96 protein-coding genes, 1 other RNA gene and 2 pseudogenes (1 of these 99 cut by a window edge) are annotated in these 115,063 nt (G+C 64.0%); 68 read left to right on the top strand and 31 right to left on the bottom strand.

All coding sequences use genetic code 11. The features are described 5' to 3' along the window. Positions 1–20, bottom strand: partial view of a transcription termination factor Rho gene (gene rho / locus AB4Y31_RS14930; protein WP_018441614.1) — the start only. 1,243 nt of this gene lie to the left of the window's left edge; only the first 20 of its 1,263 coding nucleotides appear in the window; it begins with the start codon at positions 18–20; its stop codon lies off the left edge, out of view. Positions 21–212: 192 nt separating this feature from the next. Further along, positions 213–539 carry a thioredoxin TrxA gene (gene trxA, locus AB4Y31_RS14925; protein ID WP_018441615.1) on the bottom strand — a complete coding sequence of 109 codons (327 nt, stop codon included), beginning with the start codon at positions 537–539 and terminating at the stop codon, positions 213–215. Between the two features lie 325 nt (positions 540–864). On the opposite strand from trxA, the gene ffs reads away from it, so the two are divergent. The 10 genes from ffs to AB4Y31_RS14875 all read left to right on the top strand — a co-directional run bounded on the left by ffs (position 865) and on the right by AB4Y31_RS14875 (position 10,602). Further along, positions 865–963, top strand: an RNA gene (gene ffs, locus AB4Y31_RS14920) — signal recognition particle sRNA small type. A gap of 206 nt (positions 964–1,169) precedes the next feature. Beyond that, entirely contained in the window at positions 1,170–3,503 is a 2,334-nt protein-coding gene (dnaX, locus tag AB4Y31_RS14915) for a DNA polymerase III subunit gamma/tau (RefSeq protein ID WP_368674585.1), read from the top strand. Between the two features lie 83 nt (positions 3,504–3,586). Further along, a complete protein-coding gene (locus tag AB4Y31_RS14910; RefSeq protein WP_018441617.1) occupies positions 3,587–3,913 on the top strand; it encodes a YbaB/EbfC family nucleoid-associated protein in 327 nt (108 codons plus the stop codon). A gap of 37 nt (positions 3,914–3,950) precedes the next feature. Next, the gene (gene recR / locus AB4Y31_RS14905; RefSeq protein WP_368674584.1) at positions 3,951–4,547 is read left to right on the top strand and encodes a recombination mediator RecR; all 597 of its coding nucleotides are present in this window, start codon (positions 3,951–3,953) and stop codon (positions 4,545–4,547) included. A gap of 82 nt (positions 4,548–4,629) precedes the next feature. Then, positions 4,630–5,847: a CaiB/BaiF CoA transferase family protein gene (locus tag AB4Y31_RS14900; protein ID WP_368674583.1), complete on the top strand. Its 1,218-nt coding sequence runs from the start codon at positions 4,630–4,632 to the stop codon at positions 5,845–5,847. A 185-nt stretch (positions 5,848–6,032) separates the two neighbouring features. Next, positions 6,033–6,791, top strand: coding sequence for a 5'/3'-nucleotidase SurE (gene surE / locus AB4Y31_RS14895; protein WP_368674582.1), 759 nt, complete (start codon positions 6,033–6,035; stop codon positions 6,789–6,791). Next, on the top strand, positions 6,788–7,642 hold the full coding sequence (locus tag AB4Y31_RS14890) for a protein-L-isoaspartate(D-aspartate) O-methyltransferase (RefSeq protein ID WP_368675295.1): 855 nt from the start codon (positions 6,788–6,790) through the stop codon (positions 7,640–7,642). Before surE ends, AB4Y31_RS14890 begins: the two co-directional genes overlap by 4 nt. A gap of 5 nt (positions 7,643–7,647) precedes the next feature. Beyond that, positions 7,648–8,619, top strand: coding sequence for a peptidoglycan DD-metalloendopeptidase family protein (locus AB4Y31_RS14885; RefSeq protein WP_368674581.1), 972 nt, complete (start codon positions 7,648–7,650; stop codon positions 8,617–8,619). Between the two features lie 16 nt (positions 8,620–8,635). Further along, the gene (gene rpoS, locus AB4Y31_RS14880) at positions 8,636–9,733 is read left to right on the top strand and encodes an RNA polymerase sigma factor RpoS (protein WP_018441623.1); all 1,098 of its coding nucleotides are present in this window, start codon (positions 8,636–8,638) and stop codon (positions 9,731–9,733) included. Between the two features lie 92 nt (positions 9,734–9,825). Further along, the gene (locus AB4Y31_RS14875; RefSeq protein WP_368674580.1) at positions 9,826–10,602 is read left to right on the top strand and encodes a 3'-5' exonuclease; all 777 of its coding nucleotides are present in this window, start codon (positions 9,826–9,828) and stop codon (positions 10,600–10,602) included. Positions 10,603–10,669: 67 nt separating this feature from the next. Here AB4Y31_RS14875 and AB4Y31_RS14870 read toward each other — a convergent pair whose 3' ends face one another. After that, entirely contained in the window at positions 10,670–11,524 is an 855-nt protein-coding gene (locus tag AB4Y31_RS14870) for an endonuclease/exonuclease/phosphatase family protein (RefSeq protein ID WP_368674579.1), read from the bottom strand. A gap of 80 nt (positions 11,525–11,604) precedes the next feature. On the opposite strand from AB4Y31_RS14870, the gene rlmD reads away from it, so the two are divergent. Next, a complete protein-coding gene (gene rlmD, locus AB4Y31_RS14865; protein WP_368674578.1) occupies positions 11,605–13,020 on the top strand; it encodes a 23S rRNA (uracil(1939)-C(5))-methyltransferase RlmD in 1,416 nt (471 codons plus the stop codon). 55 nt (positions 13,021–13,075) lie between these two features. Here the strand turns inward: rlmD and AB4Y31_RS14860 are convergent, their stop codons facing one another. Continuing rightward, entirely contained in the window at positions 13,076–13,774 is a 699-nt protein-coding gene (locus AB4Y31_RS14860) for a Bax inhibitor-1/YccA family protein (protein ID WP_018441627.1), read from the bottom strand. A 290-nt stretch (positions 13,775–14,064) separates the two neighbouring features. Here AB4Y31_RS14860 and ndk point away from each other — a divergent pair, with 290 nt between their 5' ends. From ndk to AB4Y31_RS14775, 17 genes are all read left to right on the top strand, one after another. Further along, entirely contained in the window at positions 14,065–14,490 is a 426-nt protein-coding gene (gene ndk, locus AB4Y31_RS14855; RefSeq protein ID WP_018441628.1) for a nucleoside-diphosphate kinase, read from the top strand. Positions 14,491–14,644: 154 nt separating this feature from the next. After that, entirely contained in the window at positions 14,645–15,781 is a 1,137-nt protein-coding gene (gene rlmN, locus AB4Y31_RS14850) for a 23S rRNA (adenine(2503)-C(2))-methyltransferase RlmN (RefSeq protein ID WP_368674577.1), read from the top strand. Between the two features lie 190 nt (positions 15,782–15,971). Then, positions 15,972–17,171, top strand: a complete 1,200-nt coding sequence (locus AB4Y31_RS14845; protein WP_368674576.1) for a helix-turn-helix domain-containing protein — start codon at positions 15,972–15,974, stop codon at positions 17,169–17,171. Positions 17,172–17,267: 96 nt separating this feature from the next. Next, positions 17,268–18,581 (top strand): flavodoxin-dependent (E)-4-hydroxy-3-methylbut-2-enyl-diphosphate synthase, encoded by a 1,314-nt coding sequence (gene ispG, locus AB4Y31_RS14840; protein WP_368674575.1) that lies wholly within the window; start codon positions 17,268–17,270, stop codon positions 18,579–18,581. A gap of 16 nt (positions 18,582–18,597) precedes the next feature. Further along, a complete protein-coding gene (hisS, locus tag AB4Y31_RS14835; RefSeq protein ID WP_368674574.1) occupies positions 18,598–19,938 on the top strand; it encodes a histidine--tRNA ligase in 1,341 nt (446 codons plus the stop codon). Positions 19,939–19,943: 5 nt separating this feature from the next. Further along, positions 19,944–20,573: a tetratricopeptide repeat protein gene (locus AB4Y31_RS14830; RefSeq protein WP_368674573.1), complete on the top strand. Its 630-nt coding sequence runs from the start codon at positions 19,944–19,946 to the stop codon at positions 20,571–20,573. 64 nt (positions 20,574–20,637) lie between these two features. Next, positions 20,638–21,780 carry an outer membrane protein assembly factor BamB gene (bamB, locus tag AB4Y31_RS14825; protein ID WP_368674572.1) on the top strand — a complete coding sequence of 381 codons (1,143 nt, stop codon included), beginning with the start codon at positions 20,638–20,640 and terminating at the stop codon, positions 21,778–21,780. Between the two features lie 322 nt (positions 21,781–22,102). Beyond that, on the top strand, positions 22,103–23,440 hold the full coding sequence (gene der / locus AB4Y31_RS14820) for a ribosome biogenesis GTPase Der (protein ID WP_368674571.1): 1,338 nt from the start codon (positions 22,103–22,105) through the stop codon (positions 23,438–23,440). A gap of 167 nt (positions 23,441–23,607) precedes the next feature. Beyond that, on the top strand, positions 23,608–23,844 hold the full coding sequence (hfq, locus tag AB4Y31_RS14815; RefSeq protein WP_020566297.1) for an RNA chaperone Hfq: 237 nt from the start codon (positions 23,608–23,610) through the stop codon (positions 23,842–23,844). Positions 23,845–23,918: 74 nt separating this feature from the next. Then, on the top strand, positions 23,919–25,175 hold the full coding sequence (hflX, locus tag AB4Y31_RS14810) for a GTPase HflX (RefSeq protein ID WP_368675294.1): 1,257 nt from the start codon (positions 23,919–23,921) through the stop codon (positions 25,173–25,175). A 33-nt stretch (positions 25,176–25,208) separates the two neighbouring features. Beyond that, entirely contained in the window at positions 25,209–26,534 is a 1,326-nt protein-coding gene (gene hflK, locus AB4Y31_RS14805; RefSeq protein ID WP_368674570.1) for an FtsH protease activity modulator HflK, read from the top strand. An 11-nt stretch (positions 26,535–26,545) separates the two neighbouring features. Then, positions 26,546–27,454, top strand: a complete 909-nt coding sequence (hflC, locus tag AB4Y31_RS14800) for a protease modulator HflC (RefSeq protein ID WP_368674569.1) — start codon at positions 26,546–26,548, stop codon at positions 27,452–27,454. Between the two features lie 78 nt (positions 27,455–27,532). Then, positions 27,533–27,724 (top strand): DUF2065 domain-containing protein, encoded by a 192-nt coding sequence (locus AB4Y31_RS14795; protein WP_018441640.1) that lies wholly within the window; start codon positions 27,533–27,535, stop codon positions 27,722–27,724. A 115-nt stretch (positions 27,725–27,839) separates the two neighbouring features. Then, the gene (locus AB4Y31_RS14790) at positions 27,840–29,021 is read left to right on the top strand and encodes an ATP phosphoribosyltransferase regulatory subunit (RefSeq protein ID WP_368674568.1); all 1,182 of its coding nucleotides are present in this window, start codon (positions 27,840–27,842) and stop codon (positions 29,019–29,021) included. A 119-nt stretch (positions 29,022–29,140) separates the two neighbouring features. Then, a complete protein-coding gene (locus tag AB4Y31_RS14785; RefSeq protein WP_368674567.1) occupies positions 29,141–30,487 on the top strand; it encodes an adenylosuccinate synthase in 1,347 nt (448 codons plus the stop codon). Positions 30,488–30,501: 14 nt separating this feature from the next. Continuing rightward, positions 30,502–31,062: a phosphoribosyltransferase gene (locus AB4Y31_RS14780; RefSeq protein ID WP_368675293.1), complete on the top strand. Its 561-nt coding sequence runs from the start codon at positions 30,502–30,504 to the stop codon at positions 31,060–31,062. A 147-nt stretch (positions 31,063–31,209) separates the two neighbouring features. Beyond that, entirely contained in the window at positions 31,210–33,102 is a 1,893-nt protein-coding gene (locus tag AB4Y31_RS14775; RefSeq protein WP_368674566.1) for a potassium transporter Kup, read from the top strand. 150 nt (positions 33,103–33,252) lie between these two features. Here AB4Y31_RS14775 and AB4Y31_RS14770 read toward each other — a convergent pair whose 3' ends face one another. Then, a complete protein-coding gene (locus AB4Y31_RS14770; protein ID WP_368674565.1) occupies positions 33,253–35,586 on the bottom strand; it encodes a Tex family protein in 2,334 nt (777 codons plus the stop codon). Between the two features lie 147 nt (positions 35,587–35,733). On the opposite strand from AB4Y31_RS14770, the gene AB4Y31_RS14765 reads away from it, so the two are divergent. The 3 genes from AB4Y31_RS14765 (at position 35,734) to AB4Y31_RS14755 (ending at position 39,224) form a co-directional block, all read left to right on the top strand. Further along, positions 35,734–36,567 (top strand): colicin transporter, encoded by an 834-nt coding sequence (locus AB4Y31_RS14765; RefSeq protein ID WP_368674564.1) that lies wholly within the window; start codon positions 35,734–35,736, stop codon positions 36,565–36,567. 82 nt (positions 36,568–36,649) lie between these two features. Continuing rightward, on the top strand, positions 36,650–36,865 hold the full coding sequence (locus AB4Y31_RS14760) for a DUF465 domain-containing protein (RefSeq protein ID WP_018441647.1): 216 nt from the start codon (positions 36,650–36,652) through the stop codon (positions 36,863–36,865). Positions 36,866–36,965: 100 nt separating this feature from the next. Beyond that, positions 36,966–39,224 (top strand): ATP-dependent DNA helicase, encoded by a 2,259-nt coding sequence (locus AB4Y31_RS14755; RefSeq protein WP_368674563.1) that lies wholly within the window; start codon positions 36,966–36,968, stop codon positions 39,222–39,224. Here the strand turns inward: AB4Y31_RS14755 and AB4Y31_RS14750 are convergent. After that, positions 39,221–40,102, bottom strand: a complete 882-nt coding sequence (locus AB4Y31_RS14750; protein ID WP_018441649.1) for an outer membrane protein assembly factor BamD — start codon at positions 40,100–40,102, stop codon at positions 39,221–39,223. The genes AB4Y31_RS14755 and AB4Y31_RS14750 overlap by 4 nt on opposite strands. 47 nt (positions 40,103–40,149) lie before the next feature. Between AB4Y31_RS14750 and AB4Y31_RS14745 the strand changes: the two genes are divergently transcribed. The 6 genes from AB4Y31_RS14745 (at position 40,150) to phaR (ending at position 47,403) form a co-directional block, all read left to right on the top strand. Beyond that, positions 40,150–41,358 carry an RluA family pseudouridine synthase gene (locus AB4Y31_RS14745; RefSeq protein ID WP_368674562.1) on the top strand — a complete coding sequence of 403 codons (1,209 nt, stop codon included), beginning with the start codon at positions 40,150–40,152 and terminating at the stop codon, positions 41,356–41,358. 9 nt (positions 41,359–41,367) lie between these two features. Beyond that, positions 41,368–42,189 carry a peptidoglycan editing factor PgeF gene (pgeF, locus tag AB4Y31_RS14740; RefSeq protein WP_368674561.1) on the top strand — a complete coding sequence of 274 codons (822 nt, stop codon included), beginning with the start codon at positions 41,368–41,370 and terminating at the stop codon, positions 42,187–42,189. A 343-nt stretch (positions 42,190–42,532) separates the two neighbouring features. Beyond that, entirely contained in the window at positions 42,533–44,470 is a 1,938-nt protein-coding gene (gene phaC / locus AB4Y31_RS14735) for a class I poly(R)-hydroxyalkanoic acid synthase (RefSeq protein WP_368674560.1), read from the top strand. A gap of 185 nt (positions 44,471–44,655) precedes the next feature. Next, positions 44,656–45,837, top strand: a complete 1,182-nt coding sequence (locus tag AB4Y31_RS14730; RefSeq protein ID WP_368674559.1) for an acetyl-CoA C-acetyltransferase — start codon at positions 44,656–44,658, stop codon at positions 45,835–45,837. A gap of 101 nt (positions 45,838–45,938) precedes the next feature. Continuing rightward, positions 45,939–46,679: a 3-ketoacyl-ACP reductase gene (locus AB4Y31_RS14725; RefSeq protein ID WP_020566300.1), complete on the top strand. Its 741-nt coding sequence runs from the start codon at positions 45,939–45,941 to the stop codon at positions 46,677–46,679. A 151-nt stretch (positions 46,680–46,830) separates the two neighbouring features. Next, on the top strand, positions 46,831–47,403 hold the full coding sequence (phaR, locus tag AB4Y31_RS14720) for a polyhydroxyalkanoate synthesis repressor PhaR (protein WP_018441656.1): 573 nt from the start codon (positions 46,831–46,833) through the stop codon (positions 47,401–47,403). A 14-nt stretch (positions 47,404–47,417) separates the two neighbouring features. On the opposite strand, the gene AB4Y31_RS14715 is transcribed toward phaR, so the two are convergent. After that, positions 47,418–48,215: a phosphatase PAP2 family protein gene (locus AB4Y31_RS14715; RefSeq protein ID WP_368674558.1), complete on the bottom strand. Its 798-nt coding sequence runs from the start codon at positions 48,213–48,215 to the stop codon at positions 47,418–47,420. Between the two features lie 213 nt (positions 48,216–48,428). Between AB4Y31_RS14715 and rimO the strand changes: the two genes are divergently transcribed. The 3 genes from rimO to AB4Y31_RS14700 all read left to right on the top strand — a co-directional run bounded on the left by rimO (position 48,429) and on the right by AB4Y31_RS14700 (position 52,276). Continuing rightward, the gene (gene rimO, locus AB4Y31_RS14710; protein WP_368674557.1) at positions 48,429–49,829 is read left to right on the top strand and encodes a 30S ribosomal protein S12 methylthiotransferase RimO; all 1,401 of its coding nucleotides are present in this window, start codon (positions 48,429–48,431) and stop codon (positions 49,827–49,829) included. Positions 49,830–49,898: 69 nt separating this feature from the next. Beyond that, positions 49,899–51,089, top strand: coding sequence for a beta-ketothiolase BktB (bktB, locus tag AB4Y31_RS14705; RefSeq protein WP_368674556.1), 1,191 nt, complete (start codon positions 49,899–49,901; stop codon positions 51,087–51,089). Then, entirely contained in the window at positions 51,086–52,276 is a 1,191-nt protein-coding gene (locus AB4Y31_RS14700) for a cystathionine beta-lyase (protein WP_368674555.1), read from the top strand. The genes bktB and AB4Y31_RS14700 overlap by 4 nt, the downstream gene beginning before the upstream one ends. 22 nt (positions 52,277–52,298) lie before the next feature. Here the strand turns inward: AB4Y31_RS14700 and serB are convergent, their stop codons facing one another. After that, the gene (gene serB / locus AB4Y31_RS14695; protein ID WP_368674554.1) at positions 52,299–53,138 is read right to left on the bottom strand and encodes a phosphoserine phosphatase SerB; all 840 of its coding nucleotides are present in this window, start codon (positions 53,136–53,138) and stop codon (positions 52,299–52,301) included. Between the two features lie 276 nt (positions 53,139–53,414). Between serB and AB4Y31_RS14690 the strand changes: the two genes are divergently transcribed. Then, positions 53,415–53,987 (top strand): DUF6013 family protein, encoded by a 573-nt coding sequence (locus AB4Y31_RS14690; RefSeq protein ID WP_368674553.1) that lies wholly within the window; start codon positions 53,415–53,417, stop codon positions 53,985–53,987. A 54-nt stretch (positions 53,988–54,041) separates the two neighbouring features. Here AB4Y31_RS14690 and fetB read toward each other — a convergent pair whose 3' ends face one another. Both fetB and AB4Y31_RS14680 read right to left on the bottom strand, forming a co-directional pair. Continuing rightward, entirely contained in the window at positions 54,042–54,851 is an 810-nt protein-coding gene (fetB, locus tag AB4Y31_RS14685; protein ID WP_018441662.1) for an iron export ABC transporter permease subunit FetB, read from the bottom strand. Beyond that, a complete protein-coding gene (locus AB4Y31_RS14680; protein WP_368674552.1) occupies positions 54,848–55,579 on the bottom strand; it encodes an ATP-binding cassette domain-containing protein in 732 nt (243 codons plus the stop codon). The genes fetB and AB4Y31_RS14680 overlap by 4 nt, the downstream gene beginning before the upstream one ends. Positions 55,580–55,689: 110 nt before the next feature. Here AB4Y31_RS14680 and AB4Y31_RS14675 point away from each other — a divergent pair, with 110 nt between their 5' ends. The 3 genes from AB4Y31_RS14675 (at position 55,690) to AB4Y31_RS14665 (ending at position 61,228) form a co-directional block, all read left to right on the top strand. Continuing rightward, positions 55,690–58,065 (top strand): AsmA family protein, encoded by a 2,376-nt coding sequence (locus tag AB4Y31_RS14675; RefSeq protein ID WP_368674551.1) that lies wholly within the window; start codon positions 55,690–55,692, stop codon positions 58,063–58,065. 63 nt (positions 58,066–58,128) lie between these two features. Further along, on the top strand, positions 58,129–59,721 hold the full coding sequence (locus AB4Y31_RS14670) for an ABC-F family ATPase (protein WP_026229844.1): 1,593 nt from the start codon (positions 58,129–58,131) through the stop codon (positions 59,719–59,721). 64 nt (positions 59,722–59,785) lie between these two features. Next, positions 59,786–61,228: an aldehyde dehydrogenase family protein gene (locus AB4Y31_RS14665; protein WP_368674550.1), complete on the top strand. Its 1,443-nt coding sequence runs from the start codon at positions 59,786–59,788 to the stop codon at positions 61,226–61,228. A gap of 130 nt (positions 61,229–61,358) precedes the next feature. Here AB4Y31_RS14665 and AB4Y31_RS14660 read toward each other — a convergent pair whose 3' ends face one another. Then, positions 61,359–61,562 carry a DUF1289 domain-containing protein gene (locus AB4Y31_RS14660; RefSeq protein WP_368674549.1) on the bottom strand — a complete coding sequence of 68 codons (204 nt, stop codon included), beginning with the start codon at positions 61,560–61,562 and terminating at the stop codon, positions 61,359–61,361. Between the two features lie 455 nt (positions 61,563–62,017). On the opposite strand from AB4Y31_RS14660, the gene AB4Y31_RS14655 reads away from it, so the two are divergent. The 4 genes from AB4Y31_RS14655 to AB4Y31_RS14640 all read left to right on the top strand — a co-directional run bounded on the left by AB4Y31_RS14655 (position 62,018) and on the right by AB4Y31_RS14640 (position 66,129). Then, positions 62,018–63,097, top strand: coding sequence for a polyamine ABC transporter substrate-binding protein (locus AB4Y31_RS14655; RefSeq protein ID WP_368675292.1), 1,080 nt, complete (start codon positions 62,018–62,020; stop codon positions 63,095–63,097). Between the two features lie 133 nt (positions 63,098–63,230). Continuing rightward, positions 63,231–64,385: an ABC transporter ATP-binding protein gene (locus tag AB4Y31_RS14650; protein ID WP_368675291.1), complete on the top strand. Its 1,155-nt coding sequence runs from the start codon at positions 63,231–63,233 to the stop codon at positions 64,383–64,385. Next, positions 64,382–65,311, top strand: coding sequence for an ABC transporter permease subunit (locus tag AB4Y31_RS14645; RefSeq protein WP_368674548.1), 930 nt, complete (start codon positions 64,382–64,384; stop codon positions 65,309–65,311). The genes AB4Y31_RS14650 and AB4Y31_RS14645 overlap by 4 nt, the downstream gene beginning before the upstream one ends. Beyond that, on the top strand, positions 65,311–66,129 hold the full coding sequence (locus AB4Y31_RS14640; protein WP_368675290.1) for an ABC transporter permease subunit: 819 nt from the start codon (positions 65,311–65,313) through the stop codon (positions 66,127–66,129). Before AB4Y31_RS14645 ends, AB4Y31_RS14640 begins: the two co-directional genes overlap by 1 nt. An 83-nt stretch (positions 66,130–66,212) precedes the next feature. Here the strand turns inward: AB4Y31_RS14640 and AB4Y31_RS14635 are convergent, their stop codons facing one another. The 6 genes from AB4Y31_RS14635 to AB4Y31_RS14610 all read right to left on the bottom strand — a co-directional run bounded on the left by AB4Y31_RS14635 (position 66,213) and on the right by AB4Y31_RS14610 (position 74,295). Beyond that, positions 66,213–66,893 carry a hypothetical protein gene (locus tag AB4Y31_RS14635; RefSeq protein WP_368674547.1) on the bottom strand — a complete coding sequence of 227 codons (681 nt, stop codon included), beginning with the start codon at positions 66,891–66,893 and terminating at the stop codon, positions 66,213–66,215. A gap of 277 nt (positions 66,894–67,170) precedes the next feature. Beyond that, the gene (locus AB4Y31_RS14630; RefSeq protein ID WP_368674546.1) at positions 67,171–67,398 is read right to left on the bottom strand and encodes a hypothetical protein; all 228 of its coding nucleotides are present in this window, start codon (positions 67,396–67,398) and stop codon (positions 67,171–67,173) included. 166 nt (positions 67,399–67,564) lie between these two features. Further along, positions 67,565–68,332: a hypothetical protein gene (locus AB4Y31_RS14625; RefSeq protein ID WP_368674545.1), complete on the bottom strand. Its 768-nt coding sequence runs from the start codon at positions 68,330–68,332 to the stop codon at positions 67,565–67,567. A gap of 220 nt (positions 68,333–68,552) precedes the next feature. Next, positions 68,553–70,001: an efflux transporter outer membrane subunit gene (locus AB4Y31_RS14620; RefSeq protein ID WP_368674544.1), complete on the bottom strand. Its 1,449-nt coding sequence runs from the start codon at positions 69,999–70,001 to the stop codon at positions 68,553–68,555. A gap of 2 nt (positions 70,002–70,003) precedes the next feature. Further along, positions 70,004–73,216, bottom strand: a complete 3,213-nt coding sequence (locus tag AB4Y31_RS14615; protein ID WP_368674543.1) for an efflux RND transporter permease subunit — start codon at positions 73,214–73,216, stop codon at positions 70,004–70,006. Continuing rightward, entirely contained in the window at positions 73,213–74,295 is a 1,083-nt protein-coding gene (locus AB4Y31_RS14610; protein WP_368675289.1) for an efflux RND transporter periplasmic adaptor subunit, read from the bottom strand. Before AB4Y31_RS14610 ends, AB4Y31_RS14615 begins: the two co-directional genes overlap by 4 nt. A gap of 290 nt (positions 74,296–74,585) precedes the next feature. Here AB4Y31_RS14610 and AB4Y31_RS14605 point away from each other — a divergent pair, with 290 nt between their 5' ends. Continuing rightward, positions 74,586–75,194 (top strand): TetR/AcrR family transcriptional regulator, encoded by a 609-nt coding sequence (locus AB4Y31_RS14605; RefSeq protein ID WP_026229848.1) that lies wholly within the window; start codon positions 74,586–74,588, stop codon positions 75,192–75,194. Positions 75,195–75,299: 105 nt separating this feature from the next. On the opposite strand, the gene AB4Y31_RS14600 is transcribed toward AB4Y31_RS14605, so the two are convergent. The 6 genes from AB4Y31_RS14600 to AB4Y31_RS14575 form a co-directional block, all read right to left on the bottom strand. Next, entirely contained in the window at positions 75,300–75,527 is a 228-nt protein-coding gene (locus tag AB4Y31_RS14600) for a DUF2795 domain-containing protein (RefSeq protein ID WP_018441678.1), read from the bottom strand. Positions 75,528–75,576: 49 nt separating this feature from the next. After that, a complete protein-coding gene (locus tag AB4Y31_RS14595; RefSeq protein WP_083925672.1) occupies positions 75,577–75,840 on the bottom strand; it encodes a hypothetical protein in 264 nt (87 codons plus the stop codon). Positions 75,841–75,938: 98 nt separating this feature from the next. Further along, positions 75,939–77,276 carry a C45 family peptidase gene (locus tag AB4Y31_RS14590; protein WP_018441680.1) on the bottom strand — a complete coding sequence of 446 codons (1,338 nt, stop codon included), beginning with the start codon at positions 77,274–77,276 and terminating at the stop codon, positions 75,939–75,941. 164 nt (positions 77,277–77,440) lie between these two features. Next, positions 77,441–79,174, bottom strand: a complete 1,734-nt coding sequence (locus tag AB4Y31_RS14585) for a ClcB-like voltage-gated chloride channel protein (RefSeq protein WP_368674542.1) — start codon at positions 79,172–79,174, stop codon at positions 77,441–77,443. Between the two features lie 50 nt (positions 79,175–79,224). Next, positions 79,225–79,965, bottom strand: a complete 741-nt coding sequence (locus tag AB4Y31_RS14580; protein WP_368674541.1) for a glutathione S-transferase — start codon at positions 79,963–79,965, stop codon at positions 79,225–79,227. A gap of 20 nt (positions 79,966–79,985) precedes the next feature. Beyond that, positions 79,986–81,059: a YeiH family protein gene (locus tag AB4Y31_RS14575; protein ID WP_368674540.1), complete on the bottom strand. Its 1,074-nt coding sequence runs from the start codon at positions 81,057–81,059 to the stop codon at positions 79,986–79,988. 125 nt (positions 81,060–81,184) lie between these two features. Here AB4Y31_RS14575 and AB4Y31_RS14570 point away from each other — a divergent pair, with 125 nt between their 5' ends. The 7 genes from AB4Y31_RS14570 to AB4Y31_RS14540 all read left to right on the top strand — a co-directional run bounded on the left by AB4Y31_RS14570 (position 81,185) and on the right by AB4Y31_RS14540 (position 88,636). Further along, the gene (locus tag AB4Y31_RS14570; protein ID WP_368674539.1) at positions 81,185–82,159 is read left to right on the top strand and encodes a LysR substrate-binding domain-containing protein; all 975 of its coding nucleotides are present in this window, start codon (positions 81,185–81,187) and stop codon (positions 82,157–82,159) included. A 196-nt stretch (positions 82,160–82,355) separates the two neighbouring features. After that, positions 82,356–83,120: a sugar phosphate isomerase/epimerase family protein gene (locus tag AB4Y31_RS14565; protein WP_368674538.1), complete on the top strand. Its 765-nt coding sequence runs from the start codon at positions 82,356–82,358 to the stop codon at positions 83,118–83,120. 160 nt (positions 83,121–83,280) lie between these two features. Continuing rightward, positions 83,281–84,261: a sugar kinase gene (locus tag AB4Y31_RS14560; protein ID WP_368674537.1), complete on the top strand. Its 981-nt coding sequence runs from the start codon at positions 83,281–83,283 to the stop codon at positions 84,259–84,261. A 240-nt stretch (positions 84,262–84,501) separates the two neighbouring features. Beyond that, a complete protein-coding gene (locus tag AB4Y31_RS14555; RefSeq protein ID WP_368675288.1) occupies positions 84,502–85,749 on the top strand; it encodes an MFS transporter in 1,248 nt (415 codons plus the stop codon). 4 nt (positions 85,750–85,753) lie between these two features. Then, entirely contained in the window at positions 85,754–86,743 is a 990-nt protein-coding gene (locus AB4Y31_RS14550) for a 2-hydroxyacid dehydrogenase (protein ID WP_368674536.1), read from the top strand. Positions 86,744–87,071: 328 nt separating this feature from the next. Further along, positions 87,072–88,145: a LacI family DNA-binding transcriptional regulator gene (locus tag AB4Y31_RS14545; protein ID WP_368674535.1), complete on the top strand. Its 1,074-nt coding sequence runs from the start codon at positions 87,072–87,074 to the stop codon at positions 88,143–88,145. A 125-nt stretch (positions 88,146–88,270) separates the two neighbouring features. Continuing rightward, positions 88,271–88,636 (top strand): DUF3022 domain-containing protein, encoded by a 366-nt coding sequence (locus AB4Y31_RS14540; RefSeq protein ID WP_368674534.1) that lies wholly within the window; start codon positions 88,271–88,273, stop codon positions 88,634–88,636. 77 nt (positions 88,637–88,713) lie between these two features. Here the strand turns inward: AB4Y31_RS14540 and AB4Y31_RS14535 are convergent, their stop codons facing one another. Beyond that, on the bottom strand, positions 88,714–89,148 hold the full coding sequence (locus AB4Y31_RS14535) for a PGDYG domain-containing protein (RefSeq protein ID WP_368674533.1): 435 nt from the start codon (positions 89,146–89,148) through the stop codon (positions 88,714–88,716). Next, a complete protein-coding gene (locus AB4Y31_RS14530; protein ID WP_368674532.1) occupies positions 89,145–89,609 on the bottom strand; it encodes a Spy/CpxP family protein refolding chaperone in 465 nt (154 codons plus the stop codon). Before AB4Y31_RS14530 ends, AB4Y31_RS14535 begins: the two co-directional genes overlap by 4 nt. 178 nt (positions 89,610–89,787) lie before the next feature. Between AB4Y31_RS14530 and AB4Y31_RS14525 the strand changes: the two genes are divergently transcribed. Both AB4Y31_RS14525 and AB4Y31_RS14520 read left to right on the top strand, forming a co-directional pair. Further along, the gene (locus AB4Y31_RS14525) at positions 89,788–90,252 is read left to right on the top strand and encodes an Lrp/AsnC family transcriptional regulator (protein WP_368674531.1); all 465 of its coding nucleotides are present in this window, start codon (positions 89,788–89,790) and stop codon (positions 90,250–90,252) included. Between the two features lie 214 nt (positions 90,253–90,466). Continuing rightward, a complete protein-coding gene (locus AB4Y31_RS14520; RefSeq protein ID WP_368674530.1) occupies positions 90,467–91,570 on the top strand; it encodes a saccharopine dehydrogenase C-terminal domain-containing protein in 1,104 nt (367 codons plus the stop codon). Positions 91,571–91,593: 23 nt separating this feature from the next. Here the strand turns inward: AB4Y31_RS14520 and AB4Y31_RS14515 are convergent, their stop codons facing one another. Then, complete coding sequence (locus AB4Y31_RS14515; RefSeq protein ID WP_018441695.1) at positions 91,594–92,181, bottom strand: ATP-binding protein; 588 nt, start codon at positions 92,179–92,181, stop codon at positions 91,594–91,596. 65 nt (positions 92,182–92,246) lie between these two features. On the opposite strand from AB4Y31_RS14515, the pseudogene AB4Y31_RS14510 reads away from it, so the two are divergent. Continuing rightward, positions 92,247–92,792 (top strand): annotated as a pseudogene (locus AB4Y31_RS14510) (cupin domain-containing protein). A 67-nt stretch (positions 92,793–92,859) separates the two neighbouring features. On the opposite strand, the gene AB4Y31_RS14505 reads toward AB4Y31_RS14510, so the two are convergent. Beyond that, positions 92,860–93,186, bottom strand: a complete 327-nt coding sequence (locus AB4Y31_RS14505; RefSeq protein ID WP_018441697.1) for a YciI-like protein — start codon at positions 93,184–93,186, stop codon at positions 92,860–92,862. Between the two features lie 182 nt (positions 93,187–93,368). Between AB4Y31_RS14505 and AB4Y31_RS14500 the strand changes: the two genes are divergently transcribed. After that, positions 93,369–94,448, top strand: coding sequence for a glycosyltransferase family 4 protein (locus AB4Y31_RS14500; protein ID WP_368674529.1), 1,080 nt, complete (start codon positions 93,369–93,371; stop codon positions 94,446–94,448). A 297-nt stretch (positions 94,449–94,745) separates the two neighbouring features. After that, entirely contained in the window at positions 94,746–96,728 is a 1,983-nt protein-coding gene (gene acs / locus AB4Y31_RS14495; RefSeq protein WP_368674528.1) for an acetate--CoA ligase, read from the top strand. A gap of 192 nt (positions 96,729–96,920) precedes the next feature. On the opposite strand, the gene pbpC is transcribed toward acs, so the two are convergent. After that, positions 96,921–99,329: a penicillin-binding protein 1C gene (gene pbpC, locus AB4Y31_RS14490; RefSeq protein ID WP_368674527.1), complete on the bottom strand. Its 2,409-nt coding sequence runs from the start codon at positions 99,327–99,329 to the stop codon at positions 96,921–96,923. 13 nt (positions 99,330–99,342) lie between these two features. After that, positions 99,343–104,604 (bottom strand): MG2 domain-containing protein, encoded by a 5,262-nt coding sequence (locus AB4Y31_RS14485; RefSeq protein WP_368674526.1) that lies wholly within the window; start codon positions 104,602–104,604, stop codon positions 99,343–99,345. A 418-nt stretch (positions 104,605–105,022) separates the two neighbouring features. On the opposite strand from AB4Y31_RS14485, the gene AB4Y31_RS14480 reads away from it, so the two are divergent. Next, positions 105,023–105,955, top strand: a complete 933-nt coding sequence (locus tag AB4Y31_RS14480; RefSeq protein WP_368674525.1) for an amidohydrolase — start codon at positions 105,023–105,025, stop codon at positions 105,953–105,955. A 55-nt stretch (positions 105,956–106,010) separates the two neighbouring features. After that, complete coding sequence (locus AB4Y31_RS14475; protein WP_368675287.1) at positions 106,011–107,258, top strand: MFS transporter; 1,248 nt, start codon at positions 106,011–106,013, stop codon at positions 107,256–107,258. A 15-nt stretch (positions 107,259–107,273) separates the two neighbouring features. Here AB4Y31_RS14475 and AB4Y31_RS14470 read toward each other — a convergent pair whose 3' ends face one another. Beyond that, positions 107,274–109,445, bottom strand: a complete 2,172-nt coding sequence (locus tag AB4Y31_RS14470; RefSeq protein WP_368674524.1) for an EAL domain-containing protein — start codon at positions 109,443–109,445, stop codon at positions 107,274–107,276. A 300-nt stretch (positions 109,446–109,745) separates the two neighbouring features. Between AB4Y31_RS14470 and AB4Y31_RS14465 the strand changes: the two genes are divergently transcribed. The 5 genes from AB4Y31_RS14465 to AB4Y31_RS14445 all read left to right on the top strand — a co-directional run bounded on the left by AB4Y31_RS14465 (position 109,746) and on the right by AB4Y31_RS14445 (position 113,897). Next, a complete protein-coding gene (locus tag AB4Y31_RS14465) occupies positions 109,746–111,851 on the top strand; it encodes a putative bifunctional diguanylate cyclase/phosphodiesterase (protein WP_368674523.1) in 2,106 nt (701 codons plus the stop codon). 178 nt (positions 111,852–112,029) lie between these two features. After that, positions 112,030–112,359, top strand: a complete 330-nt coding sequence (locus tag AB4Y31_RS14460) for a hypothetical protein (protein ID WP_368675286.1) — start codon at positions 112,030–112,032, stop codon at positions 112,357–112,359. A 225-nt stretch (positions 112,360–112,584) separates the two neighbouring features. After that, positions 112,585–112,821 (top strand): hypothetical protein, encoded by a 237-nt coding sequence (locus tag AB4Y31_RS14455; RefSeq protein WP_368674522.1) that lies wholly within the window; start codon positions 112,585–112,587, stop codon positions 112,819–112,821. A 130-nt stretch (positions 112,822–112,951) separates the two neighbouring features. Next, positions 112,952–113,149, top strand: a complete 198-nt coding sequence (locus AB4Y31_RS14450) for a hypothetical protein (protein WP_368674521.1) — start codon at positions 112,952–112,954, stop codon at positions 113,147–113,149. Between the two features lie 460 nt (positions 113,150–113,609). Beyond that, on the top strand, positions 113,610–113,897 hold the full coding sequence (locus tag AB4Y31_RS14445; RefSeq protein ID WP_368674520.1) for a type II toxin-antitoxin system RelE/ParE family toxin: 288 nt from the start codon (positions 113,610–113,612) through the stop codon (positions 113,895–113,897). 192 nt (positions 113,898–114,089) lie between these two features. Here AB4Y31_RS14445 and AB4Y31_RS14440 read toward each other — a convergent pair. Further along, positions 114,090–114,836: pseudogene (locus AB4Y31_RS14440) on the bottom strand (ISNCY family transposase); the annotation flags it as partial. Positions 114,837–115,063 lie beyond the last annotated feature (227 nt).

Below are 115,063 nucleotides of genomic sequence, written 5' to 3'. Positions count from 1 at the left end.
TTGAGCTCGGATAAATGCATACGGAAATCCCGCCGGGGAGAGAAGGTGCGACGAAAAGAAATTTGGAGGGGAATGAGCGGAACCGCTCAGGGGCTTGTACGTCTTTTTGACTCTTGTGATTCTAGCATAGCACACGCGGTGCCACGGTCGCGCGCGCCGAATGGGGAACGGCGCCGGGCTTGTTGCACGACGACAACAAGCCCGGATTTGAATCAGAGATGACTGTCGAGGAAAGCCGTCAATTGCGATTTTGACAGCGCGCCGACCTTTTGCGCAGCGACCGCGCCGTTCTTGAACAGAATCAGCGTGGGGATGCCGCGCACGCCGAACTTGGCCGGCGTGGCCTGGTGCTCGTCGACGTTGATCTTGGCGATTTGCAGGCGATCGGCGTAGTCCTTGGCGATTTCGTCGAGGATCGGGGCGATCATCTTGCAGGGGCCGCACCACTCGGCCCAAAAGTCGAGCAGGACAGGCTTGTCGGACTTCACGACATCCTGCTCGAACGATACGTCACTGATGTGCTTGATTTGTTCGCTCATGTAAATACCTCTGCGGGTTCCTGGCCCGAGACTGAATTGCCCGCCACGATACACCAAAACGACAAAACGTTCCGAGCGTGCTCGCCCGGTAGGACGGGCGTCCGAACGCGCGGGAGGCGGGGCATGCACGCAAGGGGCTTTCGAAAGCGGAGCGGGCCGTCGTTGCCGGGGCTCGCCGATTACGGGTCACTCGGGTGTCATATTAGCCCAAATTGCTATTTGCCGCGCGAAGCCGATAGCCGCGCCCACGCCCGGGCGCGGCGCGCCGCCGGGGAGTGAAAAGCAGGAGTCGCGCGCCGCGTCCGTCGATGATAGAATGCGCAGTGACGGGCCTCCTCGCATGGAGGGACGGTCAACCTGGTCAGGTCGGGAACGAAGCAGCCACAGCCGTTTTCCGCCAGTGCCGAGGGTCGGGCTCGTCACCTTTCGCTTCAATCCCCTCTGCAGTTCCGCTGAGCGAGCGCTCCGGTGTCGCGCCTATATCGCTTGCCTCGCGCGTCGTTCGCCCGCGCGGAATTCCCCTCGCACATCGAGAGTGCCGCGACGCGCGTCGTTACTGCGTGCGCAGGCATGCACGGCAAGCCCCGCCACACTGCCTGAGCCATGCATCGTTGCTGATACAATTCCGCGATGACCTACCAAGTTCTCGCACGCAAATGGCGGCCGAAGGATTTCGCTTCGCTCGTCGGACAAGAACACGTCGTACGTGCGCTCACGCACGCGCTTGACGGCGCACGCCTGCACCATGCCTATCTCTTCACGGGCACGCGCGGCGTCGGCAAGACCACGCTCTCGCGGATTTTCGCGAAAGCGCTCAATTGCGAGACCGGCATCACGGCGACGCCCTGCGGCGTTTGCCGCGCGTGCCGCGAGATCGACGAGGGGCGCTTCGTCGATTATGTCGAAATGGACGCGGCCAGCAATCGCGGCGTCGATGAAATGGCCGCGCTGCTGGAGCGAGCCGTCTACGCGCCCGTCGATGCGCGCTTCAAGGTCTACATGATCGACGAAGTGCACATGCTGACGAATCACGCGTTCAACGCGATGTTGAAGACGCTCGAGGAGCCGCCGCCGCACATCAAGTTCATCCTCGCGACGACCGATCCGCAAAAGATTCCCGTCACGGTGCTCTCGCGCTGCCTGCAGTTCAATCTGAAGCAGATGCCGGCCGGCCACATCGTCGGTCATCTCGAGCGGATTCTCGCTGCCGAAGGGATCGCGTTCGAGCCGCAGGCGTTGCGGCTGCTCGCGCGCGCGGCCGACGGCAGCATGCGCGACGCGCTTTCGCTGACTGACCAGGCCATCGCCTACTCGGCCAATCAAGTGACCGAGGACGCCGTGCGCGGCATGCTCGGCGCGCTCGATCAAAGCTATCTGATTCGCGTCGTCGACGCGCTGGTCGAGGCCGACGGCGCGCTCGTGCTCGCCATCGCCGACGAAATGGCACTGCGCAGCCTATCGTTTTCCACGGCGCTGCAGGATCTCGCCAGCCTCTTTCACCGGATCGCGTGGGCGCAATTCGCGCCAGCGGCTGTCCTCGACGAATGGCCGGAGGCGAACGACGTGCGTCGCTTCGCGCAGGCGCTTTCGCCCGAGCAAGTGCAGCTCTTCTACCAGATCGCCGCGATCGGCCGAAGCGAGCTTGGGCTCGCGCCCGACGAATATGCGGGCTTTACGATGACTCTCCTGCGCATGCTCGCGTTCGAGCCGGCAAGGGAGGGTGGCGGGGCGGGCGGCCGTGCGCCGTCGACCGCCGCGGCGCCCGTCGGTGCGCGTCGCGCGAAGGTGGAGGCGGGCAGCGGCGCCGGGCTCGCCGTTGGCGAAGCGCCGTCTGCGCCGGCTTTGCCGACGGGGCGGCCCGCTCCCGCGGACTCGCAAGTCGCCGCGCGCTCGGTCGACGCGGACACCCACGTCGACGAGCCGGCCACGGATACAGCGGACAAAGTGAGCGAAGCGCCGCGGCCTGCGCCGATTGTCGCTAACGATGCGCCGCCCCGACCGGCAGAGAAAGAGACACATGCCACATCGGATCCGGGTCGTGGCCTCGACGCGCCGCCGCGTACGAACGCCGCACCGGTCGATGCGGCGTCGCCCGCGCGAACGGGCGGCGCGAGCGCGGCGCTCGAGGTGTTGCGCAGCGCCGGACTGCGCGTGTCGACGGATCGCGGCCGCGCGAGGGGCGAAGCCGCGAAAGCGGCAGCCGCCCCCGCGCCGAAGCCGGCCGCGCCGCGAGTGCCGGTCGAGGTTCCCGTGCCGAGGGCACGACGTGACGACGGAGGACCGTCCGCGCCGGCTGCCGTATCGGCAGCGCGGGAGCGTCGAGAGCCTCCCGTGTCGCGGGACACCCCGCCGACGCCACCGTGGGACGACGCGCCCCCGCTCGATGCCGCGTTCGACGACTACGTCCCGTTGTCGGCGGAAGACACTTATTTCTCGGCGCCCGATGAGGGCTTTGCCCCGCCGGACGACCGAACGGGCGGCGATGCGCGCGGCACGCGCGAAAGCGAAACGGCGCCCGCCATCGATCTCACCAAGCTGCCCGCACCGGTGCTGCTCGATACGATCGGTTTCGCCGGCGACTGGCCGGCGCTCGCGGTCGATCTGGGGCTCACGGGTGTCGCGTATCAGCTTGCGTTCAACAGCGAGCTGACGGCACTCGAAGGCGAAGTGCTGAAGCTCGCGGTGCCCGTGCCGCAATATGCTGAAGCGGCGCAAGTCGCGAAGCTGAAGGCGGCGCTCGAGCAACGGCTCGGCAGGCAGGTCGAGCTCCGCGTGGAAGTCGGGCCGGCGCGCCGGACGGCCGCGGTGCTCGAGGCTGCCGCGCGCGCCGAGCGCCAGCGCGAAGCCGAGCGCGAGATCGGGGCTGATCCGTTCGTGCAATCGCTCGTCCGCGAATTCGGCGCGACGATCGTCCCAGGCTCGATCAAGCCGCTTTCGCCCGATACGGGGGCCAGCGCTCGCTGAAGACCCGTGCCCGCCCACCTGACATCCGGCGCCCGCCCGCTCGGGCGCCGCATTGAAATCCATACGATCAAAGGAGCACATCCATGATGAAAGGCCAACTCGCCGGGCTGATGAAGCAAGCCCAGCAGATGCAGGAAAACATGAAGAAGATGCAGGAGCAGCTTGCGCAGATCGAAGTCGAAGGGCAATCGGGCGCGGGCCTCGTCAAGGTGACGATGACCTGCAAGAACGATGTGCGCCGCGTATCGATCGACCCGAGCCTTCTCGCCGACGACAAAGACATGCTCGAGGATCTTGTCGCCGCCGCCTTCAACGATGCGGTGCGCAAGGCCGAGGCGACGGTTCAGGAAAAGATGGGCGGCATGACGGCGGGGCTGCCGCTGCCGCCGGGATTCAAGCTGCCGTTCTGAGCGGCGTGTACGCCCGGGTCGAACCGCCGCCATCGTCATGAAACAGCCTTCCGCTCTCGTTGCGCTCGTCGACGCACTGCGCGCGCTGCCGGGCGTCGGGCCGAAGTCGGCTCAGCGAATGGCGTATCACCTCATGCAGCATGATCGCGAAGGCGCCGAGCGTCTCGGTCATGCGCTTCTCTTCGCGACAGAGCATCTACGGCACTGCGAGCGGTGCAATACGTTCACCGAGGCCCGGATTTGCGACGTCTGCAGCGACGAGTCGCGCGATCCGACGCTGCTCGCCGTCGTCGAGACACCGTCCGATCAGGTCATGCTCGAGCAGACCATGACCTATCGCGGGCTCTATTTCGTCCTGATGGGGCGCTTGAGTCCGCTCGACGGGATCGGCCCGAAGGAGATCCATTTCGAGCGGCTCGTCAAGCGGGCGACGGACGGCGTGGTCAAGGAAGTCGTGCTCGCGACGAACTTCACGAACGAGGGCGAGGCCACCGCGCACTACCTTGCGCAGGCGCTGAAGGCGCGCGGCCTCGCGGTGACGCGGCTTGCGCGGGGCGTGCCTGTCGGCGGCGAGCTCGAATACGTCGACGCGGGAACCATTGCGCGCGCGATGCTCGACAGGCGAGCGATCTGACCGTCGTTGTCGGAGGCAACGGAGAGGCGGCGCTACGACGGACGCTACCGTCGCCGCAATGACGAGCCATGAGAGGAAGACAATGAGCAGTACAGCAGCCGCAACAGCCGGCCCGCTCCAGGGTATCAAGGTCCTCGAGCTCGGCACGCTGATCGCGGGGCCCTTCGCCGCGCGCTTTCTCGGCGAATTCGGCGCCGACGTCGTCAAAGTGGAAGATCCGAAGGGCGGCGATCCGCTGCGCAAGTGGCGGATGCTTTACCCGGAGGCCGGCGGCACATCGCTCTGGTGGGCCGTGCAAGCGCGCAACAAGAAGTCGGTGACGATCAACCTGAAGGACGAAGAGGGTAAGGAGATCGTCCGGCGGCTCGCGAGCGGCGCGGATATCGTCGTCGAAAATTTCCGTCCCGGGATGCTCGAGAAGCTGGGCCTCGGCTATGACGTGCTCGCCGCGCAGAATCCGGGGCTCGTCATGGTCCGTTTGTCGGGGTACGGGCAGACGGGGCCCTACCGTGACCGGCCGGGCTTCGGCTCGATCGCCGAAGCGATGGGCGGATTGCGGCACATCACCGGCTATCCGGATCTGCCGCCTCCCCGCATCGGGATTTCCATCGGCGATTCCATCGCGGCGCTGCATGGCGTGATCGGCGCGCTGATGGCGCTGCACCACAGGCAGGCGAACGGAGGCAAGGGCCAGGTCGTCGACGTAGCGCTTTATGAAGCCGTCTTCAACATGATGGAAAGCATCGTTCCGGAGTACGGCGTTTATGGCGCCGTGCGCGAGCGCACGGGGGCTTCGTTGCCCGGCATCGTGCCGTCGAACACTTATCCGTGCAGGGACGGCAGCATCGTGATCGGCGGCAACAGCGACCCGATCTTCAAGCGGCTGATGACGGCAATCGGCCGTGCCGACCTCGCCGACGATCCGGCGCTCGCGCACAACGACGGCCGCGTGCCGCGCACGCAGGAGATCGACGACGCGATCGCCGCCTGGCTTGCCGACAGGACGATCGACGAAGCGCTCGAGGTGCTCAATGCGGCGGACGTGCCGGTCGGGCGGATTTACAGCGTCGCCGACATGTTCCACGATCCCCAGTACGCGGCTCGCGAGATGATCCGGCGTTTCAAATGGCAGGACGGTCTCGACGTCTCGCTGCCGAACGTGACGCCGAAGCTCTCCGAGACCCCGGGCGGCACGCGCTGGCTCGGCCCGGCTCTCGGCGAGCATACCGACGAAGTGCTGCGCGAGCTGGGTTATGACGACGATGCCATCGCCGGGTTGCGCGAGCGCAACGTGATTTGATCGACACGTCACCGGGGACGACGACCTTCTCCGCTCGCGCCGCCGCGCCGTATCGTACGAGGCGGATCACGAACGCCCGTGCCTTTGCCGACGCGTGCCCGAGTGTGGGTTAACGGGGACATCGGCCGCAGTGCTCGGTCATGACAGCCGATCAGAGCCGCAATGTCCTCGGTTACAATCGTCGCATGCGAATCTTACTCAGCAACGACGACGGCTATCTGGCACCGGGTCTCGCGGCGCTTTATGAGGCGCTCAAGCGCTTCGGCGACGTGACCGTGATGGCGCCCGAGCAGAACTGCAGCGGCGCCTCCAACTCGCTCACGCTTTCGCGGCCGCTCTCGGTGCTGCGCTCGGCAAACGGCTTTTACTACGTGAACGGCACGCCGACCGATTCGGTGCACATCGCGCTCACCGGCATGCTCGACGACAAGCCCGACATCGTCGTCTCCGGCATCAACAACGGCCAGAACGTCGGCGAGGACACGTTGTACTCGGGGACCGTCGCGGCGGCGACGGAAGGCGTGATGTTCGGGGTGCCGGCCATCGCTTTTTCGCTCGTCGAAAAAGATTGGGCGCACCTCGAGGACGCGGCGCGCGTGGCGGCCGATATCGTCGAGCACTTCCTCGCGCACCCGCTGCCGGGCCACCCGCTTCTGAACGTCAACATTCCGAACCTCGCCTACGAGGAGATGGGCGACTGGGAGGTCACGCGTCTCGGGAAGCGCCACCCTTCGCAACCGGTGATCCGCCAAACGAATCCGCGCGGTGAACCGATTTACTGGATCGGTCCATCGGGCGCCGCCCTCGATGCAAGCGAGGGGACGGATTTCCATGCGCTGGCGAACGGCCGTGTGTCGATCACGCCGCTCCAGCTCGATCTCACGCATACGCAAATGCTCGCAGCAACGCGCGAATGGTCGAGCGCGGGACGTCGCGCTTCATGACGAGCGAGCGCGCCAAGCGTTTTCCCCTAGGGCTTGCCGATCTCGAACGCAAGCCGCGCGGCCGCACCGGTGCGGCCGCGGGCACCCCCGTCGGCGGCGACGAGCGAGGGCGCGCGCGCGAGTCCGCCTCGCGGCGAGCTGACACGCTGGCGTCGCAAGCGGCGGACAAAATGGCGGCGCCGAACGTCGCGCTCGCAAGCACGCTTGCGCTCACGTCGGAACGCGTGCGCGAGCGCATGGTCGAACGCCTCCGAGCAAACGGCATTCGCGACGCGCGCGTGTTGGGCGCGATGTCGGCGGTGCCTCGCCACATGTTCGTCGATCCCGGTCTTGCGGCTCAGGCTTACGAGGACTCGGCATTGCCGATCGGCCACCAGCAGACGATCTCGAAACCCTCGGTCGTGGCGCGCATGCTCGAGCTCGCGTCGAGCGGACGTGCCCTCGATCGCGTGCTCGAGATCGGCACCGGCTGCGGCTATCAGGCGGCCGTGCTGAGCCGGCTCGCGCGCGACGTCTATTCGATCGAGCGGATCAGGCCGCTTTACGAGCGAGCCAAGCTCAACTTGAGGCCGCTGCGCGTGCCGAACATCCGTCTGCATTACGGCGACGGACGAATCGGCCTGCCGGCGGCGGCGCCGTTCGACGCGATCGTGATTGCAGCGGCCGGCTTCGACGTTCCGCAGGCGCTCGTCGAGCAGCTTGCGGTAGGCGGTCGGCTCGTTGCGCCCGTCGCGGCTCCGAACAGCGACAAGCAGATGCTGACGCTCGTCGAACGCGTCGCGCCGACCCAATGGCGCGAGTCGCAGCTCGATCGCGTTTTCTTTGTTCCTTTGAAATCCGGAGTGATTTGACACCGATGTTTACGTTGCGCGCGATACCAACGAAGAAGATGGACGCTCGTCTGGGCGCCGTTGAACGCGTCATTTGCGCGGTGGCCTTGTCGACGCTCGCCGCATGCGCGACGCGACTCGATCAAGCACCTGTCGTGGACCGCTCGGGCGGGGCGAGCGCGCAGACGTCGCCGGCCTCGACGCTGAACGGGCCGGCCGGACAGGCGGCCGCCGCGCCGCTCGCCCCGCCGCCTCCCGGCTACTACCGCGTGAAACCGGGCGACACGCTTTATCGCGTGGCGTTGGACAACGGACAGAACTATCGCGACATCGCGGCCTGGAACAACCTCGCAAATCCGAATCAGATCGAGGTCGGCCAACTGCTCCGCGTCGCGCCGCCGGGACAGAACGCAGCGGCCGTCACGCCGGGTGTCGCGGCGGCGCCTGTGGTGGGGGGACCGGTGCAGAGCGCACCGCTGTCGAGCGGCCCCGCGACGGCGCCGAGCGCGGGCTCGAGCTCCGCCAAAGCCGCGCCGCCGATCTACGGCAGCAGCCCGTCCACGGCAACGACGATTCCGCCGCAGCCGCCCGCGACGACCGCAACGGGCCCCGGTCCTGTCACGAACGCAGGAAACCTCGCATTGACATGGCCCGTGCACGGGCCGATCCTCGATCGCTTCGACGATGCGAGCAACAAGGGCATCAATATCGGCGGCACGCCGGGTGAGCCAGTCAAGGCCGCCGCCGATGGCCGCGTCGTCTATGCAGGAAATGGGCTGCGCGGATACGGCAATCTCATTATCATCAAGCACAACGCAAACTTTCTGACAGCGTATGCACACAACCGCAGTTTGATGGTAAAAGAGGGGGACTCGGTGACCAAAGGCGAGAAGATCGCCGAGATGGGCAACAGCGACGCCGATCGGGTGATGTTGCACTTCGAGGTACGCCAGCAAGGCAAACCCGTGGATCCGATGAAATACTTGCCGCCGCAATAAGCGAAGCGATACGACTATGCCGAAATCGAAGCGCCGCAAGCAGCAAGCCGAGACGGAAACGCTCACCAGCGCCGGGCAGGATCTTGAGCAGGACTTGGGCGCTGCGATGAACGAGGCCGACGACGAAGCCGCCGATGCCGAAACCGATTTCGGCGCCGAGAGTCCAGCGGGGGAAGGCGAAGAGGGCGAGGAGCGCGAGCGCGTCGGTGACGCGGCGAGCCCCGATCCCGATGATTTCCGGGCGCTTCTGCAGGCGGAGCTCACTGCTGACACGATTCAGCACTACCTGAACCGAATCAGCGTAAAGCCGCTGCTGACGGTGGAAGAGGAGCAGCGCTATTCGCGCCTCGCCAAGGCGGGCGAATTCGAGGCGCGGCAAGTCATGATCGAGCGCAACCTGCGGCTCGTCGTCAGTATCGCGAAGGGGTATTTGAATCGCGGCGTGCCGCTGCTCGACCTGATCGAGGAGGGCAACCTCGGGCTGATGCACGCGATCGAGAAATTCGACCCGACGCGCGGCTTCCGCTTCTCGACTTACGCGACCTGGTGGATTCGGCAGAGCATCGAGCGCGCGATCATGAATCAGGCGCGCACGGTGCGGCTTCCCGTGCACGTCATTCGCGAGTTGAACCAGGTGCTGCGCGCAAAGCGCCACCTCGAAAAGAATTCGATGAACTCCGGTGAGCCCAATGAGCGGCGCGATGCCAGCATCGACGATATCGCTTACCTCACCGGTAAAACGACGGACGAAGTCACCGATATCCTCGCGCTCAACGAGCATACGGCCTCGCTCGATGCGCCGCTCGATCTCGATCCGGCAAGCAGCCTGCTCGATCTGCTCTCGGACGACCAGAGCCAATCGCCCGACGCCGAGGTACAGCACCGCGAACTCGAAACGCTGACGCGCGCCTGGCTGTCGCGGCTCTCGGACAAGCACCGACACGTGATCGAGCGCCGCTTCGGGCTCAATCACATCGAGCCCGCGACGCTCGAAGAGTTGGCCGATGAAATGGGCCTCACACGCGAGCGCGTGCGGCAGATTCAGCAGGAGGCGCTCGTGCGGCTCAAGCGGTTTTTCGCCTCGAACGGCGTGCGCAAGGACGCCGTGCTTTGAGCCGCTGCGCCGAGGCCGGCGTGTGAGGACCGAGCTTCGCGTAGGCCGCTCAGGGCTCGACCTTATCGACGTGGTTTAGACAGATTTCCTGGATGACGCCTATTCTCGTTTTCGACATCGAGACGGTTCCCGATGTCGCCGGCATTCGCCGGCTCGAAGATTTGCCGGACTCGATGAGCGATGCGCAAGTGGCCGAGCACGCGTTTGCGGCGCGCCGCGAAAAAACGGGCGCCGATTTCCTGCCGCACTATCTGCAACGCGTGGTGGCGATTTCATGCGTATTCCGCGACCGCGCGGGCTTGCGCGTGCGCTCGCTCGGCACCGCGGAGGACGGCGAGGCCGCGCTGATTCAGTCGTTCTATCGCGTGATCGAAAAGTACACGCCTCAACTCGTATCGTGGAACGGCGGCGGCTTCGACTTGCCGGTCCTCCACTATCGCGCGCTCGTGCACGGCATCGGTGCGCCGCGCTACTGGGATCTCGGTGAGGACGACCGCGATTTCAAGTGGAACAACTACATCAGCCGCTACCACTCACGCCATACCGACTTGATGGACGTGCTCGCCATGTACCAGGCGCGTGCCAACGCACCGCTCGATGCGCTCGCGAAACTTTGCGGCTTTCCGGGCAAGCTCGGCATGGATGGCGGACAGGTCTGGACGGCATTTCGTGACGGGCGCATCGAGGAAATCCGGAGCTATTGCGAGACGGACGTCGTCAATACGTACTTGCTCTATTGTCGCTTCCAGCTCATGCGAGGCGCGTTCACGGCGAACGAGTATGCCGACGAGATCGTATTCGTCAAACAGTCGCTGGCGCAGGAGCCGGGTCCGCATTGGCTCGAATATCTGGCGGCGTTCGCCTGCTGACGAGCGGCGGAAGTCTCGCCGCGTGCATGTCGCTGCCCGCCTTGTCCGTCAACGTAGCCGTCGCTCGTCAACGCAGCTCGAGAACGATCGGCTGGTGATCCGACGCGCGCGTCGCGCCATCGATCTCGCAGCGTTGAAGCCGGCTCGTCAGGTCTTCGGTGATGAAGACGAAATCGCAAGCGATCGGCCCAGACGACCATTGCTCCACGTCATAAACGCCCGCCGTGGGCGGTGGCGTATGTCCCGGGTGAAGCGTTGTCCACGCGTCGACGAAGCCGGGTGCGCCCGCCAGCGGCGCAACGAATCGCTGATAAGCCTCCGAGCCGAACTCGCTGTTGAAGTCGCCGCAGACGATCGCGCTCACGGGGCGCGCCGTCCCGGCGAATGGACCGGTCGCATTTTCAGCCGGCGCGGGGTGTGCGGCATGCGCGGCCGCTTCGAGCTGCAATCGCCTCAACTCGTCCACTTGCGCGACGCGCTGCTTGAGCGAATAGTATTCGAGGTGGGTGACGATGATGCGCACCGGCTCGATGGGCGTGCGCACCACGGCCTCCAGCGCAACGCGTTGCATCGACGGAGTATTTTCGTCGGCTGGCCACGGCAAGGTATGACGAATGACTTGCTCCACGGGCAAGCGCGTGGCGAGCGCGTTGCCGAATTGCCGACGCGCGCCGCCGGGCACGAGCGGCGGCAGATCGGCGCCGATCGCTTCAAGCACCGTGAAGCCGGGCAAAGCGGCGGCGAGCTCGGCGAACTGATCGTCGGAGGGGCCGCCCGGAAGCGAACGGAAGCCGCGCGTGACTTCTTGCAGCGCCAGCACGTCGAAATCGACGATCCGGCGCGCCTCGTCGAGCGTTCGGCCCAGATCGACCACGCCGCTTGCATCGCGTCCCCATTGGATATTCCAGCTTAGCAATCGCATCTCGTTCCTCCGCGCGCCGTCGCAAGGCGCCGTTCGTCTACAATCTCGCCTTTCGTTCCACGTCCGTCAGGAAAAAGCAGGTGTCCGACTCTCCCCGCCATCCCGTTCAGTCGCTCAAAAACGCCGTATCGGCTCAAGCCGCTCCGGCCGAGTCCGTCCGCGCTCCAATTCTCGAGGTGGACTCGCTCGACATGGAGGCGCGCGGCGTGGGACGTCTGAAGACGGAGACGGGCGAGCCCGGCAAGGTCATTTTCGTCGAAGGCGCCTTGCCTGGCGAGCGGGTGACTTATTCGAGCTATCGCAAGAAGCCGAGCTTCGAGCAGGCTCAGGCCGTCGATGTGCTGCGCGAGAGCGTGATGCGAACGACGCCGCGCTGTCGCTTTTTTGGCACCTGTGGCGGATGTTCGATGCAGCACCTCGATGCGCGCGCGCAAATCGCGGTCAAGCAGCGCGTGCTCGAGGACGATCTCTGGCATCTCGCCAAAGTGCGGGCCGAGACCGTGTTCCGCCCGATTCAAGGTCCCTCGTGGGGATACCGTTATCGGGCACGCCTGACGGTCCGCCACGTGGCGAAGAAGGGCGGTGTGCTCGTCGGGTTCCACGAGAAAAGAAGCAGCTATGTGGCCGACATGACGAGCTGCGAAGTGCTGCCGCCGCATGTTTCCGATTTGCTCGTGCCGCTGCGACGGCTCGTCGAGAGCCTGACCATTCGTGACCGGCTGCCGCAGATCGAAGTAGCCGTCGGCTCGAGCGTGACAGCGCTCGTGCTACGCGTACTGGAGCCGCTCACCGCGGACGACGAGGAGCGGGTGCGCGCGTTCGCCGACGAGCACGGCGTGCAGTTCTGGCTTCAACCGAAGGGGCCGGACACGGCGGTGCCATTTCATCCGCTCGACGTCGAGCTGGACTATACGTTGCCCGAGTTCGGGATCCGGATGCCGTTCAAGCCGACGGATTTCACGCAGGTGAATCATGCGATCAACCGCGTGCTCGTCGGCCGCGCCCTGCGGCTGCTGGCGCCGGCGCGCGGCGACCGCGTGCTCGACCTTTTTTGCGGGCTCGGCAATTTCACGCTGCCGCTTGCGCGTCTCGCGCGTGAGGTTGTGGGCATCGAAGGCAGCGAGACGCTGACGGCGCGCGCGCTCGCGAACGCCAAGGAAAACGGCGTCGACGGACATACGACGTTCGCGTGCCGAAACCTGTTCGAGATCACCGCCGACGACCTGCGCGCGTTGGGCGCATTCGACAAGTTCCTGATCGATCCGCCGCGCGAGGGGGCACTTGCCGTATCGAAGGCGCTCGCGGAAATTGCGCAAAGCGGAGAGGGGCCGATGCCGGCGCGTATCGTCTACGTTTCGTGCAATCCGGCGACGCTCGCGCGCGACGCAGGCCTGCTCGTGCACGAAGCCGGCTATCGCTTGAAGGGCGCAGGGGTCGTCAACATGTTTCCGCACACGTCTCACGTCGAATCGATTGCTCTCTTTGAACGCGGTTGACGGCGAGCGCATAAAAAAACCGGCCCGAAGGCCGGTTTTTTTACCGAGGTCGCGGTCAGTTGCGGTTGCCGCCGAAGATGCCGAGCAGCGACAAGAGGTTCACGAACACGTTGTAGAGATCGAGGTAGATCGCAAGCGTGGCCGTAATGTAGTTCGTCTCGCCGCCGTTCACGACGCGCTGGACATCGAACAGCATGTAGGCCGAGAAAATGGCGATTGCGAGGACCGACACCGTCAGCATCAGCGCCGGCAGGTGCAGGAACATGTTCGCCACCATGGCGAGCAGCAGCACGATCACGCCGACGAAGAGCCACTTGCCGAGACCCGAGAAGTCGCGCTTGCTGACCGTGGCGATCGTCGCCATCGCGGTGAAAATCACGCCCGTGCCGCCGAATGCGAGCATGATGAGCGACGGCCCGTTCGAGAAACCGAGGATGAAGGCCAGGAGCCGCGACAGCATCAGCCCCATGAAGAACGTGAAGCCGAGCAGCACGACGACGCCGACGCTGCTGTTTTTCGTCCGCTCGATCGCAAACATGAAGCCGAACGCGATCGCGAAGAACGCCAGCAGGCTCATGGCCGGACTCGTCGCCGCAAAGAGCGAGAAGCCCGTCACGACACCGACCCACGCTCCGAGTACCGTCGGCACCATCGACAGCGCGAGCAGCCAATAAGTGTTCCGTAGCACGCGATTGCGCGTTTCCGCCGTGGCGATGGCGCCGCCGCGGCCGAAGTTGTACGGATAGTCGTTCATGCTTTCTCCTTGCGTAAGACGCAGTAACGTTCGACGATGCCCGGGCGCCCAACGCGGCCCATTTCTTCGGCATCCCGACACTAAGATAAGTACCGGCCGCCGGAGTTTCAACGTCTCGTGGTCTCTTTCGAGCAAATTTCGAGCGTTTTCAGACGCGCTGACCTCTCCCGCGGCTCGTCACTGCTTCAGACCTTTCACGGGAGAAAGGGTTCGATCGCAATCATACACCGGAACATGCTACAATTGCGGATTCGTTAAGATTCGTAACCCCTTAATTTTTTGGAGTTTTTATGGCGATCGAGCGTACCCTGTCGATTATCAAGCCCGATGCGGTGGCAAAGAACGTGATTGGTCAGATCTACAGCCGCTTCGAGAACGCTGGCTTGAAGGTCATCGCCGCTCGCATGGTGCATCTGTCGCGCGCCGACGCGGAAAAATTCTACGCCGTTCACGCGGCGCGGCCGTTCTTCAAGGATCTCGTCGAATTCATGATCTCCGGCCCGGTCATGGTCCAGGTTCTCGAGGGTGAGGACGCGATCACGAAGAACCGCGACCTCATGGGCGCGACCGATCCGAAGAAAGCGGAAAAGGGCACCATCCGCGCGGACTTTGCCGACAGCATCGATGCCAATGCGGTGCACGGTTCCGATGCGCCCGAAACGGCACGCGTCGAAATCGCCTTCTTCTTCCCTGAAGCCAACGTCTACTCGCGCTGATTCGCGCGGGTCGCGCGCCGAAACGGCACCGGGCCGCATCGGCGCGAAGGCGGACATGGGCGCGCTTTCGCGCCCACCGCGCAGCGCAATCATCACCGCGGGTGCGACGGCATGCGCAATGCGGCACCGGGGTACTGAAACAGCAGGATCCGACATGACGAGCAGTTCCACCGTCAACCTTCTCGACCTCGACGCTCCGGGGCTCATCGCTTATTGCGAGAGCCTCGGCGAGAAGTCGTTTCGCGCGAAGCAGCTGCAGCGCTGGATCCACCAGTACAACGCGGCCGATTTCGACGGCATGACCGACCTCGCGAAATCGCTGCGCGAGAAACTGAAAGGGCGCGCGGCAATCACGATGCCGCCCGTCGTAAGCGATCATCTCTCGGCCGACGGCACGCGCAAATGGCTCGTCGATGTCGGCAACGGCAACGCGGTGGAAACCGTGTTCATCCCGGAGGAAGCGCGCGGCACGCTTTGTGTATCGTCGCAGGCCGGGTGCGCCGTCAACTGCCGGTTCTGCTCGACGGGCAAGCAGGGCTTTTCCCGCAATCTCACCACGGCGGAAATCATCGGTCAGCTGCGCATGGCGGAATTCGCGCTGCGGGCGTCGCGGGGCGGGCAGCCAACCGAGGGCAAGGGCGAGCGCGTCATCACGAACGTCGTGATGATGGGCATGGGAGAGCCGCTGCTCAACTACGACGCGCTCGTTCCGGCGCTATCGCTCATGCTCGATGACAATGCGTACGGACTGTCGCGCCGCCGCGTGACGGTGTCGACTTCGGGGGTGGTGCCGATGATGGATCGACTCGGCGCCGACTTGCCGGTGGCGCTCGCGGTGTCGCTGCATGCGCCCAACGATGCGCTGCGCGACGAGCTCGTGCCGCTCAACAGGAAGTACCCGCTCGCCGAACTGATGGCGGCCTGCCGCCGCTATTTGCGCGTCGCGCCGCGCGATTTCATCACGTTCGAATACTGCATGCTCGACGGCGTCAACGACACCGACGCGCACGCGCGCGAGTTGCTCGCCGTAACGGCCGATGTCCCGTGCAAATTCAACTTGATTCCGTTCAATCCGTTCCCGGAATCGGGCCTGATCCGCTCGAAGCCGGAGCGAATCAAGCGGTTTGCCGAAATCCTGATCGACGCGGGCATCGTGACGACGGTGCGCAAGACGCGCGGTGACGACATCGATGCGGCGTGTGGGCAGCTTGCGGGGGCAGTCAAGGACCGGACGCGGCTCGCCCAGCGAACGGGGCGCGCAGGCAAGGTCATAGAAGTGCATCGCGCTTGAGTCCAGTCTTATCGGGGCCCGTCGAGCGGCGGGGTGGACCGGGGCCCTCCGGCGATGCGATGAATGAAAGAAGTAGGATGAAAGCGGTACGAACTACCGCAGTTTTGTTATAAACGGTCTGCGAATCCGGACGCGGGGGTGAAATCCGGCCGGGACGCACAGGTGGAAAGAATCGACGCGAGGATCAGGGATGAGTGAGCCGCAGCAGCAGCAGGAAAATGAGGGCACTCAGACGAGCGTAGGACTATCGGGGTCAGTGGTCGGCGCCGGCGGCAATGGCGCACCGCGAAGCGCGCAGGCGACCGGGCCTGCGTTTTTCGATACGCTCGCCGCGGCCGGGATGCGCCTTGCGCAGCTGCGCGAGGCAAAGGGCTGGTCGATCGACGACGTATCGGCGCGGCTGAAGGTGCCGGTGCCGAAGATGCGCGCGCTCGAGGCGGGAGACATCAGCCAACTGCCCGGCACGACGTTCGCGCTCGGCGTGGTGCGCAGCTACGCGAAAATGCTGGGAGTCGATCCGGCGCCGTTCGCACAGGCGTTGCGACGCGACAAAGGCGAGCCCGAGCCGGATCTCTCGATGCCGGCCTCGACGGGCACGGACTTGCCGCGGGGCCGCGTATCGGTGTCCCTCGGCGGCACGCCGCGTCATCGCTCCTGGTGGTGGGGCGTCGCGGCGGTCATCGTCGCGCTGATCGCCCTCGTCATGTGGCGCAGCGGCGGCGAATCGCCGGCTTGGCTTGCACGCCTGAAGGCGAGCGCCAACGGGAGCGCCGTCGGCTCGGGGGAGGCCTCGGCGACGGCGGGGCAAGGGCAGACCGTCGCATCGGGGACGGCGATCGTCACCGATAACGGAGCGTCCGACGCGAACGCGGCGGGCGAGGCGGGCGGTGGTCAACTGGCGGCGGGCACGAATGCCGCATCGACATCGGCAGGAGGCGCCGCGGCGTCGGCGTCGCAGGCCGAAGCGGCGGCGCCCGGGGTGTCGACGCCGTCGGCAGTGGCCTCGAGCGGCGCCACGATGCCGGAGGCTTCCGCGGTGACGTCGCCGGCCAAGGCTGTCGTGGCCGCGCCAACCTCGAGTGCAGCGCAGTCGCCGCAAACAGTAGCGATAAACGAAGCGTCCGGTGCAACGGTGGCGCCGGGCGTGTCGACGGTGGCCTTCACGGTCACGCAGGATAGTTGGTTCAGCGTGCGGGACAAGAGCGGCAAGGAACTCTTCTCCGGTATTGTCCACGCGGGCGATACGAAGGAAATCCAGGGCGAAGAGCCCTTCAAGGTCGTGGCAGGCAATCGCGCGGGCGTCCAAACGGTGATGCTCGACGGCAAGCAGGTCGACGCGGCCAAGTACGGAACGGGTAAAGGCAACGTGTCGCGCTTCTCGTTGCCGTGAGGTCGAATGCGAGCGCCGGCGGCTGAATTTCCGTGCGCTCGCTCTGAATGTGACGCGTCTCGCGAGCGCGCGACGCAAGTGGCATAAACCGGAATAATGGGTCTTTCGATGCAATCCGACAGCAGCAGCCAGATTTGTTCTTCCGAACCGGTTTTCGGCGGTCCAGCGCCACGTCGCGTGTCGCATGCCGTCGACGTCCGCTGGGGCGGCCAGCTCGTCACCATCGGCGGCGACGCGCCGGTGCGCGTGCAGTCGATGACGAACACGGACACGGCCGATGCGATCGGCACGGCGATCCAGGTGAAGGAGCTCGCGCAGGCGGGCTCGGAGCTCGTACGCATCACGGTCAACACGCCCGAAGCGGCCGCGGCCGTTCCGGCGATTCGCGATCAGCTCGACCGTATGGGTGTCACGGTTCCGCTCGTTGGCGACTTCCATTACAACGGCCATCTGCTTTTGCGCGACTATCCGGCATGCGCCGAAGCGCTTTCGAAGTACCGGATCAACCCCGGCAACGTTGGGCAGGGCGCGAAGCGCGATACGCAGTTCGCGCAGATGATCGAGGCCGCGATCCGCTACGACAAGCCGGTGCGGATCGGCGTCAACTGGGGCAGCCTCGACCAGGATCTGCTCGCGCGGATGATGGACGAGAACGCCGCGCGCGCCGAGCCATGGGAATCGCAGAGCGTCATGTACGAGGCGCTGATCCAGTCGGCGATCGGCTCGGCCGAGCGCGCGGTCGAGCTCGGGCTCGCGCGTGACAGAATCGTCCTGTCGTGCAAGGTGAGCGGTGTCCAGGACCTCATTGCCGTCTATCGCGAGCTCGCTCGCCGCTGCCGCTTTGCGCTGCATCTCGGCCTCACCGAGGCCGGCATGGGCTCGAAGGGTATCGTCGCGTCGACGGCGGCGGTCGGCGTGCTGCTTCAGCAGGGCATCGGCGACACGATCCGCATTTCGCTGACGCCGGAGCCGGGCGCGCCGCGCACGGGTGAAGTCGTCGTCGCTCAGGAGATCCTCCAGACGATGGGCCTTCGCTCGTTCACGCCGATGGTCATCGCCTGCCCGGGTTGCGGCCGGACGACGAGCACGCTGTTCCAGGAGCTCGCGTCGCAGATCCAGAATTACCTCCGCGCTCAAATGCCGGTCTGGCGCGAGCAGTATCCCGGCGTCGAGAAAATGCACGTCGCCGTCATGGGGTGCATCGTCAACGGGCCGGGCGAATCGAAACACGCCAATATCGGCATCAGCTTGCCGGGCTCGGGCGAAAACCCCGCGGCTCCCGTCTTCATCGACGGCGAGAAGGTGAAGACGCTGCGCGGCGATCGCATCGCCGAAGAATTCCAGCAGATCGTGAGCGACTACGTCGAGCGCCGCTATGGGCGCGAGAGCGTCGCCGCGACCTCGCGTTAACCGTCAACGAAGACAGATGACAGAACAGAAACGAAAGCTCGAGAAACTGGCCGGCGTGAAGGGCATGAACGACGTCCTGCCGCAGGACGCCGCGCTTTGGGAGTTTTTCGAGTCCACCGTGAAGTCGATGCTGCGCGCCTACGGATACCAGAACATCCGCACGCCGATCGTCGAGCACACGCAACTCTTCACACGCGGTATCGGCGAGGTAACCGATATCGTCGAGAAAGAGATGTACAGCTTCGTCGATTCGCTCAACGGCGAGCATTTGACGCTCAGGCCGGAGGGCACGGCCGCGGCGGTGCGTGCGACGATCGAGCACAACCTGCTCTACGATGGCCCGAAGCGGCTCTGGTACATCGGGCCGATGTTTCGTCACGAAAGACCGCAACGCGGGCGCTACCGCCAGTTCCATCAAGTGGGCGTGGAAGCGCTCGGCTTTGCCGGTCCCGATGCCGATGCCGAAATCATCCTCATGTGTCAGCGGCTTTGGGACGATCTCGGACTCACGGGCATTCGCCTGGAGATCAACTCGCTCGGCCTCGCCGAAGAGCGCGCTCGGCATCGCGTCGAACTCGTCTCATATCTCGAGAAGCACGTCGACGTGCTCGATGCCGATGCGACGCGGCGCCTCTACACGAATCCGCTGCGCGTGCTCGATACCAAGAATCCCGCGCTGCAGGAGATCGCGCGCAACGCGCCGAAGCTCATCGATTTTCTCGGCGATGAGTCGCGCCAGCACTTCGAGGGGCTGCAGCGCCTCTTGAAGGCGAACAACATCCCGTTCACGATCAATCCGCGGCTCGTGCGCGGTCTCGATTATTACAATCTGACCGTGTTCGAGTGGGTGACCGACAAGCTCGGCGCACAAGGGACGGTTGCTGCCGGCGGGCGCTACGATCCGCTCATCGAGCAGTTGGGCGGCAAGCCGACGGCTGCTTGCGGGTGGGCGATGGGCGTCGAGCGGATTCTCGAGCTGCTGAAGGAAGACGACCTCGTGCCGCACGAAGAAGGGTGCGATGTCTATGTCGTGCACCAGGGCGATGCGGCCCGCGAGCAGGCTTTTATCATCGCCGAGCGCTTGCGCGACACCGGCCTGGACGTGATTCTCCATTGCAGCCCTGACGGCGCGCCGTCGAGCTTCAAGTCGCAAATGAAGCGCGCCGATGCGAGCGGCGCGGCGTTCGCGGTCATTCTCGGCGAAGACGAGATCGCCAGCGGCAACGTGGCCGTGAAGCCGCTGCGCGACACGAGCGGATCGGCCGAGAAAGGCGAACAACGCACGGTACCGGTCGAGAACTTGACCGAATTTCTAATCAATGCGATGGTTGCAACCGCCGAAGACGGCGAGGACTGACGCGGATGAGTTATCACGACGAACAAGAATCGATTGAAAGCTTCAAGGCTTGGTGGGCACAGTGGGGGAATGCGGCGACGTGGGTCGTGCTCATTGCACTGATCGCCGCCGCGGCCTGGAATGGCTGGAACTACTGGCAGCGGCGCGAGGCCGCGCAGGCCGCCATTCTGTACGAGCAGGTGCAGCAGGCCGTCGCGACGAAGAATAAGGCCGATGTCGCGCGAGACGCGGCGGACATGGAATCGCGTTACGGCGGCACCGCCTACGCGCAGATGACGGCGCTTGCCGCTGCCAAGGCGCTTTATGAAGCGGGCGATACGGCCGGGGCCAAGGCGCAGCTGCAATGGGCCATCGATCACGCGAAGGACGACGAGTACAAGGAAATCGCGAGGCTGCGTCTCGCCGCCGTTCTGCTCGACGAGAAGTCGTACGATGCGGGGCTCGCGCTGTTGGCCGGAACGCCGCCCGAAGGATTCAAGGGCGTCGTCGCGGACCGTCGTGGCGATCTTCTCGCGGCCGCCGGCAAACGCGACGATGCGCGCGCCGCTTATCAGCTTGCGCTCGATTCGCTCGCGAAAAACGATACCGCCGGCCGTCAGCTGATCCAATTCAAGATCGATGCGCTTGGCAGCTGAAGCAGCGCCTTCCCGACGCCGTTCGCTACACATTGACCCATTCCTGATGATGCTTCGCCCAACGATGAATTTGCTGAAACGTATTGCCGTGCCCGTCGCTTGCGCGATGACCGTTCTCGCGATGACGGCCTGTTCCTCGAAGGACGAGCGCCGCATTCCGACGCCGCTGACGGATTTCAAGCCCGCCCTTACCGTCGAGCGCGCATGGAAGGCGGACGTCGGCAAGGCGGGGCGCTACCTGTTCTCGCCGGTCGCCGTCGGCGATGCGGTGTACGCCGCCGGTAAGAACGGCACCGTGGCCAAGATCGACGGCAAGACGGGCAAGGAGATCTGGCGCACGAAGGTCCATGCCGACCTGACGGCCGGTGTCGGCAGCGACGGCACGATGACCGCGGTCGGTGCCGAGCGCGGCGGCGTGTATGTGCTCGATGCCAACGGCAAACTGCTCTGGAAGTCGAACGTTCCGGGCGAGATCGTCTCCCCGCCGCTCGTCGGCAACGGTCTCGTCGTCGTGCGGACGATCGACGGCCAGATCAGCGCGTTCAACGCCGCGACGGGCGAATTGAAATGGGTTTATCACAACCGCGCCGTGCCGCTCAATCTGCGCGTCTCGGCAGGCATGACATTCGCGGCGGACGCCGCCGTACTAGCAGGTTTCCCGGGCGGTGGGCTCGCGGCGATCAACTTGAAGACCGGCGACGACTATTGGCAGGCGCCGGTGTCGTTCCCGAAGGGCGTGACCGAGGTCGAGCGCATCAACGACGTGACCGGTGCGCCCACGCTCGTCGGCGCGGAAAGTTGCGCCGTGACCTTCCAGGGCAAGATCGGCTGCTTCGACGCGAATTCGGGACGGCCTATCTGGGAAAAGCCGTTTTCGAGCGCGAGCGGGGTGGCGCAGGATACCGGCACCGTCGCCGCGGCCGACGACTGGTCCGTCGTGACCGCGTTCGCGGCCGACGATGGGCGCCAGCTCTGGCGCAACGACAAGCTGAAGAACCGCGATCTGAGCGTGCCGTTGCTGCTCGGGCCGTCGGTTGTCTTTGGCGATTTCCAGGGGTACGTGCATTTCCTGTCGCGTGACGACGGATCGTTCGTCGCGCGCGTGAAGACGGACGGCAGCGCGATCACGGCGGCGCCCGTCATCGTCGGCGATACGCTCGTCGTGCAGACGCACGACGGCGATCTCTACGGTTTCCGCCCACGCTGATCGCGGCTTTCGCGTTCGCGCGAGCCTCCGCGGCGGCTGAAGGGAACCCGGTCGCTCGGCGACAGGCCTCTCGTCGATCGTTGATTGGCGGATTGCCTGGCGCGGTCCCCGATTCGAGTGCGCCGCCGGCGTGCTCGTGATAATTTGCGGCGAGGCGTAAGCCGGCTCGCCGCGTTTTGCTTTTGGTAGCGAACGCTGGTCTGTGGCCCATGCCGCATACCGGCTCCCTGCCGATGCCATGCTCGTTGGTCCCGGCACACGCGAAACGCGCGCTACCTGCGCTGCGCCGATGCCGGCACCGGCGCTTTGTTTAGACGACATCATGAAACCCGTTATTGCCCTCGTCGGGCGCCCCAACGTGGGGAAGTCCACGCTGTTCAACCGGCTCACGCGCTCGCGCGATGCGCTCGTCGCCGATTTGCCGGGTCTCACGCGCGATCGCCACTACGGCGAGGGGCGAGTTGGCGATCGCGCCTATCTCGTCGTCGATACGGGCGGTTTCGAGCCGGTCGCGAAAGACGGCATCCTGCACGAGATGGCGCGCCAGACGCGTCAGGCCGTGGAGGAGTCGGACGTCGTCGTCTTCATCGTCGACGGCCGCAACGGGCTTGCGCCGCAGGACAAGGCCATTGCCGACTACTTGCGCAAGACCGGTCGGCCGATCCTGCTCGTCGTCAACAAGGCGGAAGGCATGAAGTACACGGCCGTGGCCGCCGACTTCTACGAGCTCGGGCTCGGCGATCCGCGCGCGATCTCGGCCGCGCACGGCGACGGCGTGACCGAAACGATCAACGACGCGCTCGAGATCGCCTATGCCGGACATCCCGAAGAAGCGGAAGCGGACCAGGCGCCGCGCGGCGTGAAGATCGCGATCGTCGGACGGCCGAACGTCGGCAAGTCGACGCTCGTCAATTCGCTCATCGGCGAGGAGCGTGTCATCGCTTTCGATATGCCGGGCACGACGCGCGATTCCATTTACGTCGATTTCGAACGGCAGGGGCGGCCCTATACGCTCATCGACACGGCGGGCCTGCGCCGGCGCGGCAAGGTCTTCGAGGCGATCGAGAAGTTTTCGGTCGTCAAGACGCTGCAGTCGATCGCCGATGCGAACGTCGTCATTTTGCTGCTCGATGCGCGCCAGGACATTTCCGACCAGGACGCCCACATTGCCGGCTTCGTGGTCGAGCAGGGTCGTGCGCTCGTGGTCGGCGTCAACAAGTGGGATGGTCTCGACGAGCATGTGCGCGCGCGGACGAAGGCCGACATGATGCGCAAGCTGAAGTTTCTCGATTTCGCCAAGTTCCACTTCATTTCCGCCACCGAGAAGACGGGTATCGGCGCGCTGATGCGCTCGGTCGACGACGCTTACGCCGCGGCGATGGCGAAGCTGCCGACGCCGAAGCTCACGCGCGCGCTGATCGCGGCCGTCGAGTTTCAGCAGCCGCGGCGGCGCGGCCCCGTGCGACCGAAGCTGCGCTACGCGCATCAGGGCGGCCAGAACCCGCCGATCATCGTGATCCACGGCAATGCGCTCGATGCGGTGACCGACACCTACAAACGCTATCTCGAAAATCGATTCAGAGAAACTTTCTCGCTGACCGGGACTCCATTGCGCATAGAGTTTCGCTCGTCGACCAATCCATACGCTGGAAAGGTCTGAGCGGCAGCGCACACAAGCGATCGGCGGGGCCTGCTCGTGCCCCTGGCCGGACGGCCAGGCGGCGCGTGCGCTATCGAAAATCGGCTATAGTGTAGCGATTGGTAGCGGATTTCTTTTTCTTCGCTGCCAATCCAGATCCAACCTGCAAAAAAACGACGGAGTTTGCTATGAGCAACAAAGGGCAACTGTTACAAGACCCGTTTCTGAACGCACTGCGCAAAGAGCACGTGCCGGTCTCGATCTATTTGGTGAACGGCATCAAGCTTCAAGGGAACATCGAATCGTTCGACCAGTACGTCGTGTTGCTCCGGAATACCGTTACTCAGATGGTGTACAAGCACGCCATCTCGACAGTAGTGCCCGCTCGTCCGGTCAACTTCCACCCGGACGCCGAAACGACCTGAACCCATGGAAGCGGCCGGCATGACGTCGGGGCAACCGGCGCCATGCCGGCCGCTTCATTTTGACGCACATCGATTTGATCAACGCAGCGCTCGTCGGCATCGACTTCGGAAAAATCGACTTCGAAGCCAGTCTCGAAGAACTCAGCCTGCTCGCGCACAGCGCGGGCGCTCATCCCGCCGTTACGCTCACCGGTCGCCGCTCGAGCCCGGATGCCGCATTGTTCGTCGGCAGCGGCAAGGCGGAGGAATTGCGCCTCGCCTGCGAAGCGAACGACGTGGAAATCGTCATCTTCAATCACGCGCTCGCACCTGCCCAGCAGCGCAATCTGGAGCGGACGCTTAACCGGCGCGTCGTCGATCGCACGAGCCTGATCCTCGACATCTTCGCGCAGCGCGCCCGTTCGCACGAGGGCAAGCTGCAGGTCGAACTCGCCCAACTGCAGTACATGGCCACGCGGCTCGTGCGTGCGTGGACTCACCTCGAACGGCAAAAGGGCGGGATTGGCTTGCGCGGCCCCGGCGAGACGCAGCTCGAAACCGACCGCCGGCTCATCGGCGAGCGCATCAAGATGCTGAAAGGGCGGCTCGAAAAGCTGCAGCGGCAGCACGGCACGCAGCGGCGGCAGCGGCAACGCAATCGGACGATGTCGGTATCGCTGGTCGGCTACACGAACGCGGGGAAGTCGACGTTGTTCAACGCGCTCACGAAGGCGCAGGCCTACGCCGCCGATCAGCTCTTTGCCACGCTCGACACGACGTCGCGGCGTGTCTTCCTCGGCGACGACGTCGGGCAGGTCGTCATTTCCGATACGGTCGGATTCATTCGCGAGCTGCCGCACCAACTCGTTGCCGCATTTCGTGCGACGCTCGAGGAGACGATCCATGCGGACTTGCTGTTGCACGTCGTCGACGCATCGAGCGCCGTGCGGCTCGATCAGATCGATCAAGTGAACGAAGTGCTGCATGAAATCGGCGCCGATGCGGTGCGCCAGGTGCTCGTCTTCAACAAGATCGACGCGGTGCCTGAGCTGGCGGCGCGCAAGGAGGCGGTTGAGCGGGATGAGTATGGTAATATCTCGCGCGTCTTTTTGAGCGCGCGCACGGGGCAGGGACTCGATTCGTTGCGCGCAGCCATCGCCGAGATCGCCACCTCCGAACATCTTTCAGACACCGGGCGGGCGCTGCCGGAGGGTCAGCCGGCGGGTCGCGCGCACGAGGACGTCGACGCAACGTGGATCGACGGAACGAGGGCGGCGCCGCGTTCCGATTCAGGGCGGGACACGCCCATCGAACCTCAGTCCCGAAGAGGGACGTCATACGGGGCAAATTGAAGGCTCTACTCCCAACTCGAGCGAACGAACAAGGTGAACGAACATAACGAGCGGAGCTTCTGGATGCGTGCTTGCGCGTTGCTTTCCATCAGCGATCCTCGCTGGGGGCGTAGCGACGGCAATGGCAACACGCAGCGCCCGAACGAACCGAACCGCCCGAAGGGCAACGGCGACGGCCCGCCCGATCTCGACGAGATGTGGCGTGATTTCAACCGGCGGCTCTCGCGGCTCTTCGGCCGGCGCCAGGGGCCGGGCCCCGGCGATCGGCGGCCCGACAATGGCCGCGCGGCTCGTGTCGGCGTCGGCATTCTCGTCGGCGTGCTGATTGCGATCTATGTCGGCAGCGGCGTGTTCGTCGTACAAGAAGGGCAGACGGGGGTCGTGCTGCAGTTCGGCAAATATCGCCGCACGGTCGGGCCCGGCATTCATCTGCGTTCGCCCTATCCGTTCGAAACGGATGAGATCGTGAACGTGGCCGAGATTCGGTCGATCGAGGTCGGGCGCAACAATACCGTCAACGACGGCAGCGTCAGCGACGCATCGGTGCTGACGCACGACGGCGAAATCGTCGACGTTCGATTCGCGGTCCGGTATCAGGTGAAGTCGCCGGCCGATTATCTCTTTCGTGCGGCCGATCCGGATCGCAGCGTCACCGAAGCGGCGCAGGCCGCGGTTCGCGAGCTCGCGGGCGCGCGCGCCAGCAACGAATTGCTCGGCAAAGACCACGACGCCTTAGGGCAGTCGCTCGCCGATTCGATTCAGCATTCGCTCGATCGCTATGGCGCTGGGCTGACAGTCGTCGGCGTGACCGTCGAGAGTATCGAGCCGCCGCAGCAAGTGCAGGCCGCCTACGCCGACGCCGCGCGCGCGAACGACGATCGCGAGCGTGCGAAGCGCGAGGCGCAGGCTTATGCGAGCGAGCTGTTGCCGCGCGCGCAGGGCGACGCGTCACGCGTGATCGACGACGCCAAGGCGTATGCCGATCGCGTCGTCGAGCAGGCCGAGGGCGACGCCGAGCGCTTCAACGAGGTCTACGCGCAATACGCCAAGGCGCCGGCCGTCGTGCGCGAGCGTATGTATCTCGATACGATGCGTGAAATCTACTCGAACGCGACCAAGGTATTCATCGCCGGCAAGCCGGGCACGAGCGTCGTGAACGTTCCGCTCGACAAGCTGCTGGAGGCGAATCGCCGGCCCGCCGCCGAAGCCGCCGCATCGTCGGCCGCGCCCGCTTCCGCGCCGCAGGCGAGTGCGTCCTCGGCGCCGTCCGCTGCGAGCCAGGCGGTGCCCGCGAGCGACGCGCTGCGCTCGCGCGACACGTTGCGCAGCCGTGCGCGCGAAGACGAACTACAACAATAGGAGCGCAAAAGATGAATCGTATAGTTGCGCTCGTCGTGCTGGTCGTCATCCTGCTCTTCGCGGGTTCGTCGACGCTCGTCGTCGTCGATCAGCGTCACGTGGCTATCGTTTATTCGCATAGCGACGCGAATCCCGTCGTCCTCGGTCCCGGGCTGCATTTCAAGTTGCCGACACCTTTGCAGGCGGCCATGCGTATCGACACGCGTATTCAGACGCTCGAAGCGGCCAGCGCCGAGCGTTGCCAAACGTCGGACAAGATCGATCTGCTCGTGAGTCCGCTCGTCAAATACCGAATCGTCGATCCGCTGAAGCTGTTCGATACGACCGATGGGGATCCACAAAGCCTGGCCGACAGACTCGCCTCGCTCACGCGGGAGGCGCTTGCCGGTGCGTTCGAAAAGCGCACGCTGACCGATGCGCTCGCGCATCAGTCCGGGATTGCGAGCACCGCACGTCAGACGATGACGGCGCAGGCGGAAACGCTCGGCATCGAGATAGTCGATGTCCAGTTGGCGCGCGTCGATTTTCCGGCGAGCGCGGCCGATGCCGTCTATAAGCGCATGACCGCGGCGCAGCAACAACTTGCAAGCGACGCGCGCGCGCAGGGCGCGGCGCAGGCCGAGAAGATCAAGGCCGACGCCGACCGCCAACGCCAGGCGATCGCCGCCGACGCGTATGCGAAGGCACAGGCGATCAAGGGGCACGGTGACGCAAAGGCGGCGGAGATCGCCGCCGACGCTTTCGGACGCGATCCCGGTTTTTATCAGTTCTACCAAAGCTTGCAAGCCTATCGCGCCATCTTCAAGCCGAACGACGTGATCGTCGTCGATCCGGACAGCGAGTTCTTCCGCTTCATGCGCGGCCCGGAAGGCGCCGCGGCACCTGCGTCGGGCCCAGCCGCGGCTGCCCGCAAGCGGTGAGGCATAGGCGGAATTCGCTCAATATCAACGATAGACAGAAGAGGAGACGCCGCGACCACCCGGTAGCGGCTGCTGCGAATGGACATGGCCGGCTCGTTACTGCTCGCGATAGCGCTGATGCTCATCATCGAGGGAATGTTCCCGTTCGTATTCCCCACGGCGTGGCGCGAGACGTTTCGTAGAATAGCGACGCGGCCCGCGCATCATATCCGCATCGGCGGACTCATCGTCATGGCGCTCGGCCTGCTGCTGCTTCTCGCCGCGACGTAGCAGGCAAATCATGACGCACGCGGCGCGGGGCGCGAAGCCCCAAGCGCGAAACTTGGTTGCGGCGGCGCGAGGCTTGCGCCGCCTCATGATCTGATTGATCTCGTAGGACCTATCGATGTCGACCTGGCTGCTTCCCGAGAATATCGCCGACGTATTGCCGTCCGAGGCGCGCAAGATCGAGGAGCTGCGTCGCGCGCTGCTCGATCGCTTTCGCGCATACGGCTACGAAATGGTGATGCCGCCGCTGCTCGAATATCTCGAGTCGCTTCTGACGAGCGGCGGCAGCGATCTGAATTTGCGCACGTTCAAGCTCGTCGATCAGCTTTCGGGCCGCACGCTCGGCCTGCGCGCCGACACGACGCCGCAGGTCGCGCGCATCGACGCGCATCTGCTCAATCGTCAAGGCGTGACGCGACTTTGCTACGCGGGAAGCGTGCTGCACACGCGCCCACGCGGGCTCTACGCGACGCGCGAGCAGGTTCAGGTCGGCGCCGAAATCTACGGCCATGCGGGGCTCGAAGCGGACGCCGAGATTCAGCAGCTCGCGCTCGATGCATTGCGTCTCGCCGGCTTGCAGTCCGTGCGGCTCGACTTGTGCCATGCGGGCGTTCTCCAGGCGCTTTTCGCGCGCGACCCCGCCGCGGCCGCCCTCGGCGAGTCCCTTTACGAGGTGCTTGCTGGCAAGGATGTGGCGCGGCTCGCGGAGTTGACGCGCGGCCTGGCCGACCCCGTCGCCGACGCGCTGCGCGCGCTGCCCGCACTCTACGGCGACGCGTCGGTGCTCGACGAGGCACGCCGGCGCCTGCCGCAATGGCCTGAAATCACGCGCGCCCTCGACGACCTCGCTTTTCTGGCGGCGCAAGTGGAGGCGGCCGACGTGACTGTCGATCTTGCCGATCTGCGCGGTTATGCCTACCACAGCGGCGTCATGTTTTCTGCCTATGTGGGCGGCGTACCGAACGCCGTTGCACGCGGCGGGCGCTACGACCACGTCGGGCAAGCGTATGGCCGCGCCCGTCCCGCGACGGGATTCTCGCTCGACTTGCGCGAAGTGGCGCGCATTTCGCCGGTGGAGGCGCGCAGCAGTGCGATTCTCGCGCCCTGGAAGCACGACGAGAGGCTGCGCGCGAGCGTGGCGGCGTTGCGCGACGCGGGGGAGGTCGTGATCCAGGCCTTGCCCGGGCACGAGCACGATCTCGACGAATTCGCCTGCGACCGGGTGCTCGTCGAGCGCGACGGCGCCTGGATCGTCGAGGCCAGGCGAGCGGGCCTGGCACCAGCCGACACGAGCGCGTAGCGGGTCGCGCGCCGCACAAAAGGTCCCATGCCGTTGAAGCTAAAGGGAAATTCGGGAAAAACCTCGGAAGCTTCGACGAACATGGGTAGAATACGTTTTTAACCAGCTAACGAAACAACATGTCTGCCAGTGCAGTGAACGCGGCTCCGGGACGCAACGTCGTCGTCGTCGGGACTCAATGGGGTGATGAAGGCAAGGGCAAGGTCGTAGACTGGCTGACGGACCACGCGCAAGGCGTCGTGCGTTTCCAGGGCGGTCACAACGCCGGGCATACGCTCATCATCGGCGGCAAGAAGACCATCTTGCGGCTTATCCCGTCTGGCATCATGCGCGCGGACGTGGCGTGCTACATCGGCAACGGCGTCGTGCTGTCGCCCGAGGCACTGTTCAAGGAAATCGAAGAGCTCGAAACGGCGGGCCTCGACGTGCGCCGCCGCCTCTTCATTTCCGAAGCCGCCACGCTGATCCTTCCTTATCATGTCGCGATCGATCAGGCGCGCGAGGCGCGTCGGGGCTCGGGAAAGATCGGCACGACGGGGCGCGGCATCGGCCCGGCATACGAGGACAAGATCGGCCGGCGCGCGTTGCGGGTGCAGGACCTCTTCGCCCCCGATGCGTTCGCCGAGCGTCTGCGCGAGAACCTCGATTTCCACAACTTCGTGCTGACCCAGTATCTCGGAGCGGCGGCCGTCGATTTCCAACAGACGCTCGACACGATGCTCAGCTACGCCGAGCGTCTCGCGCCGATGGTGACCGACGTGTCGCGCCGTTTATACGACGAGAACGCGGCAGGCCGCAATCTGCTTTTCGAGGGTGCTCAGGGCACGTTGCTCGATATCGATCACGGCACTTACCCGTTCGTCACGTCGAGCAACTGCGTGGCGGGCGCCGCGACGGCGGGGGCGGGCGTCGGTCCGCAAAAGCTCCATTACATCCTCGGCATCACGAAGGCTTATTGCACGCGTGTGGGTGCCGGCCCGTTCCCGAGCGAACTCTATGACGCGGACAATCCGCAACGACAGGAAGCGATCGGTGTCACGCTCGCGAACGTCGGCAAGGAATTCGGCTCCGTGACTGGCCGCCCGCGCCGCACGGGCTGGCTCGATGCGGCCGCGCTGCGTCGCTCGATCCAGATCAACGGCGTATCGGGGCTCTGCATCACGAAGCTCGACGTGCTCGACGGTCTCGAGGAAGTGAAGCTTTGTGTCGGCTACAAGCTCGACGGCAAGGATGCCGATCTGTTGCCGCGCGGCGCATCGGAAGTGGCGCGCTGTGAGCCCGTCTATGAAACGTTCGGCGGCTGGAACGAGAGCACGATCGGCATCACGGAATGGAGCCGGCTGCCCGCGAACGCGCAGGCATATCTGTCGCGCGTCCAGGAAGTGGCGGGCGTGCCGATCGACATGGTATCGACGGGCCCCGACCGCGACGAGACGATTCTCCTGCGTCATCCGTTCAAGGTCTGAAGCCCGCCATGACGATGATTGCCATGACGGATCCACGCAACGACGAAAAGAATGTTTGGGTCAGCTGGGACGAATACCACCGGCTGATCGAACTGCTTGCGCTCGCCGTGCACGATTCGGGCTGGAAGTTCGACAAGATCCTTTGCCTCGCGCGCGGGGGCTTGCGTGTCGGCGACCAGCTTTCGCGGATCTACGATCTGCCGCTCGCGATCCTCGCGACGAGTTCTTATCGCGAAGCTGCCGGCACGTTGCAAGGCGAGCTCGACATCGCCCAGTACATCACGATGACGCGCGGCGAGCTATCGGGCAATGTGTTGCTCGTCGACGATCTCGTCGATTCGGGCGTCACGCTGGCGCGCGTCCAGCAGCACCTGAAGGAACGATATCCGGCCGTGGAGGCCGTACGCTCCGCCGTGCTTTGGTACAAGGGCTGCTCGAAGGTGAAGCCCGACTATTTCGTCCAGTTTTTGCCGACCAACCCGTGGATCCATCAGCCATTCGAAGAATGGGACACGGTGCGTCCGCACAATCTCGGAGCATGGATCAAGCGCGGCATTTCGCAAAGCGCGGGCTGAAGGCACGCAAGTTGCGTATGCAGCCGGCCACGGCCGAGCCTTATCCAAGCGGAGTCGTCGTACTCCGCTTTTTTCATGTGCGCTGACGCGAAGCGCGGCTAGAATAGCGCTCGCTCCCGGCTCATCGGCCGCCATTTGCTCCTGTTTATGACAGAAATCGGTTACGAGAACCACCGCAAGCACTCTCTGCCTGCCCTCGCGCTGTCCGCGATAGGCGTCGTTTTCGGCGACATCGGCACCAGTCCTCTTTACTCGTTGAAACAGGCGTTCAGCGAGTCGCACGGGATTCCGCTCACGGAAAGCTCGATTCTGGGCGTGATTTCGCTGCTGTTCTGGGCGATCGTGATCGTCGTTTCGATCAAGTACGTTCTGTTCGTGATGCGGGCCGACAACAACGGCGAGGGCGGCGTGCTGGCACTGATGGCGTTGTCGCTGAGGCCGTTTCCGACGAGAGGCAATCTTTCCGCCGTCCTGATGATGCTCGGCATTTTTGGCGCTTGCATGTTTTATGGCGACGCCGTCATCACGCCGGCCATTTCCGTGATTTCGGCCGTGGAAGGACTCGAGATAGCGACGCCGCATCTCTCGCACCTCGTCGTGCCGATCACGATGGTCATTCTCGTTGCGTTGTTCTGGATCCAGCGCCACGGCACATCGATTGTCGGCAAGCTGTTCGGCCCGATCATGATCGTCTGGTTTGCAACCCTCGCCGTGCTCGGCGTCGTCCATATCGTGCGCGAGCCAGGCGTGATCGCCGCGCTGAATCCTTATTACGCGGCTTCGTTCATGTCTCGGCATTTGCTGCAGGCTTATGTCGTGCTCGGGTCGGTCTTTCTCGTGCTGACCGGCGCGGAGGCACTCTACGCGGACATGGGCCATTTCGGCGCGAAGCCGATTCGCGTCGCATGGTATTGCCTCGTTATGCCCTCGCTCGTCCTCAACTACTTCGGGCAGGGGGCATTGCTCATGCACGACCCGAAGGCGCTCGCGAATCCCTTTTTCCTGTTGGCCCCCGATTGGGCCGTATTGCCGCTCGTCGTGCTCTCGACAGTCGCGACCGTGATCGCGTCGCAAGCCGTCATTTCGGGCGCTTACTCGCTGACGAGCCAGGCTATCCAGCTGGGCTACGTGCCGCGCATGAAGATCCTTCACACGTCGGATCTGGCGATCGGGCAGATCTATGTTCCCGTCGTGAACTGGATGCTGCTCCTCGTCATATTGCTGATCGTCATCGGCTTCAAGAGCTCGGACAACCTGGCTGCCGCCTATGGCATCGCTGTGACGACGACGATGGTGATCACGACGGTCTTGGCCTGCGTCGTCATGGTCAAGGTCTGGAAGTGGAACAAGCTGCTCGTGGCGCTGATCATCGCGGGATTCATGATCGTCGATGTCGCGTTCTTCGGTGCCAATCTTTTGAAGGTCGCCGAAGGCGGCTGGCTGCCGCTCGGCATCGGGGCGTTACTGTTCTTCCTGTTGATGACGTGGCACAAGGGCCGTTTGCTCGTGAAGGAGCGCACGGCCGCCGACGGTATTCCGCTCGCGCCGTTCCTGCAGGGATTGCTCGCGCACCCGCCGCATCGGGTGTCCGGGACTGCGATCTATCTGACTGGCAGCGACGAGCTCGTGCCCGTGAGCCTTCTGCACAACCTCAAGCACAACAAGGTGTTGCACGAACGCACGCTGTTCATGACGTTCGTGACGCGCGACATCCCGTACGTGAGAGATGAAGAGCGCGTAACGATGAAGGATCTGAGCGGCGGGCTATACGTCGTCAAGTCGGCCTATGGTTTCAATGAGACACCGGACGTCAAGGCTGTTCTCGCGGAAATCAGCCGCAGCTTCGGCATGACATTCGAGCTGATGGATACATCGTTTTTTCTCGCTCGCGAAACGGTCGTGCCGACGCAATTGCCCGGTATGTCGGTGCTGCGCGAGCGAGTGTTTGCCTGGATGCATCAGAACGCCGCCAAGCCGACCGACTTCTTCCGTATTCCGGCGAATCGCGTCGTCGAGCTCGGTACGAAGATCGAGATCTGACCGGTCGGTCGTTGCAGCGCGGCGCCGCCTCGCCGCCTCATTTTGGCAGCCGAGACCTGGTGGTAACAAAAAAGCCCGTGTACCAGACACGGGCTCCCTGCAAGCCATCGAAGCCGGCTCAGGGCGCCGGCTTGACCAGGAACACCTTGCTCAACGTTGCTTGAGCTTGGCGAACGCCGCAGCCATCGCGCTCGCAGGTTCCGCCTCACGCTGACGTTGACCCCGCATGCCGCCGCCAGTGCGGCCGGCCCCGCGATCGCCGGCTTCCCCACCGCCGCTACGCGCGGTGGGCGCGGCGTCATCGGAGAGCCGCATCGTCAGTGCGATGCGCTGGCGCTTCACATCGACTTCGAGCACCTTCACCTTCACGACCAGGCCCGCTTTGACGACTTCGTGCGGATCCTTGACGAATTTTGTCGACATCGCCGACACGTGCACGAGGCCGTCCTGATGAACGCCAATATCGACGAACGCGCCGAATGCCGCGACGTTTGTCACGACGCCTTCGAGCACCATGCCGGGCGCCAGATCGGAAATCTTTTCGACGCCTTCGCGGAAGGTCGCCGTCTTGAATTCGGGGCGCGGATCGCGGCCCGGCTTTTCGAGCTCGGAGAGGATATCGCGCACGGTCGGCAAGCCGAAGCGCTCGTCGACGAACTCGGAAGGCGAGAGGCCGGCGAGCGCTTCGCGACTGCCGAGCACTTCGCCGACGCGCTTGCGAATCTTCGCGAGCATGCGCTCGACGACGGGATACGCTTCGGGGTGAACCGACGAACGGTCTAGCGGGTTTTCACCGCCGTTGATGCGCAGGAAGCCCGCTGCCTGCTCGAACGTCTTGTCGCCGAGGCGCGGCACTTTGCGCAGGTGTTCGCGTGACGGGAAAGGGCCATTCGCATCGCGGTAATCGACGATGTTGCGGGCGAGCGTGCCGTTCAATCCCGACACGCGGGCGAGCAGGGCGACCGATGCGGTGTTGGCATCGACGCCGACCGCATTCACGCAATCCTCGACGACGGCGTCGAGCGTCCGAGCGAGCTCGCGCTGGTTGACATCGTGCTGATATTGGCCGACGCCGATCGCTTTCGGCTCGATCTTGACGAGCTCCGCGAGCGGATCCTGCAGCCGGCGCGCGATCGAGACGGCGCCGCGCAACGACACGTCGAGATCGGGAAACTCTTTGGCCGCGAGCTCCGAAGCCGAGTAGACGGATGCACCGGCCTCCGAGACGACGATCTTCTGGAGCTTGAGCTCGGGATGACGCGCGATGAGCTCGGCGGCGAGCTTGTCCGTTTCGCGCGAGGCCGTCCCGTTGCCGATGCTGATGAGTTCCGCCTGCGTCTGACTCGCGAGACGGGCGAGCCTCGCAATCGACCCGTCCCAGTCGCGGCGCGGCTCGTGCGGATAGATGGTATCGGTGGCCAGCAGCTTGCCGGTGCGATCGACGACGGCGACCTTCACACCTGTACGCAACCCGGGATCCAGACCGATCACGGCCTTCGGGCCGGCCGGCGCGGCGAGCAGCAAGTCCTTCAGGTTGCGGGCGAAAACGCGGATCGCCTCGTGCTCGGCGCTCTCGCGCAGCTGCGTCAGCAGCTCGTTCTCGAGATGCGGCTGCACTTTGACGCGCCAGCACCAGCGGCAGACGTCGCCGAGCCACTTGTCGGCGGGACGGTTCTGGTTCGAAATCCCGACGTGGCGCGCGATCATCGCTTCGCACGGATGCGGCACCTCTACGTCGAGCTCGGCGCCAAGTCCGAGCTTGATCGTCAGCACGCCCGCGTTGCGGCCTCGAAAGAGCGCGAGCGCACGGTGCGAAGGAACCGTCTTGAGCGTTTCCGTGTAGTCGTAGTAGTCGCGGAATTTCTCGCCTTCTTCGTTCTCCTTGCCTTCCACGACGGTAGAGGAGACGATGCCGCGCTCGGACAGGTACTCGCGCAGTTTGCCAAGCAGTTCGGCCGTCTCCCCGAATTGCTCCGAGAGAATGTCGCGCGCGCCATCGAGCGCGGCTTTGACGTCGGCCACGCCTTTTTCGGCGTCGACGTACCGTGCGGCCTCGGTTTGCGGATCGAGCCGAGGGTCGGCAAGGAGCGCCTGCGCAAGGGGCTCGAGGCCCGCCTCGCGAGCGATCTGCGCACGCGTGCGGCGCTTAGGCTTATACGGGAGGTAGAGGTCTTCGAGGACCTGCTTGCTATCGGCGGCGTCGATGGCGGCGCGCAGTTCGTCGGTGAGCTTGCCTTGCTCTTCGATGCTGGCAAGAATCGTGGCCCGCCGCTCTTCCATTTCGCGCAGGTAGAGCAGTCGTTCTTCGAGCTGACGCAATTGCGTGTCGTCGAGATTGCCGGTGACTTCCTTGCGGTATCGCGCGATGAACGGAACGGTCGCGCCTTCGTCGAGAAGTTGCACAGCCGCTGCGACCTGGCGCGGCTCCACGGTCAATTCGGCGGCGATGCGCCGTACGATCTTCAGTGCTACGGTGTCCGTCATAGAGAAAGAGGGCATCTCACTGCGAGGCTTCGCACCTGGACCCAAGCCGCGGGGCGACTCGGACGCGCGGCGCGGGCCGGGTTGCTGAAGCGGCGCATTTTGCCACAAATGGGCGGCCGGTCCAGGCCGGGTGTTAGAATTTCGGCCATGTTCCGATGCCCCCCGACGACGTTGCAAATCTCCCGTTTTCCCGCCTACTTGCGCGCCGCGATGCTCGGCGCCGCTTTCGTTGCCGCGCCGCTTGCGGCGTCTGCACAAACAGTGCCCGCGGCCGGCGGCGCGAACGGGCCGCACGATGCCTCGAAGCCTGCCGATGACGTGCGAGCGGCGAGTGCCGCCACGCCCGCGAGCGACTTCGATGCGCGCCAAAAAGTGCTCGATACTCATGGCGCGCAGAATCAGTACGAATACGGCGTCGCCGTTCACAACTGCTATGACCGGTTTTTCGTGAACGCTTGCATCGGCCGCGCTCGCGACAAGATGCGCGAAACGCAGGCGCGGATTCATGCCGAGCAGCTTCAGCTCGACGACGAGCGGCGCGCGGCGCACGCGCAGGCGCGCGACGAGCGCGAGGCGCTCAAGGCGGCAAGCGATGCGGCGGAGGCGTCGCAGCGTGCCGCGACCGATGCGCGCAATGCCGAGTCGTATGCCGAAAAGCAACGCCAGCACGAGCTCGACGTCGCCAGGCGCAATGCCGAAGCGCCGCAGCGCGCGGCCAATCAGGCGGCGTATGATCAGAAACAGTCCGATTATCAGCGCAAGCTCGAGCAGGCTCGGCAGCAGGCGGCGCAAGATGCGAAGGAGCGCGCCGAGCGGGCGCGGCGATTCGCCGAGAAGCAGGCCGACGCCGCTCAGCACAAGGCCGATGTCGAAGCTCGACAGAAGCAGGCGGAGCAGAAGGCGCAGGAAAAGCAGCAAGAGCAGTTGCAGCAGCAGGAGCAGCAGAAATCGTTGCGCAAGGAGCAGCAGGAGGCCGACTGACGCGACGATTTTCTGCTTCACGGCAACTTCAGGCGGGTGCTGCCGGGGGGCAGCGCGCAGCCTGTCGAACGAGGAGGCGACTATGCGCGACCATCAAGCGATCCATCCCGATGCTCTGCGCGACCGCATCGTGCAGTTGCAGTCGGAGCATAGCGAACTCGATCGCATGATCGACAAATTGTCGGACTCGTCGGAAATCAGTGACTTCGAGCTGAGACGCTTGAAAAAGCGCAAGCTCAAGGTCAAGGACAACATCACGTTGCTGCAATTGCAGCTCGAACCGGACAAGCACGCGTGACCAGGCCCTGAGCCGGTACAGCGGCTCGGCGCCGGTCTTTGCTTAGGAGCCGCTTGCCTTGGATTCACCGCGGGACGATTCTCCCAACGAACCGCGCGGGATGACGCGAGAGACGCGTTCGCCCGCCGCGCTGAGTGCGAAACGGAGCGCGGAGCTCGACGCGATTTTCGCGGCCGATGGGCTGCTTGCGCGCGCGATCGACGGTTATCGGCCGCGCGCTTCGCAAATCGAAATGGCGCGTGCGGTGGCCGCGACGATGGATGCGTCGGGCCGCGCGCTGCCGGAGCCGGCGATGTTCGAGGCGCAGCGGCGCCCCGCGCGGCGACTCCGGACGAACGGCGACGCCGCCGCCGGCTCCGAAGCGGACCGCGATGGCCACGAGCGCGCTGAGGAAAGCGACAGCAGCGCTGGCGAGAACACGCTGATCGTCGAGGCGGGGACGGGAACCGGGAAGACATTTGCCTACCTCGTGCCGGCCATGCTCTGGGGAGGCAAGGTCATCGTTTCCACGGGCACCAAGCACTTGCAGGATCAGCTGTTCCAGCGCGACATTCCGACCGTCCGCGATGCATTGGCGGTGCCGGTCAGCGTGGCGATGTTGAAAGGCCGCGCCAATTATCTCTGTCACTATTACCTGCAGCGGACGGCCGATAGCGGCCGTTTGCCGTCGCGGCAGGACACGGTTCATCTGCAGGAGATCGTTCGCTTCGCGAAGATCACGCGCACGGGCGACAAGGCGGAGCTGGCGAGCGTGCCCGAGACCTCGCCGGTATGGCCGATGGTGACGTCAACGCGCGACAACTGCCTCGGTCAGGAGTGCCCGAACCACAAGGACTGCTTCGTCATGCTGGCGCGCCGCGAGGCGCAGCAAGCCGATATCGTCGTGGTCAACCATCACCTTTTCTTCGCCGACATCATGTTGCGCGATACAGGGATGGCCGAGCTGCTGCCGACGGCGAACACGATCATCTTCGACGAAGCGCACCAGCTCCCGGAGACGGCCACGCTGTTCTTCGGTGAGACCCTCTCCACGTCGCAATTGCTCGAGCTCGCGCGCGACACGGTTGCCGAAGGACTCGTGCATGCGCGCGACGCGGCCGAATGGGTCAAGCTCGGCGCCGCGCTCGAGCGCGCGGCGCGCGAGGTGCGGCTGGCATTCAAGGAGGATTCGCTGCGGCTGTCGGCGGCGCAATTGCCGGACGATCATGAGGTTTTCAGCGCGCTCGATGCGCTCGAGGCCGCGCTCGACGCGCTGGCGAGCGCGCTAGCGAGCCAGGCCGAACGCGCCGAGTCGCTCGGCGCCTGCTTGCGGCGAGCGCGAGAGCTGCAAAGTCAGCTCGCGCGCTGGACAGCGCTGCCCTTGCCATCGGGGCCCGGGAAGGTTCAGACCGTCGTGCAAGGGGTGGCCGCCGCTGGCTCGGCAACGGTCGGCCAGGTCGGGGAGCTTGCCGATCGGGAGGCGCGAGCCAACCCGGACGAATCGATCCGCTGGATCGAGGTGTTCGCGCACACCGTGCAGCTGCACGAAACACCACTATCGGTCGCGCCGATTTTCGCGAAACAGCGGGCCGGCGTGCCGCGCGCGTGGATCTTCACCTCGGCGACGCTGTCGGTGCGCGGCGACTTCACGCATTACGCCGCTCAGATGGGGCTCGACGCGCGCCGCTCTATGACGCTGCCGAGCCCCTTCGATTACGGTACGCAAGGTTTGCTCTACGTGCCGCGCAATCTGCCGCAGCCGTCTTCGCCGGCATTCACCGATGCCGTCTTCGAGGCGGCGCTGCCCGCGATCGAAGCGGCCGGAGGGGGGGTGTTCGTCTTGTGTACGACGTTGCGCGCGGTCGATCGCATCGCGGCAAAGCTTCGCGACGTCATCGAGGCGCGTGGATGGGATAAGCCGCTGCTCACGCAAGGCGACGCGAGCCGCACGGAGCTGCTCGACCGGTTTCGCGCATACGGCAACGCGATCCTCGTCGGGAGTCAGAGCTTCTGGGAAGGCGTCGATGTACGCGGCGACGCGCTGTCACTCGTCGTCATCGACAAGCTGCCGTTCGCGCCGCCCGACGATCCGGTGCTCGCCGCGCGCCTCGACGTGCTGGCGAAAAAAGGCTTGAGCCCATTCGCCGTGCATCAGGTCCCGCAAGCGGTCATCACGCTGAAGCAGGGGGCCGGGCGACTCATTCGGGCGGAGACGGATCGCGGGGTGCTGATGATCTGCGATACGCGTCTCGTCGATAAGCCTTACGGCCGGCGGATCTGGCAAAGCCTGCCGCCGTTCAAGCGTACGCGCGAGATCGAGGTCGTGCGCGAGTTTTTCGAGGCCTCTTGGAACGAGGCCTCAAAGAACGAGGCCTTTTAGAAGATCCACCACGACTTCTTCTTCGCGCCTGTTCGCGGATGGCCCGTCACATAAGGGCTGTCCGGGAACGTGGCAGCGAGAACACGACGCGTATCGTTGGCGAGTTGCGGCTCGTCGAGCTTCGTGTACGAGAGAATCATCAGATGGAGCGCATCTTCGATCGCCGGCGCGTTCTTGTATTCCTTGATCGCGAGCTGTGCGCGGTTGATCGATGCGACATAGGCGCCGCGGCGATAGTAGTAGTCGGCCGCGTGCACTTCATACGACGCCAACGCATTCACGATGTAGCGCATGCGCGCGGCCGCATCGGGCGCGTATTTGCTGTCGGGGTACTTATCGACCACGACCTTGAACGCGTCATACGACTCGCGCAGCGCCTTCGGATCGCGCTCGCTCATGTCCTGACCCGAGAAGCGCCCGAACAGCCCGAGGTCGTCGTTGAAGTGAATCATCCCTTTGAGGTAGTACGCATAGGCGATATCAGGATGATCGGGGTGCAGCTTGATGAAACGGTCGATGGCCTGATTGGCGGCGTCCGTCTCGCCATCCTTCCAGTTGCAGTACGCAACATTGATCTGGGCTTGCTGGGCGAAATGACCGAAGGGATCGCGCCCTTGCAGCGATTCGAAGTACTTGGCGCATTTGCCCCAGTCGCCACCCGAGAGCGCGTCCTGAGCCTCCGAGTATAATTTCTGGTTCGACCAGACCGCTGTCTCGTCGGTCTTTTGCGGCAGGCCATGGCAGCCGGTTACGACGAGCGCGGCGGCAACGAGCCCGAGGCTCGCCGCGGGCCGGATCGCGCGCTTCGCTGCACGGACGAGTACCGGGGCGGCCGCGCGAAAGGCCGATCGCGTCATGATGTTCGAGGCTTGCCGCATTTCCCCATGCTTCCTAGCTATCAGTCTCACTCAGTGACCCAGTTTCAATGACCCGCAAAAGTTCCTCAGGCGCCGGAATCGGCTCCAAAGATCGAAGCGCCGATTATAGCCGAAGCGTTGCGGGCGCCGACGAGCCGAAAAAGGCCCAGTCAGGCGAGGCGCCGGCCTCTTCATCAGCCGTCTCGCCGTTCGTTCCGCAAGGCGGCGACGCTCTTGCGCGAATCGCGTCGGTGCCCGACGCGCTCGCGGGGGAGAGGCTAGACAAGGTTCTCGCAAAAGTATTCCCCGAGTTTTCCCGAAGCCGCCTGCAAAGTTGGGTCGAGGCGGGGCGCGTGCGCGTGAACGGCCAGCCGGCCAAAGTGCGCCAGCCCGTGCCGCTCGAGGCGCGCATCGAACTCGTTCCCGACCTGCTGCCCGAAGAGCTGGCCTTTACCCCGGAGCCGGTCGAGCTCGAGATCGTCTACGAGGACGAGGCGCTCGTGGTGCTGAACAAGCCGGCCGGGCTCGTCGTGCATCCGGCCGCCGGCAATTGGAGCGGCACGATTCTGAACGGCCTGCTGCACCGCTATGGCGAGGCGGCCGCCGGCCTGCCGCGCGCGGGTATCGTGCATCGGCTCGACAAGGACACGTCGGGCCTCATGGTCGTCGCCCGCACACTCGAGGCGCAAACGGATCTCGTGCGGCAGTTGCAGGCGCGCACGGTGAAGCGCCGCTATTTCGCGCTCGTCTGGGGTGAGATGCCCGACGAGGGGACCGTCGATGCGCCGATCGGCCGCGATCCCCGCGAGCGCACGCGCATGGCCGTCGTCACGGGCGCGGCCGGCAAGCCCGCGCGCACGCATTTCCGGACGATCGACCGAATCGTCTGGCAGCGACAACCCGTATCGGCGATTCATTGCGATCTGGAGACCGGGCGCACGCATCAGATTCGCGTTCATTGCGCGCACATGGGGCATCCGCTGCTCGCGGATCCGGTCTACGGCGGCATGCGCGGCCGCCGCTCGAGCGTTCCGTTGCCGGGCGGCTTCGCGCGACAGGCGCTGCATGCGTGGCGTCTGGGCCTCGTGCATCCGCAGACGCGGCGCACGATGCATTGGGTCGCCGAATTGCCCGAGGACATGACCGGGCTCGCCGCGGCGTTGGGCTTCGGCGAAGACGGTGAGAGCGACGAAGGCGACGAAGGCGAGTTCGAGTTCATCGAAGACGAGGCATACGACGATGGAGTGATCGATGCCGGTGACGAAGATATCGAGTGAGACCGCGACATGAATTTCCCCCCGCTGACCATTCATGACTGCCTGCAACCGGGATGGCGCGTGTCGTCCCGAGTGCGGGCGTTCGTCACTACGCGCTCGGGCGGTGTGAGCCTGCCGCCGTACGGGCGGATCGTCGATGGCGCGCAAGCGCCTGGCGGCTTGAACCTCGGGCTGCGCACGGACGACGATCCTTCTCATGTCGAGGAGAACCGTGCTCGTCTTCGCGCGCTGGTGGGCGTGCAGCCTGCATGGCTCCATCAAGTTCATGGCGACACCGTCGTGCGCGCCGACGCAGTGCTCGAGGCGGGCGGGTCGCCGCATGCCGACGCGAGCGTGACCGATAGGCCCGGGGCCGCCTGCGTGGTCATGGTGGCCGACTGTATGCCGGTCCTGCTTGCCGACGAGGCAGGGCGAGCCGTGGGCGCCGCGCATGCGGGCTGGCGTGGGCTCGTGGCCGGCATCGTCGAAAAAACGGCGCGGCAAGTGGCGGCACTCGCGGGCGCGCGGACGCAAACGCTGCATGCGTATCTGGGGCCCGCGATCGGTCCGCGCGCTTTCGAAGTCGGCGACGACGTTCGCGACGCATTCATGGCCGCAGCCGAGGGCGCCGAGCGCGTACCGACCTCGGACGCGTTCGCGCCGCGCGGGCAAACGCAAGGCAAGTATTTGGCCGATCTCTATGCGCTCGCCCGGTTACGCCTGGCGCGGCATGGCATCGTGCAGGTGACGGGCGGCGACGCATGCACGGTCACGCAAGACGATCGCTTCTACTCGTATCGACGCGATCGCGTGACAGGGCGAATGGCCGCGCTGATCTGGCTCGATCAATGAGGGCGGGAACGGGGTGCGAGGCGATGCGCCGCACAAGAAACGAGCGAACTGCGTGCCGCAATGAGTGTCGAAAAGTGATGCACGGCTCGGTCAGACGGAACGGTATGCACTGACAATACGGTTGCTGGCGTGCCGATAGTCCGTACGATCGACATCGGGAAAACGATAATAAAAAAGCTATCGCAGTGCGGCAAAATCGGTCTCAAGCATTGACACGACTTACGGCGGGGAGCAAGAATGACCCTCGCAATGGGTGAGCGCATCGAAGTCCCGAGGGTTCGCCCGGATGCGCTGCAACCCGCCTATCAATCAGTCTTCCGAGGCTTACCGGTCACGAGCGGGTATGACAGCTTCAAAACATTCTTCGAGTTCCTCTCACGCTGATACTCCTTCGAGCCACGGGCAGCAGGCCGCGGCGGGCGGCGCCGATCCGCAGCAAATGTTCGATGCATGGATGAACGCATGGCGTGCGTTTGCAAATGAGATGTCGCGGCCCGCGGCCGCGCCGTCGGGCGGGGGCGCGTCCGCGTCGGCGTCGAACGGAGCGGCCGCGCCGTTCGCGTTCCCGTTTACCATGCCGCCGATGCCACAGATGCCGCAGATGCCGTCGTTGTCCGCCCTGTACGGCATGGCCGGCGCGCCCAACGCCAATCAGACGGCGCCCGGATTTCCGGGCATCCCCCTGGCGGTGCCGGCCGAGCGGCTACAGCAATTGCAGGCGGACTACACGCGGGAATTCATCGAGCTGATGAAGCAGGCGAGCGCCGGCGGTGCGGCGCCTCCCGAACTGCCGGACCGGCGTTTTTCGTCTGAAGCTTGGAAAGCCTCGCCGGCCTTTGCCTACATGGCCGCGTGGTACCTGCTCAACGCGAGGTACCTGCAGGAACTTGCCGACGCAGTCGACACCGATCCGAAGACGCGCGAGCGGATTCGCTTCTCGGTCCAGCAATGGACAGCGGCCGCCTCGCCGAGCAACTTTCTCGCGCTCAATCCCGAAGCGCAGAAGGCGCTCGTCGAGAGCCACGGCGAGAGCTTGCGCCAGGGCGTTATGAACCTGCTCTCCGATCTGCGGCGCGGGAAAATCTCGCAAAGCGACGAGTCGCGCTTCGTGGTCGGCAAGAACATCGCCTCGACGGAAGGCGCCGTCGTCTTCGAGAATGATCTAATCCAGCTGATCCAGTACAAGCCGCGCACCGAAAGCGTCTTCGAGCGGCCGCTCCTGATCGTGCCGCCTTGCATCAACAAGTACTACATTCTCGATCTGCAACCCGAAAGTTCGCTCGTCGCCCATGCGCTCGAATCGGGCCATCAGGTGTACATGATCTCCTGGCGCAATCCCGATGCGTCGCTCGCGGGCAAGACGTGGGACGACTACATGACGGAAGGCGTGCTTGCCGCCATCGACGTGGTCAAGAGCGTGAGCGAGCGCGAGCAGATCAATACGTTCGGGTTCTGCATCGGCGGGACGATGCTCGCGTCGGCGCTCGCGATCCTCGCGGCGCACGGTGAGCATCCGGCCGCCTCCATGACGCTCGTCACGGCGATGCTCGATTTCTCCGATACCGGCGTGCTCGACGTCTTCGTCGACGAAGCGCATGTGAGCATGCGCGAACAGACGATCGGCGGCTGCAACGGCGCGGCGCCGGGTCTCATGCGCGGCCTCGAGTTCGCGAACGCGTTCTCGTTTTTGCGGCCGAACGATCTGGTCTGGAACTACGTCGTCGACAATTATCTGAAGGGCCGCACGCCAGTGCCGTTCGATCTGCTCTATTGGAACAGCGATTCGACGAATCTGCCAGGGCCGATGTTCGTCTGGTATCTGCGCAACACGTATCTCGAGAACCGGGTGCGAGAGCCCGGCGCGCTGACCGTGTGCGGCGAGCCGCTAGACCTGTCGCGCATCGACGTGCCGACGTTCATCTACGGCTCGCGCGAGGACCATATCGTGCCGTGGCGGACGGCCTACGCGTCGGCGCCGCTGTTGACCGGGCCGCAGCGGTTCGTGCTCGGCGCCTCGGGCCATATCGCCGGTGTCATCAATCCGCCGGCGAAGGGCAAGCGCAGCTACTGGGTCTATGAAGGAAGCGAGAAGACGCTGCCCGAGGACCCGGACGAGTGGTTCGACGCGGCCGTCGAAAAACCCGGCAGCTGGTGGCCCGATTGGATCACGTGGCTCGACCAGTATGGCGGCCGCAAGGTCAAGTCCCGCGCGCAACTCGGCTCAGCCGAGTATCCGGTCATCGAGCCGGCGCCGGGGCGCTATGTGCAAGAGCGCGATTGAGCGAAGGCAAGCCGTTCGTTCCATCGGCCGCGACACTCGATCGGATCGAGCGCTGACGCGCGAAGTCCGGATCGGCTGCTTCACGGGACCGCGGTCACGCGCACCCGCGCGAACCGCGGTCGGAATTGATTTTCAACTGTACGAGGCGCGGCCCACAAGGCCGCCTCGCTCGGAGGAGTTCCAAAATGACAGACGTAGTGATCGTTTCCGCTGCTCGTACCGCCGTCGGCAAATTCGGCGGCTCGCTTGCCAAGATTCCAGCGCCGGAGCTCGGGGCGACGGTGATCCGCGCGGTCCTCGAGCGCGCGGGCGTGAAGCCCGAGCAGGTCAGTGAAGTCATCATGGGCCAGGTGCTGACCGGCGGCTCCGGGCAAAACCCGGCACGGCAAGCGCTGATCAAGGCGGGCCTGCCGAGCGCCATTCCCGGCATGACGATCAACAAGGTCTGCGGCTCGGGCCTGAAGGCGGTCATGCTCGCGGCGAACGCCGTCATTGCCGGCGATGCGGACATCGTTGTCGCGGGCGGCCAGGAAAACATGAGCGCCGCGCCTCACATCCTGCTCGGCTCGCGCGACGGCTTCCGCATGGGTGACGCGAAGCTCATCGATTCGATGATCGTCGACGGCCTCTGGGACGTCTACAACCAGTACCACATGGGCGTGACGGCCGAAAACGTCGCCAAGGAATACGGCGTGACGCGCGAAGAGCAGGATCAGTTTGCCGCGCTCTCGCAGAACAAGGCCGAGGCCGCGCAGAAGTCGGGGCGCTTCGACGACGAGATCGTGCCCGTCGAAGTGCCGCAGAGGAAGGGCGAGCCGCTGCGCTTTGCCACCGACGAGTTCGTGCGTCATGGCGTCACCGCCGAATCGTTGGGCGGGCTCAAGCCTGCTTTTGCGAAGGAAGGCTCGGTGACGGCCGGCAATGCGTCGGGCATCAATGACGGCGCGGCGGCCGTGCTCGTCATGTCGGCTAAGAAGGCCGACGCGCTCGGCCTGAAGCCGCTCGCGCGCATCAAGGCCTACGGGAATGCGGGCGTCGATCCGAAGGTGATGGGCATGGGGCCCGTGCCGGCGTCGCGCCGCTGCCTCGAGCGCGCGGGATGGTCTGTCGGCGATCTCGATCTGATGGAGATCAACGAGGCGTTCGCGGCGCAGGCGCTGGCGGTCCACAAGCAAATGGGCTGGGATACGTCGAAGATCAACGTGAACGGCGGTGCAATTGCGATCGGTCACCCGATCGGCGCGTCGGGTTGCCGTATTCTTGTCACGCTGCTGCACGAGATGCAAAAGCGCGACGCGAAGCGCGGCTTGGCTTCGCTTTGCATCGGCGGAGGGATGGGCGTGGCGCTGGCCGTCGAGCGGGTGTGACGGCGCGCATGTCGCAGGAAGAGCCGCTTGGTCGGGGCGGTTGATAACGAGGGGCGGGGGCGTAACGCGCCCCGCCCAAAAAGAGAAATGGAGCGTGATTCATGAGTCAGCGCATTGCGTACGTAACGGGCGGGATGGGCGGTATCGGCACCGCCATCTGCCAGCGCCTTCACAAGCAGGGCTATCGGGTAGTCGCGGGCTGCGGGCCGAACTCGCCGCGCCGCGCGACGTGGCTCGAGCAGCAAAAGGCGCTCGGCTACGATTTCGTGGCGTCGGAAGGCAACGTCGGCGATTGGGAGTCGACGAAGGCCGCGTTCGACAAGGTGAAGGCCGAAGTCGGCGAGATCGATGTGCTCGTCAACAACGCGGGCATTACGCGCGACGTCGTGTTTCGCAAGATGACGCATGAGGACTGGACGGCCGTCATCGACACCAATCTGACGAGCCTTTTCAACGTGACCAAGCAGGTCATCGACGGGATGGTCGAGCGTGGATGGGGGCGCATCGTCAACATCTCGTCGGTCAACGGTCAGAAAGGGCAGTTCGGGCAGACGAACTATTCGACCGCCAAGGCGGGCATTCACGGCTTCACGATGGCGCTGGCGCAAGAAGTCGCGACGAAGGGCGTGACGGTCAACACGGTATCGCCGGGCTACATTGGGACGGATATGGTCAAGTCGATCCGCGCCGATGTGCTCGAGAAGATCATTGCGACGATTCCGGTGCGCCGGCTCGGCTCGCCGGACGAGATCGCTTCGATCGTGGCGTGGCTGGCGTCGGAGGAGTCGGGGTTTTCGACGGGCGCCGATTTTTCGTTGAACGGCGGTTTGCATATGGGCTGATGCGCGTCGGCCGGCTGCGGATTCCGCTGTGTCGCGGCCGGCACAGTCGCGTTTCGGGGTTTCGGTTTCGGGGGCCGGTCCGCCAGTGCCACAGCGGCGGATACGACGCGCCGACACTGCGCTACATTGGCTTGATATTAGAAGGCGTTACATGTCGACTACAAAGAAAACAGCCGAGCGATTCATCAAAAAATATCCGAACCGTCGGCTCTATGACACGGAGACGAGCACGTACATCACGTTGAGCGACGTGAAGCAACTGGTGCTCGACCAGGAGGACTTCAAGGTCATCGATGCGAAGACCAACGAAGATCTGACGCGCAGCATCCTGCTGCAGATCATTCTCGAAGAGGAGAGCGGCGGCGTGCCGATGTTCTCCTCTTCGATGCTCTCGCAGATCATCCGTTTCTACGGGCATGCGATGCAGGGAATGATGGGCACGTATCTGGAAAAGAATATTCAGGCGTTCATCGATATCCAGAACAAGCTCGCCGAGCAGTCGAAGACCCTCTACGAGGGCAATGCGCTGAACCCCGAGGTATGGTCGCAATTCATGAACATGCAGGCGCCGATGATGCAGGGCATGATGACGAGCTACATCGAACAATCGAAGAACATGTTCGTGCAACTGCAGGAGCAGATGCAGAACCAGGCGAAGTCGATGTTCAGTTCGTTTACCTTCAACAAGCCCAATTCGGGGTCGGAGCCGCCGGAAAAGAAGTAGACGGCATTCGATCGCTATCGATTCGCGACCAACGGCAGGTTGGAATTCCGACAGGCGTGCACCACCGGCCGGATTTCCATTTGCGCTGAGATGCCATGCACCGTCGGGGCGGCCGTTTGCAAGCCGTTCTCGATCGACTCGCCCAGCCGCACGACTTCGTCGAATTGGGTGATCAACTCGAAGCAGACAACAAAGGCGAGCGTGTACGAGGCTGCCGGCGATCGCTCGAACCATATCGATGCCGGCCGTGCATATCGCTTCCTCGCGGCATCACGCGTCATCAGATAAGTAATGGCGACGCCGAGGATGGCGCCTCCGATGACGTCCGTCGGATAGTGCAGACCCAGGTACACACGCGGCAGGCAAATGAAGACGACTGTGTAAAGCAGGACGAGCGCGCCAAGTGTTCGCCAGACCAGAAAGATACCAGTGGCGACGGACATCCACAGCATGGCATGATCGCTTGGGAATGAGTTCCAGAAGCGCAACACGGGTTCCGGGAAGTTCACAGGGGGGAAGTGCAGAAGCAGCTCTGAGTTATGAATCGGCCGCACCCGATAGGGCAGGTAATGCGCCAGTGTCCTGCCGACGAGCAGCGACAGGAGTCCACTCACTATCGTCGCGATCACCATCTCGCGTTGCCACTCTCGGCGCTCGCCAGGCTGGAACCAGATCCACCAGAGAACCGGGATCAGCACGAAGCCCTTGAACGTATAGAGGCCCGCCATCACGCGAATCGCGTGGTTGAGCACGGCAGAGTCGAATTCGTGCTGCGTAAGAAATGTCAGTATCGCGGTATCGAAACCGTTCATCGTCGTCCCCCACGGATTTTGTATCGAATGCTTGTCAGGACTGGCGCTATGTTGTTCGAGCACGGAGGCCGGTGAGGGTAGCACTACGGAAACGGCATAAAAAGCTCAAAAAATGATGGCGCGGTACAATACGCGGTTTCTCGGACGGGTTGCGCGCGGTGCCGTGCACATGCCGCTCGCCGCATCCTGTCGTCGCTATTTGCCGAACCGCCCATGCCGCAGACTTCATCCCCCACCTCGCCTGTCGCCGCGCCGAGCGCCGCTCCCAAAGTCGGCTTCGTTTCCCTCGGGTGCCCCAAGGCTCTCGTCGACTCCGAGCAGATCATCACCCAGCTGCGCGCCGAGGGTTACGAGATCTCGGGCACCTATGACGGTGCCGATCTCGTTGTCGTCAACACCTGCGGCTTCATCGATGAAGCGGTTCAGGAAAGCCTCGACGCCATCGGCGAAGCCCTCACCGAGAACGGCAAGGTCATCGTCACCGGCTGCCTCGGCGCCAAAAAGAGCGCAAGCGGCACCGGTCTCATCGAGGAAGTGCATCCGAAGGTGCTCGCGGTCACCGGCCCGCACGCCGTCGGCGAGGTCATGCAGGCCGTGCACAGCCATCTGCCCAAGCCGCACGACCCGTTCGTCGATCTGGTGCCGCCCGCGGGGATCAAGCTCACGCCGCGCCACTATGCGTATTTGAAGATTTCCGAGGGCTGCAACCATCGCTGCACGTTCTGCATCATCCCTTCGATGCGCGGAGACCTCGTCTCGCGTCCCATCGCGGAAGTCATGCTGGAAGCCGAGAATCTCTTCAAATCGGGCGTGAAGGAGTTGCTCGTGATCTCGCAGGACACGAGCGCCTACGGTACCGATGTCAAGTTCCGCACCGGCTTCTGGAATGGTCGTCCCCTCAAGACGCGCATGACGGAGCTCGTCGGTGCCCTCGGCGAGCTCGCAGCGCAATACGGCGCCTGGGTCCGGCTCCATTACGTCTATCCCTATCCGCACGTCGACGAGATCATTCCGATGATGGCCGCGGGCCCGCTGAAGGGCCACGTTCTGCCCTATCTCGACGTGCCGTTCCAACACGCCGATCCGCAAGTGCTCAAGCGCATGAAGCGTCCAGCCAACGCCGAGCGGACGCTCGAGCGCGTCGCCAACTGGCGCCGGATTTGCCCCGATCTGACGATCCGCAGCACGTTCATCGCGGGGTTCCCCGGCGAGACGGAGGCGCAATTCGAGACACTCCTCGAATTCATTCGGGCCGCGGAGCTCGATCGAGTTGGCTGCTTCGCGTACTCTCCCGTCGAAGGTGCGAGCGCGAACGAGCTCGATGGCGCGTTGCCCGATGAAGTCCGGGAAGCGCGTCGCGCGCGCTTCATGGAGGTCGCCGAAGAAGTGTCGGCCAAGCGCATGGCGCGCAAGGTCGGCAAAACGCTGAAGGTGCTCGTCGACGAAGTCAACGCCGACGGCGGCATCGGCCGCACGGCAGCCGACGCCCCGGAGATCGACGGCGTGGTCTATGTCGCGCCGGCGACGAAGGCGTCGAAGCGCTACAAGGTCGGCGACTTCGTTTCGGTGAGAATCACGGGCGCCGACGGGCACGACCTGTGGGGAGAAGTCTGACCGCAGCGCGTGCTTCGCATCTCGTTCGCCTTGAATACATCCATCGACACTTCAGTTCAGGAGACGGCAATGCAACGAGAAGTCGTAGTGGTGAGCGGCGTGCGGACGGCGGTCGGCGATTTCGGCGGCAGCCTCAAGGACTTCGCGCCGACCGAGCTCGGCGCGCGCGTCGTGCGCGAAGCGTTGTCGCGCGCGCAAGTGCGCGGCGACGAAGTCGGCCATGTCGTCTTCGGCAATGTCATTCAGACTGAGCCGAAGGACATGTACCTCGCGCGCGTGGCCGCGCTCAACGCCGGCGTGGCGCAGTCCGCGCCCGCCATGACGGTCAACCGTCTGTGCGGCTCGGGTCTGCAGGCGGTCGTTTCGGCCGCGCAGAGCATTCTGCTCGGCGATACCGACATCGCTGTCGCGGGCGGCGCGGAAAGCATGAGCCGCGCACCGTACATCGCGCCGGCCGCGCGCTTCGGACAGCGCATGGGCGACGCGCGCATCGTCGACATGATGCTCGGCGCGCTTCATGACCCCTTCGAGTCGTTTCATATGGGCGTGACGGCCGAGAACGTCGCGCGCAAGTACGGCATCACGCGTGAGGCCCAGGATGCACTCGCCCTCGAATCGCATCGGCGCGCGTCGCGCGCGATTCGCGAGGGTTACTTCAAGAGCCAGGTCTTGCCGATTTCGGTTCCGTCCAAGAAGGGCGAAGTGGTCTTCGACGCCGATGAGCATGTCCGGCACGAGACGTCGATCGAAGATCTCGCGCGGCTCAAGCCTGTCTACCAGAAGGAAGGCGGGACGGTGACGGCCGGCAATGCGTCGGGCATCAACGACGGTGCGGGCGCTCTCGTGCTGATGGAGCGTCGCGTCGCCGAAGCGCGAGGGATCAGGCCGCTCGGGCGCATCGTCGCGTACGGCCACGCGGGCGTGGATCCGGCATACATGGGCATCGGGCCGGTGCCGGCCACGCGCCACGCACTCCAGCGCGCCGGGCTTTCGGTGGCCGATCTCGACGTGATCGAAGCCAACGAGGCGTTCGCGGCACAGGCATGCGCGGTGACGGCGGAGCTCGGGCTCGACCCGGCCCGCGTCAACCCGAACGGTTCCGGTATCTCGCTCGGTCATCCGATCGGCGCAACGGGCGCGATCATCGCGATCAAGGCGCTCTACGAGCTGCAACGCCGTGACGGGCGCTATGCGCTCGCCACGATGTGCATCGGCGGAGGGCAAGGCATCGCCGTCATATTCGAAACTTACCAACCATGACAGACTCCACTTCCTCCTCGCGGGCCCGGCAAACACGGATTGTCCATGCTGAGCCGCATCTCGAGCCGGGTTTCGAGTCGTTCGTGACGCCGGTCATGCGCGCCTCCACCGTCGTCTTCCCCGATCTCGCAACCGTGCGAGCGGGGGATTGGCGCGACGATTCGCAATGGCGCTACGGCCTGCACGCGACGCCGACTTCCGCCGCACTCGCGCAGCGCATCGCGGCGATCGAGGGCGGCAAGCAAGCGCTGTTGCAGCCATCGGGACTTTCGGCGATCTCGAACGTCTATTTCGGCATCGTCAAAACAGGCGACGACGTGCTGATTCCCGATAACGTCTACTCGCCGAACCGCGAGCATGGCGAGTGGCTTGCGCACGATTTCGGCATTTCCGTCCGCTACTACGATCCGCTCGTCGGCGGCGGCATCGCCGACCTGATTCGGCCGAATACGCGTCTCATCTGGATCGAGTCGCCGGGCTCGGTCACGATGGAAGTGCCCGACGTCCGCGCGATCGTGGCGGCGGCACGCGAGCGCCATGTCGTGACCGCGATCGACAATACCTATTCGGCGGGCCTGGCATTCCGGCCGCTCGAGCTTGGCGTCGACATCTCGGTGCAGGCGATGACGAAGTACCAATCGGGCGGCAGCGACGTCCTGATGGGTGCGACGATCACGATCGATCACGAGCTGCACCTGAAGCTGAAACGCGCGCGCATGCGCATGGGGATCGGTGTCTCGGTCGACGATTGCTCACTCGTGCTGCGCAGTCTGCCGAGTATGAAAGCTCGCTTCGAGGCGCACGATCGTACCGCGCTGGGCCTCGCACGTTGGCTGAAGGCGCGTCCGGAAATCGCGGCGGTGCTGCATCCGGCGCTGCCCGATTGTCCGGGCCATGCCGAGTTCATGCGCGATTTCACAGGCGCGGGCGGGCTTTTTTCGGTGATCTTCGATGAGCGCTACAGCCACGCGCAGATCGATGCGTTCGTCGAGGCGCTCGAGCTCTTCGCCATCGGTTGGAGCTGGGGCGGCGCGTACAGTCTCGCCATGCCGTACGACGTGGTGTCGATGCGCACGGCATCGCGCTGGCCGCATCGGGGTATCCTGGTCCGGTTCTATACCGGTCTGGAAGACGAGGCCGATCTGCGTGCCGATATCGAACGCGCGATGAAGTCGGCGCTCGGTTGATTCCTTAGCCGCGCTCCGGCGCTCAGAATAGCCGCAGCAGGCCGTCGAGGCCGACGTAATTGAATGCCACGTCGGCAGCGGCGCGCACGACAGGCTTCGCGCGGAACGCGACCGAGAGTCCCGCCTCGTCCATCATCTCGAGGTCGTTCGAGCCATCGCCGAAGACGATGGCCTGCGACGTCGGAATGCCCGACGCCTCGCAGGCCTTGCGCAACGTATGCGCCTTCACGCTCGCGTCGACGATCTCGCCGAGCACCTTTCCTGTCAGCTTGCCGTCGACGATTTCGAGTGTATTGGCCCGCGCGAAATCGAGGTTGAGCTTCGCTTTGAGCCGGTCCGTGAAGAACGTGAAGCCGCCCGAGACGAGCAGCGTGCGCATCCCGGCAGCCTGCACGGCGGCGAGTAGGGTCTCCGCGCCCGGCGAGAGTCGCAGCCGTTCGCGGAAGACGTGTTCGAGCGCAGTCGCATCGAGCCCTTCGAGCAGCGCGACGCGCGCCGTGAGGCTTTCATCGAAGTTCTTGATCTCGCCGCGCATGGCGGCCTCGGTGATCGCCGAGACTTCCGCCTTCAGCCCGCAAAAGTCCGCGATTTCGTCGATGCATTCGATCGTGATCAGCGTCGAGTCCATGTCCATGGCCACGAGGCCAAAGTCCCGCAGCGAAAGCCCGGGGCGCACGAACGCGTAGTCGAGCGCGTGAGTCGCGCAATAGGCTTCCACGTCGCCGCGCTGGGCCGGATCGGCATCGGCGATTCGGACCGCATAAGGATCGACGGGCTGCGCATGCGAGCCCCGTGCGAGTGCGACAAGCGGTTTGACATGAGCAGCCGCTAACGGCTCGGGGCTTTGAATGACGAGATTCATCGGTGAGGCGGGGAAGTCGTTCGTTCTGGTATCGGCGCGGCTGCCGCCGCGGGAAATCCGCCCATTGTAACGGTTCGCCACCGGCCGGCCTATCGGGGCCGTATCCGCAACCGCATTCGCCGCACGAATGCAAGCGGTGCAACTCCCGATCGCGGCCGGCGAGCCGCTCGTCGCCGGTAGCGTTAGACTGGGAGCGCGGGCCATCCGTCCGGTCGCGAGATCGGCTCCGGTGCTGCCTGCATCGTCGTGTGCCGCACCAACCGAGGATGACGTAACATGATGAGACGACCCCTGCGCCCACCCCGCTCGCTGCTCGCGGCTTGCGCCTGCGCGGCTGCCTTCGCCGGCGTTGCGATCGCACCCGCCACGCATGCCGCTCCGCCAATCACGGTCACATCCAAGACGCCGACTTCCGGTCCGATCAAGTACACCGTGAAAGTCGCCTCGAAGGCGTTCGGCAATCTGCAGGAGACGCGAACGATCAGCTCGGGGCAGACCGACGACTTCAACTGGAAAACGGCGTCGACGGCTGGCGCGACACCCGTTCCCGAGCAGTGTCCCGGCTATATGTCTCTCGCGCTCGATGCGAACGGCGCGCTCGCTCGCCAGATCAGCGTGCGCCTCGCGCCCATCGTCGCCGACGACGGCACGGCCACGGTGCAGATGAGCGTGCAGGCGAGCGTGCCCAAGGGCCGAGCGACGACCGTCAAGACGGGCGGCAAGACGCTGCAATGTCCGCAGGTGACGGCGATGAGTCAGGTAGTGCGCTTCACGATGCCGACGACCGGAGCGGCGAAGACAGTCGCGCTCAACGACGGCACGCGCGTGACCGTCTCGGCCAAGCGCTGAGACCTCCGTTTCGCGCGGCAATTTGCGCCGGTGACGGCTCGAGTCCGTTCCGCATCACCGGGCTTCGCGGCGCTCCAGCAGCCGCGAGGCCAGAAACCGATGGTCGGCCGAGAAGAGCCGCCGATAGGTCAGCAGGACGGCGCCTACGGTGCCGAGCGCCGACGATGCCGCGATCAGGAACATGATCACGATCTGGTATCGGACGGCCTGCAGCGGCGATTGTCCGGCCAGCACCTGGCCCGTCATCATCCCCGGAAGGCTGACGACGCCGACCACGGTCATCTGGTTCAACGTCGGAATCATGCCCGCGCGCACGGCTTGCCGCGCGGGGCCTTGTGCGGCCTCCCAGCGCGTCGCGCCGAGCGCGAGCGCCATGTCGACGCGGTCGCGCCGCGCGGTCAGCTCCTCGGCCATTCTCTCGATCGCGAGCGAGACGCCCGTCAGCGTGTTGCCGAGGATCATCCCGAGGATCGGTATCGCATACTGCGGCTCGTACCAGGGATGAATGCGGATCACGGCGAAAAGGCCGATGGCCGCGACGAGCCATGCGCTGATCCAGATCGAAACGATGCTGTCGGCGCGTTGGCCCGCGTAGGTATGGGCGCCGCGCGCCGCGCCGGCCAGCCCGGCGACGATCGTCATGACCGCGATGACGGGCAGGACCACGTACCAATGGGCATTCGCGAACACCCAGCCGAGCACATAGCCGATGGCGAGCAACTGAACGACGGTGCGCACGGCGGCGAGCGCGAGCTTGCGGCCGAGACCGAGCGAGAGCGCCATCGAGACGGCTCCGTTGACGACGATGAGCAATGCCGCAATGGCGACGTCTACGAGGCTGAGATTTTGCAGAACGGCATTCATTGCACAGGCTCCTCCGCCAATCCGAGCTGGCCGGCGCGCATCGTCAACTGCCGCACGGCGACGCGCGCGGCCTGCGCCGGGTCGTGCGACACCCAGATCCAGCCGCGCCCGGCGGCACGGGCGTCGAACCAATCGGCGACGAGCGCTTCGATGGCTTGCGCGGATTGCGGATCGAGCGAGGCGGTCGGCTCGTCGAGGAACAGCACCTCGGGATCGAGCTGAAGGACTCGGATCAGCGCGGTGATCTGCGCTTCGCCGCCCGAGAGCTCGCTCGCGCGTTTGTCGAGAAAATCGCTTGCGCGGCCGGCGCGCTCGGCGAGCCGCGTCGCGCGAGTGCGGTCGAAGCGCGCGCCGCGATAGGCATGAAGCGAGAACGGATAGCGCAAATTGTCCTCGACCGTGCCGTCGAGCAGGGCCGGACGCTGCCGGACGTACGCGACGTTCTTGCGATAGCGCGGAATCGTCCGGCGTTCGACAGGCCGCCCATGCCATGCTATGCGCCCCGCGTCGAGCGGGTCCAGCAGCGCGAGCGCGCGCAAGAAGACGCTTTTGCCGGCGCCCGACGGGCCCGTGACGGCCAGGCGGTCGCCGGCGGCCAGCGCGAAGTCGGTTGCGGCGAGCAGGGTGGTACCGGTACGCGGATCGCGTCGGACGATGCCCTGCGCTTCAACGAGAAGTGGGGTGTTCAATCGGCGGCTCTTTGATGATCGTGGCACGCGGTTCGTCATGATAGAGGGAGATCGGCGGCATAGTGCTTGCTCCAGCGCAACTATGACGATCGCGCTCGGGATCGATGCGGTAGAGCGATCGGCGCGCGCGGCCAATCCGCGGAGCATTTATGCCCGTTGAACGCACTCGCCGGTCCGTTCTCGGCACGGTCGGCAAAATTCTCGCCTGGGTCATCGGCATCGACGTCATCCTCGTAGCGGCGCTGGCCGTTTTCGTCCTGACGTTCGACTGGAACCGGGCCCGGCCGTGGATCGACGACAAGGTATCGCAGGCGCTCGGGCGGCCGTTCGCGATCAACGGCGATCTGCGCATCGGCTGGGAGCGCCCGGTCGGCGAAAGCGGCTGGCGCGCCTGGGTGCCGTGGCCGCGATTTTCCGCCTATCGTGTGACGATCGGCAATCCATCATGGGCCAAGGCGCCGCAGTTCGCGACTTTCGACGAGATCACCTTCGACGCGAAGGTTCTGCCGCTCATCGCGCATACGATCGCCGTGCCGACGATCGACTTCGTCAATCCGTCGATCGACCTCGAGCGCCTCGCGGACGGGCGCGATAACTGGACGTTCCAATTCAAGCAGTCGCAGCAGCCGATGCATTGGTCCGTGGAACTCGGCACCCTGGGTTTCGCGAAGGGCACCATCACGCTTGCGGACGCGCTCAAAAAGATCGACATGCGGGTCGGCGTCGATACGCTTGGACAGCCGATCCCGATTGGGGAGGTGCTGAAGCAGCAAGAATCGGCGTCGCGGCAAACGGCCGCGAACGTCGTGGGCAAGCGCGGCGCGCGCAAGCTCAGCAAGCAGGAAAAGGCCGCGTCGGGCACGAGAGCGGGCTCGGCGGCATCCGCGGTGTCCGGCGCGGCGATTGCGCCATCGGTATCCGGAGCATCCGGCGCATCGACGTCGGCGGGAATCGCGAACGCCTCCGCCGCTTCCGGAGCCGCCGCCAGCTCGCCGTCCGCCGCGCCCTCGAACCCTCGCGATCAGTACGCGCTGGGCTTCACGGCAAACGGCACCTATCGGTCGACGGCAGTGTCGGGTACGGGCAAGATCGGCAGCGTGCTCGAACTGCGCGACACGACCCGCCCGTTTCCGCTGCAGGCCGACGTGAAGATCGGAGACACGCGACTGGCGCTGGTCGGCACGCTCACAGACCCACTGCATCTGGCGGCGCTCGACATCCGGCTCTGGCTGCAGGGCGCAAGCGCCGCTCATCTTTATCCGATCCTCGGCGTGCCGCTGCCTGAGACGCCGCCTTATGCGACCGACGGGCACCTGGCCGGGAATCTCGGCACCAAAGACACCGTTCTGACCTACAGCGGCTTCACGGGCCGCGTGGGCGGCAGCGACCTCGAAGGCACGTTGACCTACGACAATCGAGGCCCGCGTCCGCTGCTGAAGGGCAATGTCGTTTCGAAGCTGCTGCGCTTCGAGGACCTGGCGCCGATCATCGGAGCCGACACCAATGCCAGCAAGGCCCATCGCGGCGAGGCGATCAAACAGCCCGCCGACAAGGCATTGCCCGTCGAGCCTTTCCGAACCGATCGCTGGCGTGCGGTCGATGCCGATGTGACGTTCACGGGCAAGCGCATCATCAAGAACCCGCAGTTGCCGTTCACTGACCTCTACACGCACGTCGTGATGAAGGATGGCAACCTGGCGCTCGTGCCGCTGCGTTTCGGCTTCGCGGGCGGATCGCTGGCCTCGGACATCCACCTCGACGGCGGGGCGGTGCCGCTCAAGGCCCGCGTTTCGTTGTCCGCGCGGCATCTGAAGCTGAAGCAGCTGTTCCCTACGCAAAAGACGATGCAATCGGCCCTCGGCGAGCTGAACGGCGACGCCGCACTATCGGCGACGGGCAACTCGCCGGCGGCGATGGCGGCGACGCTCGATGGCGAGACGAAAGCACTCGTCACGCAGGGCAAGCTGAGCCTGCTGTTGATGGAAGCGGCGGGACTGAACGTGGCGAATGTCGTGTATCGGAAGCTCTTCGGCGACCAGAACATCAACATCCACTGCGGCGCGGCCGATTTCGTGGCGACGCACGGCGTGCTCGATACACGCACGTTCGCGCTCGACACCGACGATGCGCTTATTGCAATGAATGGCAACATCGATCTGCGCAACGAATCGATGAAGCTGTCGATTCACCCTCAGACGAAAGGACTGCGCGTCTTTTCGCTGCGCTCGCCGCTCTACGTCAAGGGCACGTTCAAGCATCCGGACGTCGGCGTCAGCAAAGGCGCGCTCGCCCTGCGGGCCGGCGCGGCCGTCGCCCTCGGTCTCATCAATCCGTTCGCGGCGCTGATTCCGCTCATCGCGCCCAGTCATAACAACCCTGCGCCTTGCGACGAGCTGATCGCCCGCATGCGCGAGGCGCCGAGCGAGAAGCCGGCGGCCGCGACGCAATCCGACCGCCCGTCCGCGCCGGCAAGCGCGGCGGCGCCGGCCGAGAACGGAGGGGCCAGCGCGGGTAAAGGCAGGTGAGCTTCACGAAAGCTTGGTAAAATTCCAGGTTTTTCGTCGAACGTCATTCCGAGGACTCGCGCCGTGCTGTCTACCGCCAACATCACCATGCAATTCGGGCCGAAGCCCCTTTTCGAGAACATCTCGGTCAAGTTCGGGGAAGGGAACCGGTACGGCCTCATCGGCGCGAACGGCTGCGGGAAATCGACATTCATGAAGATTCTCGGCGGCGATCTCGAGCCGAGCGCGGGCACGGTCATGCTCGAGCCGAACGTGCGCCTCGGCAAGCTGCGGCAGGACCAGTTCGCTTACGAGGACGTGCGCGTGCTCGATGTCGTCATGATGGGGCACACGGAGATGTGGGCCGCGATGACCGAGCGCGACGCGATCTATGCGAATCCCGAGGCGACGGACGACGATTACATGCACGCCGCCGAGCTCGAGGCGAAATTCGCGGAGTACGGCGGCTACACGGCCGAGGCGCGCGCGGGCGAACTGCTGCTCGGCATCGGCATCCACATCGACGACCACAACGGCCCGATGAGCAACATTGCGCCGGGCTGGAAGCTGCGCGTACTGCTCGCGCAGGCGCTTTTCTCCAAGCCTGACGTGCTGCTGCTCGACGAGCCGACCAACAACCTCGACATCAATTCGATCCGCTGGCTCGAGAACGTGCTGAACGAGTACAACTCGACGATGATCATCATCTCGCACGATCGTCACTTCCTGAACCAGGTCTGCACGCACATGGCGGACATGGATTACGGCACGCTGAAGGTCTACCCGGGCAACTACGACGACTACATGCTCGCATCGACGCAGGCCCGTGAGCGCCAGGCCGCGGCGAATGCGAAGGCGAAGGAGCGTATTGCCGATCTGCAGGACTTCGTGCGCCGCTTCTCGGCGAACAAGTCGAAGGCACGCCAGGCGACGAGCCGCTTGAAGCAGATCGATAAGATCAAGATCGAGGAATTCAAGCCGTCGTCGCGGCAGAACCCGTTCATTCGCTTCGAGTACGAGAAGAAGCTCCATAACATCGCCGTGGTGGCCGACGGCATCACGAAGCGCTACGACCGCACGATTTTCGAGAATTTCAACCTCTCCGTGCAGCCGGGCGAGCGGATCGCGATCATCGGCGAAAACGGCGCGGGCAAGACGACGCTTTTGCGTTCATTGTTCGGCAACCTCGCCGTCGATCGCGGCACGGTTAAGTGGGCCGAGAATGCGAACGTCGGCTACATGCCGCAAGACACCTACGAGGAGTTTCCCGACGACGTCACACTGACCGACTGGATCGATGATTACCGCAAGGAGGGCGATGACGATCAGATGGTGCGGGGCACGCTCGGCCGCCTGCTGTTCAGCGGCGACGACATCAAGAAATCGGTGAAGGTGCTGTCGGGCGGCGAGAAGGGCCGCATGATCTGGGGCAAGCTGATGCTCGGCCGCCACAACGTGCTGCTGATGGATGAGCCGACCAACCATATGGACATGGAGTCGATCGAATCGCTGCAGATCGCGCTCGACAAGTACGAAGGCACGCTGATCTTCGTTTCGCATGACCGCGAGTTCGTCAGCGGCCTGGCGAATCGCATCATCGAGGTCCGCACAGACGGGACGCTCGTCGACTTCGGCGGGAACTACGAGGATTTCCTCGCGAGTCAAGGGTTGCAGTAACCCGGGAGCCAATTCGAGCCAGGTGAGTAGAATAAGCGGATCCAACCGAAGAGGCGGGGCCGCGATGAAAACGTACGCGCACCTTTACGTCGGCGGAAAGTGGCTCGAGCCCGCCGGGAGCGGCACGATCGATGTGATCGATTCGGCCACCGAGGAGGTCATGGGCCGCATTCCCGAAGGGACGGCGGCCGATGCGGAAGCCGCCGTCGAAGCGGCCAAGCTCGCTTTCGATGGCTGGTCCGCCACGCCGCCCGAGAGGCGCGCGGAGTACCTGCAGAAGATCGCCGAAGCCGTCAAGGCGCGAACCGAAGAGCTGACTCAACTCATCTGCGGCGAAGTCGGCATGCCGATCAAGCTCACGCGCGCCATACAGGTCGGGTCCGCCGTCTACAACTGGAAAGCCTACGCCCGGCTCGCGCGCGAGTTTCGATTCGACGAGCGCGCCGACAATTCACTCGTCGTACGCGAGCCCGTCGGTGTCGTCGCGGCCATCACCCCGTGGAACTATCCGCTCAATCAGATCACGCTGAAAGTGGCCCCCGCGCTGGCTGCCGGCTGCACCGTCGTGCTCAAACCTTCCGAAGTCGCCCCGCTCAATGCATTCGTCCTCGCGGAAGCCATCGAGGAGGCCGGGTTGCCTGCGGGCGTCTTCAATATCGTCAGCGGCTATGGCCCCGTCGTCGGTGAGATCGTGGCGAGCCATCCGTTCGTCGATATGGTTTCGTTCACGGGCTCGACGCGCGCAGGTAAGCGTGTCGCGGAGCTGGCCGCGGCCACGGTCAAGCGCGTCGCGCTCGAGCTCGGCGGTAAGTCGGCCTCGCTGATTCTCGATGATGCCGATTTCCCGACCGCCATCAAAAGCACGGTCGCGGCCTGCTATCTGAACTCGGGGCAGACCTGCTCCGCGCACACCCGGATGCTCGTGCCGGAATCGCGATACGACGAGGCCTGCGCGCTGGCGAAAGCCGCGGCCGAAGACTATGTGGCGGGAGACCCCCGCGACGAACGAACGCGGCTGGGCCCGCTGGCATCGGCCGCGCAACTCCAGCGGGTTTATGGCTACATCGAACGCGGCATCGCGGAAGGCGCCGAGCTCATTACCGGCGGCACCGGTATGCCCGATGGCATTTCGAAAGGTTTCTTCGTGAAGCCGACAGTGTTTGGCGGCGTTCATCCCAAGGCGACGATCGCTCAAGAGGAGATCTTCGGCCCTGTCCTGTCGATCTTGACGTATGAAGACGAGGGGGAGGCCGTTCGTATCGCCAACGATTCGCCCTACGGGCTCTCCGGCGCGGTCTGGGCCGGGGACGACGAGCGAGCGCTGCGCATAGCGCGCCGCATCCGGACTGGCCAAGTCGAGATCAACGGCGGGACCTGGAACATGGAAGCACCGTTCGGTGGCTTCAAACAATCGGGATATGGCCGCGAGAACGGCAAGTACGGCCTCGAGGAGTATCTCGAATACAAGTCCATGCAGTTCAAGCTCGTGAAGCCGGGCGGCCGATAGCAGGCGGCTTACGCGGCTTGCAGCGCTCGCTCGATGCATCGGGCAAAGCTGCGGCCGCACGGCTCGGAGATACATCGACCACACGATTCGAACCAGCCGCCGTCGTCTGCCGCGGGCCCGAGCGGCGTATTTAAAGCTTGTCGTACTTGAACCGCACGGCCGTGCCTTCGCGTTCGATCCGCGACCAGACCGCGCGCTTTTCGTCGTCCGACATGAAGACCCAGTTTGAGACTTCCACCGCGGTCCGCCCGCAGCCTTTGCAGACGTCGTCGAAGAGCGTGGAGCACACGCCGATGCAGGGGCTGTCCGGGCGATCGTGGAGGTCTGAAGGCATTGAAAGATCTGAGGCATGCGTGGGAGCCGTCATGTTAACCGATCCCGCCGTCGGCTCCCCTTCGGCGCTCAATCGTGCGGCGCGTCGACAGGCCCTCTATTGGTGCAACGGGAATCGACGTGCTGCCCGGTTGCGCCTCGCCAACGCTTCCCCTCCGGATTTCGTCGCGACAAACTGGCCGAAAGGCCAAAAAGCAATTTTTTCAGCTAGACACCGGCGCATAACCGGCTAAAATTGCGCGCGATTTGGGGGAGCGAAGCGTGCCGGGCATGACGACCGCTGTGCGGTTTGCGCGACAGCCGGGCTGGCCTGCTGGCGTTTTTTCGTTCGGCAGCCACAATTGGTGATAGGTTTCGAAGTTTTCGGAAGGGGCCGCGCGCGTGGCGCTGCGGTGTCGAGCGGGCAGACGGCCGGTACCGGCCGGCGGATCGGAGAACGGAATGGGAAAACGGGTAATGAGCGGGCTCGCGGCGCTCGCGCTGTTGGCGGCGCCGTGGGCGATGGCGAAGGACACGCAGCTGAACGTCTATAACTGGTCCGACTACATTGCCAAGGACACGATTCCGAACTTCACGAAAGAAACGGGCATTCAGGTCAAGTACGACAACTACGACAGCGACGATACGCTGCAAGCGAAGCTGCTGACGGGCAACTCGGGGTACGACATCGTCGTGCCGACGAGCAACTACGCGGGCAAGCAGATCCAGGCCGGCATTTTCTCGCCGCTCGATAAAGCGAAGCTGCCGAACCTCAAGTATCTCGATCCGCAACTGATGGCGCTCGTTGCCGGTGCCGATCCAGGCAACAAGTATGTCGTGCCTTGGGCATGGGGCACGACGGGCCTCGGCTACAACGTGACGAAGGTCAAGCAGATCCTCGGCCCGAAAGCCGCGCTCGATAGCTGGGACATTCTCTTCAAGCCGGAAAACATCTCGAAGTTGAAAGCCTGCGGCGTCTCGGTGCTCGACGCGCCGGACCAGATGTTCGCGGCGGCGCTCCATTACATCGGGAAGGATCCGTACACGACGAACCCGGCCGATTACCAGGCCGCGCTCGCGATGTTGAAGAAGATCCGCCCCTACATCACGCAGTTCAATTCGTCGGGCTATATCAACGATATGGTCGGCGGCGACATCTGCTTCGCCTACGGCTGGTCCGGCGACGTCGTGATCGCCAAGCATCGCGCAATGGAAGCGAAGAAAGCGTACGAGATCGAGTACTACATCCCGAAGGGCGGGGCGCCTGTCTGGTTCGACGTGATGGCGATTCCGAAGGACGCGGCGCATAAGGACGCCGCGCACGATTGGATCAACTACATCGAGACGCCGCAAGTCAACGCCGCGATCACCGATGCCGTCTATTACCCGACGGCGAATGCCGAGGCCAAGAAATACGTGAAGCCGGACATTGCGAAGGATCCGGCCGTCTACCCGCCGCCGGACGTCGTCAAGACGCTGTTCCTGCTGAAGCCGCTGCCGGTCGATATCCAGCGGCTGCAAACGCGGCTCTGGACCGAATTCAAGACGGGTCGCTGATTAGCCGATAGCACGCGATGGAACGAGCGAATGCCGACACGACACCCTATCGGGGTCGGCAGCCCTCGTAATTGAGCCCCCGGAACCCAGCCGGGGGCTTTGTACGTCAAACGATGGAGTCATGCAGGAGATCATGAGCGATCAGTCGGTCCGGCAGGCGGCGACCGCCGCGCGTCCCACGTCGACAGTTCCGGCGTCGGCCGAGAACTTCGTCCAGATCGTGGACGTGGTGAAGAAATTCGGCGAAACGGTCGCCGTCCGCAACGTCAGCTTATCGGTGGCGAAGGGCGAGCTCTTCGCGCTGTTGGGCAGCTCTGGCTGCGGCAAGTCCACGTTGCTGCGCATGCTCGCCGGGTTGGAGGCGATCACGTCGGGCAAGATCCTGATCGACGGCGAGGACCTGGCCCAGATGCCGCCGTACCGGCGCCCGGTCAATATGATGTTCCAGTCCTATGCGCTTTTCCCGCATATGACTGTCGAGGCGAACGTCGCTTTCGGGCTGAAGCAGGAGGGTGTGGCGAAGGCCGAGCTGAAGGAGCGCGTGCAGGATGCGCTCGAACTCGTTCAGATGACGCGTTTCGCCAAGCGCAAGCCGCATCAGCTTTCGGGCGGGCAGCAGCAGCGTGTCGCGCTCGCCCGCTCGCTTGTCAAGCGGCCGAAGCTGCTCCTGCTCGACGAGCCGATGTCCGCGCTCGACAAGCAGATTCGCCAGCGCACGCAAATCGAGCTCGTCAATATTCTCGATCGCGTCGGCGTCACCTGCATCATGGTTACGCACGATCAGGAAGAGGCGATGACGATGGCGAGCCGGCTCGCCGTCATGAGTGAGGGGCAAATCGTCCAGCTCGGCACGCCTAACCAAGTCTACGAATATCCGAACACGCGATTCTCGGCCGAGTTCATCGGCTCGACGAACCTTTTCGACGGCCATGTCGTCGAGGATGAACCCGATCATATTTTCGTCGAAACGGACGAGCTGCCCTGCAGGCTCTACGTGAACCACGGCATCACGGGGCCGCTCGGAATGCCGGTCACGATTTCCGTGCGGCCCGAACGCATCGCGCTCACGCGCAAACCGCCCGAGGGTGCTTACAACTGGGGGCGTGGCACAGTCGCCAACATCGCGTATCTGGGCGGCTATTCGCTCTATCACGTGAGGCTCGATTCGGGTAAGACCGTGATCGCGAACGTCTCGAGCCTTGCGCTTTCCGAGATCGAATCGCCGCAATTGAACGACGAGATCTATGTGCGCTGGAGCGCATCCGCCGGCGTGGTGCTGACCGCATGAAACAGATGATGCTCTCGTTCGCCGCATGGCCCGCGCGGCGCTTCAGGCTGACAGGCAATACGGCCGTCATCGCCGGCCCGTTCATATGGTTGCTCCTGTTCTTCTTCGTGCCGTTCCTGCTCGTCGTCAAGATCAGTTTCGCGGAGTTGCAGCTCGGCATCCCGCCTTATACCGAGCTCGTCAGCATCAAGGAGGGCGTAGTCCAGATTTCGCTCAATCTCGCGCACTATGCGTTCTTGCTGAGCGACAGCCTTTACTTCGCGACCTACATCAACTCGGTCATCGTCGCGGCCGTGACGACGCTGCTCTGCCTGCTGCTCGGCTATCCGATGGCCTACTACATCGCGCGCTCGAGCCCCGGTTCGCGGAACATTCTGATGATGGCCGTGATGCTGCCGTTCTGGACTTCGTTCCTGATTCGCGTGTACGCGTGGATCGGGATTTTGAAGAACAACGGACTGCTCAACAACTTCCTGATGGCGATCGGCCTCATTCACGCCCCGATCGAGCTTTATCGCACGAACACCGCGGTCTATATCGGGATGGTCTACTCGTATCTGCCGTTTCTCGTCATGCCGCTTTACGCGCACCTCGTGAAGATGGACTTGACGTTGCTGGAGGCCGCCTACGATCTCGGCGCGAAGCCGTGGAAGGCTTTCGTGCAGATTACGCTGCCGCTTTCGAGGAACGGCATTATCGCGGGCTGCCTGCTCGTGTTCATTCCCGCTGTTGGCGAGTACGTGATTCCTGAACTGCTCGGCGGCGCGAATACGCTGATGATCGGCCGCGTCATGTGGAACGAGTTCTTCAACAACGCCGACTGGCCGATGGCGTCCGCCGTGACCTGCGCGATGGTGATACTGCTGCTTGTGCCGATGGCACTTTTTCAGCACCAACAAGCCAAACAACTCGAAGCGCGCCGATGATAAAACCGAACCGCACGTTGCAGCTGATCGCGCTCGGCATCGGCTTCGCCTTTCTCTACATTCCGATCCTGAGCCTTGTCGTTTACTCGTTCAACGAGTCGCAGCTCGTCACGGTTTGGACGCGCTTTTCGACGCGCTGGTACGCCGCGCTTGCTCAGGACGACGAGCTCATTACGTCTTTCTGGCTGTCGCTGCGTATCGCGCTCGCGACGGCGTTCGCTTCGGTGGTCATCGGCACGTGGGCCGGTTTCGTTCTCGCGCGCATGGGACGTTTCCGGGGATTCACGCTTTTCACAGGGATGATCAACGCGCCGCTCGTCATTCCCGAGGTGATTCAGGGCATTTCGCTGCTGCTGCTCTTCATCGAGATGGGAAAGTGGCTCGGCTGGCCGGAGGGAAGAGGGTTCACGACGATCTGGATCGGGCATGTGATGCTTTGCATGTCGTATGTGGCCATCATCGTCCAGTCGCGCGTGCGCGATCTGAATCCGTCGCTCGAGGAAGCGGCGCTCGATCTCGGGGCGACGCCGTTGAAGGTCTTCTTTGCGATCACGTTGCCGCTCATCTCTCAAGCGCTGATGGCGGGGTGGCTGCTGTCGTTCACGCTGTCGATCGACGACCTTGTGCTGTCCGCGTTTCTTTCCGGGCCAGGGTCGACGACGCTGCCACTCGTTGTTTTCTCGCGCGTGAGGCTCGGGCTCAATCCCGAGATGAATGCGCTCGCGACGCTTTTCATCGCCGTTGTGACGGTCGGTGTCGTCGTAATCAACTACTTCATGCTTAGGGCGGAGAAGAGTAGGTTGGCGGGCGTGGCTTGAGGCCGACCGAGGGAATCAGATTGCGATATTCGACCTCTGGGGTCAACTCGTCATCCGGGTTACGCTTTCGTGGCATTTGGGGATTATGGTGTTTCGTTGAAGGCGTACCGCTGCGCCGGCTGATATGTCGCCGTGGTGGACGTCTCGTCAAACGCCGTCCTCGACGCCATACAGTCTGCCACTAACGACAACGTCGTACCTGCGATCCAGAGACCTGAGGATACCGTCCCATAGCGGATGGCGGTCGCCGAATCGTTGTCCTGGGATGCTCGTGTAGCCGCGGCAGCGAAGGCGGCCGCCGCGACATTCGCCGCACCGCTCGCCGCCGCCAGCCCTCTCCGGACCCTGCTGTTCGATGTGTCGAATGCTGCGCGCCCTATCGTCGCAAACGCGCTGAGTTCCCATACCACTGAACCGGCATAGTCGAGAGCGGCCTGAGTCGCGCCCGAGGTGAACGGCGCAACAGCGCTCACGAGGCCGGCACCCGCGTTCAGAACATTGTTGGCAGTCGCCGGCAGGCTGCGGGGCTGCATATTGCCGAGTTCGGACATGCCCGCGCTGCCACTCCAGAGGACGCCGCTTGCCGCGTCCACCCACATCGCCGCTCGGGGAGGTAACCTGAATCCCAATGCTGCCGTCACTGCCGCGAGATAGTCCGGCACCGGAGCGTACCTGGATACGCGTTGCTGCCAGTTGCTCGCGCCTTGCAGCGCAAGCGCGGGAGGCATGTCAAGGCTGACTTGGCCTTCTGTCGGCGCTGACATACTTGCGCGGGTTGACGCCGCGGATGGACCGTCGTTGACAAGAATCGCCGGTGCACTGTTGCGTCGCGCCAACGGCGCCCTGGCGGAATTGGCGTAGCGTAGATCCAGTGAATCGAAACGCCTCAGTGCCGTATTTTCCGGCGAGTCGAGCGCGCGGAGCGGGGCATCGCTGACGTCGTGGCGTTCCGCATGATGTCTGCTCTTGCTTGGCGCTTTTTCGAGACTACGCATCATATTCGTCTGCCGCGGCGAATGAGGTCGATTGCAAGGGCTACGTTTAGGCGCGAGGCCTGTTCTTTCGCTCACCCAGATGCAAAATCGTCCACGCGAAGCGCATTGAAATTGAGCCGATGCCCGGAACAGAAAAAGCGACTTTGGAATAACGCAAGAAAAGCCTCATGCGAGTATAGACAGCATGGAGGATGCCTATTGTGCGGAATCGCGGTTTATCGATCAATATCCACCGATTGACGGCTTCGTTGGCTTTACTTTGCAAAGCTCTCATTGCCCTCGCTCCGTGGCGTGCAGCTGATCTCACTATACTAAACGCGTGCCCTGACACCGAGCGCTTTTTTGGCGATAAGGACTATGTGTACATTTTAGTCCTTCGCGCGGTATGGGGATTAGGAAGTGAACTTGCCGTCGAGTGCGAGAGCCGAAACAAGGTTTCTTTACTTTGGAAGAGCCGACAGTGCCTTTACCGGCAACCAAAAGCCGCATTGCTCAAGATATTTCTTCACAGATGGCACTTCTTCATCAGGAACGAAAATTATTTTGATTTCATCACTCGTGCACCCGCCTTCAATGCCGACCTCATCACCAATGCTCAAACTTACACCTTCTATGTTTTTGCCAGATTTCGGCTTTAACCCATAGACGACGGGGAAGTTCGATGTTATTAGTCTTGTCGCCTCTTGGTCAGCTTGGCCCAACTCGTCAAGCTTACATTCTGCCGTTTTTCTCAGTCGCGTGGATTTGTCCACGAATGACCCAAAGGTCCGTAGATCTGGTGGTTTGATAATGTCGTTCGATGCCAACGCCGTATTCGTGGCATAATCAACGGCTCCATCGATGTTGAGTTCTGCCACCACAGAAAGGTACTTCTTATTGAATGCCTTATCCTCGAGAGAATTGCCGCGCTCGCCCGTGAAAACTGCTGCGTTATGCTCCAACAGGACGCCCATAGGGAGCAAACATCCTCGTATTGCTTCTTCCGTAGAGCGGTGAAACGAGACCAGGCTTCCGGAGCGTGAACCATGAAAATAATCACTTTCTTCTGAAACTGCGCGTACGTTTGCAAGTTTTTCTTGCTTTTTCCTTATCTCGGCGCCGACGTCCAACCCGAGCGGTGCAATCTTCAGGTTCCTGCGTTTTAGAAGCGGCGCGAGTGACCTGACCGGGGCGTGCTGCAGCGCCTCGCCTTCCTGTTTCTCGGTCAAGTTTTGATCGTCAAGACGCTCCGGACGGACGATAGGAGCCGGGGGGCGACGAGCGGGCGGTTCATGGTTCATGCGAATTGGGCATGTAATGCTGCACGAGTCATCCGAGTTACCTGGTGCCCACCTTAGTTCTTTGAGTCGTCTGAGTGACCTGTCTATTTTGATAGGACGCGGCCCTGACGAAATTGGGGTCGTCCAAATAGACTGCCTTTTTCCAAGATTAGGGATTTTTCAACGCAGACGCTTCTCCCAGCGCCTGAAAAAGCATCGCCGTATCGGCGAAGCGTGCGCTCCTTGCGCGAACAGCGCCGATTTTCGCGTTCAGATACCCTTGCTCGGCGGAGCGCGCGGCGGGAGGAGCCAAGGCGCCGAGACGCTGGCGCGCCGCCGTCTCGTCGAACGCGGTGCGTGCCGATTGCGCCGCGGCCTCGGACGATGCGAGCGCCTCAGCATCGTGTTCGAGCGCTGCGAGCGTATCCGCGATATTTTGAAAGGCTGATAGGACAGTCGCCTTATACTGCGAAACGGCTGCATCGTAGCTGTCGATCGCCGCGCGCCGCTGCGCGCGCAGCGCTCCGCCATGAAAGATCGGCTGCGAAATCCCGGCGCCGAGGCTCCAGATCGCGCCGGCCCCCGAGACCGCAGCCGGCCAGCTGAATCCGCCCTGGCCCATCGAGGCCGTCAGCGAGAGGCTGGGAAATAGCTGTGCCGTGGCTGCGCCGACCTCCGCCGCGGTTTCTTTCACCAGGGCATCAGCCGCCCGGATGTCGGGCCGCGTGCGCAACAATTCCGACGGCACGACGACGGGCACGTGCTCCGGCAGCGTCAGGCTCGTCAAGTCGGGAATGGCCGGAGCCGCATCGGGCGTGCGTCCGATCAGCACGGCAAGCGCATGGACGGCCGTCGCGCGCTGCTGTCGCAAGCCGGCTAGCGTCGCAGCGATGGTCTGCGCATTCTGCCGGGAGGCGAGCGCCTGGGTATGCGTCACGGCGCCGAGCGCGTGACGCCGTTCGTCCTCATTGGCGGTTTCGTTCGCCAGCGCGACGAGCCGCTCGGTAATCGCGATCTGTCGGTCCAGCGTCGCCGCGTTGATCACCGCGCCGACGATATTGGCGGCCAGCGCTCGCCGTGCCGCCTCGAGTTGGAACGCCTGTTGGTCGATACGCGCGCCGAGCGCCGCATTGGCGTAGCGCACGGCACCGAACAGGTCGAACGTGTAGTGCGCCTCGATCTGACCGACGAATACGTCGTAGGTCACCGTGTTGGGGCCCGCCGCGGGTATGCCGAGGTAGCGCTCGCGCGTGGCTTGTCCCGCGGCGTCGATCGTGGGCAGCAGCGACGAGCCGATCTGCGCTCGCAATTGCTCATGCGCCGCGGCCAGCGACTTCTCGGTTGCGGCCAACGTCGGGCTCGAGCGCAAACCCTCCTCAACGAGCGCATCGAGGGCCTCCGAGCGATAAAGGCGCCACCATTGCGGCACGGGCTCGGCGCCGATGTCGAACTGTTGCGCGACACCTCCCGCCGTGGCTGTCCGCGCCGGTTGAGGCCCAGCGCCATAGTGCGCGGGCGAGGGCATGGCCGGCGGATCGCCGCTCGGGCCGAACGAGCAGGCGGCGAGAACGAATGCCGCGCTGGCCGTAAGGGTGAACGTAGAGTGCACGAGCCTCATGATCAATTCTCCGCGTGCTCTGGCTCAGCCGGCAGCGCATCGCGCTCGTCGCGCCGTACCTTGAAGGAAGCTGCATAGAGCGCCGGCAGATAGAAAAGTGTCAGCACGGTTGCGCTCGTGATGCCGCCCATCAACGCGGTCGCCATCGGACCGAAGAAGTTCGAGCGCAAGAGCGGAATCAGCGCGAGCACCGCGGCGGCGGCTGTCAGCGTGATCGGCCGAAAACGCCGGACTGTCGCACCGACGATTGCGCTGAAGCGCTTCTGGCCCGCCGCGATGTCCTGCTCGATCTGATCGACGAGAATGACCGAGTTGCGCATGATGATGCCGAACATGGCGATCACGCCGAGCATCGCGACGAAGCCGAACGGCTTGCCGAAGAGCAAAAGCGTAGCGACGACGCCGATCAGCCCGAGCGGCGCGGTCAGCACGACCATCAGCACGCGCGAGAAGCTTTGCAGTTGGATCATCAGCAGCGTGAAGACCGCGATCAGCATGAGCGGCATTTGCGCGTTGATCGACGTCTGCCCCTTTGCGCTTTCTTCGACGGAGCCGCCGACTTCGATCCGATAGCCGAGCGGCAGTTGCGCTCGCTCTGAAGCGAGCGTGCGATCGAGGTCGTGCGTCACGTCGATGCCTTGCGCGTTGCCCCGTACGTCGGCCTGCACGGTAATCGTCGGCTGACGGTCGCGCTCCCAGACCACGCCGTACTCCAGACCGTTGCGCAGATGCCCGAGCGCGCCGAGCGGCACCGGCCCGTTCGGAGTTGGCATTGCCAGGTTCATGAGGCGGGCCGGGTCGGCGCGCTCGCGTTCGGGCGCGCGCAGATCGACACTGATGAGTTTGTCACGCTCGCGATATTGCGTAACCGTGTACCCCGACAGCGTCATCGCGATGAAGCTGGAGACATCTTGCGAGGTCACGCCGAGCTGGCGCGCCTTCATTTGATCGATCTCGAAGGAAAGCGAGCGTTCGGCCGGCTCGTCCCAATCGAACTGAACGTTGCGCGTGCGCGTATCGGCGCGCATCGTGGCCGCAACCTTTTCGGCGATCGCGCGCACGGTGCCGATATCGTCACCGCTCACGCGAAACTGGACCGGGAAGCCGACGGGCGGGCCGTTTTCGAGTCGCGACAGCCGTGTGCGCACGGTCGGGAAATCGTTCTCCAGCGTGGTATCGAGCCAGCGCGCCAGCTTGTCGCGGTCTTCTACGCTTTTAGCGGTGACGACGAATTGGGCGAAGTTCGGCTGCTGCAACTGCTGGTCGAGCGGCAAATAGAAGCGAGGCGCGCCGGTGCCGACGAAGTCGACGAAATGGTCGATTTCGGGCCGGCCGTCGAGCGTCTTTTCGAGGCGCTTGGCTTCGCGCAACGTCGCGTCGAAAGAGGCGCCCTCGGGCAGTCGCACGTCGATGAGCAACTCGGGCCGGTCGGAGCTCGGGAAGAACTGCTGCGGCACGAGCGCGAAGCCCGCCAAAGCTACGATGAAGAGCGCGGCCGTGACGGCGAGCACGATCCATCGACGCTCCACGCACCAGGAGATCCACGTCGACAACCGCCGATAAAACGGAGTGTCGTAAATGTCCACCTCGTGTTCCGCATCGTGCGGGTGCGGTTGTGCCGAGCCCGCGGCGCGCTGCTTCGCATGCTTGTGCTCGGGCAACAAGTGATAGCCGAGCAACGGGATCAGCACGACGGCGGCGAACCACGAAGCGATCAACGCGATCGCCGATACCTCGAAGATCGAGCGCGTGTACTCTCCGGTGCTCGATTTCGCGAGCGCAATCGGCAGGAAGCCGGAGACGGTCACGAGCGTGCCGGTCAGCATCGGAAACGCCGTGCTCGTATAGGCGAAAGCGGCGGCGCGGGTGCGTTTCCATCCCTGTTCGAGCTTCACTGCCATCATCTCGACGGCGATGATCGCATCGTCGACGAGTAGCCCGAGCGCGAGCACGAGCGTGCCGAGCGATACCTTGTGCAACCCGATGCCAAACAGGTACATGCAAAGCGCAGTGACGGCGAGCACGATCGGGATCGAGATGACGACGACCATCCCCGTCCGCACCCCGAGCGAGATTAGGCTCACGACGAGCACGATCGCGACCGCTTCGCCGACGGCTTCGAGAAAGTCGTCGACCGAGCGCGCGACGGCGTGCGGCATGCTCGACACCTCGGTCAGCTTCAGACCGGCCGGCAGATGCGCGCGCAGCTCCACGCACTGCGCGTCGAGCGCCCGGCCGAGCCGGATTACGTCGCCGCCCGGCTGCATCGTCACGCCGATGCCGAGCACGGCCTGGCCATCGGCACGCATTTGCGTCACGAGCGGGTCATCGTAGCCGCGCTTGATCGTCGCGATATCGCCGAGCCGGAACGTCCGATGGTTGATGCTGATCAGCATGTCGGCGAGCGCGCGCACGTCGCCGAACTGACCGCTCGGCCGGACGAACACGCGATCGTCGGCTGTCGTCACGGTGCCGGCCGAGGCGACGGCGTTTTGCGCGTTGATCGCCTGAGCCAGCTCGGTTGGCGATATGGAAAGCCGCGTCAGCTCTGCGTTCGAGATTTCGATGTAGACGTGCTGGTCGGGATCGCCGAAGTAGTCGACCTTGGCGACGCCAGGCACACGCAACAGCACGGTGCGCAATTGATCGGCGTAGTCGTGAAGCTGAGCGGGCGAAAAGCCATCGCCTTCGAGCGTGTAGATGTTGGTGTAGACATCGCCGAATTCGTCGTTGAAAAACGGCCCGATCGTGCCCGGTGGCAGCGCCGAAGCGATATCGCCGACCTTTTTTCGCACCTGATACCACGTCTCCTGCACATCGGCTACGGGCGCCGAATCTTTCATGTTGAAGAAGATCATCGATTCGCCGGGCCGCGAGTAGCTGCGCAGGAAGTCGATATGCGGCGTTTCCTGCAGCTTTCGGCCGATCCGGTCGGTGATCTGCTCCTGGACTTGTCGCGCCGTCGCGCCGGGCCACAGTGTGCGGACCACCATCACGCGGAATGTGAAGGGTGGATCCTCGGATTGGCCTAGCCGCGTGTAAGCGAGGATGCCGGCCAATGTGGCGAGCGCGATCAGAAAGACGACGAGTGCCTGATGTCGCAGCGCCCATGCGGAAAGGTTGAATCGGTCCTCGCTTTGAGCGGCCGGTTTCAACGAGGCGCCGCGCCGCCCGGCATTCTCATCGTGCGCGTGGCCGTGCTCCGCCGCGCTCATGATCCGATGTCCTCGGGATGAAGCGGCGCGACCGCGCGCACGTGCTCGCCGGCACTGACCGTGTGCACGCCTTGAAGCACCACGCGTTCGCCGTCGTGCAAGCCGCCCGAGATCGAGATCGTGCGCTCGTCGTAGCGCACAACGGTGACGGAGCGCAGCTCCAGCCTGTCGGCGCCTGCGCCCACGACCCACACGGCCGGCCGCTGTCCGTCGTGGAAGAGCGCCGTCGCCGGCAATGTGAAGACGTGTTCTGACGCTTCATCGACGGAATCGAACGCAACGACGGCCGTCATCCCGAGACGCAGAGCGGCATCGGCCGCCTGCAACGTGAGTTTGACCCGATAGGTGCGGCTTTGCGGGTCGGCTAAGGGCGAGACCTCGCGTACGCGCGCGGGGAACGTCTTTCCCGGTAGCGCGGGCAGTGCGATCTTGGCGGGGCGGCCGACCGCCAGCGCCGAAAGGATGCGTTCCGGTGCGTCGCAAACGGCGTCGACATCGCCGCTCCAAGCGAGGTTATAGACGGCTTGACCTGCCGTGACGTTCTGGCCGGTGTCTGCGTTTTCCTCGGTGACGACGCCGGCATGATCCGCCGTCAGCGTCGTGTAGGCGAGCTGGTCGGCGGCCAGGGCGAGTTGCGCCCGCGCCGAATCGCGCTGCGCAAGCGCCGACGCGTAGGCGTCCTGCGTTTGCTCCCACTGCGTCGGCGCGATCAGGTTTTCCTGCGCCTGCGCGCGATCGCGGTCGAGCTGCTGCTTTGCGTAGACGAGGCGGTGTTCGGCGGCATCGAGTTGTGCCTGTGCGCTTGCGACGTTCTTGCGAGCGTCGGCTGCATCGAGCCGCGCAACGACCTGGCCTGCCTTCACGCTATCGCCGAGCCGCACGAGCCGATCGACGATCTTGCCCGCGACGCGGAACGAAAGCACGTTGCTGTAGCGCGCCTCGATCTGGCACGGCAGCGACGCGGCGGGCGGGCGGCCGTCGGGGTGCACGGCGAGCGCGACGACGGGTTTCGGCGCCGGCGCGGCGGCTTCGCGCGGATGACAGGCGCTCAACGTCAAAGCCGCGCAGACGGCGAGCATGGTGCCGGCTCTGAGCCGCTTGCGTTCGCTCGCCGAAGCAGCGACGCAAGCGCGCCTGCGCGGCGCATTCGACGGATGGGTTCTGACACGACTCACGATGCCTGCCTTGTGAAGTGACGATCGTAGGGAGGTAGGAAACGGCGCCGAGGACACCGCGAGACGCGGCGCACCGCTCGTACGCGACCAACATAGCGGAGTCGTCGTCTCATATTTACGGGTGCATTCTAATACATAGTTGTATTTGAGTGCAAAGCTGAATGTCAGCGTGCCGCGATGCTAAAATTTTCGACATGAAGCGAAAACGCCTGACACGCGAAGAGAGCCGGGACCAGACGCGCGAGCGTCTGCTCGAGGCCGCGCGTGCGATGTTCATGAAGAAGGGGTTCGTCGCCACGAGCGTGGAGGACATCGCCGAGACCGCCGGCTACACGCGCGGTGCGTTCTACTCGAACTTCGACAGCAAATCGGAACTGCTGATCGAGCTCTTGCGGCGCGAGCGCGACGACCTGCAGGCGAGCTTTCAGTCGATCATGGAAGAGGGCGGCACGCGCCAGCAGATGGAAGCGCGCGCCGTCGAGTACTACAGCCAGCTGCCACTCGAAGACGATTTCTTCCCGCTCTGGGTCGAGGCAAAGCTGTTGGCGAGCCGCGACGCGCGATTCCGAGTGCGGTTCAATGCTTTCAGAAATGAAAAACTCGAGTGGGTCGCGGCCTACATCAAATCGTTCTCGGAGCGCGCCGGCACGCCCCTGCCGCTGCCGCCGGAGACACTGGCACTCGGGCTCGTGAGCCTCTGTGAAGGCATGCAATTCTTTCGGATGACCGATCCGCAGACGGTGACCGACGAAGTCAGTAAAACGGTGCTTGCGGGGTTCTTCGCTCGCTTGCTGTTGACCTGACTGAAACGCGGGCGGGGCGGTTTCGCCGAGAGCAATGTGATGCGATGCGGCTCGCTGCCGGAATGAACGGAATCGAGCGGAGTCAGAGAGCTAGTGCGTGCACGACTAGAACACCCCCGGCCCATAATTGCTGCCGATCAGCCGCGTGACCGAATCGACGTTCGCGTAATCCTGTTCGGGCAGTCCATCGAAAATCGAAATGAGCTCGTTGCTCGCGCCGGCGGCGCGCGCCACTTCGACGATCTCATCCTTGTTGGCCGGATATCGGACGGCATGCAGCACGTCCGCGATCTGCAAATCGATGGGTTCTTCGGGGATTGCCGATGTCGTCATGGGTATTTTTTCTCCGTCGACCGTTCAATTCCGTTGCGCGCTTCGAGCTTCAAGTCCGTGACTGTCGCTCGTGCGGCGCGAAGTGGCTGGCCAGACTGTGGGATTTCGGGAGTTTGATGCGCGCCCAGTGTTGTTTCGCGAAGTTGGCGTCCGCGGCGACGTCGGGCGCGGGCGGAGCGACGGGCGCGGCATCTGCGCGCGCCGCCGCGATTGCGGCGCGCGCGGTGAGGCTGTCGAGCGCCGTGGTTTGTATCGGTGCCGCGAAGCACGATGCCGAAAGCAAGGCCATACTCGTCACTGTCGAGACTTTCATGCTCGACCTCCTTCTCGATACGGCATGTCGCTGATTGACTCTGTCAGCGGTCGGCCAACAAGCAGCATGCCTCGTGCCAAGGACAGTTGTGAGCCCCCTTAACGCAGCACTTCGAAGCGCGTCCACGGCCAGGATGGCCGGTCGCGCATGTATCCGTTGAGCCAGTTCCATTGCGGATGGCGCTTCATGAACGCCTGCGCGTCGAACGGCCTGCCGCAAGGATGTCCCCACCGCGCCCAGAAGGCGAGCTCGCGCGCCATCTTGCTGTCGACGACCTTACCGTCGTTGGCGCCCCAGGGGTTGAACGGCCCTTGGTCGGAGCCGCCGAAGCGCGCATCGTCGAGCTCGAGATGCCCGCAGATGGTGCGCGAGCATGGGTTGTCGCCACGGTCGAGATAGACATCGTGGTGATCGGCGATCATCTGCTTCGCGAGTTCGATGTCGATCTTGCCATGGTGCTGGTCGGCGAGCTGCATGAAGCGCAGCCTCCGCGCGCCGTTCTTGCGGACGTCGGTGTAGTCCTCTCCTTCTCCGATGCACTCCTGGTTGCGGATTTTCAGGTCGGTTGCGGTGTTGTAGCCGCTGTAAAACCCGTCTTTCGTGCTCTCGAATCCCGAATAGTGAAGACCGAGCTCATAGCGCGCGATTTCGCCCGTCTTCAGATCGCCGAGGAGCCAGCTGTTCGCGTAGCCGCCGTTGTTCGCCACGGCAAACATCTCGCACCATTCGCCGATCGAATTCGCGTACTGCGTGGCGCGCCGCGAGCGATAGAACTCCGGCGCCCCGGCCGGGTTGTAGCCGGCGAAATTCGAGATCGTCGTCTCCGTGACCATGAGACCGGCCGACGTGATCCAGAAGTCGGTCAGGCTCGAGATGCACCCGGGCAGACCCTGCATGATGATTCGATGGCCCGAATCCGGAACGATGTCGAAGACGACGTTGAACGCGTCGCCTGCCGCATAGCGGTCCCATGAGTTGTGCGCCATGACGATGCCGCCGTCGCGCGTGGCGCTGCCCGTCGCGATGAACGCGCTGCAATGATGGCCGCGGCGCCCGCGCCATGGCTTCATGCCGAGTCGAGGCTCGCGCGCCGCGACTTTCGTCGGCCACCAGCTTTGCAGCAAGTCCATGTAGCCGTTCCAGGCGAGCACCTCGGCGAACGGCAGCTTCGCGCCCGCCGCGATGCCCTGGATTTCATCTCTGAACTCGGTGTCGAGCCGCGGCCCGAACTGCTCGAGCGCCGCCGCCGTGAACGTCTCGAAGTCCTCGCCCGTATCCCAGCGCGCGAGATATTTCGCAGTCCGAATGGCATTCTGGATCTCGGTTGCGAGCAGTTGCCCGTGTTGCTCGCCGCGGTCGTACGGCTCACCTTCGATGTGGACGAAAATCCAGCCGGCATGGTCGCGCCGCACGGCATCGAGGGACGGTTCGCTCATCTTCGCTCCGAATCGACGAATCGGCCGCTAAGCGCTCGTCAGGCTTCGTTTTGCGCGGAACCCTGCGCATTTTTGCGGTCGTTACTTCATTGTAGAAAAAACGCCGCGCTTTCGCATCGGGTGGGGTGAGGGAGGAGTGGCACTTGCCAGCCTCGGCGCCGCGCTTACGGCGTCGGATTCATCCGACGGTAGGCGTCGAGCAGGGCGGTCTTGTAGACGGCGCCCATCAGTTTCGGCGCATCGATGCTGGCGACGACGGGCAAGCGTTCGCCCCGGAACGCGAGGAAGTGCTGCAAGGCCACGCTGATCGGCATGTCTGGAGTAAGAATCGCGAACTCGGGCTGCAGATAGTCGGCCGCCGTGCAAGACGACGTGTCGCGCTTTTCCAGCAGGTCCGACGTGATGTCCTTGAGCGCCACCACGCCGCGAAAGCAGCCGTCGTCGTCGGTCACATACAGGTACTTTACCGGGTACTCGAGGAAGATCCGCGTCATTTCCTGCACGCTCGCCGTCAGCGGGACGATCGTCTCGGCCGGCCTGATGAGCTCGCGCATCTGAGTCGCGCGCAGCCGCATGCGCTCTTCCTCGTCGGCGTGCCGCCGCAGCGTGATCTCGTACATCGACGTCTTGCCCATGGCGCGCGCGACGAAGTACGCGACCACGCATGAGAGCATCAGCGGCAAAACGACCTGATAACTGAGCGTCATCTCGAAGATCATCAGGATTGCCATGAGCGGCGCCTGCGTCGCGCCGGCGAGGAACGCGCCCATGCCGACCATCGCATAGGCGAAGGCACCCGAGGTGCCGTGCGGCCAGATCGAATGCGCGGCAAGCCCGAAGAGAGAGCCGAGCGTCGCGCCGACGAACAGCGTCGGCGTGAACACCCCGCCGACGGCACCCGAGCCGACCGTGGCGGCCGTCGCGACGATCTTGCAGATCAAGACAGCGACGAGCGACACCCAGGTCCACGGCGAATGGAGTATCGAGTTGACGACGCTGTAGCCGTTGCCCCAGACGTCCGGTACCCAGACCGAGATGATGCCGACGATGAGGCCGCCCGCGGCGAGCCGCACCGGCAACGGAGCCGGCAGACGCCTGAAGCTCGCCCGCGAAAAGTCGATCAGGCGCAGGAACTGCGGCGCCGCGGCGCCGCAGAGGAATCCCAGCGCGACGAAGAGGAGCACTTCCACTCCCGCGATCGCCGGAAACTCGGGCATCTCGTACGGCGGCTTATAGCCGGCGAATTCGCGCATCGTGATATTGGCGACGACGGACGCCACGACGACGGGGCCGAAGCTCTCCATCGCGATGGAGCCGAGCACGATTTCCGTGACGAAGAACGCACCGGCGATCGGCGCGCTGTAGGCCGATGTGATGCCGGCCGCGGCGCCGCAGGCGACGAGCAGGCGCAACCGATCAGGGTCGAAATGCACGAGTCGGCCGATGGCCGAGCCGGCAAGCGCGGCAAGTTGGACCATCGGGCCCTCACGGCCGATCGAGCCGCCGAAGCCGATCGTGAAGAGGGACGAGACGCTGCGCCAGAGGCTCTGCCAGATGGGAACCACGCCGTCGCCAATCGCGATCGCTTCCATGTAGTCGGTGTTCGCGCGCTTATCGGCGTGGCGCGCGGCCAAGAGGAGGAAGCACCCGGCGATGAGGCCGCCGATGGCCGGCAGAAAGATGCGCGTGGTCCACGGCAGCGCGCGCGCCATCTCGACGAAGCTACCCGATCGGCCGGTGAAAACCCATTGAAAGAAGTCGATGCAGCGGCGGAACGCGGCCGTCGCGAACGCGCCCAACACGCCTGTGACGACGGCCCAAAGCAGCATCGTGTGCGCCTCGGAGAGGCTGAACAACGCTTGGGCGCGGGTACGCAGGCGAAGCAGGAATGAGAGCACGGCGGCCTTGGCTGAGATCGGTCGAGCGCAAGAATAGCATCGAGCCGCGCTCAGTCCGACCCCGGACTACGATCGAGCTCCGGATAGTGCCGGAATATCCCCGTTTCGTTGAACGCGATGCGCCGCTCCGACGCGAGGTACGCGGCGATGTTCGGCCGCGCAGCCACGGCGTCGTGCAGCGCCGCAAGCCTGCGGTAACGCTGGCGGAAGCGCTTCATCGCACGCGGAAACGCGTAATGGAGACCTTCGATGAGCTGGAACATCGAGAGGTCGGCGTAGGTCAGCGAATCGCCGACCAGGTGGGCGTCGCCCTCCGGGTTCTGCTTCAGCACGCGCTCGAAATAGCCCATGAACTTCGGCATGCGGTGATCGATGAAGTCGGTCGCGCGCGCTTTGGCCGCTTCCTTTTGGTCCTCGTAGTAGAGCCCGCTGCCGATCGGATGATGCGTGTCGTGGACCTCCGTCACCACATCGGCGATCGTCAACTGCAGGCCGTGCACCACGTAGCGCAGGTCGTCTCGCGGGGCGAGCCCCAGCTTCTCGCCGAGATAGAACAGAATATTCGCCGTCTGCGGGATGATGAGGTCGCCGTCTTTCAGGAACGGCGGCGCAAAGGGGAGGTGGGGCTCGTCCTTGCTGTCCATCAGCGCCAGCATCGCACCCTCGCCAAGCCCATCCTCGGGACGCCCGCGGGCCACCTCGACATACGGGGCGCGCGCTTCTTCGAGCGCGAGCCGCACGAACTCGCCTCGGCCTTGCAGCCCATCCCAGTAGTACAGCTCGTACGCCATCGCTTGCCCTCCTCGATTGGTCAGCCCAGCACGCGCTCGACCCCCCACGTGATCGCAAGGCCGCCTACCGCGAGCCAGACGTAAAGAATGAACCCTGTCGCCAGCGCGCGAGGGCCAGCCTTGCGCACTTGCGAGAGCTGCGTCTCGATGCCGAGCGCCGTCATCGCCATCGTCAGCGCGAACGTATCGAGCGCGTTGACGGCCTGCGTCGCGGCGCTCGGCAGCACATGCAGCGAGTTCACGATGACGCAGGCTAGAAACCCGAGCGCGAACCAGGGAACGGTTACCTTGCGGGGCGCCCGCGCATTCCCCGTGCCACGGGCCGCCGTGCGCGCGAGCCACACACCGAGCACGAGCAGGACCGGCACCAGCAGCATCACGCGCGTCATCTTGACGATCGTCGCAACGTGCGTCGCTTCCGGGCTCACGTTGCTCGCCGCGCCCACGACTTGGGCGACTTCGTGAATCGTACCGCCGAAAAAGAGCCCGATGCCGGCGGTGTCGAGGTGCAGCCAGCCCGCGCGATACGCGAGCGGGTAGACGAACATCGACAGCGTGCCGAACAGGACGACGCTCCCCACCGCGACGGCACTTTTTTCAGGCTTCGAGTTCAGCGTCGATTCGAACGCGAGCACGGCCGCGGCCCCGCAAATCGCGCTGCCGGCGGCCGTGAGAATGGCCGTGTCGCGATCGAGCTTCAGCAGCTTGGTGCCGACCCAGATGCCGATCGCGAGCGTGCTGACGACGACGAGCAGCGAGACGGTCAGCCCCGGGAGACCGACCTGGGCGATCTCCTGCAGGCTCACGCGCAAGCCGAAGAACGCGACGGCGATTCGCAGGAGCCGCCGCGCCGAGAAGTTGACGCCGGCGGCCCAGTGCGCGGGCATGCCCGCGCGCAGCGTATTGCCGTAGACCGCACCCGCGACGATCCCGACGATGAGCGGGCTCACGCCGAGGCCGGCGATGACCGGCATGGCGGCAAGCCGCGTCACCGCCGCGGCGAAAAGGGCGACGAAAAGAATGCCGTTGAGCGGGCCGTGCGCGGTGGCAGGGCTGTGCGCATGCGCGACCGCGTGCGTCGATGGGGTGGACATAGGTGGCCTCAAAGCGAAAGCGTGTTTCCGGGACTGCGATGGTCCTTATCCTAAATCGCTCATATGGTTATGAAAAATCGTCATTTGCGAAGTAAGATATTGGTACAGCCGATAGTTCGACGCCCATGACAGCCGATCAGCTTATAACTTTCGCCGCGGTAGCCGAGCACCTGAACATCAGCCGGGCCGCGACGGCGCTACATTTGTCGCAACCGGCGGTCTCCGGCCAGTTGCGTCTGCTGCAAGACGAATTCGGCGAGCCGCTTTATCGGCGCGACGGCCGTGGGATACGGCTGACGCCAAGCGGCCGACAACTTGCCGAATACGCGCTGCGCCTGCGCGAGACGCACAGGCAGGCGCTGGCGTACCGGGACGCGCTGCGCGGTTTTGCACATGGCACGCTGCGAGTCGGCGCGAGCACGACGCCCGCGAGCTACCTGTTGCCTTACCTCATCGCGGCATTCCAGCAGCGTTTCCCAAACGTCTCGGTCGAGACGTTCAGCGGCAACACGAGCGAAATCGTCGGCTCGCTCGACAGTCTCGACATTGGGATGATCGAGGGGCCCGTCGGAGCGGACTTGCCGCACGGCACGGGCGTTCATGCGTGGCACGAAGACGAAATCGTCGCGATCGTCCGCAGCGGTCACCCGCTTGCGATCCATGCCGACGGTCAGGGCAAGAGGAAGAGCGCCACGATCGCCGAGGTCGGCGCCTATCCCATTGTGCTGCGCGAGGAGGGCTCCGGCGTGCGGCAGGACGTCGAGCAAGCGTTCGAGGAGGCCGGCGTCGCGATGCATGTGGCACTTGCCGTGGCGGGCGTCGAAGGGGTCAAGGAGGCCGTGCGCGCCGGCATGGGCGTCGGGTTCGTCTCTGAAATGACGATGCGGCACGAGGACAGCGCGCTGCTGCGGCTGTCGCTCGCGCCTCGGCCGCTTACCCGGCGCTTCTCGATTCTCGTCCCGCACGAGGGCGCGCCGTCGCGCGCGGCAGCGTCCTTTCTGGAACTTTGTCTGGCGGAGACGGCCGAGACAGGAAAGACAGCGAATGGGGCGACTGCGCGGAACCGGCCTTCAGGCCGGGGGCCCGGCTCGACGTCCTGAAGGGCGGAGTTTCAAACCGAAGCTGATTTTACGATGACGCTAGGGCTTTCCACTATGGCGACAATCGGCCCTCCGGAGGCATCATTCATTGCACCGAGCATCGTCGCTCGGTTTTTTACCGACCGGATTGGAACCGGTTCCACGCGGTTGTCGTTCCAACGACGGCGCGAACCGGAGAAGTGGAGAGTTTTTTCAAATGGCCGACATCGTCATAGTCGCCAGTGCGTTCGGCATCGAGGCCGTTCGCCGTTCGGGCCATCGCACGTGGCTGAAGGTTGCGGCCGATGCCGGCGCAGCCGGCTTCGAAGTACGCCGCGAACTGATTGCCGGCAAAAGCGACGCGTCGCTCGACGCGCTCGCGCGGCTCGGTGCCGAGATCGCGGAACTCGGGCTTTGGACCGTTTATTCGACGCCGGCCACGCTTTACGACGAACGCGGTGTACTCGACGCCGACGCACTCGCGTCGGCTCAGGCCGAGGCCGATGCGCTCGGCGCCCGCTTCGTCAAGATGCAGCTCGGCGCGTTCGCGAGCTATGCTGATGCGGTGAACATCAGCCGAGCGACGGCGGGCGGTCGCGCCCGCATCGTCGTCGAGAATGGGCAGCGTGCCGCGGACGGATCGCTGGCGAGGTTCGTCGCTTTCTTCGCTGCGCTGGATCAGGAGGGGGCGGGACAGGCTGTCGGAATGACGTTCGATATCGGCAACTGGCATTGGACGGGCGAGCTGCCCCTCGCGGCGGCTCGCGTGCTCGCGCCGCGCGTCGAGTATATCCATTGCAAGGGCGTTGCCGGCAGCGGCATGCGCCGCTTCGCCACGGCGCCGTCCGCGGACGATCCGTTCATCGCCGCGCTCTTTGCCGTGCTGCCGCGCGACGTCCCGCGCGGCATCGAATTTCCGCTCAATCAGAACGATCTTGCCGACGACGCGAAGCGGCGCGTCGCCTGGCTTACCGCTGCATGACGCGAGCAACTGTCCGGAACATTCTTCAGGCCGGTTTGGCTGAACACTTTTGGAAGGGGCTTGCACCCCTCGCAAAGAGTCGCCGGAACCCAGGCTTTCAGCCGGGGGGCCGGCTCGGACGCCCTGAAGGGCGGGGTTTCAAACCGAGGCTAGTTTTACGATGAAACAACCCAACGACCCTCATGCTGTTGGACTGGACGTCCTGACCTACGGCGAAGCGATGACGCTTTTCGTCGCCGACGATCCGGGGCCGCTCGCGCAGGTGAGCCGGTTCACGAAACGCATTGCCGGCGCGGACCTGAACGTAGCGATCGGGCTCGCGCGCCTCGGCTTCAAGGTCGGCTGGATGAGCCGCGTGGGGAACGATTCTTTCGGCCGCTATGTGCTCGACACGCTTGCGAAGGAGCATATCGACGCGCAGCGCGTAACGGTCGACGAGCGGTACCCGACGGGCTTTCAGCTCAAGTCGAAAGAGATCGGCGGGCTGGACCCGAGCATCGAATACTTTCGAAGAGGCTCGGCCGCGAGCCATCTGTCGATCGACGACTACTCGGCCGACTACGCGCTCGCCGCGCGCCATCTGCATCTGACCGGCGTCGCGCCGGCGATTTCCGCTTCGTCGCACGACCTCGCCTTTCACCTGGCGCGCGAAATGCGCGCCGCAGGCAAGACGATTTCGTTCGATCCCAATCTGCGGCCGACGCTATGGCCGTCGCGCGAGGCCATGGTGGCTTCGCTGAACAGCCTGGCCGCGTTGGCCGATTGGGTTCTGCCGGGCATCGGCGAGGGCGCGATTCTGACGGGATCTGACACCCCGGAAGAGATCGCCCGCTTCTACCTCGATGCGGGGGCCCGCGGCGTGGTGGTCAAGCTGGGCGCGCGCGGAGCCTACTTCTGCACGGCCGACGGCTCGGGCTACGTGGCCGCGCAACCGGTGGCGCAGGTGGTCGATACGGTCGGCGCGGGCGATGGATTTGCCGTTGGTGTCATCAGCGCGCTGCTCGAGGGCCGCGGGCTGGCCGACGCCGTCGTTCGCGGCAATCGCATCGGTGCGCTGGCGGTGCAGGTCATCGGCGATTCGGAGGGTTTTCCGACGCGCGCCGAGCTCGACCGCATCGAGCAGACAGCCACGCCCGCCTGAGGGTTGAAGGCGGCTCATTGACGATACGGCACGAAGTCCATTCGGCGGCCGCCACGAACGGCCGCTAAACGACGAGAACGGCCGGCTGCCCGGCAAGGCGAGCACCGCGCCGCCGTTCCCAAACAGGAGACAGGCATGAACCATCCACAATCCCGAGCGCATTCACAGCACTCCGATACTTCCACCGGCAACCTTGCGGCGGCAACAGCGACACTTGCGCCGCGCCGCTGGTGGGCGATCATGCCGGTCGTCTTCATCACGTACAGCCTCGCTTACCTGGACCGGGCGAACTTCGGCTTCGCCTCGGCCGCCGGCATCAGCCACGATCTCGGCATCAGCGCCGCGCTTTCTTCGCTGATCGGCGCGCTTTTCTTTCTCGGCTACTTTTTCTTTCAGATTCCCGGCGCCGTCTACGCGGAGCGCCGCAGCGTGCGCAAGCTGGTCTTCGTCAGCCTTTTGCTATGGGGCGCTTGCGCGGCGCTGACGGGCGTCGTCTCCAACATTCCTTCGCTCATCGCGATCCGTTTCATGCTCGGCGTCGTGGAGGCGGCGGTCTTCCCGTCGATGTTGATCCTGCTCAGCAACTGGTTCACTAAGGCCGAGCGATCGCGCGCCAATACGTTCCTGATACTCGGCAATCCTGTGACCGTGCTCTGGATGTCCGTCGTCTCGGGCTACCTCGTGCACGCTTTCGGGTGGCGCGAGATGTTCATCGCCGAAGGGTTGCCGGCCGTCGTCTGGGCCTTCTGCTGGTGGAGTCTCGTCAAGGATAAGCCGCACGACGCGAACTGGCTTGCCGCTGACGAAAAGCGCGATCTCGAAGCCGCGCTCGCGGCCGAGCAGGCCACCATCAAGCCGGTGCGCAACTACGCGGAAGCATTTCGCTCGCCGGCCGTCGTCAAGCTCTGCGCGCAGTATTTCTGCTGGAGCATTGGCGTATATGGCTTCGTTCTCTGGCTGCCGTCCATCCTCAAGCACGGCTCGACGCTCGGCATGGTAGCGACAGGGTGGCTCTCCGCGCTGCCGTACCTCTGCGCGACGATCGCGATGCTCGGCGCGTCGTGGGCGTCAGACAAGCTCCGCGCGCGCAAGGTGTTCGTCTGGCCGTTTCTGCTCATTGGCGCGGTGGCCTTTGCGGCGTCGTTCATGCTGGGCACGACGCACTTCTGGCTATCCTATGCGCTGCTGGTCGTGGCGGGCGCCGCGATGTACGCACCGTATGGACCGTTCTTCGCGATTGTGCCGGAGCTGTTGCCGAGGAACGTGGCGGGTGGCGCAATGGCGCTCATCAACAGCATGGGCGCGCTGGGATCGTTCGTCGGTTCCTACGTGGTCGGCTACCTCAACGGCGCCACCGGCTCGCCTGCCGCCTCCTATGCGTTTATGAGCGCCGCGCTCCTGGGCGCCGTCTTGTTGACGCTTGCGGTGAAGGCGCAACCGGATCGTCCGCAAGCGCTCGCCGCGCATGCTCACGCACCTGGAAAGTGAATCCATGCAACCTCGAATCGTCGTCTATAAATCGCTGCCCGCCGATGTGCTCGCCTATCTGCGCGAGCACACGCACGTCGATACCGTCTATCCGGAGCAGTTCGATTCGCGCGAGGCGTTCGTCGCCGCGCTCGCCGAATCGCTGGCGCGGGCCGACGGCGCGATCGGCGCGAGCGTGAAGATCCCGCCTTCCATGCTCGAGCCCGCGAAGCGGTTGCGCGTGCTGTCGACGGTTTCAGTCGGCATCGACAATTTCGACGTGCCGGACTTGACGAGGCGCGGCATCGTGCTGACGCACACGCCCGACGTATTGACCGAATCGACGGCCGACACGGTATTCGCGCTGGTTCTCGCGACGGCCCGGCGCGTCGTCGAATTGGCCGACTGGGTGAGGGCGGGGCATTGGAAGGGCAGCATCGGCGAGGCGCAATATGGCGTCGAGGTGCAGGGCAAGACGCTCGGCATCGTCGGCCTGGGCCGCATTGGCGGCGCCCTCGCGCGGCGGGCCGCGCTCGGCTTCAACATGCGCGTGCTCTACACGAATCGCAGCCCGAACGAGGCGGCCGAGCGCGCATACGGCGCGCGTCGTGTCGAGCTCGCGCGCTTGCTCGGTGAGTCGGACTTCGTCTGCCTGCAGGTGCCGCTCACCGACGAGACGCGTCATCTGATCGGCGCCCGCGAGCTGCGCTCGATGAAAAGGAGCGCAATTCTCATCAACGCGTCACGCGGAGCGACCGTCGACGAAGCGGCCCTCATCGCGGCGCTGTCTGACGGCACGATCGCCGGCGCCGGCCTCGACGTCTTCGAGGAGGAGCCATTGCCCGTCGATTCGCCGTTGCTGCGAATGAAGAACGTCGTGGCGCTGCCGCACATCGGCTCGGCCACGCACGAAACGCGGCATGCGATGGCGCGCTGCGCGGCTGAAAACCTCGTCGATGCGCTCGCAAACCGGCTTTCGCGCAACGTAGCGAACCCTGACGTCCTGAAGTCCTGACGAACTTACGTTTCGGCCTCCGTTCGCGCCGGTACAATCAGCCGCGCTCGATGCCGCGATTCGGAGGGGCAACTCATGCGCGCCACCGGGCTCCCTGTCAGTTCAGATAGGTGTTAGAAGGCTTGCACGAGTGGTGCGGCGAGCGACGCTGCGCTATCATCGCGCCACCGTACAAGTTGGGAAGCGCGCCGCGGGCGCGCTTTTTTCAATTGCTCCTGCTTGTCTTGGGCTCACTTTCGACTTTTCCCACGAGGAGATTTGCGTTGGCTCAAGCATTTCGCAAAGCATGCAGAAAACCTGGAGACGTCGTGAAACGGGGGGCTCGGTCATGAATATCGGACAACCGGGCGCGCCGCGTCGCGCCACCATCAGCGACGTCGCCCGTGAGGCGGGTACCGGCAAGACGAGCGTGTCGCGCTATCTGAACGGCGAGACGAATGTGTTGTCGTCGGACCTGCGCGCGCGAATCGAGGCGGCCATCCAGCGCCTCGACTATCGGCCGAACCAAATGGCGCGCGGCTTGAAGCGCGGACGCAATCGGCTCGTCGGCATGCTCGTCGCCGACCTGACGAATCCGTACACGGTCGAAGTGCTGCGCGGCGTCGAAGCGGCGTGCCACGCGCTCGGACTCATGCCGCTCGTTTGCAATGCGGCGAACGAGCTCGAGATGGAGCGCCGCTATCTGCAGCTCATGACGACCTACCGCGTCGAGGGCGTGATCGTCAACGCGCTCGGCGTGGAGGAGGAGGCGCTGCGGCGGCTCGGCGAGGGCGGCACGCCGGCTGTCCTCGTCGATCGCAAGGTCGACGGCCTGGAGGCCGACATGGTCGGGCTCGACAATACCGCTGCCGTGCAGCTCGGGATGCGGCATCTGATCGAAAGGGGCTTCGAAGATATTCTCTTCGTCGTCCAGCCGTTCGAGCAGGTCAGCTCGCGGCGTCTGCGCGAAATGGCATTCCGTCACGCACTCGAAGATGCGCGCCGGTCAAGAGCGCAAGCGGCGCCGCCGCTCGAAGGCCGGACGATCGTGCTCGATCTCGCCGACGCCGACGCGCTTGCGCGCGCGTACGCCGATCTCGACGCCTATCTGGACGCGAAACGGGCGGCAGGCGCGAGGCGTGTCGCATGCTTCGCGGCGAACGGCCCCGTCGCGCTGTCGCTCGCGCTCCATTTGCATGCGCGATTGGGTGCAAACTGGCAGGCGCGCGTTGCCTTGATGGCAATCGACGATCCCGAATGGGCCGAGTTGATCGGCATCACGGCGATCCGTCAACCGACGTATGCGATCGGCTACCGGGCCGTCGAGTTCCTGCACGAGCGCATCGAGGGTGCGAATGCGCCGCTCAGCGAAGCGTGCCTGCCTGGCGAACTCGTGGCTCGGGCGTCGACGAGCGCCGCATAGCGCAGCAGGCGTAAGCGCTATCCGGTATCGCGGCATCGATCGGTCAGGGGCCGGATGTCGGCTGGCCCTCCGCACTTTTAGCGGCAGGCGGGCCGGCCGGAAAGACAAGAGAAGAGAAGACGACGATGGAGCCGTACCGATATGAATTCGCCGACGCCGAGCTGGAAGCGCTCGCCCGTGTCATCAGCGATCTCTTTCCGGAACAGACGCTATTCGTGCAACGCGCGGCGGACGATGGTTCCCCGGAACTCGCGGTGCAGTGGGTGGCGATGCGCTTCGGCGCCACTGCGCGCCGCATCACATTGACCGTGCGCTTCGCCCGATCCGCGTTTGCACGCTATCTCGCGCAGCCGTCCCGAATACGTGGCCGGAGCTTCGCGGTGCTGCGGGCGTATGTGGAGGCCGCGCTGGGTTCGCTGGAAGAGCAATATGCGAACGGTGTCGCGGTGCCGCGCGAGATCGATGTCGACCTCGCTGACGAGTTCGCCTGAACCCGGCTTGGCAAAAGCGCGGCAAGCGGCGCCGTTCGCGCGGTCCGCTTCGCTGCCACCGTAGAGGAATTCGACGCTCAGTCCGCCGGGCGATAGACAGCTGCGAATCGCCGCGCCTGGACGACACCGTAGTCGCCGGGCGCATACTGCATGAGCCAGTCGCCGGCCTCGCCGTGAAGCACGTCGCCCATCGCGGAACGCGCAATCGAAAACGGCCCGTCCATGCGCTTGGCGAGCACGACGTTGGGCCGATTGCGATAGGGGCCGGCCTCGCCATGCGGCAGACTCGTGACGGCCGGCACGTACTTCGCGTCGAAACGATCGCGCGCGACGACCCATCGGGCGCCGCCCGTGCCGGTCACGAGCGCATCGCCCGGCGAGTAGCGATTCGGGCCTTCGAGGCTCATCAATTCGCCGTGGTTTATCGCAAACTCGACCGCCACAGTCTCGTCTTTGACGTAGCGGGCCGCCGCCGGGTCAGCGCGCAGGTCGACGTCTTTCAGTTCGATCATTTTTGCGATTTCGTGTGGGCCCCACGGTGCTCGCGCGGGCCCATCCGCTCGCGGAATGTGTCGTCAGCGAGCTTCTTTTGCTCTGGCGTGAAGCTGTTGTAGAGCGGCTGGAATGCGGCAAGAATCTTCTTGATGCCGTCGGCGTGCGCCTGGGTCAGATTCGCGTAGTCCTGCATGTTGTCGATGGCCGACTGCGTGGACGCGTTCTTGATGCGCTGCTCGTAGAGCTGACCCATCGTTTCGCCGTCGTCGCGCATGGCGTCGGCGAACGTCTTCCATTGATCTTCCTGCGCAGGCGTGATCTTGAGCTGCTTGTGCAGATAGCTGATTCGGTCCTCGATCCGCGCTTCGTGTTTCGCGGCAGGAGAGGCGGGCGTCGGTGCCGCGGCCGGAGCCGAAGCCTGTGCGAAGACTCCGTTTACTGCAAATGCGCATGCCAGAATGACGAGTGTTTTTTTCATCTTGAACGAACTCCTGTCGTGTGGAAGAAAGCCGGGCGCGGGCGCCGGGCTCGACCAGGCGAGTCCTGCTCCGGGACGCGCGAGGCGTGCCGGCACTATTTGTACCACCAATGCGTGACGACCCGTTAGCATTGAGATACGCGCTTACAAATGAAACCTGACCGTATTCTTTTTGCTCATGAGACCGCCGCGCCTCGATCAACTGGACGAACTCGATCGTAACCTTATCGCGCTGTTGCAAGCCAATGCGCGCGACAGCGTCGCCAATCTCGCGCGCCGCCTCGGCGTCGCTCGCACGACGGTGCTGGCGCGTCTCGAGCGCCTCGAACGAAACCAGGTGATCGCCGGTTACGGCGTGCGGCTCGGCCAGGACGTCCTCGATGCGAGTATCAATGCGTACGTCGGCATCATCCTCGCCCCGAAATACGGCCCCGACGTACAAAAAAGGCTCGGCAAGATGGCCGAGGTTCAACTTCTTTGCGCAGTAAGCGGCGAGTTCGACTATGTTGCGTGGCTGCGTGCCGATTCTCCCGAGCGGCTCAACGAGCTGCTTGACCAGATCGGCGCCCTGGAGGGCGTCGAGCGAACCACCACCTCGATCATCCTCGCGCGCAAGATCGATCGCGGCACAATCGCCGGGTGACGGGGCGATGTCGTTGTCCTTTTGACGAAATGTCGCTTTGTTTCGTCATTTCGACGAAAGCGGCACTCGTTAACGTCGATCTCGGCCTATTTTTCGTTCCAGCGCGTCTCTAGACTGTTTTGCAAGTCGGCGCGCGCCTTTTTCCCTCTTCGTCTTCATCCGCGGGGAGAACGCGCATGGACCGACTCTGACAACGGGAAAAAAGGAGAACCGCATGAAAGTAGCCGTCGCTGGAGCCGGGCTCATCGGCCATACCATTGCCCATATGCTGCGCGAAACGGGCGACTACGAGGTCGTCGCCTTCGACCGCGATGCGCATGCGCTCGAAAAGCTTGCGAGTCAGGGCATCGCGACGGAGCGGGTCGACTCGGCCGACGCGAACGCGATGAAGGCGGCGTTGAAAGGCTTCGACGCGCTCGTCAACGCCTTGCCGTATTACCTCGCCGTCAACGTGGCAGCGGCCGCGAACGGCGCGGGCGTGCACTACTTCGATCTGACGGAGGACGTGCGGGCGACGCAGGCCATCCGCAGCCTGGCCGAGGGCGCCTCGCGCGCGTTCATGCCGCAATGCGGCCTCGCGCCGGGCTTCATCGGCATCGCGGCTCACGAGCTCGCGAATCGCTTTTCGCACGTGCGCGAAGTGAAGATGCGCGTCGGCGCGCTGCCGGTATTTCCGACGAACGCTCTGAAGTACAACCTGACTTGGAGCGTCGACGGGCTCATCAACGAGTACTGCCAACCTTGCGAGGCGATTCGTGATTCGCGCAGGTTATGGGTTCAGCCGCTCGAGGGGCTCGAGCATTTCTCGCTCGACGGCATCGAGTACGAAGCATTCAATACGTCCGGCGGCCTCGGAACGCTATGCGAAACGTTGGCGGAGCGCGTCGAGACGCTCGATTACAAGTCGGTCCGTTATCCGGGCCATCGCGATCTGATGCAATTCCTGCTCGAGGATCTGCGTCTCGCGAGCGACCGCGACACATTGAAGTCGATCCTGCGCCGCGCCGTGCCGTCGACGACGCAGGACGTGGTGTTGATTTTCGTGACCGTGACCGGGATGCGCGACGGTCTCCTCGTGCAGGACGTCTTCACGCGCAAGGTGTTTGCCAAGACCGTTTGCGGCATGCCGATGAGCGCGATTCAAATCACGACGGCGGGCGCCATGTGCGCCGTGCTCGATCTGTTTCGCGAGGGCAGGTTGCCGCAAAGCGGCTTTGTGCGGCAGGAGCAGGTATCGCTGCGCGATTTTCTCGCGAATCGATTCGGTCAGCTTTACGAAGGGGCGGTGCTCGACGCGCAAGCGGCCACGATGGTCTGAGCTTCATCCGATAGCCACCGCGCTCACAACGGATCGCTCACGATGGCCCGCAGCAGGGCGTCGAAGTCGTCCGCGGTCGGCGCGGTGTTGTCGAACATCAACAGCCCCTCGCGCGCGGCGCCGGTTGGTACGAAACGCCGCTGCCGATATTCGTCCCAATGCGCGAGCTTGTACGCATCGTTCGGGTTGTCGCGCGCGACGATGCGCGCGTGCGCCGTCTCTTCGGACGTGTACACCCAGACGATGCGGATGACGACGTCGTCGGCCACGCCGAGCCATGCTCGGTCGAAGAGCCGGCGATCGCGGACTTCGCGAGAAAGCGGGCCGACGATGACGACGCTGATGCCGAGCTGCAGATTCTCGCGTGCCGTATCGATGAGGCCGCGGTACTCGGGCTCGCGCAAATGCTGCAGATAGAGCGGACTGTCGCGATCGTTCGGGTCTCCGGTCAGCGCCCCCATCGCGGCGGCGCTGTAGTGGCCGTAGAGTGTGTCCTTGTCGAGTAGACAGAACGCTTCGCCTGTCGCCCGCATGAGGGGGCCGATCAAGCGCTTACCGACCGTCGTCTTGCCCGTGCCGGCATGGCCGCAGAAAAAAACGAGGTGCGTCACGAACCGTTGTCCCTGGAGCTTCGTTAAACTTCGAACGATTCGAAGTCGACCCCAGGATACCGCATATGCCCAAGGCCAACGAACTCGTCGCGCGTCTCGGCTTGATACCGCATTCGGAGGGTGGTTTTTACCGCGAGACGCATCGCGATTCGGCTCGTGTCGCGCGTCTGGCGCCCGGCGAGGGTCCCACGGCTCAGGTTGCGCGCGCTGCGTCGACCGCCATCTACTACCTGCTTTGCGATGGCGCCTATTCGGCTTGGCATCGAATCGATGCGGACGAGGTCTGGCACTTCTATGGGGGTGGCCCGCTCGATATTCATATGCTCGACTAGGCCGGCCGATTGTCGACCTGTCGGCTAGGCGATGCGCTCGCGTATGCGGAAGCTCAATTTCAGGTGGTCGTGCCTGCCGGCTATTGGTTTGCGGCCGAATGCGCCGGCGCGCCGGCGGGCGACGATTCATTCGCCCTCGTCGGCTGTACCGTCGCGCCGGGCTTCGAGTTTTCCGCGTTCGAGCTCGCCGATATCCCGGCGCTCGTCACGCGCTACCCCGCGCATACGACGCTGCTGACTCGCCTTGCGCCACGAGGGCCGACCACGTCGACGTCGTAAGACGATTCGTGTTCCGGTCGGCGCCGGACGCCCGTCGACGGGAATACGCGATCGGCCGTCGGGGGTTCTACTCCTGTGCCTCCATCCCTCCCGTGGTCTGCCTGATCGGAGTGGCCGCGCGCTCGCCAACGACGGTGGTCCACGGCCTGACCTTCCAACTGGTTACGATGCCCGCCGCGACGTACGGATCGTTGCGGGCGAAGTCTTCGACGATCGCCGGATCGTCGCATTGAAAGAGAAGGATCGCGCCGTCGACAGGGTCCGCGAGCGCTCCGCCCAGCAGCAATTCACCGCGATCGGCGGCTAGCCACCCGTGGGCCAGATGCTGGGCGCGAAACTGAGAGCGACGCTCGAGATAGTCGGGTGCTGTTTCATAAAACAACAGGTAGTGCATGTCAGTTGCTCCGGAATGTGCCAATGGGAACCCAATTGCGATATTAGCAGCGGGCAGGCCAGCGTCTAGGAAGATAGTGACGTGTCGCTGAGTGGCGGGCATAGACCGTGCTTCCGATGAGGGAGGCATGCGAGCGCAGCCCCGCATGGACAGCGCTCCGCCGAGCGAGCAGGAGACAGAAGATGCGCATTGCACAAGTCGCCCCGTTATACGAAGCGATCCCGCCGCACGCCTACGGCGCGACCGAGCGCGTCATCCACTATCTGACGGAGCAGCTCGTTCGGCTCGGACATCACGTCACGCTTTTCGCGACGGCCGATTCATCGACCTCTGCCGAGCTCGTTCCACTCTGTCCTCGAGGTCTTTGGCGCGACGCCAACGTCTGGGATACGCTGACGCATCACGTGCGCGAACTCGAAGCAGTGGCGCAACGCGCGGCCCGTTTCGACGTGATCCATTTTCATGGCGACCCGTTGCATTTTCCGCTCGCGCGCCGGCTCAACTGCGCGCATGTCACGACGATGCATGGTCAGTTGCTGCCCATCGATCACGGTCCGCTTTTTCGAGAGTTTTCGGAAGCGCCGCTCATCTCCATTTCGGACGATCAGCGCCGGCCCGTGCCGGAGGCGAACTGGCAGGCGACGATTCATCACGGGCTCAGGCCTGATGCGCTCGCACTCAACGAATCGCCGGACGACTACTTGTTGTTTCTCGGGCGGCTGATGCCGCAAAAACGGCCGGACCTCGCGATCGAAATAGCGCGTCGCGCGCGCTTACCGTTGAAGATGGCCGCTAAGGTTCATCCGGGAGAAACAGGCTACTTCCGCGAGCAGATCTTGCCGCTGCTCGAAGCAAGCGAGCATTTCGTCGATTACCTCGGTGAGGTGGGCGGGACGCAACGGATCGAACTCCTCGCCAATGCGCGCGCCTTGTTGTTTCCCGTGCAGTGGCCCGAGCCGTTCGGGATGGTGATCATCGAGGCGATGGCCTCCGGAACGCCGACGATCGCATTCCGGTGCGGCGCGATACCTGAGATCGTCGAGGACGGCGTGACGGGTTTCATTGTCGACGATGTCGATGGCGCCGTGCGGGCGATCGATCGGATCGACGAATTGAGCCGTGTTCGTTGCCGCGAGCGGTTCGAATCTCGCTTCACGTCCGCGCGCATGGCCGCGGACTATCTTTCGGTCTACGAACGATTGCTGGCGCCGCGCGCCGCGAACGATCAGATTCGCGAGCTGCCGCGGCGCCGTCATCGATGACGGGCAGTGATCTCTATTCCTCGGCACATGTGGCTGAACGCCGCGGCCGCCGTGCGCCGCCGTCGAGCAGCGGCCATGAGGGGGGCGCGCGATGCGACAGCGGGGATTATCGGGGATTGCCCGCACGTCGCTCGCTAGTAAGTTCTGGGTAAGAGAGGCGCGGTAGTTTGGCGCATATGCCGTCGCACCAGCGCTCGCAGCCGTTGCCGCAGACTAACGCGGAGCAAAGGCAAGGGTGGGTAGTCGGGGCGAGCCCTATTCGGCAACGTGCATCGTGAAATACTGGAGGAGACACAAGTGAGCACCATCGAGTCGGTTTTGCGGGAAGGCCGCGTCTTCGAACCGTCCGCCGAGACGGTTGCCAACGCCGCCATTCCTGGCATGGACGCCTACCGCGCGCTCGTCGCGCAAGCGGAGCGCGATTACGAGGGATTCTGGGCGAAGCTCGCGCGCGAGACGCTGACGTGGAAAAAGCCGTTCACGAAGGTGCTCGACGAGTCGAACGCGCCGTTTTACAGCTGGTTCGAAGACGGCGAGCTCAACGCGTCGTACAACTGCCTGGACCGCCATGTGGAGGCGGGCCGCGGCGGAGAGACGGCGATCATCTTCGAAGCCGACGACGGCACGGTCACGCGCGTGACTTACGCCGAGCTGCTAGCGCGCGTGTGCCGCCTGGCCAACGCGCTGAAGGCGCGCGGCATCGGCAAGGGCGATCGCGTGGTGATCTACATGCCGATGTCGATCGAGGGCGTGGTGGCGATGCAGGCGTGCGCGCGCATCGGCGCGCCGCATTCGGTGGTGTTCGGCGGGTTCTCGTCGAAGTCGCTCAACGAGCGGCTCGTGGACGTCGGGGCGGTGGCGCTGATCACGGCCGACGAGCAGATGCGCGGGGGCAAGGCGCTGCCGCTGAAGGCGATCGCGGATGAAGCGCTGGCGATGGGCGGCTGCGAGGCGGTCAAGAGCGTGATCGTGTACCGGCGCACGGGCGGCGCGGTGCAGTGGAACGGCGAGCGGGACCTGTGGCTGCACGAGCTCGTGGCGGGCGAGGCCGATACGTGCGAGCCGGAGTGGGTGGGCGCCGAGCAGCCGCTTTTCGTGCTCTACACGTCGGGCTCGACGGGCAAGCCCAAGGGGGTGCAGCACAGCACGGGCGGCTTTTTGCTGTGGGCGGCGCAGACGATCAAGTGGGCGTTCGACTGGAAGCCCGAGGACGTGTTCTGGTGCACGGCCGACATCGGCTGGATCACGGGGCACACCTACATCGCGTACGGGCCGCTGGCGCTGGGCGCGACGCAGGTGATGTTCGAGGGCGTGCCGACCTATCCGCACGGCGGGCGCTTCTGGCAGATGATCGAGCGGCACAAGGTGAGCCTTTTTTACACGGCGCCCACCGCGATCCGCTCGCTGATCAAGCTGGCCGAAGCGGACGCGAAGGCGCACCCGAAAAGCTACGATCTGACGAGCCTGCGCGTGATCGGCACGGTGGGCGAGCCGATCAACCCGGAGGCGTGGGTCTGGTACTACGAGAACGTGGGCGGCGCGCGCTGCCCCGTGGTGGACACGTGGTGGCAGACTGAGACGGGCGGGCACATGATCACGCCGCTGCCGGGGGCGACGCCGCTGGTGCCGGGCTCGTGCACGCTGCCGCTGCCGGGGATCATGGCGGCGGTGGTGGACGAGACGGGGCACGAGGTGCCGAACGGGCAGGGCGGGATCCTCGTGATCAAGCGGCCGTGGCCGTCGATGATCCGCACGATCTGGGGCGACCCCGAGCGGTTCAAGAAGAGCTACTACCCGGCCGAGCTGGGGGGCGACTTGTACCTGGCGGGCGACGGTTCGGTGCGCGACAAGGCGACGGGCTACTTCACGATCATGGGGCGCATCGACGACGTGCTGAACGTGTCGGGGCACCGGCTGGGGACGATGGAGATCGAGTCGGCGCTGGTGGCCAATCCGCTGGTGGCGGAGGCGGCGGTGGTGGGGCGGCCGGACGAGACGACGGGCGAGGCGGTGGTGGCGTTCGTGGTGCTCAAGCGTGCGCGCCCGCAAGGCGAGGAGGCGGTGAAGCTCGCGAACGAGCTGCGCGCGTGGGTGGCCAAGGAGATCGGGCCGATCGCGAAGCCGAAGGACATCCGCTTTGGCGACAATCTGCCGAAAACGCGCTCAGGCAAGATCATGCGGCGCTTGCTGCGCTCGCTGGCCAAGGGCGAGGCGATCACGCAGGATGTGTCGACGCTCGAAAATCCCGCCATTCTCGAGCAGTTGGCCGAGGTGCGGTGAGGGGGTGTGAGCGTCGATGTGGCACCAGGCGCGGCAATGACCGGAGGGGGCATCCTTTGGGGCCCCCGGAGGAAATCCCCGTGGGATGACCGGAGGGGGCACCCTTTAGGGCCCCCGGAGGAAATCCCCGTGGGATCGATCGCCGGACGCTTCGGAGTCCTCATCGTCGGCGGCAGGCGAGCGATGTCGGCGTTACCTCACCTCGACTGTCACGCGGTCGTATCGCCCTTTCTGATCGAATGCGGTAATCGCGTAAGCACCGGGTCGGGTGAACTCGAATGTCCACCCGCGCCCAGCCGTGGCGCGTCCCACCATCGCTCCGTTCATCAGCCAGCCGATATCGCCTTGCGCTCCGGTGACGGAGAGATGCAATAGCGGCGGCGCTCCGCCATAGACGCGCCGGACCACCTCGCCCGAGCTTGCGCCCGCAATCGCGAGCCGCCCCTCGCCGCGCCCGGGCGGCGCGCAGCCTGTCTCCCAAGGGGGCGCGTCGAAGCGCCGGCTGCGCTCGTCGAGCCACGGTCCGAGCAACGTCGGCCATAGCGGACTCTCGGCGTCGCGCAGCATATGGGTCGTGCAATCGGCCGTCGCGCGTCGCCCGGTCACGCTGTCGATCGTGTATCGAAGCACCGGCTCGCCGCCGCGAACCGGGTCGGGAAAGGTCGGCGGCGCCACACCGTCGAGTACCCATGCACGTCGCTGTACCGCGCAAAGGTCTGCCGGTTGCGCATCGGCTGCAAGCCCCATCGGCCAACATACTTGAGCCTGCGTCACGCCGGGAGGCGGTGTGCGCCGTGGCGTTTGAACGGCGTCGGGCAATGCCGAGAAGATGCTGATCATCAACGGCGTCGCTGCGTTGGCGCCGACGTATCCTGGGTTCGGCGTCCCGTCCGGCCTGCCGATCCACACCCCGACCGTATAGTGGTCTGTCACGCCGACGGACCACGCGTCGCGAAACCCGAAGCTGGTGCCGGTCTTCCAGGCGATGCCGCGGTTCGCGCCGCGTTCCTCGACGGCACGTCCAAGCGGCCCGCCCGTTTCGAGGATGTCCCGGATGATGAAGGCCGCTCCCGCGCTCATCATTCGATGTTCTTCGATCGGCGCGTCGCTCGTCAGCCGTGGCACGCCCGCGAGGCCGCCACGCGCAAAAGCGGCGTAGGCGCCTACCAAATTTTCGAGCGTCGTATCGGCACCGCCCAGGATGACCGACAGATTCGGCTCGGCGCCACGCGGGAAGCGAAGCTTCAAGCCGCCTTGGCGCAGCTTGCCGACAAAGCGCTCCGGCCCGTACTGGTCGAGCACTTGCACGGCAGGCACGTTCAGAGAGCGCGTGAGCGCCTCGGATACGCTGACCGCACCATGGAACGATTGCTCGAAGTTTCCGGGCTGGTAGCCGCCAAACGATTGCGGCACGTCGGACAGGAGCGATTCGGAGTCGATGAGCCCGGCATCGAGTGCAAAGCCATAGAGGAAAGGTTTCAGCGTCGAGCCGGGCGAGCGCCACGCGCGCACCATGTCCACGTAGCTCGCGCGCTCGAGATCGCTGAAATCGGCCGAGCCCGCATACGCGCGGACTTCGAGCGTCGCGTTGTCGAGCACGAGCGCCGCGCACGATACGTGCCGAGGCAACGTGCGCACGCGGTCGAGTAACACGGATTCGACAGTCGACTGCAAATCCGCGTCGACGGTGCTCGTCACTCTAAGCTTCCCACGTGCGTTCCGCTTCAGTCGCTCGGCGAGCAGCGGGGCCAGCATCGGCTCGCGAATCGCCTGTGCATAGACGGGCTCGGTCAATGCATCATGGATGACGGCGGCAGGCCAGCGATCGGCCATCCGCCGGAGCACCTTGTCTCGCGCATCTTGCGCTCGCCGCGGAAAGCGATCGGGCCGCAGCAGCGAGGGCGCCTGCGGCAGCACCGCGAGCATCGCGGCCTCGGCGTAGCTGAGGTTGCGGGCCGGCTTGCCCAGATAGGCGCGACTCGCCGCATCGACACCTTCGAGCACGCCGCCCATCGGGGCGTAATTGAGGTAGAGCGTCAGGATTTCGCGCTTCGAGAAGTGCGCTTCGAGCTGGAGCGCGCGCAAAATCTGGTGAAGCTTGCCCACTAACGTGCGCGGCGTCGGATCGATGATCCGCGCGACTTGCATTGAGATCGTCGAGCCGCCTGAGACAATGCGGCCGTGGATGAGCCATTGAGCCGCCGCGCGCAGCAGCGAGAAAGGATTCACCCCCGGATGCCACCAGAACGCACGGTCTTCGTAACCGATCAGCGCCTCGATATAACGCGCCGAGACGTCTTCGAGCGTCACCGCGTTGCGCCAGATATAGAGCTTGTCCGGGAAGGCGCGCAAAGGCGTGCCGTCTTTTGCTGTGACGACGAGCGCGAAAGGCGCCGACCGACCGGGGGCTGGCAACGGATAAAGGTGGTCCGCGACGACGGCGACGCCAATGAGCAAGAAGGCCAGGCCCGCGACCACGCGTGCGCTCCGCCGTCCCAGCGCCCGCGCGAGCGCGCTTCGCGGCCATCGGCACGCCTGCTCGCGCCGATTGGGCCCTGCAGTGCGCGATGCCGGCAACGGGGCGCCGCCGTCTTCTGGCACGGCCGCGCTCTCGTCAGTGCGCCGCGGCGGCCGATGCCGGCGCCGGCGATGCTGCTGTCGATGGCTTCATGGCCGCCGCTGGCGCCGATGCGCCGGTATCGACTGGCGCCGTTGGCGGCGCATTTGCATCGACGATCGTCATCGTGCTCTGCGTATCCAGCACGCCGAAATATTGCGGCCGGTACATGTCTTCGACGATTGCGGGCGGAACGGCATAGCGCCCGGGCGTGACGACCCTCGCGCGGTAGAAGAGATCGAGCCCACCCCAGCCGAGCTTGACGGCCGCGACGAAGCGATCGTCGCGGAATTCGACATGCTGAATCTTCTCGCTCTGCATCGCTTCGCTGACGTCGACATCGCCGACCTTGATCCCTTCGCCGTCTTCGCCTTTCACGAGGTTCTGATTCTCGATCTCGAGCCCAGCGGGAATACGATCGACGACGAGCGCCGAACCCGTCACCGTATTCACCGAGTTCGCACGCAGGTGAACGAGAACCGTGTCGCCGACCTTCAGCGGTGCGCCGCCGAGCGCCGAGCCGTCCGCCTGCAGGTACTCGCGCGTCACTGTGAGGCTTCCAAGGTGACGCACATCGGGACTCGGCGTCTGAATCGGATTGCCCGCGAGCGATAGCTGCACGAATAGGCGTTGATCGGAGCTGTTCGTGATGGTCACGCCGTGCGCGAACTGCGTGGCGGTCACGTCCGCGAACGGCGTCGCGGCGCTGTCGACGGTACGCGTTTCGCCGTCGCTCGCAATCGTGGCGCGCCATGCCTTCTGTTCGCCGCTCGAGAGCGTCTGGCCGAGCCGGAAGAGAGCAAGCCGCTCCTGCGTGCTGAAGTAGGCCGCGCCAGTCGCGGCCGTCGCGTTTTGCACACGCCCGAGCAAGAGGCTCTCGGCGTCGGGCGCGTGGATTGTGTCGCGCGCAAGCAGTACGTAGGAGAGGGCGGCATCGCGCACTTCGCTGCCATAGTCCCACCACCAATAGCCGGATAAGCGTTCCATTTTGGCGCCTTGAGCGATCGCCTGCTGGCCGCGCGTTTCGTCGCCCATTAGACTGAGCGCGATGCCGAGTTCGACGAGCGATAGGCCGGAATCCGCGTAAGCGCGCTGCTCGAACAGCAGCCGCAACGTCGATAGCGGCGCCTTGCGCTCGCGCGCGAGCACATAGGAAGCCTGTACGAGCCCCTCGAAGTTGCGGTTGTTGCGGCTGACGTCGTCGATGAGTCGGCGCAGATCGTCCGGCGAGATATGCGTCGGCAGCGGTGTGATTTGCGCGCTTCCTTCCTGCAGCCCGTGCAGCAGGTAGTTCATCGTCTTGTTGTAAAGCGTGTCGGGTACGTTGAAGCCCTGCGCCCGCGCGTCCTGGAGGAATCCGGCGACATAGCCCGAGAGCCAGAAGTCCTCGCGACCGTTGCCCCAGAGACTGAATCCGCCGCTTGCCGATTGGTATCCGCCGAGCTTGCCCATCGCAAAGTCGATTCGCTGCGCACGTTGGTCGCGCGTATAAGCTTTCAAGCCGTAGCGGCGCGCGGCCGCTTCATCGACGTAAAGCCAAGGATAGGCGCTGCTCGTCGTTTGTTCCGTGCACCCATACGGGTATTCGAGCAGCCATTGCACGGCAGCCTTCACATCGATCGGAGGTTGATTCGAGAGCAGCAAGTGCGCCGCCAGCGAACCGGGGTAGAAGCCAGCCAGTGCGGGGTCGCGGATCTGCAGCGTGGCGCCGGGTTCGATCGTGTAGCGCTGAATGACTTGTGTCGACGGCGTGGGCGCCTCGACTTGCACGGCGTAATGGCGCTTCAACGACACACCGGGGCCTTCCACGGTTACGTCGACTGGGTGCAGCCCCGCCAATTGGCCGGTCTCCACCGCATAGCGCAGGGTGACTTTCTGCTGTGGCCGCAAGGCGACGTTGCCGCTGCCACCGTGAATCGAGAGGCCGTTGTCGCTTGTCACGTCAACGTTGAATTGCCCCGCGCTGCCGGTCAGGTTCTGCAGATCGAGCGCGAACGTCGCCCGATCGCCGAAGTTCAGATAGCGAGGCGTCGACAGCTCGGCGATGACTGGGGCCGCGACAATCATCTCCGCGCTCTGGCTGCCATAGCGGTCCGCGGTCGCTACGACGGCGCTCAAGCGCAGTGTCCCGTTGAAGTCGGGCAGCGAAACAGGAACCTCGGCCTCGCCGTTGGCGTCGAGCGTCACGGGGCCGCTGAAGATGTCGACGAGCTTTACCTTCTTCGGCAGATTCTGCGTCGCCTTCGGCGTGGCGTCGCCGCCCCATTTGAGCTTGCCCTTCTTGCCAGCCATCTTTTCGATCAGCCGCCCGTAGATGTCGTGCAGGTCCGCACCGTAACGGAGCTTGCCGAAGAAGAACTGATAGGGATCGGGCACGGCGAACTGCGTAATGTTGAGAATGCCGACATCGACGGCCGAAAGCGTGAGCAATGCGTTCTGCCCCTTCGCGGCCGGCACTTTCACCTTGATCTTCGCGACGGTTTCCGACTTGATGCGCGTCGGCGCCTCGATTGCCACGTCGAACTTGCGGTCGGTGCGCGCGAGCGGCAACGCCGTGAGCCCCAGCGCGCGAGCTGGCGTCACGAGGTCGCCCTCGTTGCCCGGGCGCAACGCCATGACCGAGATGTAAAGGTCGTGACGCTGCCATGAGGGATCGACCGGAATATCGACCGTGGTGCTCGCGCCATCGACCTTGACGCGTTTCGTCCAAAGCGTTCGATCGCCGTCCACCGTGATGAGCGCCGTCCCCGGGTGCGGCGGCATGATCGTGAGACGCGCGGCGTCGCCGCCTCGGTATGCGTCCCGGTCGAGCTTGAGCATCACGCGGTCCGGGCGCTGGCCGGCCGTTTCATTGCTTTGCGCATTCCAGCCCGCGTAGAAGCGGTAGCGCAACGTCTGGCCTGTCGCCGCATCGAGGATCTCGAGCCGGTATCGTCCGTATTTGAGCGGTACTCGCAGGTGGCCGCGGCCGCCGGCCGGGAGGTCTACGCTGGTCGTATAGACGAGCTCGTCGCTGTCGGTATAGCCCGAATTCCACCCACGCTGGTCGTCGAAACGCCAGTAGTAGTTGCGGTTCTCGCGGAAGAGCCGCACAGGCAGGCCTTTTTCGGGCTTCAGGTTGCCAGCCGCATCGGTGCGAATCACCTCGAAGTCGGCGGGCGAATCTTCCGGCGCATAGTCACCGCTGTAGAGCGGCCGCACAGCAGTCAGCACCGGTGCCGGCCAGATCGTCCGCTCGATGTTGCGCACCACCGGCCGGCCGCCCGTTTCCAGCAGGCTCAGCGTCGCGCGCACCGTCATCGGCGAATGCGCGTTGGCCACTTCGTCGGTCGGTAGTTCGAGGCCGATGCGGCCGTCGTCGTCGAGGTGCTGGTCGTCGAGCGGCTGACGCACGTGCGTCGCTTCGTCGTTCGCGTCACCGAACGTGAAGCCCGGGTAGCGCGCCGGAAGCGGATTGTTGCAGCGGAAAAATTCGACGACGCCGACGAGCCGATTGCCAGCCGCCGGTGCGCCGTACAGATAGGTGCCTTTTACATCGACAGAGAAGGATTGATTCGGCGTCAGCGCGGACGCCTGGCTGCTCAAATCGAGCTTCATCCGCTCTGGCAGGAACTCTTCGACGCCGAAGCGCACGGTGGTGTTCGGCAGCTTATCCGCTGGATCGTTGCGCAGCTCGAGCGTCCAGGTGCCCGTTGGCGCATCGGCGGGCAACGCGATCGGGTGCTGGTAATAGCCTGGGCGTCCGGTCATCGGTTGCCAGGTTGCGACGAACTGCGTCTTACCGTCGGCGCGGCGCAGCGTCGCTTGAATCGGCTGCGGCGGCACGGGCCGCCCATCGGCATCGCGAGCAAGCACCGACAGGGGGAAGGTCTCGCCGGGCCGGTAAAGGTCGCGCCCGCTCCAGGCGAAGAGCCGCACCGGCTTGTAGGGCAGCCCGGTAACGTCGTATTCGGACAGATCGAGCGCCGCCTCGCGCACCGCGAGCATCGACATCTGCTGGCCTTTTTGCGCCAGCACGATCGCCGCGCCCGCGGGCGCCTGGGCGAAGGCCGCGTGGCCATCGCCGTCGGTTTGGCCGCGCGCCAGAACTTTCCCCTGCTTGTCGAGCCAGGTCAGATCCACGCCGGAAACGGCGCTGCCATCGGTCAGCGAACTGACGAACGCGTCGGCCGCATGCTCGAAGAGCCGAAGGTGCAGGCCGAGGTCGCTCACGTAGTAATAGGTCGTCTGGTATTCGGAGCGGAAACGCCCCGGTTGCGACATGACCGCCACATAGATGCCCGGGTCTTGCAGCGCCTTGATGCCTTCGACGGGCAGATAGGTCACGCTGCGCTTGTCGGTCTGCTGCTCGGTCAGAAAGCGTCCCTCGTACACGCTGTCGGCCGTCCTATGGAGTTCATCGAGCGACCAGATCGATACGGCGCCATGCAGATCGTCGGGCAAGCTTGCGTTGTCCGTGTCGTTGCTGTTATCGCTCGCGTCGCCATCGTCATTGGCGTCCGATTGCTTGGCCGGCTGGCGGCGCGCGAGCATCGAGTCGAGAAAGCGCGGCAATTGATCGGGGCGCACGCGCATGAATTGGACATCGACTTCCGGTACGTTCACCGTGACCACCGGCAAGCCGCCGTTTTGCTTCGCGGGCAGCACCATGCCGCGGCTCGCGAAGTAGTAGGCCGGCGTCACGGCAGGCGTGTTGATCGAGTAGCGTATTTCCCGGCCCAGCTCTCTTCCGTCCTTCGCCGAGAGCGAATCCCCGATTTGCACCACATAGCGTGTGAGCGGCTCGATATGAGGGAAGTAGAGGATGCGCGGGTTGTCGCCGACCACCCAGGCGCCCGAAACCGCGACGCCGCCCGCGAGGTCAGTTAGTTTCTCCGATGTGCTGACCTCGCTTGCAGTCGATGCGGCCGATGCGTTAGCGGGGTTGTCGGCGTCTCCTGCGTTGTCGTCGCCATTCTCCCCATCGTTATCGGGCGAGCGGGCCTTCAGGTTTTTAGCCGCAGGCATCTTGAAGACACGCACGACCTTGTCGTAGTCGCGGCTTGCGTCGAGAGGCTGGGAGAAGGTCAGCGCGAGCGCCGGCTGCCCGTCGAGTTCTCGATTGGCCGCATCGATCACGGCAAAAGGCGCATTGCGGTCTTCGCCGATATCGCTCGCTTGCGCGCGGTTGTGGAAATATCGGACTATGCCGAATGCCGCAATGGCAGAAATAAAGAGCAAGGTGATGATGCTCGCGAGGCGGATGGTGCGCTTGTTCATCTTGGTCTTCGCTTTGCAACCGGATCATGAGCGTACTGCCCGACGCATTGTTTGGATCGACCGGAATATCCGCAAATCGCGCCGGCAGGCTTATTGACGGAAGTCCCACACTTACGGGAAATCCCAATATTTCGGCGTTTGGAGACTTAAAGCCTCCGATTTACGCCGAATTGCGCGCAGATGGTATCACTTCCGCAAGGCGGTTTCGTGCGACTGATTGCGAAACAACAAGCTCGGCCCTTCAGTACCGGCACCGAATGCCTTCGATCACCGAAACGTGGAGCATCAGCGGTTTTGGGCTGTGCGAGAACGTAACGACATCGACTCAAGGAAAGTCGGCAGGCGATAGGGAACCGATCGCCAAAACCGCGCATAATCGACGCACGTGCAGCGTCTTCGTTCACGACAAGGACGAGCCATGATTTCATATGCCAGTTCGGGGCCTGCATGGCTATGCGCGGCCCCACTACCCGACGTCGCCGAACCCGCTTTTCGCGTTCCGCTCGGCGCCGTCGACACGCATGCCCATGTCGTCGCGGCGAATGCCGATGCCTATCCGATGGTTGCCGAGCGCAGCTATACGCCGCCGCCCGCACCCGAAGAAAAGTATCTGGCAATGCTCGACGCCTGCGGCATGACCTACGGCGTGCTGGTGCAGATCAGCGTCTACGGGACCGATAACCGTTACATGCTCGAGGTGCTGCGACGCAATCCTCAGCGCTTGAGGGGCGTTGCCGTGGTGTCGCCCGAAGTGTCCGACGACGAGCTCGAAGCCATGCATGCCGCCGGCGTACGCGGTCTGCGCATCAACGTGTTGTTCGGCGGCGGCATCGGCTTTGCGGCAATGGAGGCGCTTGCGCGACGCATCAAGGATTTGGGTTGGCACTTGCAATTCTTGATGGATGTCGAGACGCTGCCCAAATTGATGCCGCGCATGATGAAGCTGCCAGTGGCTGGCGTTGTCGATCACATGGGGCATACACCCGTGAGAGGGGGCATTGCCGCGCCGGGCTTCGCTGCATTGCGCCATCTCGTAACCGATCATGACTATTGGGTCAAACTGTCGGGCGCTTATCGCATCAGCGATCAGGCCCCGGCGTTCGAGGACGTCGTTCCGTTCGCGCAGGCGCTCATCGAGGACGCTCCGGATCGCATGTTGTGGGGTAGCGACTGGCCGCATGTTTCGCTCACGCCCGAGTGCATGCCCGATACCGGCCGCCTGCGCAATCTCATCGTCGACTGGGCGCCGGAAGAGGCGATACGCCACATGATTCTCGTCACGAATCCGGCGCGGCTATATGGCTTTCCCGAAAGCCATGACGAAATCGCATCGGACAATGCGAACGGTTAGCCGCTTTATCGGCATATCGGCAATATAACGAGGAGACTGAACGATGTCATCTGCTATGGAGCAAGGAGACAAGGCCAACTGGTTTCGCCGGATGACAGCGCCCGAAAAGCGGACATTCGTTGCGGCTTTCGGTGGCTGGGCGCTCGATGCGCTCGATTTCATGGTCTTTACGTTCGTGATCTCGACGTTGATCGGGCTATTCAAGATCGATAGGGCCGAGGCCGGCCTGCTGGCTACCATTACGTTGCTGTTCTCGGCGATAGGCGGGTGGCTGGCTGGAATGCTTGCTGACCGATTCGGGCGTGTTCGCGTCCTCCAACTGACGATTCTATGGTTTGCCGTTTGCACTTTATTGATAGGCTTTGCGCAAAGCTTCTGGCAGGTCTTCTTGCTGCGAGCGCTGCAGGGCCTCGGCTTCGGCGGCGAATGGGCCGTGGGTTCGGTGCTGATGGGAGAGATCGTGCGGACGGAGTTCCGTGGCCGTGCGGTCGGCACCGTGCAAAGCGGTTGGGCAGTGGGTTGGGCGGTTGCGGCCATTCTCTATACGGTGCTGTTCTCCGCGTTGCCCGAAAACTATGCATGGCGGGCGCTGTTTTGGGTAGGCGTGCTGCCGGCACTGCTCGTGTTGTTCATTCGCAAGCGCGTGCCCGAGCCTGAGCTCTTTCGGCGCACGCGTGCACAAGAGGAGGCGAGTGCCGCGCGCGTGTCGCCGTGGGCGATCTTCTCGCCAGCGCTGATCAAGACGACCGTGCTCGGCGCATTGCTTTGCACCGGTCTGCAAGGGGGCTACTATGCGGTGACGACTTGGTTGCCGACATTCCTGAAGAGCGAGCGGCATCTCTCGGTGATCGGCACGGGCGGCTATCTGCTCGTGATCATTCTCGGTTCCTTCATCGGCTATCTGGCCGGCGCTTACCTGACCGATCGCCTCGGCCGCCGAGCGAACCTCATCATTTTCGCTCTGCTCTGCGGCGCGTGCATCTTCGCCTACACCCGCCTGCAACTCTCGAACGAGCAAATGCTTTTCCTCGGCTTTCCCCTGGGGTTTGCGGCATCGGGGATTTTTAGCGGAGTGGGCGCCTATCTGACCGAACTGTTCCCCTCGGCCGTGCGCGCGAACGGGCAGGGCTTCGCATACAACTTCGGCCGCGGAATCGGTGCGCTCTTTCCCAGCCTCGTCGGATATCTCGCGAAGACCGCGCCGCTTGGTGTTGCCATCGGCATTTTCGCGGGCGGGGCGTACTTGATCGTCTTGATCGCGACCTTGCTGCTGCCGGAAACGAAGGGGCGTGAGATTTCGTGACCTCGTGCAAGCGTACTATGCCGCGAACCGGTTTTCCCGATTCGCGGCGAGCACGAATTCCAGACAGACGTCGGCGGAAAGCGGGCGGCTGAAGAAGTAGCCTTGGAAGCGCCCGCAACCCAGCGCCGATAGACGCGATAACTGACGCTCGTTTTCGACGCCTTCGACGACGAGCGACAGATTGAGCGTCCCGCTTAAATCCGCGATGCTTTTGACGATGTGCTCGTTGACACTGCCGGGGCTGACATCGGCCAATGAGCGATCTATCTTCACTGTGTCGAGAGGCAGCTCGCGCAGATAATGCAGCGATGTGTGACCCATACCGAAATCGTCCAGCGCGACTTTCACGCCGATTTTTCTCAGGTTTTTCAGATTTTCGATCGCCTCGATGTCCGGAAGCAGCATCGTGGACTCCGTGATCTCGAGTTCAAGGAGGGATGGAGGCAAGTGCTCGCGATCGAGTATCGCGACTACGTTCCGGTAAAACTCACGATTCATCAGCTGTTTTGGCGAAACGTTGACCGCAATCACGAAATCGTCGGGTAGCACATCGCGCCAACGCTTTCTTTGGCGGCAAGCGAGCGATAAGACATGCAATCCCAGGCGGTCGATCTCTTCAATGTCGTCGGCGAGTGCCACGACGATCGGCGGCGCCACCCGGCCCAGAAACGGATGCTGCCAACGCAACAATGCCTCGGCCCCGAATATCCGCCCGGTTCGGAGATCGACTTGCGGTTGGTATTCGAGGAAGATATGTTTCTGCGTCGCCAGCGCATCTTCGAGGTCGCTTGCCAGTGACACGGCCATCCGGCCCTCGTCTCCGGGCAGCTCGAGGCAGCGTTTCGGCTTGACGCTCGCCTGGGGCGACTCAGCGATGCGCAGCAAAGAGGCGAGAACTTCCTGTCCTCTCCTGCCCGCGAGATATTCGGCGACTCGCACGAATGGCGCGTATATCGCCGCTCCGGCCGCCAGCGATACCATTTGCACCAATGTCCCGGACAGCGACCCGGTGACCGCGTATCCGCTGAAAAGGGCTGGCGTCGTCCACGGCACGCTGAAGCTCGCCTTCGGCATCAGACCGGCGACGATCGCTCCATAGGCAATGAGAATCTGTGCAATCGGGGCCAGCACGAACGGAATGGCATAGACCGGGTTGAGCACCAGCGGCAGCCCGAAGAGCAACGGTTCATTCACGTTGAATACTGCCGGCACCATCATGAACAGCGCCAGCTTGTGCCCGCGGACGGTGCGGCTCGCGAGCAGCAGCGCCAGGATGAGGCTCAGCGTGCCGCCGGATCCTCCCATTCGCGCGAACGCCGAGAAAAAGCCGTAGGTGAAGATGAACCGCGGAGGGGCACCGCTTGCGACGGCGGCAACGTTTGCATGCGCGGCCGGGTCGAGTACGCGTTCCTGAACCGAATAGAGTGTGTTGGGGCCGTGAATCCCAAACAGCCACAGTACCTGAGATGCCGCCTCGTAGCTGATCGAGAACAGCAAGCTGTTGGAGAGCTTCGAAAACGAGATGGCGAATTGCGTGGTCAATGCCTCCACCCACTGCGACCAGCCGATCCACATTGAAGCTGCTCTGAGAATGGCGAAAGCGAGGATGGTCAGCATTCCGGCTGGCATCACCGTAAAGACGTCGCCGACGAGCGTGTCGTTGCTCAGATTATGTAGGGGAATACGAAAAAAGCGGTAGTTGCAGAGTTTCAAAAAAAGACAGCAGCCGATCGATGCGGCGACGAGCGCAGTAAATAGTCCGTGCCCGAGGGAGAGCGGTGCGAGCGGGCTTGCATCGCTGCCACTTGGTGCGACCAGCGTGAAGAAGCACGACGTCACGACGATCACGGCGACCATTGGATTAACGACGCGATGACCGAGTCTCTGGTTATGAAGGCTTGTCAGGACATCCGTGAAACCATATAACGCAACGAGCGATCCGATGCCGAAGGTACCGGCGAGCAGGCTGTCGCAAAAGTAGTCGAGACGGGGCCCGAAGGCTTCCGTCAACAATTGCTGCATGCCGGCGGTCGACGGGTAGCGCAGAAGCAAGGCCAGCGCGCCGGTCATGATCAGTGGCAAGGCAAGCGCCAGTCCGCGGCGAATGGCAATGAAATAGGGCGTGCGGTCGATTCGCTCGACGACGTGCACGACCCTAAGCCAGGGCCCTAACGATTCATTAGTCATCGCCTTCGACTTGCTTCGGGTTGGGAACTCCCGGGATCTTCGAATTTTTCCTTTCCCGAGCTACCGCTCGCGTAAACGGCTGAACCATGAGGAGTCCGACGGGTTATTTGTTATCCAGGCATCGGTGAAGCGGCCGCCGCGAGCCGACCACGCACTGCAATTCGGAACTTTTCGACCAAGCATATCGATGCTGCATTCGCACAACGCTATTCATATTACAATGACTTTTCAAGAATCAACAGATCGTTTTTTTGTTTATCAGAAAGTTCTCACGGTCATGTCGGCGTATAGGAATACAGAATGTATGATGGCTCGTACCATGGCTGGCTGGTTTTGTTGTCGTTTGCAATTGCCGTACTGGCGTCTTACACGGCACTGGATATGGCCTCGAACGTTTCGACGGCCAAGGGGCGTTCGGCATGGCGGTGGCTCGCGGCCGGGGCGTGCGCCATGGGCATCGGAATCTGGTCGATGCATTTCACCGGCATGCTCGCGTTCAGTTTGCCGATCCCGCTTGGGTACGATCCCGCAATAACGGGTGCATCGCTGCTCATTGCAATCGCCTCTTCGGCTTTCGCGCTGTGGTGGGTTTCCCGGCCTTCGCTATCGTGGCGGAGTGTAATCGGAGGAGCGCTGGTAATGGGCGCGGGCATTTCCAGCATGCACTACACGGGCATGGCGGCGATGCGAATGATGCCCGGCATCCAATTCGACCGTTCACTCACAGCGGCATCGATTGGAATCGCCGTGCTGGCTTCCGGAGCCGCACTGCAACTGGCATTTCGGCTGCGGGCGCGCTCGTCGCGCGTCAAGCTATGGCGAGCTGGGGCCGCGGTCGTCATGGGCTCGGCGATCATCGGCATGCATTACACCGGAATGGCCGCGGCGGAGTTTCCCGTCGGTGCGGTTTGCGGCGCGGCCCTCGACGGCTTCCGCACGGACGGGCTTGCGCTTTCCGTCGCCATCGGAACCGTCGCTGTGTTGGTGCTCGCTCTGACGGTCTCGGTATTCGATTTGCGGTTACAAACGCGGGCGTCCGCGCTTGCGGAATCCGAGGCGAGGGCGCACGAGCTGGCCCATCTTGCCACGCACGATATGTTGACCGGCCTGCCCAACCGGGCGGCTTTCGAGGCGCGACTCAACGAGTCGATGGCCGATATCGATCTGCATGGCAATCATGTCGCTGTCATGTTCATTGATCTCGATGGATTCAAGGCGGTCAACGATGCGCTTGGACACCATGCGGGTGATCTTCTTCTAATCGAGGTCGCGCGGCGCATGCGCAAAACGCTTCGCCGTGGAGACATGGTTGCGCGGTTGGGCGGCGACGAGTTCGTGATGGTCGTCAATATCGATCGGCCGGCCGACGCGGCCGAGATAGCCAGAGGCATTCTGGGCAGCCTCGATCATCGGTTCGAGCTTCAGGGGCTCGAGTTGCATCTGTCGGCCAGCGTGGGAATCGCCGTCTATCCGGACGACGGCAAGCATCCTCATGAGCTGCTCAGAGCGGCGGACGCGGCGATGTACCGAGCAAAATCTCAGGGAAAGAACGGTTACTGGTTCTATGACCCGTCGTTGGAGGCCAATGCGCGTGAACTGCTCCAGCTCGCGCAGGACTTGCGCTGGGCGGTCCAGCGAAACGAGTTGATCCTCTATTACCAGCCGAAGCTGGATGTTTCCGGCGACACAATCGTTGGCGTGGAGGCGCTGCTTCGCTGGCGCCATCCCACGCGCGGACTCATTCTTCCTGAGCGGTTCATCGCGTTGGCGGAAAGGGTGGGGCTGATTTTGCCGATTGGCGAATGGGTCATTGATGAAGCTTGTCGACAGATTTCGAACTGGCGTTCGATGGGCCTCACGAACTGGACGATGGCGGTCAATCTGTCTGCTATTCAAATCCGTCATTCGGCGCTACCGGACATCGTTTGTGCGGCCCTCGAACGCCATGCCGTGGCGCCGCATTGTCTGGTTCTCGAGATCACTGAATCGACGATGGTCGATATGGACGCCAGCATTCAGGTGATCGAGCGATTGCACCGAATGGGTGTGCAGATCGCCATCGACGATTTCGGCATAGGCTATTCGAGCCTGCTCAATCTCAAGCGGTTGCCTGTGCACGAGTTGAAGATCGATCGCGGATTTGTGCGGGAGCTCGAATCCAGAACCAGCGATGAGGCCATCGTATCGGCCATTGTCGCGATGGGCAAAACGCTGAACCTGCGGATCGTCGCGGAAGGCGTGGAAACGGCGGAACAACACGCGCTGCTCTCGGGGATCGGGTGTCATTCGATGCAGGGTTTTCTGTTTGCACAGCCGATGCCGGCTGACCGGTTGGTTGAATCGATCGAACAAGACGGTGTAAGGGTGCGGCTCAAGCGGTCGGGCGTGAATGCTTCTGCTGTTTGAGTCGAAACGAGCTCGACGACCAAGCGTTCAAGCAAGTGGGACGGGCAGCTGCATTCGGCGGGCGCCGGTCGAAACAACTCGTTGCACAACTCACAGTTGCCAGGTCGTCGACGCCTGTCAGCTCCGCGTTGAGGATGCAAGCGGCATCAAGCCGCCTAACCACCGAACGGAGCTGATCATGAAGAAGACCGCCTTGCGTTTCGCCGCTGTCGCTGCTGTTGCATTTTCATTCGCAGGCATCGCATCCGCGCAGACGAACTGGGATGCGGCGCATCCGCGCCGCACGGAGGTGAACCATCGGCTCGCAAATCAAAACAGCCGCATTCACGATGAGGTTCGCGAAGGCGATATGTCGCACGCCGAGGCGGCGGCGCTTCACAAGGATGATCGCCAGATTCGCAAGGAAGAGCGACTGATGGCGAGCCAGAATGGCGGTCACATTACCAAGCAGGAGCAGCGCACGCTGAACCAGCAAGAAAACAATGTGAGCAAGCAGATCAAACAGTAAGCTTTGGATGGCGCGCCCGTGGGTGGGCGCGCCGAGCAACTGTTGTCAGTGTCCCGTGGAAATGTTCGCCCATAGAGAGTTTTTTGGTGACAATTGATTGGAGTTGCGAGCGTTTCGCCTACTAGCGTTGTTGATGGCGATGTTCCTGGCCAGGCAGGGTGACATGCTCGCGTGAGTCCATACAGTGTGGGTTGCGATTGTCAGGTGCTTCTGTCGGAGGCTGCGATGCTGACAGCAGAGTTGCCGGAAGAACTGGAGACTGCGGTAGTTATGGCTGCGCGTCGTTCGGGGCAGTCGATCGATGAGTATGTTGCCGCCGTGTTTGCCGACGCTTCGTCGGTCGAGATTGATCGTGCGCGGCTTGATTCCTACCTGTCCGGTACAGGTGGCGTGTCGCAGGAGCGCGCTCGGGCTTGGGTAGCCGATTTGGCGTCAGGAAAGCGTAGCGAACGTCCTCGCTGATCGGGCATCCGGACGCGCTTGACGATCTGGCGCGTCTCTATGACTTCCCTTTTCTATCTAATCCCGAGGCTGCTCGGCGCGCGGCCTCGGTGATTGCCGAAGCAGTTCTATTGCCCTACGGAGCAACACAATGAGTTGGATCAGCGATAAGTTCGCGCTAGTGCTGGTGGCGGTGGTTTGTGCGGCCGGCGCTTGGGCGCTTATTCACTATTCGGGGCAGTGGTTTTTCCCCGCGGTGACGTTATTCTCGCTGATCTCGATGTTTCTCGAAATTCGTCGGCTGAGGGCACTCCTCGCGAAGCATGGGATAGATCCGCGAAGCAAGTGAAGGAACTCGCGCTCCTTCTTGGCGCCGGGCAAGCGCGCCGGTTTGCGCACCGCGCCGCCGAGGGAGACTGAGCCGTACTCGTCTTGGAAGGTGCGAAGGTTGCATTCGTGCTGGCGGATGATGGTCGGGGACCCTGCGCCAAGCGAATAGTCCGTGTAGGTTAGACTCGCTCTGTATTGCGGCTCTGAGCACAGCGTCGGTTAGAATCCGTGGAGTGTCGTTTGTCGGAGACTATGATGTTGACGGTTGATTTGCCGGAGGAACTGGAAGCCGCTGTGGTTACGGCTGCTCGCCGTTCGGGGCGCTCGGTGGACGAGTACGTTGCTGCGGTGTTTGCCGACGCTTTGTCGGTCGAGGTCGATCGCGCGCGGCTGGATTCTTACCTGTCCGGGACGCCGGCGGTATCACATGAGCGCGCTCGGGCTTGGCTAGCGGATTTGGCGTCAGGAAAGCGTAGCGAATGTCCTCGCTGATCTGGCATCCGGACGCGCTTGACGATGTGGCGCGTCTCTATGACTTTCTTTTTCCACATAGTCCGGAGGCTGCTCGACGCGCGGCCTCGGTGATTGCCGAAGCTGCCGATCTCATTGCCGAAAACCCTCGGATCGGTGCTCCCCACATGGAATTCCGCGAGTGGCCGGCAAAGTTTGGTCGCAGCGCGTATGTTCTCCGGTACACAGTGTTGGACACCGGGGAAGTGCTCGTTACTCGGGTCTGGCATACGCGCGAGCTAAGGAGCGGCGAATAGCTCGGGTTATAAGTGGTAGGCGGCGACGTGCTAGCCGGGCGCGCTAGTAACCTAAATTTTGTCAAAGCCAGGTTGAAATGTCGTACCACCAGCTAAATAGAAATGTCCGGTTTTCGGTTGGTTCGGTGCTTGCTTAACGGGTTTCCTGCAACGCAGCGTAGAAGGCAAGCACGTGCGCGGGCAGGGCGCTGACGCTTCAGGTGAGGGCGCGTGCAGACCGACGGCGAGATTGAGCTCGTACATCGCGCGCCCGAAGTGCGTGACGCCTGCCTCGCCCTTCGTGGTCGGCCGAAACACGCTAGCCTTGTCGCTGTAAAACGCCACCGGCTTGCCGTAACGCTCCAGATACGCACGCGTGGCCTCGAAGTAGCTGAAGGTCGACTCGGTCGCCGTGAAATGCAGCGCCATCAGCCGGCTCGTCGCGTCGTCGATGTACACCAGCAGCGTACAGACCGGCGCTCGGCCCTCGAACCAGGCATGCTCGCTGCCGTCGATCTGCACCAGTTCGCCGAAGCACGCGCGCCGAGCCCGCGGCTGATAGACCTTGGGCGGGCGCTGAGCCCGTGGAATCCACAGGCCGGCGCCCGTCATGAGATGCCTGATGGTCTCCTTGGACAGCTCCAGCCCATGGCATTCCCTCAGCTTCTCGCAGGCCAGGGTCGGCCCAAAATCGGCGTAACGCTCGCGAATAATCATTAAGGCACGCAGCGCCAATCCTTCGTCGAGCTTGCGGTTGCCGGGGCGCCCGCGCTTGCGCGAAGCCAGTCCCGCTGCACCCGTTTCGCGATACCGCGTCACGAGCCGCTGAACCTGCCGTACCGTCAGGCCGAGGCGCTCGGCCGCACGCCCGGGCTTGAGCCGGAGTTCGACGACCGCCTGAATGACCTTCAATCGATCGAGTTCGCGCATGTTCAGCGTCACGAGTGCGGCTGGCTTCATCGACGGCTCCTGCATTCGCGCAACGAGCCGCTAGCTTGCCATCAGCCGCAAAACACGACATTTCTATCTTGCTAGAACACGACATTAGGATATTGCTCTTACACCGGTGTCAAAGCCAGATTGAGATGTCCGAGGGCCAGCTAAGTTGAAATGTCCGGTTTCGGCTAAATAGAAATGTCGGGTTTGGCTGTTCGGTTGGTTTCCTCGGTTTGCTCATACGCCGAGTA

It is taken from the genome of Trinickia sp. EG282A, assembly GCF_040965455.1.
In the GTDB taxonomy this organism is placed as follows: Bacteria; Pseudomonadota; Gammaproteobacteria; order Burkholderiales; family Burkholderiaceae; genus Trinickia; species Trinickia symbiotica.
This window is presented reverse-complemented; position numbering and strand designations above follow the sequence as displayed.

What these genes read in the sequence shown, in the direction of transcription:
- hisS (WP_368674574.1), top strand. Translation starts at nt 18,598, where the DNA reads ATGACAGAACAGAAACGAAAGCTCGAGAAACTGGCCGGCGTGAAGGGC.
- AB4Y31_RS14595 (WP_083925672.1), bottom strand. Translation starts at nt 75,840, where the DNA reads ATGAAAGTCTCGACAGTGACGAGTATGGCCTTGCTTTCGGCATCGTGC.
- AB4Y31_RS14830 (WP_368674573.1), top strand. Translation starts at nt 19,944, where the DNA reads ATGAGTTATCACGACGAACAAGAATCGATTGAAAGCTTCAAGGCTTGG.
- AB4Y31_RS14540 (WP_368674534.1), top strand. Translation starts at nt 88,271, where the DNA reads ATGGAGCCGTACCGATATGAATTCGCCGACGCCGAGCTGGAAGCGCTC.
- AB4Y31_RS14535 (WP_368674533.1), bottom strand. Translation starts at nt 89,148, where the DNA reads ATGATCGAACTGAAAGACGTCGACCTGCGCGCTGACCCGGCGGCGGCC.
- trxA (WP_018441615.1), bottom strand. Translation starts at nt 539, where the DNA reads ATGAGCGAACAAATCAAGCACATCAGTGACGTATCGTTCGAGCAGGAT.
- AB4Y31_RS14750 (WP_018441649.1), bottom strand. Translation starts at nt 40,102, where the DNA reads ATGCGGCAAGCCTCGAACATCATGACGCGATCGGCCTTTCGCGCGGCC.
- AB4Y31_RS14450 (WP_368674521.1), top strand. Translation starts at nt 112,952, where the DNA reads ATGAGTTGGATCAGCGATAAGTTCGCGCTAGTGCTGGTGGCGGTGGTT.
- AB4Y31_RS14790 (WP_368674568.1), top strand. Translation starts at nt 27,840, where the DNA reads ATGTCGACCTGGCTGCTTCCCGAGAATATCGCCGACGTATTGCCGTCC.
- AB4Y31_RS14780 (WP_368675293.1), top strand. Translation starts at nt 30,502, where the DNA reads ATGATTGCCATGACGGATCCACGCAACGACGAAAAGAATGTTTGGGTC.
- AB4Y31_RS14600 (WP_018441678.1), bottom strand. Translation starts at nt 75,527, where the DNA reads ATGACGACATCGGCAATCCCCGAAGAACCCATCGATTTGCAGATCGCG.
- AB4Y31_RS14520 (WP_368674530.1), top strand. Translation starts at nt 90,467, where the DNA reads ATGAAAGTAGCCGTCGCTGGAGCCGGGCTCATCGGCCATACCATTGCC.
- AB4Y31_RS14480 (WP_368674525.1), top strand. Translation starts at nt 105,023, where the DNA reads ATGATTTCATATGCCAGTTCGGGGCCTGCATGGCTATGCGCGGCCCCA.
- AB4Y31_RS14645 (WP_368674548.1), top strand. Translation starts at nt 64,382, where the DNA reads ATGAAACAGATGATGCTCTCGTTCGCCGCATGGCCCGCGCGGCGCTTC.
- AB4Y31_RS14775 (WP_368674566.1), top strand. Translation starts at nt 31,210, where the DNA reads ATGACAGAAATCGGTTACGAGAACCACCGCAAGCACTCTCTGCCTGCC.
- AB4Y31_RS14715 (WP_368674558.1), bottom strand. Translation starts at nt 48,215, where the DNA reads ATGAACGGTTTCGATACCGCGATACTGACATTTCTTACGCAGCACGAA.
- AB4Y31_RS14760 (WP_018441647.1), top strand. Translation starts at nt 36,650, where the DNA reads ATGCGCGACCATCAAGCGATCCATCCCGATGCTCTGCGCGACCGCATC.
- AB4Y31_RS14470 (WP_368674524.1), bottom strand. Translation starts at nt 109,445, where the DNA reads ATGACTAATGAATCGTTAGGGCCCTGGCTTAGGGTCGTGCACGTCGTC.
- der (WP_368674571.1), top strand. Translation starts at nt 22,103, where the DNA reads ATGAAACCCGTTATTGCCCTCGTCGGGCGCCCCAACGTGGGGAAGTCC.
- AB4Y31_RS14680 (WP_368674552.1), bottom strand. Translation starts at nt 55,579, where the DNA reads ATGACGAACCGCGTGCCACGATCATCAAAGAGCCGCCGATTGAACACC.
- AB4Y31_RS14565 (WP_368674538.1), top strand. Translation starts at nt 82,356, where the DNA reads ATGGCCGACATCGTCATAGTCGCCAGTGCGTTCGGCATCGAGGCCGTT.
- surE (WP_368674582.1), top strand. Translation starts at nt 6,033, where the DNA reads ATGCGAATCTTACTCAGCAACGACGACGGCTATCTGGCACCGGGTCTC.
- bamB (WP_368674572.1), top strand. Translation starts at nt 20,638, where the DNA reads ATGAATTTGCTGAAACGTATTGCCGTGCCCGTCGCTTGCGCGATGACC.
- AB4Y31_RS14465 (WP_368674523.1), top strand. Translation starts at nt 109,746, where the DNA reads ATGTATGATGGCTCGTACCATGGCTGGCTGGTTTTGTTGTCGTTTGCA.
- phaR (WP_018441656.1), top strand. Translation starts at nt 46,831, where the DNA reads ATGTCGACTACAAAGAAAACAGCCGAGCGATTCATCAAAAAATATCCG.
- AB4Y31_RS14485 (WP_368674526.1), bottom strand. Translation starts at nt 104,604, where the DNA reads ATGAACAAGCGCACCATCCGCCTCGCGAGCATCATCACCTTGCTCTTT.
- AB4Y31_RS14690 (WP_368674553.1), top strand. Translation starts at nt 53,415, where the DNA reads ATGATGAGACGACCCCTGCGCCCACCCCGCTCGCTGCTCGCGGCTTGC.
- AB4Y31_RS14445 (WP_368674520.1), top strand. Translation starts at nt 113,610, where the DNA reads ATGTCCTCGCTGATCTGGCATCCGGACGCGCTTGACGATGTGGCGCGT.
- hflC (WP_368674569.1), top strand. Translation starts at nt 26,546, where the DNA reads ATGAATCGTATAGTTGCGCTCGTCGTGCTGGTCGTCATCCTGCTCTTC.
- AB4Y31_RS14550 (WP_368674536.1), top strand. Translation starts at nt 85,754, where the DNA reads ATGCAACCTCGAATCGTCGTCTATAAATCGCTGCCCGCCGATGTGCTC.
- AB4Y31_RS14590 (WP_018441680.1), bottom strand. Translation starts at nt 77,276, where the DNA reads ATGAGCGAACCGTCCCTCGATGCCGTGCGGCGCGACCATGCCGGCTGG.
- AB4Y31_RS14655 (WP_368675292.1), top strand. Translation starts at nt 62,018, where the DNA reads ATGAGCGGGCTCGCGGCGCTCGCGCTGTTGGCGGCGCCGTGGGCGATG.
- AB4Y31_RS14580 (WP_368674541.1), bottom strand. Translation starts at nt 79,965, where the DNA reads ATGGCGTACGAGCTGTACTACTGGGATGGGCTGCAAGGCCGAGGCGAG.
- AB4Y31_RS14575 (WP_368674540.1), bottom strand. Translation starts at nt 81,059, where the DNA reads ATGTCCACCCCATCGACGCACGCGGTCGCGCATGCGCACAGCCCTGCC.
- AB4Y31_RS14560 (WP_368674537.1), top strand. Translation starts at nt 83,281, where the DNA reads ATGAAACAACCCAACGACCCTCATGCTGTTGGACTGGACGTCCTGACC.
- AB4Y31_RS14770 (WP_368674565.1), bottom strand. Translation starts at nt 35,586, where the DNA reads ATGACGGACACCGTAGCACTGAAGATCGTACGGCGCATCGCCGCCGAA.
- AB4Y31_RS14860 (WP_018441627.1), bottom strand. Translation starts at nt 13,774, where the DNA reads ATGAACGACTATCCGTACAACTTCGGCCGCGGCGGCGCCATCGCCACG.
- AB4Y31_RS14605 (WP_026229848.1), top strand. Translation starts at nt 74,586, where the DNA reads ATGAAGCGAAAACGCCTGACACGCGAAGAGAGCCGGGACCAGACGCGC.
- rpoS (WP_018441623.1), top strand. Translation starts at nt 8,636, where the DNA reads ATGCCGAAATCGAAGCGCCGCAAGCAGCAAGCCGAGACGGAAACGCTC.
- AB4Y31_RS14505 (WP_018441697.1), bottom strand. Translation starts at nt 93,186, where the DNA reads ATGCACTACCTGTTGTTTTATGAAACAGCACCCGACTATCTCGAGCGT.
- AB4Y31_RS14610 (WP_368675289.1), bottom strand. Translation starts at nt 74,295, where the DNA reads ATGCTCGCCGTCTGCGCGGCTTTGACGTTGAGCGCCTGTCATCCGCGC.
- rimO (WP_368674557.1), top strand. Translation starts at nt 48,429, where the DNA reads ATGCCGCAGACTTCATCCCCCACCTCGCCTGTCGCCGCGCCGAGCGCC.
- dnaX (WP_368674585.1), top strand. Translation starts at nt 1,170, where the DNA reads ATGACCTACCAAGTTCTCGCACGCAAATGGCGGCCGAAGGATTTCGCT.
- AB4Y31_RS14725 (WP_020566300.1), top strand. Translation starts at nt 45,939, where the DNA reads ATGAGTCAGCGCATTGCGTACGTAACGGGCGGGATGGGCGGTATCGGC.
- pgeF (WP_368674561.1), top strand. Translation starts at nt 41,368, where the DNA reads ATGAATTTCCCCCCGCTGACCATTCATGACTGCCTGCAACCGGGATGG.
- ndk (WP_018441628.1), top strand. Translation starts at nt 14,065, where the DNA reads ATGGCGATCGAGCGTACCCTGTCGATTATCAAGCCCGATGCGGTGGCA.
- AB4Y31_RS14665 (WP_368674550.1), top strand. Translation starts at nt 59,786, where the DNA reads ATGAAAACGTACGCGCACCTTTACGTCGGCGGAAAGTGGCTCGAGCCC.
- AB4Y31_RS14890 (WP_368675295.1), top strand. Translation starts at nt 6,788, where the DNA reads ATGACGAGCGAGCGCGCCAAGCGTTTTCCCCTAGGGCTTGCCGATCTC.
- AB4Y31_RS14730 (WP_368674559.1), top strand. Translation starts at nt 44,656, where the DNA reads ATGACAGACGTAGTGATCGTTTCCGCTGCTCGTACCGCCGTCGGCAAA.
- AB4Y31_RS14455 (WP_368674522.1), top strand. Translation starts at nt 112,585, where the DNA reads ATGCTGACAGCAGAGTTGCCGGAAGAACTGGAGACTGCGGTAGTTATG.
- AB4Y31_RS14885 (WP_368674581.1), top strand. Translation starts at nt 7,648, where the DNA reads ATGTTTACGTTGCGCGCGATACCAACGAAGAAGATGGACGCTCGTCTG.
- AB4Y31_RS14545 (WP_368674535.1), top strand. Translation starts at nt 87,072, where the DNA reads ATGAATATCGGACAACCGGGCGCGCCGCGTCGCGCCACCATCAGCGAC.
- AB4Y31_RS14660 (WP_368674549.1), bottom strand. Translation starts at nt 61,562, where the DNA reads ATGCCTTCAGACCTCCACGATCGCCCGGACAGCCCCTGCATCGGCGTG.
- recR (WP_368674584.1), top strand. Translation starts at nt 3,951, where the DNA reads ATGAAACAGCCTTCCGCTCTCGTTGCGCTCGTCGACGCACTGCGCGCG.
- AB4Y31_RS14700 (WP_368674555.1), top strand. Translation starts at nt 51,086, where the DNA reads ATGACAGACTCCACTTCCTCCTCGCGGGCCCGGCAAACACGGATTGTC.
- hfq (WP_020566297.1), top strand. Translation starts at nt 23,608, where the DNA reads ATGAGCAACAAAGGGCAACTGTTACAAGACCCGTTTCTGAACGCACTG.
- AB4Y31_RS14875 (WP_368674580.1), top strand. Translation starts at nt 9,826, where the DNA reads ATGACGCCTATTCTCGTTTTCGACATCGAGACGGTTCCCGATGTCGCC.
- AB4Y31_RS14615 (WP_368674543.1), bottom strand. Translation starts at nt 73,216, where the DNA reads ATGAGCGCGGCGGAGCACGGCCACGCGCACGATGAGAATGCCGGGCGG.
- AB4Y31_RS14785 (WP_368674567.1), top strand. Translation starts at nt 29,141, where the DNA reads ATGTCTGCCAGTGCAGTGAACGCGGCTCCGGGACGCAACGTCGTCGTC.
- AB4Y31_RS14650 (WP_368675291.1), top strand. Translation starts at nt 63,231, where the DNA reads ATGAGCGATCAGTCGGTCCGGCAGGCGGCGACCGCCGCGCGTCCCACG.
- AB4Y31_RS14630 (WP_368674546.1), bottom strand. Translation starts at nt 67,398, where the DNA reads ATGAGAGCTTTGCAAAGTAAAGCCAACGAAGCCGTCAATCGGTGGATA.
- AB4Y31_RS14755 (WP_368674563.1), top strand. Translation starts at nt 36,966, where the DNA reads ATGACGCGAGAGACGCGTTCGCCCGCCGCGCTGAGTGCGAAACGGAGC.
- AB4Y31_RS14460 (WP_368675286.1), top strand. Translation starts at nt 112,030, where the DNA reads ATGAAGAAGACCGCCTTGCGTTTCGCCGCTGTCGCTGCTGTTGCATTT.
- AB4Y31_RS14570 (WP_368674539.1), top strand. Translation starts at nt 81,185, where the DNA reads ATGACAGCCGATCAGCTTATAACTTTCGCCGCGGTAGCCGAGCACCTG.
- AB4Y31_RS14910 (WP_018441617.1), top strand. Translation starts at nt 3,587, where the DNA reads ATGATGAAAGGCCAACTCGCCGGGCTGATGAAGCAAGCCCAGCAGATG.
- AB4Y31_RS14765 (WP_368674564.1), top strand. Translation starts at nt 35,734, where the DNA reads ATGTTCCGATGCCCCCCGACGACGTTGCAAATCTCCCGTTTTCCCGCC.
- AB4Y31_RS14675 (WP_368674551.1), top strand. Translation starts at nt 55,690, where the DNA reads ATGCCCGTTGAACGCACTCGCCGGTCCGTTCTCGGCACGGTCGGCAAA.
- AB4Y31_RS14795 (WP_018441640.1), top strand. Translation starts at nt 27,533, where the DNA reads ATGGACATGGCCGGCTCGTTACTGCTCGCGATAGCGCTGATGCTCATC.
- AB4Y31_RS14525 (WP_368674531.1), top strand. Translation starts at nt 89,788, where the DNA reads ATGAGACCGCCGCGCCTCGATCAACTGGACGAACTCGATCGTAACCTT.
- fetB (WP_018441662.1), bottom strand. Translation starts at nt 54,851, where the DNA reads ATGAATGCCGTTCTGCAAAATCTCAGCCTCGTAGACGTCGCCATTGCG.
- bktB (WP_368674556.1), top strand. Translation starts at nt 49,899, where the DNA reads ATGCAACGAGAAGTCGTAGTGGTGAGCGGCGTGCGGACGGCGGTCGGC.
- phaC (WP_368674560.1), top strand. Translation starts at nt 42,533, where the DNA reads ATGACAGCTTCAAAACATTCTTCGAGTTCCTCTCACGCTGATACTCCT.
- AB4Y31_RS14500 (WP_368674529.1), top strand. Translation starts at nt 93,369, where the DNA reads ATGCGCATTGCACAAGTCGCCCCGTTATACGAAGCGATCCCGCCGCAC.
- AB4Y31_RS14620 (WP_368674544.1), bottom strand. Translation starts at nt 70,001, where the DNA reads ATGAGGCTCGTGCACTCTACGTTCACCCTTACGGCCAGCGCGGCATTC.
- AB4Y31_RS14870 (WP_368674579.1), bottom strand. Translation starts at nt 11,524, where the DNA reads ATGCGATTGCTAAGCTGGAATATCCAATGGGGACGCGATGCAAGCGGC.
- AB4Y31_RS14530 (WP_368674532.1), bottom strand. Translation starts at nt 89,609, where the DNA reads ATGAAAAAAACACTCGTCATTCTGGCATGCGCATTTGCAGTAAACGGA.
- AB4Y31_RS14475 (WP_368675287.1), top strand. Translation starts at nt 106,011, where the DNA reads ATGGAGCAAGGAGACAAGGCCAACTGGTTTCGCCGGATGACAGCGCCC.
- serB (WP_368674554.1), bottom strand. Translation starts at nt 53,138, where the DNA reads ATGAATCTCGTCATTCAAAGCCCCGAGCCGTTAGCGGCTGCTCATGTC.
- rlmN (WP_368674577.1), top strand. Translation starts at nt 14,645, where the DNA reads ATGACGAGCAGTTCCACCGTCAACCTTCTCGACCTCGACGCTCCGGGG.
- AB4Y31_RS14845 (WP_368674576.1), top strand. Translation starts at nt 15,972, where the DNA reads ATGAGTGAGCCGCAGCAGCAGCAGGAAAATGAGGGCACTCAGACGAGC.
- AB4Y31_RS14635 (WP_368674547.1), bottom strand. Translation starts at nt 66,893, where the DNA reads ATGTCAGCGCCGACAGAAGGCCAAGTCAGCCTTGACATGCCTCCCGCG.
- ispG (WP_368674575.1), top strand. Translation starts at nt 17,268, where the DNA reads ATGGGTCTTTCGATGCAATCCGACAGCAGCAGCCAGATTTGTTCTTCC.
- AB4Y31_RS14900 (WP_368674583.1), top strand. Translation starts at nt 4,630, where the DNA reads ATGAGCAGTACAGCAGCCGCAACAGCCGGCCCGCTCCAGGGTATCAAG.
- AB4Y31_RS14745 (WP_368674562.1), top strand. Translation starts at nt 40,150, where the DNA reads ATGACCCGCAAAAGTTCCTCAGGCGCCGGAATCGGCTCCAAAGATCGA.
- AB4Y31_RS14555 (WP_368675288.1), top strand. Translation starts at nt 84,502, where the DNA reads ATGCCGGTCGTCTTCATCACGTACAGCCTCGCTTACCTGGACCGGGCG.